Genomic DNA, 112645 nt, shown 5'->3' on the forward strand with positions numbered 1-112645 from the left:
TCCGGGCGCTGAACGGCGTCGACATGGAGGTCCATCGCGGCGAAATCGTTGCGCTGATCGGCGCCAACGGTGCCGGGAAATCGACGCTCATGATGACGATCTGCGGCAGTCCGCAGGCGCGCATCGGCTCGGTCCACTTTGACGGCCAGGACATCACGCGTCTGCCGACGCATGAGATCGCGCGTCTCAGGATCGCCCAGTCGCCCGAAGGGCGCCGGATTTTCCCGCGCATGACAGTGCTCGAAAACCTCCAGATGGGCGCCAGCCTCGACGCTCTGAAGCATTTCAAGGAAGACGTGGAGAAGGTCTTCACGCTGTTCCCGCGACTCAAGGAACGGCAGTCTCAGCGCGGGGGTACTCTGTCGGGGGGCGAGCAGCAGATGTTGTCGATCGGCCGTGCGCTGATGGCCCGGCCGAAGCTCCTGCTGCTCGACGAGCCGTCGCTCGGGCTTGCGCCGCTGATCATCAAAGGCATCTTCGAAGCGATCAAGGTGCTCAACAAGAGCGAGGGCCTCACCGTGTTCCTCGTCGAACAGAACGCCTTCGGAGCGCTCAAGCTCTCCGATCGCGGCTATGTAATGGTCAACGGCCGTGTGACGATGAGCGGGACGGGCAAGGACCTCCTCGCCAATCCGGAGGTCCGCGCAGCCTATCTGGAAGGCGGCCGCCATTGATCCGCCGCGCCTGGAGTTGAGTGAGATGCAGGGAATTCTCTACGAAGAACCATCGGTCTGGCAGTTTTTTTTCATCACCTGTGTTCTGGGAGGCTGGACCGCGTGGCGGACCGGCAAGAGCGTCGCGGAGAGCTGGGGTGACGTTCCGCGGCTCGTCCTCTATGTCGCGCTTTTGGGTTGGGGCATCCGCTTCATCCATCGTGCGCTGTTCAACGGAACGATGTTCACGCTCCAATACTATATCGTGGACACGCTCGTACTTTTGTTGTTTGCTACCGCTGGCTTCCGCTACTATCGGACCAAGCAAATGGCTAGCATGTACTACTGGCTCTATGAAAAAACCTCGCCGTTTTCCTGGAAGGCGAAATAAGGAACAGCGCGTGCCGGCCCGCGCGGCCGGTGCGAAAAAACACCGGCGCTATGATGGTGGGCATTGCGCAGGCTTATGAAACGAGACCCGCTCGGATAATTGGGAGTAACAAGATGAGAAAGTCTCTTCTGTCGGCCGTTGCGCTGACAGCAATGCTCGCCTTCAGCGGCACCGCATGGGCTGAGATCCTGGTCGGCGTCGGAGCTCCGCTAACCGGTCCGAACGCCGCATTCGGCGCGCAGATTCAGAAAGGTGCAGAGCAGGCCGCCGAAGACATCAATGCTGCAGGCGGCATCAATGGGGAACAGATCAGGATTGTGCTGGGCGATGACGTTTCGGACCCTAAACAGGGTGTTTCCGTTGCCCAGAAATTCGTCGCCGACGGCGTGAAGTTTGTCGTTGGTCACTTCAACTCGGGTGTGTCGATCCCTGCATCGGAAATCTACGCCGAAAACGGCCTCCTGCAGGTCACGCCTGCCTCGACCAACCCGCAGTTCACCGAACGCGGCCTGTGGAATACCTTCCGCACCTGCGGCCGGGACGACCAGCAGGGCGCTGTTGCCGGCGCCTATATCGCGGCCAATTTCAAGGATGCGAAGGTCGCCGTCATTCACGACAAGACGCCCTATGGTCAGGGCCTTGCCGACGAAACCAAGAAGTCGATGAACGAAGCCGGCGTCACCGAGGCCCTCTATGAAGGCATCAACACCGGCGACAAGGACTTCTCCGCCCTTATTGCCAAGATGAAGCAGGCTGGCGTTTCGATCGTCTATTACGGCGGTCTGCACACGGAAGCCGGCCTGATCATGCGTCAGATGAAGGACCAGGGCCTGAAGGCGACGCTGATGTCGGGCGACGGCATCGTCTCGAACGAACTGGCCTCGATCGCCGGCGACGCCGTTGACGGTACGCTGATGACCTTCGCACCGGATCCGCGCAAGAGCCCGGCTGCCAAGGATCTCGTCGAGAAGTTCCGCACTGCGGGCTTTGAGCCGGAAGCCTACACGCTCTATGCTTATGCGGCCCTTCAGGTCATTGCAGAAGGTGCCAAGGCTGCCGGCAATAGCGATCCGCAGGCCGTCGCCGAAGCGATCAAGGCCAAAGGCCCGTTTAAGACCGCGATCGGCGAACTCGGCTTCGACGAAAAGGGCGACATCACCCGTCCGGACTACGTCATGTACACCTGGAAGAAGGGTGACGACGGCAAGTTCAGCTACTTCCAGAACGAATAGTTCTTTTCGAAGGTAATCCAGAAGGCCCGGCGCCAAGCGCCGGGCCTTCCATCGTTTTGGGCGCGCCGGGAGGACATGTCCTCCCGGCGCCTGGTTAAACTAGACCCGTTGTGCCAGCCGGATGGTTTTCCCGGCGACCGACGTGCCCGAGGTGTCGTATTCCCACTCCGAATACAGCCGATCGAGAAGATTGCGGCCGAAGATCAGGGAGTTTTCTCCAAGGTCTTCAAGAACGGTCATCGCAATCTGCCATTTTCCTTGGTCTGTGCCTGCCTCGATATAGTTGAAATAGGCGCGGGGCGGGAAGACCAACTGCCCGGTGCTGCCGTCGCTGGTCTTTCCAAGATTGAAGACCAGGTCGGGATAGGCATAGTGATCCGGGTTGTCGGGAGAAAGCGGCAGCTGCCCGTCCAGCGTTACTGCGGCAATCAATTTATCGATCTCCGCCTGCTCTCCTTTGATTTCAGAGGCACCCGTGTCGATCAGCAGTGCGGGAGACGTAAATATCTCGGCACCGTCAACGACGATCGAATCGCCCATGTGAGTCCAGATTCCCGGTACGATATCGAGGGAGATAACAGTGTCCGGGTCGTATTTGTCGGCATTGCTGCCGCCAAAAATCATCTCGCCGCTGTCGACTGCTGCACCGTCGATCGTGTAATCGACCCAATAGGACATCCACGGCGAAGCCAGTGCACCCGAGTACCACAGCGCGTCGAAAATCAAATTCGACCGGGAATTGTCACCGTAGGGACCGCAGGCGATGAACCCATCCTGGATAAGTTCGCCAAAACGGGCCCCGGAATAGGACTGGCTGAGCCAGAAGTCGACGGTGACGTCCTGGTCGATGGCGTTCTTGTCAGACAGAACCCATACGTCATTTCCGAGGTTGACGTCCATGTTCCCCCAACCGCTGAAGTCGATGGGTGTCAGTGACTGGTCTTGCCAGACGAAGGTCGAGGACGCGGTTTCGTCGAAGGAATCGTGCTGTGTGCATTCACTGGTGGAGCAGCTCTTCGCCGTAACCCATGTGTTGGTTGTTCCGGTGTCCATCATGAACTTGAAAGTCTGCGGTACGGTGCTCGTCCCAACAGTGGCGGAAACCCACCATGGTGTGGCGCCGTTATTCGTAATCGCGCCGCGGCGAAGTTCGAACACCAGTGTATTCTCTGCTTCGACGGTAGATCTAACGCCACCCTTGCGCATCTTTGTCCGGTACACCTCTCTTTGCGAAAGTATAATTTCGTTCTTTTTCATGTTCGTTCTTTCATTGCTACTAGCTTTTTCATACTTGACATTTTGCAATTTCTTGGTAGAACTTGCGTTCAGGTAATAGACAAACTTATTACTTATGTAAACCTTAGCGCTGGTGTTTTTTATGGAGGTAGCATTGTGACTACGAGATTCCGTATTCTTGTCACTCGCCGCTGGCCGCGAGCCGTCGAACAGGTCTTGGCCGAAAGGTTCGAGACAGTTCTCAACGAGGAGGACAGGCCGCTCGACAGAAGTGCCCTCGCGGATGCGCTGCGCAATTTCGATGCGGTGCTGCCGACCGTCTCCGACCGCCTGCCGGAGGATGTTTTCGCGGGCGAGGGGCTTCGCGCCCGGATTCTCGGCAATTTCGGGGTGGGCTACAATCATATCGACATCGAGGCTGCCAAGGCTGCAGGTATCGTGGTGACGAACACGCCAGGCGTTCTGACCGACTGCACCGCAGACCTCGCGGTATCGCTGCTGCTTGCGGTCGCGCGGCGCGCGGGCGAGGGCGAGCGGCAGGTGAGGACCGGCACTTGGACTGGCTGGCGGCCGACCCATATGATCGGGACGAAGGTAACCGGAAAGACACTCGGCATCATCGGATTCGGGCGCATCGGCAAGGCCATGGCGAAGCGCTGCCATTTCGGCTTCGACATGGATGTCGTCTTCTACAATCGATCGAGAATCGCACCGGAGGAAGCGGCTCGATTCGGGGCACGACAGTTCCGCACGGTCGAGAACGTACTCAAGGCAGCAGATTTCGTGTCGCTGCATTGCCCGGGCGGCGGCGAGAACCGGAATCTGATCGACGCGGAGCGTCTGGCGGCGATGAAGCCCGGCGCCTACCTCATCAACACGGCGCGCGGCGATGTCGTCGATGAAGCCGCGTTGATCGAGGCCCTCGAGAAGGGCGTGATCCGCGGCGCCGGTCTCGACGTCTATGCGGCAGAGCCGGACGTACCGGCCCGTCTGAGCGCGCTTGAAAACGTCGTGCTGCTACCGCATCTCGGAAGCGCCACGGAGGAGACGCGCACGGCAATGGGAATGAAGGTGGTCGACAACGTCACGGCTTTCTTCGCCGGCCTGGCGCCGCCGGACCGAGTGGCGTGACTTTCGGGTGCGTTGGCCGACCTCATGAAAGCTACGATTTGACTTTGCCCTTGTGGTTTCGGACGATAGTCGTATCGGCAGGAACACTTCGGCGAAGATCTGATGGAAGCGGCAGCGGCGATTGCCCCTCAGCGGGCATGGGGAAAAGGACGGCTCGTCGCCAAGACCGGAGGGGCGCGCACGCGCATCGCCGGTCTCTATCAGGAAGGTTGCGCCAAGATCCGCTTGCCAAGGACCTTCGACGCATCGATGGAGGCCGTGCTCATCAATTCGTCGGGCGGCGTGACCGGTGGCGACCGGCTCGCTTGGGAGTTCGAGGCGGGCGAGGGCACCAACCTCACGCTGACGACACAGGCCTGCGAGAAGGTTTACAAGGCGAGTGTGGACACGGCCGTGGTTGCGACGCGCATTTCGGTCGCTGCCCGCGGCCACGTCGACTGGCTGCCGCAGGAGTCAATCCTGTTTGATCGGTCGGCCCTGTCACGCTCTTTGGAGGTCGATCTCGCTCCTGATGCGTCCTTTCTTGCGCTGGAGGCGGTTCTGATCGGCCGGAAGGCCATGGGAGAGACGGTGCGGTCCGGCCTCTTCCGCGATCATTGGCGCATTCGCAGCGGTGGAGCGCTGGTCCACGCGGAAAATCTTGCATTAGCCGGCGATATCGCGGCGCTAGGGTCGCGGCGAGCCGTGCTCGACGGCGCGGTCGCCTTTGCAACCCTCGTCTATGTCGCCCCTGATTGCGAGGCCCTGCTCCCGAGATTGCGGACATCGCTTGCGGAACATGCCCTCTCGGGCGTCAGCCATTTTGCCGTTAACGGGCGCGACAAGATCGTCGCCCGCGTGGTTGCGGCCGACGGGTTCGCGCTCAGAAAAATTCTGATCCCACTGATTTCGCACTTGCGTAAAGGCGCATCTGTGCCGAGAGTCTGGACTCTCTGAATCCGCGAACAATTGGATGGCGACGCATGAATCTCACCCCGCGCGAAAAGGATAAGCTGCTGATTTCAATGGCGGCGATGGTCGCGCGCCGGCGGCTCGAACGGGGCGTGAAGCTCAACCATCCGGAGGCGATCGCCCTCATCACGGATTTCGTCGTCGAGGGTGCGCGTGACGGCCGCTCCGTCGCCGAGTTGATGGAGGCCGGTGCCCATGTCCTTACGCGCGATCAGGTCATGGAGGGCATTGCGGAGATGATCCACGACATCCAGATCGAGGCGACGTTTCCTGATGGAACGAAGCTCGTCACGGTTCACGAGCCGATCCGTTAGATGATGGGAGGCCACGATGCTGAGCCTGCGTCCGAACTGCGAATGTTGCGATCGGGACCTGCCGCCCGACAGCCGCGATGCGATGATCTGCACCTTCGAATGCAGTTTTTGCACCGACTGCGCCGAGGCGAAGCTTGGCGGGGCCTGCCCGAATTGCGGCGGCGAGTTGGTCCGGCGCCCGTTGCGCCCTGCGGCAATGCTGAAGAAATATCCGGCATCGACGGAGCGCGTCTTGAAGCCCGGGGGCTGTGCGCCTCGGCAAGCTGCTTGAGGAGAAGACGATGATCCCGGGTGAAATCATCACCGCCGCCGGTGAGATCGAGTTGAATGCCGGTCTCGAGACCGTCACCATCGAAGTTGCCAATTCCGGCGACCGGCCGGTACAGGTCGGCAGCCACTATCATTTCGCCGAGGCCAACCCGGGTCTGCTCTTTGACCGAGATGCAGCGCGCGGCAAGCGGCTCGATATTCCTGCGGGTACGGCCGTTCGCTTCGAGCCGGGGCAAACGCGGCAGGTGACGCTCATCCCGCTTTCGGGAAAACGCGAGGTTTTCGGTTTCCGCCAGCAGGTCATGGGAAAGCTATGAAGGCGGCTGCGCCTGCTCTCGGCCTGGCGTTATGCTGCACGGCTTTTGCCTCGGCTCAGCAGCAGCCTGAGCCGGATTGCCGGAAAGCGGTGACGCAGACGGATCTCAACATTTGCGCCGATAAGGACCATCGGATGGCGGATGCGGAACTGAACACGACCTACCGCCTTGCGGTGGCGGCCATGCAGGCGACCGACAAGGAGCTTGGCGAAATCGACGCGGCCTATGTCGGAGCGCTGGAGGCCCTGAAAAAGGCCCAGCGTGCCTGGATCGGCTATCGCGACGGACAATGCGAACTCGCAGGCTTCGAGGCGAGAGGCGGCTCGATGGAACCCATGCTGGTTTCCGGCTGCCTCGCAGAGCTGACACGCAAGCGCACTGACGAGCTCAGGAAGATCGTTGAATCGGCGGAGAATTGATTATTGCATAACGGCCGCGTCATCATGATCGTGGGAAACGGTGACGTGCCCGAGGGCGTTGGCGCGACGATCGATGCCGCCGATCTGGTGGTCCGGTTCAACGATTGCCGCTCGGTCGGGAAAGGCGGCGGCAGGACCGATATCGTCGCCGTCTGTAATACCGGCCGACCGGCGCTCGCGATGCTGGGCGGCGGGCGCTGGAAGACGAGCGCGCCCGTCCGGCAGGCCCGCGAGATATGGAGTGTCCGCGCCGCTACCAGGTTCGCCGCCATGCGGGCCGCGCTTGCCGCGACGCATCCGGACCTGGACGATTTCTGCGATGATTACACGGATGGCTTCGAGAGCTTCGCGCGCGCTACGGCGCGCAAGCACCGGGTCATCGAAGCGGAGACGCATGATCGGCTGGAGCGCGATCTCGCACGCTTTTCACCATCACCCTTTGTCGCGCCGTCGAGTGGTCTGGTGGTGATCGCCGACATCCTGTCGGGATTTGCCTCGTCGGAGGATCATGTCGTGCTTGCCGGCTTCGGCCATGTGGGCTGGCAGTGGCATCCATTTGCCGCCGAGCGCCGCTATGTCGATTCGCTCGCGGCACAAGGGCGACTTCGGCGTCTTCCTCCATTCACCTCTTCAGATTTGCCCCAGGGAGCCTGAGCCATGTCCTACAAAATGTCGCGTGCGGCCTATGCCAACATGTTCGGTCCGACCGTGGGCGACAAGGTGCGGTTGGCCGATACCGAACTCTTCATCGAGGTGGAAAGGGATTTCACCACCCATGGCGAGGAGGTGAAGTTCGGGGGCGGCAAAGTCATCCGCGACGGCATGGGCCAAAGCCAGGTGACCCGCGAAGGCGGTGCGGTCGACACGGTGATCACCAATGCATTGATCGTCGATCATTGGGGGATCGTGAAGGCGGATATCGGACTGAAGGACGGGCGCATCTCGGCAATAGGGAAGGCCGGCAATCCCGACACGCAGGCCGGTGTCACCATCATCGTCGGCCCGGGCACGGAGGTCATTGCGGGCGAGGGCAAGATCGTCACGGCGGGGGGCATGGACAGCCATATCCACTTCATCTGCCCGCAACAGATCGACGAGGCGCTGATGAGCGGTATCACCTGCATGCTCGGCGGCGGAACGGGGCCGGCGCACGGCACGCTCGCCACGACCTGCACGCCGGGCCCCTGGCACATCGCCCGCATGATTGAAGCGGCGGATGCCTTTCCCATGAATCTCGCCTTTGCCGGAAAGGGCAATGCGTCGCTGCCCGGCGCACTCGTGGAAATGGTGCTGGGCGGCGCCACCTCGCTGAAGCTCCACGAGGACTGGGGCACCACACCGGCAGCCATCGATTGCTGCCTTTCGGTTGCGGACGAATACGACGTGCAGGTGATGATCCACACGGATACGCTGAACGAAAGCGGCTTCGTCGAGGATACGATTGCTGCGATAAAGGGCAGGACGATCCATGCCTATCACACGGAAGGGGCTGGCGGCGGCCACGCGCCGGATATCATCAGGATCTGCGGCCAGCCGAACGTCATCCCGTCCTCGACCAATCCGACGCGGCCTTATACCGTGAACACGCTGGCTGAACATCTGGACATGCTGATGGTCTGCCATCACCTGTCTCCCAGCATTCCGGAAGACATCGCCTTCGCCGAAAGCCGTATCCGCAAGGAGACTATCGCGGCGGAAGATATCCTCCACGACATCGGCGCCTTCTCGATCATTTCTTCCGACAGCCAGGCGATGGGGCGCGTCGGCGAGGTGGCGATCCGCACCTGGCAGACCGCCGACAAGATGAAGCGCCAGCGTGGGCGGCTCAAGGAGGAGAGCGGCGGGAATGACAATTTCCGCGTCAAGCGCTACATCGCCAAATACACGATCAACCCGGCGATCGCCCATGGCCTCAGCCATGAGATCGGCTCTCTCGAAACCGGCAAGCGCGCCGATCTCGTCCTGTGGAATCCGGCCTTCTTCGGCGTGAAGCCCGACATGGTGCTGCTGGGCGGAACGATCGCCGCAGCACCGATGGGGGATCCAAACGCCTCGATTCCCACTCCGCAGCCGGTCCATTATCGGCCAATGTTCGGCGCCTATGGAAAGAGCCGGACCAACTCCTCGGTCACTTTCGTTTCGCAGGCCTCGCTCGATGCGGGGCTCGCCGGCAGGCTTGGCGTCGCCAAGGCGCTCGTTGCCGTCCAGAACACCCGCGGCGGCATCGGCAAGGCGTCGATGGTCCACAACAGCCTCACGCCACATATCGAGGTCGACCCCGAAACCTACGAGGTTCGCGCCAACGGCGAGCTCCTCACCTGCGAGCCGGCGTCGGTACTGCCAATGGCGCAGCGCTATTTCTTGTTCTAGATTGTTGCCCCGGAACAGAGAATGAAGCGTGCCTTCAGGTGGTTTTGCGGTTCCGTTCTATTCCTGGCGCTTGCAGTGACGGGCGGAGCTCTGATCCCGTCGCCGCTCATGCCTGCCAATGCTTCCGCCGACACCGCGGGGCTACGGCGGATACTCGTCCTTTCCGGTCCCATACACACCGACATCGCCATACCCTTGGACGATGACGTCCGGACAGAATTCGGGTTTCTCCGGGATGCGGGCATAGCCCTCCTGCATCCGGATGCTCGATGGCTCATCTTTGGCTGGGGAGGGCGCTCATTCTATCTCGAAACTCCAACCTGGAGCGAGTTGAAGCCTTTGCCGGTCCTGAGAGCGCTTTCAGTCGATCTGTCTGTGCTGCACGTCGATGTCGCGGGCCCATTCGTCGAGCCGCAGGACGCAATTACCAGTTTCGACATCGATGATGATGGGTTCCGGCGATTGACGGAATACATATCCGAAAGTTTCCGGCGGGAGGGTGGTGAGACCGTGCTGATCCCAGATATTTCGTACGGCCCGAACGACCGCTTCTTCGAGGCAAATGGCTACTTCAATGCCTTGCTCGGCTGCAATACATGGACAGCGGGAGCGCTCAGAAGCAGCGGTCTGCGGACAGGCATCTGGAATCCTTTGCCGGAGACGCTGGACTTTTCCCTTCGTCTCTACAATTGAACGTCCGCCAGACGCGCAGCCGGCCGAAAAAGCCATGCATAGCCCGCATGGCTGCCATGCGGAGGGCCTCGAATGATCGCTTTCATGCTGCGCTGCAGCGGAAATTTCGTTAGGAAGAGCACTCACTTTCCGCCGGTACGCCTTCCTCCCAAGACTGCGCGCCGGCTGCCACCTTTAGGAGATGATGATGCTCGGCAGAAAAGTTCCCGCTGTAACCTTCCGCACCCGCGTCCGCGACGAGTCCGTCGGCGGTTCCAACCCGTTCCGCTGGCAGGACGTTACCTCGGACGACTATTTTGCCGGCAAGCGCGTCGTGCTGTTTTCGCTCCCGGGTGCTTTCACACCGACCTGCTCGACCTACCAGCTGCCGGACTTCGAAAAGCTTAACTCCGAATTCCGGGCTCTCGGGATCGAGGAGATCTACTGCGTCTCCGTCAACGACGCTTTCGTCATGAACGCCTGGGGCAAATCGCAGGGCCTCGAGAACGTCAAGCTCATTCCGGACGGTTCGGGCGAGTTCACCCGCAAAATGGGCATGCTCGTCGCCAAGGATAATCTCGGCTTCGGCATGCGCTCCTGGCGCTACGCCGCTATCGTTAACAATGGCGTTGTCGAGCAGTGGTTCGAAGAGGAAGGCTACTCCGACAATTGCGACAGCGATCCCTACGGCGTCTCCTCGCCGCAGAACATCCTGGCGGCGCTGAAGTCCCGGAAACTCGCTGCCTGATTCCGATTTGCCGACATAGACAAAGCCCTGGCACCGCAAGCAGGCTTCTGAAAATCCACGCGATTTTCGCCTTCCTGCTGGTGCCGGGGCTTTTTCTTGCTACAGTGAAGGCTTCGAAGAGGAAGCGGATGCGGGGGCGGGAACCGTGAACGCTTCGACGTTTCATTGGCAAGGGGAATGCAGAAATTTATGGTTTACATCATTGCGTATCTGACGGCCCATACGGGCAAGGGCGGCGAGGTTGTGGCGCTTACGAAATCGTTGATCGAGGCGACGCGAAGCGAGGCCGGATGCGTCAGCTATGAACTTTATCGCAAGCCTACCGATCCCGACGCACTGGTGTTCGTCGAAACATGGAAGGACAGGGCAGCGATCGACGCGCATTTTGCCGAACCGCATCTGAAGGCCTTCCAGACTGCCGCGGCGAGCCTGCTGGCGAGCGCACGCGTCGAAATCGTGCATCCGGAAAAGGTCGAGGTGGTTTGAAGTGCCATATCGGTCGACCGAAGTCCTTACGCCCGGTCCTTCCGAAGAGGCGCCGCTGCATCGCGTGAACCTGACTCATGACCAGCGCCACTTGCGCCGTAAGCTCCTCCACCTCGAAAACGAAGACGTGGTGATGCTCGATCTCAAGGCGGCGGTGATGCTCGCCGATGGCGACCTCCTGGTGCTCGAAGGCGGCGGCTATATCGAGGTAAAAGCGGCCACGGAGGAGCTTTACGACATCCGAGCGCGTAACCCGTTGCATCTCATCGAGCTGGCCTGGCATCTGGGTAACCGGCACCTGCCGGCGGCGATTGAGGAGGGCCGGATCCTGATTGCTCGCGACCCGGTTATCCGCGCCATGCTCGAAGGCCTTGGCGCTACCGTCACGGAAGTGAACTTACCCTTCCACCCTCTACGCGGCGCCTATCACCAGCACGGCCACGGCGACCGTCACAGCCATGGCTGAACATGCCGATACGCAGGCGTTGCTGCGCCTCGTTACCTGGCTCTCGCCCGCCTTTCCCGTCGGCTCCTTCTCCTATTCCGGCGGATTGGAGCAGGCAATTCACCAAGGATTGGTCACGAGCGCCGATGATTTGCGGCTTTGGTGCGAAACGCTCCTGGAGCGCGGCAACACCTGGAACGATGCGCTGCTTCTATCGGAAAGTTACCGAGCATACGGTGATGCCCAGCGGCTGATTGCGGTTTCGGAGCTTGCCGAGGCGCTTGCCGGATCGCGCGAACGGCATATGGAAACCATGCTCCTCGGCGAGGCTTTCCTGGCTGCCGCCGGACATTGGCCGCATCCGTCGCTCGCAGTCCTCGGAACAAAGGCTGCGTATCCGGTGTCCGTGGGGGCGGTTGCCGGAGCGCATCGTACCGGCCTCAAGCCGGCGCTCGCCGCCTTTCTCAATGCGACAGTATCGAACGCCGTTTCGGTCGCCATCCGCTGCGGCATTACCGGCCAGCGCGACGGCGTCGGCGTTCTTGCGCGCGTCGAGGACACGATCGGCGCGGTTGTTGCGCGCGCCGCGGCCGCCTCGCTTGAGGACCTGGGCGGCGCGACGTTCATTGCGGAAATTGCGTCACTGAAGCATGAAAACCTGCATTCGCGCCTGTTCCGCTCATAATGCAGGAACAGATAGTCGAAAGGATAGAATTGATGCCATCTAAAAACGGTCCGCTTCGCGTTGGTATCGGTGGTCCGGTCGGCTCCGGTAAGACGGCGCTGACCGAAAAGCTCTGCAAGGCGATGCGGGAGAGATATTCCCTCGCGGTCGTCACAAACGACATCTACACGAAAGAGGACGCAGAGGCGCTCGTCCGGATGCAGGCTTTGCCTTCGGAACGAATCGTCGGCGTCGAGACCGGTGGATGCCCCCATACGGCCATTCGCGAGGACGCATCGATCAATCTTCAGGCAATTGCGGATCTGAACCGCCGGCTTCCCGAGCTGGACCTCGTCTTCATAGAATCCGGCGGCGATAATCTCGCGGCGACCTTCTCGCCCGATCTCGCCGATCTGACGATTTATGTGATCTCGGTTTGTCAGGGCGAGGAAATTCCGCGCAAGGGCGGACCGGGAATCACCAAGTCGGATCTATTGGTGATCAACAAAAAGGATCTCGCCCCCCATGTCGGCGCAGACCTCGAGATCATGGAAAGGGATGCGGCGCGGATGCGCGGCGAGAAGCCCTTCGTGTTTTCCGACATGAAACGGGGCGATGGGGTGGAGCGGATCGTCGATTTCCTGATACTGCATGGTGGTCTCTAAGCCGCCTCGGTCAGAATCGCTCCAGTGCCTCTCTATCGCGGATTTCGATCAGGCGGCCCTTCACGATGACGCCCGACTGCCGCAGGGTCGAGAAGGCGCGCGAGAGCGCCTCCGGCGCAAGCCCGAGCTTGCCTGCCAGCACATTCTTTTGAAATGGAAGCCGGAAGGTGAAGGCCGGTGAGTCGCCCGGGCACTGGCCGAGGATGTAGTTTGCGACACGCTGCGGTGCGGTCAGCAATCGATCCTCGGCAAGGCGCTTTTCCGTCATCTGCCCATGACGGCAGAGGAGTTCTAGGAGCGCCCACGCCACATCGGCCTCTTCGCGGACAAGCCGGCAAAGCCTCGGGCCGTCCAGCTTCGCGATAATGGACGGGTGCACGGCTTGCGCGTGTGCGGTTGCGCGCTGATCAAGGAAGACGGCCTTTTCGCCGAAAAGCGCGCCCCTGGGAAACACGGCGATGTCCGCCTCGCGCCCGCCCTTGCCGGTGCCGTAGAGACGCACGAGGCCGGAGACGACGAAGAAGACGTGCTCGATGGCGTCGCCCTGATGGAAAAGAACATCCTGCGCCTCGTGTCTTGAAATGGTGGCGCCTTCAAGAACAGCTTCGGCGGCGGGTGCCGGCAGGTTTGCGAAAAGACGCGAACCGAGAAGCACGGCCCTGTCGTTCGAAGTCAGTCGCGAGGTCTTCATTCCAGCCATCCCCAATAAAGTCGAGGTGACGCTACGACTTCCGGACAGGTGGTGAGTTGACCTTGGTCAAAAGCTCATGGAGAAAGCCCGCGCTCCAGGAAGCGCGGGCTATCTGCAACGAAGTCGGGAGACGTTATTCCGCAGCCAGCGCCGGATGGCTGATGACCTTCCGGTCGGATTTGCGGCGCTTCTCGTCTTCGAGCGCCTTCACGCGCTCTTCGAGGCTCTCGATTGTGCTGCCCTGTTCGGCGGCGAGCTTGCTCAGGGCCTCCTGATCAAGCGGCAGCTCCTCCTCGTCCTTCTTGCCGATGAAGCGGCCGAAGGTCCAGGCGAGGAGCCGCGACAGGTCGTCCATGATCAGGAAGAAGGAGGGCACGACGACAAGGCTCAGGACCGTCGAGACGATGATGCCTCCGATGACGGCGATCGCCATTGGCGCACGGAAGGAACCGCCTTCGCCGACGCCGAGTGCCGAGGGGAGCATGCCCGCGGACATTGCGATCGAGGTCATGACGATCGGACGCGCCCGCTTTCGGCCCGCCTCTATCATCGCAAGCGTCCGATCCATGCCGTGATGCATCATCTCGATTCCGAAGTCGACGAGCAGGATCGCGTTCTTGGTGACAATGCCCATCAGCATCAGAATGCCGATCAGAACCGGCATCGAAAGCGCGTTCTGCGTCAGGATCAGGGCTGCCGCCACGCCGCCGATGGCGAGCGGCAGCGAGAACAGGATCGTGAAGGGCTGGATAACATCCTTGAACAAGAGGATGAGTACGACCAGCACCATCATCAGGCCGAGCAGCATGGCGTTGCCGAAGCTCTCCTGCATTTCCGCCTGCACCTCGGCATCGCCGCTTTCGAGGAATTGGACCGTTGCGGGGAGTTCCGCGTCGGCAGCGATCTGTCGGAAGCGGGCTGATGCCGTGTCCAGAGCGACGCCGGCGGGGAGGTCGGCGCCGAGCTTGACGACGCGGTAACGGTCGTAACGCTTGATGGAACTCGGCCCCTCCGCATAGTTGATGTCGGCGACGCTCGACAGCGGAACGGTGGCCCCGGATGCGGTCTGAACCTTGAGATTGCGGATCGCCGCGAGATCGGTACGGAAGTCGCGGTTGAGTTGGACCCGGATCGGGATCAGACGTCCGTCGAGAGCGATCTTCGTCAACTGTGCGTCGATATCGCCGATCGTGGCGATGCGGATCACCTCGGATATCTGCGCCGTGGTGATGCCCAGCCGGGACATCTGTTCGTCACGTGGCCGGATCTGCAGTTCCGGTCGGGGCAGCGCACCTTCCGGGCTTACATTGGCAAGCAACGGATCTCGGCGCAGGTCCGCTTCGAGAGTGGCAACGGCCTTATCGAGATCCGCCTCGTTGTTGGAGAGCAGGTTGAACGACAGGTCGCGCTCGCCTCGATCGTTGAGCTTGGTGACGCGAACGTCCGGAATCGACCGCAACCGGGCGAAGATTTCCCTCTCGATCGCGGATTGCGGTATGATCCGGCCCGCCGGGGGCAGTTTCGGAAGATACTCGCCGATGAGCGGCGTGCGGCCGATCACATCGTTGACGACCTTGTTGATCAGCGAATGGTCGAGCTTCCTGAGAAGCACCGTAACGGCGGCGCGCCTCAGTTCCAGGTCGCCCTTCGGCGATGCACCACCAAGCACGAAGACGTTCTCCACACCCTCGACATCCTTGATGCGGTTATAAATCTCGGTCGTGGTCCGATCCGTATCGGCGAGCATCGCATCGGGCGGGAGCTCGATCGACAGGCTGACACGCGAACTGTCTTCCGGCGGCAGGAAGCTGCCCGGGACGAAGACGAGCAGCGCGATCACGGAACCGACCGAAAGCAGGATTGCCGCAAGCAGCGTGGAGTAGCGCGTATACCAGCGTTTCGTGGTGAAGCGCACGAGGCGCGTATACTGGCGCATCATGAAGCCTTCATCGTCATCATGCCCGCTCGCATCCGAAGGCTTCATCAGGTAGGCAGCCATGACCGGCGTGATCAGCCGGGCGACGAGCAGTGAGAAGAACACCGAAACGGCGACCGTCAGGCCGAACTGGATGAAATATTGCCCTGGAATGCCCGGCATGAAGGACACGGGCACGAAGACGGCGATGATGGTGAAGGTGGTGGCGATCACCGCAAGGCCGATCTCGTCCGCGGCCTCTATCGCTGCGCGGTAGGGCGACTTGCCCATCCGGATGTGGCGCTCGATATTCTCGATCTCCACGATCGCATCGTCGACGAGAATACCCGTTGCGAGCGTCATCGCCAGAAAGCTGACGAGGTTCAGCGAAAAACCGAGCAGTTCCATCACCCAGAAGGTGGGGATGGCCGAGAGGGGCAATGCGACAGCCGAAATCAGGGTTGCGCGCCAATTGCGCAGGAACAGCATAACGACGATGACGGCGAGAACCGCGCCTTCTATCAGCGTGTGGATCGCCGCCTCGTAGTTGCCGTAGGTGAAGTAGACCGAGTCGTCCACCATTTCGATGGAGACGTCCGGATGCTTGGCGCGGATATCGTCCAGCGTCTTGGCGACCGTCTCCGCGACCGACACTTCGCTCGCGCCTTTGGCGCGGAAGACGGCGAAGGTGACGCCCGGCTGTCCGTTGAAGCGGGCGAACGACTTCGGCTCCTCATAGGTGTCGATCACCTTGCCGAGCTCCGACAGACGGACGAAGCGCCCGTTCGGCAGAGCAATCATCGTATCGGCGAGCGCTGTTACGTCTCGCGTGTCGCCCAAGGTTCGGATTGCCTGCTCGCTGCCGCCGACCTGACCGCGGCCCGAACCAAGGTCCATATTCATCCGGCGAAGCTGAGCATTGACGTCGGCGGCGCTGATGCCAAAGGAATTCAGACGGTCTTCGTCGAGTTCGACCCGCACCTCGCGATCGGAGCCGCCGTAGCGGTCGACGCGGCCGATGCCGGTCTGGCCCTGTATGGCACGCTTGATCGTGTCGTCGACGAACCAGGAGAGCTCCTCCAGGGTCATGCCTGGCGACGAGACGGAAAATGTCTGGATCGCCTGGCCTTCGACGTCGACTTTGGAAACGATCGGCTCTTCGATCGAGGTCGGCAGGTCGCTTCGGATACGGTCGATGGCATCCTTGACGTCCTGTACGGCCTGCGTGGTCGGAACCTCCATGCGGAAGATGACCGCAGTCGTCGAAATGCCGTCGGTGATCGTCGACTCGATATGGTCGACGCCAGTGACGCCGGCGACCGCGTCCTCGATCTCCTTGGTGACCTGGGTTTCCAGCTCGGCGGGGGCAGCACCGCTCTGCGTGACGGCGATCGAAACGATCGGCACGTCGATGTTCGGGAAGCGGGTGATGGGCAGAGAATTGAACGACTGCCATCCCAGAACGACGAGCACGAAGAACGCCAGGATCGGCGCGACCGGATTGCGGATAGACCAGGCGGAGAAATTCATGGTCTCATGTTCCCGTCAGTTGGTTGCCGGCTCAGCGGATTCGACCGGATTGATGCGGTCGCCATCGCGCACATAGGCACCGGCCTTCGCCACCGCCTGCTCACCGGGCTTGATGCCGGAGAGAATCTCGATGAACTGTCCGTCCTGGATACCCGTTTCCACGGGTACCAGACGCACGATGCCATCTTCGACCTTGCGGACAATCGATTTGCCGTCTTCCGATGTAACGGCTGTTTGCGGCAAAACCACAGTCTGCTTCTGCTCCGCCACGATGACGGCGCTTGCGTACATGCCGGCGCGTGCCTTCGACGGATCGTTCAGGCTGATATGAACGGTGCCGAGCCGGGTCTGCGGGTCGACGGTCGGCGCGATCAGCCGAATCTTCCCGTCGATCGTGGTGGTGCTGCCGGCAAGCTTGACCGTCGCGGGCTGCCCCACGGCAAGCTTGATGACATCGGACTCGGCAATGTCGGCCGTCATCTCGATTTCTCCGTCGCGGATGATCGCGAACAACGGCTCGCCGCTGCCGCTGGCGATCGCACCGACCTTCGCGTTCTTCCGCGAGACAATGCCGCTGACCGGCGCCTTCACTGCGGTGCGGGCGAGGCGCAGGTCGACGTCGTCGATTTGCGTCTTTACCACCTTGATGTCTGCCGTTGCGACGCTCACCGACTGCTCCGCCGAGCGGACGCGTGCTCGCCCGGCCGCGGCAAGCGCTTTCAAGCGGTCGGCTTCGGCCGTCGAAACGGTACCATTTTCCGACAGCTGCACGGCACGGTTGGCGACACGCGTCGCCTCCTCCGAATTGGCCGTCACCTCGGCGAGCTGGGCGTGCAGTTGCGCGAGCGACGCCTCGGCCTTTGCAAGGTTGGCCTCGAGCTGGCTTCTCTGCAGGAGCAGCGCGTCCTGGTTGAGCGAGGCCATCGTGCTGCCTTCTTCCACGCGATCGCCGACGTCGACATCGAGCGACCGGATGGCAAGACCTTCGACCAGGGGAGAGACATAAATCTCGTCCACCGCCTCGATCGATCCGGTGGCGATGACGCGGTCGGTGATCGACCGTTCCCTCGCTTCGGTCACGACGATGGATGGCGGCGCCTGCTTTTGCTGCGGCTTGGCGGCCTCCTCGGCCGAAGCGCTCACAAGGGCGCAGATGAGAATCGCTGCACAAGCGCCGACGAGGGGCAGGATTTTCTGAGCCATACGCCTGTTTTCCCGAAACTGAAGCAAACACGCCCGATCACGCCCAGCAGGGCAGATATCCGGCCGCAATCATGCTATTTCACCTACAGCGCCGCGCGTATTGTCTGACCGCAAAGCTCGCCGTAGCACTTTGAATGCAGCCCGGGGCAGCGGTTTCAAACCACGGGCACCGGGCGGGAAGAAAATTCCCTGATGGGCAACGCCAAAGAAATAGAGCTTCCTCCATACGCTTGCCCCTCAGTCAAACGTTCCGGCCTATGTAATCGCCGGAGCAAATGCTTACAAGAGCGGCGAAGCAATGGTGCCTCACTATTTCTACTGTCATGCGTCTGCGGACGCAATACAGGTGCAACCTGAAGGTTGTCTTAACAACGGCAGCGGCACCGCGCCGGTTTCGCCGTGCCCTTTTCGCTAACCCGTTGGGACCGTGCGTTTTTCGCCTAAGCGATTCTGGCCCGGGGTGCATTCTCCGATAATGGGGTTGCGACCTTTTGACCGGGGCGGGGCTGAAATTCCCCGCTGTCGCGGCACAACTTCGCGGGTAGGGAGCGCGCGGGCTGGATTGGGATGACCACGCGCTTCCTCTCTTCCCTGTGCCCTACTGGAGCGCTGCGTCCGTGATCTCGTGCGTCCAGGCGCCTTCCGGCTCCTTGGATATGACGGGGTCGGAGCCGCCGGCGAGCAGCGACTGGACGGTGCGCTTGTAATCCGCCTCGTCGAGCGCGCCGTTGGAACCGGCGGTCAGCTTGGCGACTTCGCCCATCATGCGCTTCTGGTGCTTTTCCGTCTGCGCGCCGGTGGAATCGTTTTCGAGTACGATATCGGCCGCCTCGTCCGGATTTTCCTCCGCATATTTCCAGCCCTTCATCGAGGCGCGAACGAATTTCACCATTTTGTCCTTGAAAGCCTCGTCCTTGAGCTTGTCCTCCAGCACGTATAGACCGTCCTCCAGAGTTGCCACGCCCTGGTCCTCATATTGGAAGGTGACGAGGTCCTCCGGTTTGATCCCGGCATCGATGACCTGCCAATATTCGTTGTAAGTCATCGTCGAGATGCAGGCGGCTTGCTTCTGAATCAGCGGATCGACGTTGAAACCTTGCTTCAGCACGGTCACGCCATCCGCCCCGCCATCCGTCGGGATCTTCAGATGGGCCATCCAGGAGAGGAACGGATATTCATTGCCAAAGAACCAAACGCCGAGCGTTTTTCCCTTGAAGTCTTCGGGGCTCTTCACCCCGGATTCCTTCAGACAGGTGAGCATCATGCCGGATTTCTTGAAGGGCTGGGCGATATTGACGAGCGGCACGCCCTTCTCGCGCGTCGCGAGGGCCGAAGGCATCCAGTCGACGATCACGTCGGCGCCGCCGCCGGCAATCACCTGTGCCGGTGCGATGTCGGGGCCGCCGGGCTTGATCTCGACGTCGAGGTCCTCTTCCTCGTAGAAGCCCTTGTCCTTCGCTACGTAATAGCCGGCGAACTGGGCCTGCGTCACCCACTTCAGTTGCAGGGTGACCTTGTCGGCGGCATTGGCATGGAAGGCGGCGAGCGAAAAGGCGCCCGCTGCCAGTAGAGATGCGAGTTTGTTCGTCATTTCAGTTCCCTCTTATCGTTGTTTCATGTCAGGCCCGGCCACTTCGGATGGACGGATGCCAGAAGGTGACGGCTCGCTCGGCAAGCGCGACGACCCCGTAAAAGGCCGAGCCAGCCACCGCCGCGACGGCGATTTCGGCCCAGACCATGTCGACATTCATGCGGCCCACTTCCGTGGAGATGCGGAAACCCATGCCGACGATGGGCGTTCCGAAGAACTCGGCCACGATCGCACCGATCAGGGCCAAGGTGGAGTTAATCTTGAGAGCGTTGAAAATGAAAGGCCAGGCGGCCGGCAAGCGGAGCTTGAGGAGCGTCTGCCACCAGGAAGCCGCGTAAGTCCGCATCAGGTCGCGCTCCATGTGACTCGCGGCTGCCAGGCCGGAAACGGTGTTCACCAGCATCGGGAAGAAGGTCATGATGACGACGACCGCGACCTTCGACGGCCAGTCGAAGCCGAACCACATGACCATGATCGGGGCTACTCCGATGACGGGGAGGGCGGAGACGAAGTTGCCGAGCGGCAGAAGGCCCTTCTGCAGGAAGGGCGAACGGTCGATGAGGATGGCGACGATGAAGCCGAGGCCGCAGCCGAGGGCGTAGCCGGTCAGCACGGATTTCAGGAAGGTCTGCCGGAAGTCCGCGGCCAGCGTCGGCAGCGAATTTATCAGCCGCAGCCAGATCATCGATGGCGCCGGCAGCAGCACCGATGGAACGGCGAAGCCGCGGACGATGCCTTCCCAGAGCACGAGTATGGTGATGCCGAAGAGGAGCGGCACGGCGAGATGTGCCGCATTGTTCGCGACGTTGCTTGCGAACCGCTTTTGGACCAGCCATTGGTTGAGGGCCCAGGCCGCGAGCCAGAAGAGGATTGCGCCGGCGAGAGCGGCAAGGTTCATGGTTTTGCTCCCATGCGCTTCAGGACGGCCGTGTGCGCCAGACCGACGATCATGACGAGGATCGCGGCAAGGGCCGCGGCCATGAACAGCGCCGCCCAGATCTGCACGGTCTGGCCGTAATAAGAACCGGCGAGCAGGCGTGCGCCGAGTCCGGCGACCGCACCGGTCGGCAGTTCGCCGACGATCGCGCCGACGAGCGAGATCGCCACGGCAACTTTCAGCGAGGTGAAGAGATAGGGCATGGAAGAGGGCCAGCGCAATTTCCAGAATGTCTGGGCGGGCGAGGCGTTATAGGTGTGCATCAGGTCCAGCTGGATCGTCTCGGGGCTGCGCAGTCCCTTGACCATGCCGACCACCACCGGGAAAAACGAAAGGTAAGTGGAAATCAACGCTTTTGGCAGCAGGCCGGAAATGCCGATGGCGTTGAGCACCACGATGATCATCGGCGCGATTGCCAGGATCGGGATCGTCTGGCTGGCGATCACCCAGGGCATCAGCGATCGGTCCATTGCCCGGTTGTGGACGATGCCGACGGCCAGCAGCACGCCGAGCGCGGCACCGATGCCGAATCCAAGCAGCGTGGCCGAAAGCGTGATCCAGGCGTGATAGACAAGGCTGCGCTTCGAGGTGATCGCCTTGTTGACGGTCGTATCCCAGATTTCGACGATCACCTGATGGGGAGCGGGCAGCACCGGGCGTTCCTGAGCCATTGTGTTCCGGACGATCTGCGAGAAACCGATCTCGGTGCTGGCACGGCCGGCCGTGTCTCTTTCGAAGGGCGCGTTCAGATAGACGGCAGCCACGTACCAGACGGCAATCAAGAGCAGGACGACGGTGCCGATCGGAAGCAGCTTGTCTTTCAGGAAGCTTTCGTCGCGCATGATCACGCCTCCCTTTCGCGCAAGGGGTCGGCGCGCCATCGATAGAGAATATCCGGCAGCCCCTCTTCATTGTCGCCATCGGTCCTGCGCACCGGGACGAAACCCTCGCGTTCATAGAAGCGCTGAGCGTCGCGATTGTTTTCGAACGTCCAAAGCTCGAGCCCGGTTTCTGCGCGCCTTTTGGCTTCGCGGATCAGAGCGGCGCCGATCCCAAGACCTCTGTAACGTTCGTCCAGATAGAGAGCAGTCACATGGCCGCCGCCAGACAGAGCGAGAAATCCCGCGATTTCGCCTCGACAGTCGGCGACGATGACCGGACCGCTCTCAAAGACGCTTTCCCGATAATGCCGCTCCACATCATCCTCAGGATGGACGCGGGGCATCCATGGCGTCGCGTCTATCCAGCGATTGAGAATGGCCGCGCATGCCGCCATATCGGCCGGGACGGCAACGCGACAGTGCACCTGTCCAGCGTCGCTATTCCTCATAGCTGTGCCCCGCTCTCAAGCCTTCGCGAACCCGATGCGCGATTTCCAGGAACTCCGGCGTTTCGCGGATGCCGAGTGGGCGTTCCCTCGGAAGCGTCGATTCGATCACGTCAGTGACGCGTCCCGGGCGGGGGCTCATGACGATGATCCTGGTCGAGAGGTAGACCGCCTCGGGAATGGAGTGCGTGACGAAACAGATGGTCTTGTTGGTACGCGCCCAAAGCTTCAGGAGCTGTTCGTTCAGGTGGTCGCGGACGATTTCGTCAAGCGCCCCGAAAGGCTCGTCCATCAGCAGGAGATCGGCATCGAAGGCGAGTGCCCGGGCGATCGACGCGCGCTGCTGCATACCGCCGGAAAGCTGCCAGGGATATTTCTTCCCGAAGCCTGAGAGATTGACGAGCTCGAGCGTCCGCTCGATCCGTGCTTTTCGGTCCTCTCTCGAATAGCCCATGATCTCAAGGGGTAGTGCGATGTTGTTTTCGATGGTCCGCCACGGATAAAGAGCGGCCGCCTGAAAGACATAGCCATAGGCGCGCCTCCGGCGCGCTTCCTCCGGCGTCATGCCGTTGACCGTTATGCTGCCGGCGGTCGGCTTTTCCAGATCGGCGATGACGCGCAGAAACGTCGTCTTGCCGCAGCCGGACGGGCCGATGAAGGAGACGAAGTCGCCCTTGGCCACGTCGAGGTCGACGCCGGTCAGAGCATTGACCGGACCGTCACTGGTCTCGAATGTCAGGCCGAGGTTCCGGGCCGAGACCACGGAGGCGGAATTGGATGTCATGGGCGGATTCTCATTGTGGCGCGTCTGTGGCAGACTGCTATCCGGACCCGCAACATGCAATCGCGGATTTGCCGGCAATGGCGCCTCTTGCGGGTTTTTCAGCGTATTCTGGAGAACGGTCATGTCTCGATCACCCAATCCTGACTGTCGCGTGGTTCGCCCCGGGGTTGCCTTCGCCGGCAAGCAGGGGCTCGACTACTTCGAGGGGATCGCCGCGGAAACGGTCGGCTCCACCGGCATCTGCATGCATCTCGTGACCATGCCGCCCGGTGCGCGCGCCAGGGCGCATCTCCACGAGGCCCATGAGACCGCGATTTATGTGCTGTCCGGAGAGGCGCACACCTGGTTCGGCGAGCAGCTCCAGGAGCAAGTGATCGTGAAGGCCGGAGATATGCTCTACATCCCCGCCGGCGTGCCGCACCTGCCGGCGAACCTCTCGGACGCCCCCTGCACGGCGGTGATCGCCCGGACGGATCCGAACGGGCGCGAGAGCGTCGTGCTGTTGCCGGAACTTGACGAGCTGGTGTCCGCCTGACGGGTCGCCGACGTATTTTTGTCTGATGGCATAGGGGTGCGGCATCTCGGTTCAGACGCCGCTTGCGGGGATGCCGCTGCGCTGTACTGCGCGAGGTGCCGTCACTTCCTTCCAGGTCGAAAGCGCGGTGCTGACAGCGGGGAAGGGGTCGCGCCGCACGAATTCGCCGTGGCCTTCCTGTGTCTTGACCGAACCCTCCTCGATAGAAACCACGCCACGCGACAGCGTGAAGCGCGGAAGACCGGTAACGGTCTTGCCTTCGAAGACGTTGTAGTCGATCGCCGATTGCTGCGTCTTCGCAGAGATCGTCTTCGACCGCTTCGGGTCCCACACGACGATGTCGGCATCGGCGCCGACGAGGATTGCACCCTTCTTCGGATAGATGTTGAGGATCTTGGCGATGTTGGTCGAGGTGACCGCCACGAATTCGTTCATGGTGATGCGGCCAGTCGCGACGCCATGGGTCCAGAGCATCGGCATGCGATCCTCCAGGCCGCCGGTGCCGTTCGGGATCCTGGTGAAATCGCCGACGCCGAAGCGTTTCTGCTCGGTCGTGAAGGCGCAATGATCGGTCGCGACCACCTGCAGCGAACCGGAGGCGAGGCCCGCCCAGAGGCTGTCCTGATGCAGCTTGTTGCGGAAGGGCGGTGACATCACCCGACGTGCGGCGTGGTCCCAGTCCTTGTCGAAATACTCCGTCTCGTCGAGGGTCAGGTGCTGGATCAAGGGCTCGCCGAAGACGCGCATGCCCTTGGCGCGGGCGCGCCGGATGGCCTCATGCGACTGTTCGCAGGAGGTGTGCACGATGTAGACGGGACAGCCGGCCATGTCGGCGATCATGATCGCCCGGTTGGTGGCCTCGCCCTCGACTTCTGCCGGCCGCGAATAGGCATGCGCCTCGGGACCGGAATTTCCTTCCGCCAGCAGCTTCGCCTGCAACTGCGCAACCACGTCGCCGTTCTCGGCGTGAACCAGCGGCAGGGCGCCAAGTGCCGCGCAGCGCTGGAATGAGGAAAACATCTCGTCATCGTCCACCATCAGAGCGCCTTTATAAGCCATGAAGTGCTTGAAGGTGTTGATGCCCTTCTCTTTGACGACGGACTCCATCTCGTTGAAGACCTGCTCGCTCCACCAGGTGATCGCCATGTGGAAGGAATAGTCGCAATTGGCGCGCGTCGACTTGTTGTCCCACATCGTGAGCGCTTCGAGCAGCGACTGACCGGGCGAGGGGAGGGCGAAGTCGACGACCATCGTCGTGCCGCCGGCAAGCGCTGCCCGCGTCCCGCTTTCGAAATCGTCCGAGGAATAGGTGCCCATGAAGGGCATTTCGAGATGGGTGTGCGGATCGATGCCGCCCGGCATGACGTAGCAGCCGGTAGCGTCCAGTGTCTCGGCAGCCGATAGGTTCGGCCCGATCCCGACGATCCTGCCGCCCTCGATCTTCACGTCGGCCCTGTAGGTCAGGTCGGCCGTAACGATGGTTCCACCCTTTATGACAGTGCTCATGGATTATGTTCCTCTGGATGATGCTTTCGGCGGCTGAGCCGCCTGCAGCGCCGCATGTCTCAGACGTGCAAAGGCGCTGCATCCTTTGAATTGCTGCATGCTTTGTCCATTGGCCGGTTACGATCAAAGGAGCATGCAGTAAAAAGGGCGGAACCACCGTTCCGCCCGCAAAACTCATTCCACGACTTCCGCCGTCTCGAGGACGGCATGAAAGAGGACGTCCGCGCCGGCGGCCGCCCAATCCTTGGAGATGTCCTCCGCCTCGTTATGACTGAGCCCATCGACGCAGGGGCACATGATCATGGTGGTCGGCGCGACCTTCGCGGCCCAGCAGGCATCGTGGCCCGCGCCCGAGACGAGGTTCATGTGGCTGTAGCCGAGCTTCTCGGCGGCGCCGCGCACGGTTTCGACCAGCTTCGGATCGAAGGTGACGGGATCGAAGTGCCCGACCGCCTCGATCGAACAGCCAACCCCGAGCCGCTCGCAGATTTTGGGCGCTTCGGCTTCGATCCGGGCCCGCATGCGGTCGAGCTTGGTCTGGTCGGGCGAGCGGATATCGACCGTGAACACCACTTTGCCGGGCAGCACGTTGCGGGAATTTGGCGAAAAGAACATCTGGCCGACACCGCCGACAGCGCCCGGCTGGTTTTCCATCGCGACGGTCTGAACCATTTCGAGAATGCGCGCCATGGCAAGGCCCGCATTGACGCGCATCTCCATCGGCGTCGAGCCCGTATGCGCCTCCTTGCCCGTCAGCGTGAACTCCAGCCACCAGAGGCCCTGGCAGTGTGTGACGACGCCGATCTGCCTGTTCTCGGCCTCGAGAATCGGGCCTTGTTCGATGTGGTATTCGAAATAGGCGTGCATCTTGCGCGCGCCCACCTCTTCGTCGCCGGACCAGCCGATGCGCTTCAATTCGTCGCCGAAGCTCTTCCCTTCCGGGTCCTTTCGGGCATAGGCGTAATCAAGCGTGTGGACGCCGGCAAAGACGCCGGAGGCGAGCATGGCAGGCGCGAAGCGGGCGCCTTCCTCGTTGGTCCAGTTGGTCACGACGACCGGGTGCTTCGTCCTGATCCCGAGGTCGTCCATCGTGCGTACGACTTCGAGACCGCTCAGAACGCCGAGCACACCGTCGAACTTGCCGCCCGTCGGCTGCGTGTCGAGGTGAGAGCCGATATGGACGGGCAGCGCATCCGAATCGGTACCCGGGCGGGTCATGTACATGGTGCCCATCTTGTCGACACCCATGGAGAGCCCCGCCTTTTCGCACCAGGACTGGAAAAGCCGGCGGCCTTCACCGTCCGCATCCGTCAAGGTCTGGCGGTTATTGCCGCCGGCAACGCCGGGGCCGATCTTCGCCATTTCCATCAACGAATCCCACAGGCGATCGGCATTGACGCGCCTATTCTCGCCAGGTGCTGCCATGGCGTTCTCCTCTTTTGCCGGCCGGTCCCTCCCCGGGGGATAGCCCTCTTGTTCCCTTCGGCCAAATCGCGAGCTTGTTTGTATGCCCTTCGATCGGGCGTTGCCTTTGTCAGCAATCTGCCTGATAATTTGACCGGTTGGTAAACATTACAACTTCCGTGGCAGCACTCAAGCGGGAAAAATAAAAAACAGGAGTTGTTGCTTAAAAAACCGGCGGGTCCGTATTTTGGGCAAATTGCGCCGGACGTCATGCGTCGGGGGTGTGGACAGGGGACGAAATGGTACTTCCGAGAGCGGCTAGAACCCAGAGGCGCACGCGAATCCAGGAGGAGAAGGAGGAGCAGATTCTCGAGGCGGCGCTGGAGGTGTTTTCCGCAAACGGCTTTCGCGGTGCGACCGTCGATCAGATCGCCGAGGTGGCGGGCATGTCGAAGCCGAATCTGCTCTATTATTTCCGCACCAAAGAGGCGATGCACCGGTCGCTGATCGACCGCGTCCTCGACACCTGGCTTGACCCTTTGCGCGCGTTCGATGCGGAAGGCAATCCGGTAGCCGAAATACGCAGTTATATCAGGCGAAAACTTGAGATGGCGCGGGACTTTCCGCGCGAAAGCCGGTTGTTCGCCAATGAGGTCCTGCAGGGCGCTCCGCATATCGTGGACGAGCTCAAGGGACCACTCAAGCAACTTGTGGACGAGAAGGCCGAAGTCATCCGCAGTTGGGCGAAGGCCGGCAAGATCGCGAAGTGCGATCCTTATCACCTGATCTTCGCTATTTGGTCGACGACCCAGCATTACGCCGATTTCGACGTTCAGGTGCGCGCCGTGCTGGGCCAGGAAAATGACGGCGAGGGGCGCTTTGAGGATGCGGCGCGCTTTCTGGAGGAACTGTTCGTCGGTGGGTTGCAGGTGCGTGAGTAGCTTCGCTCGGGGATTCGCCCCTCATCCGGCTGCCACCGCCTTCTTCTTGTTTTTCGACGGGGAGAAGGGACTCGCGGACGGCCTTCATCTCTGTAGAGGGAGTTGGACGGCGCGGCATATCCCTTTGCCCCGCTTGCGGCGAGAAGGTGCCGGCAGGCGGATGAGAGGCCGGTCAGCTCGGTGACGGTAGCGAAAGCGAGAGCTGTGACGCGTCACCCACTATCCAGGTTTCCAGCGTCGCCTGGCGGCCGCGCAGACTGATTTCTAGGCGTCTATGGCCTTCAAAGGCAAGACCGGCGCGCTGGACCAGTTCGGCGGAAACCGCAAGCTCGGCGTCGTGCTCTTTTGCAAGGCCTTCCAGGCGGCTCGCGGTGTTGATGGTGTCGCCGACGGCGGTGAGCGACGTTGCCTGACCGTATCCCATTTCGCCGATGATCGCCGGGCCCGCATGCAGGCCGATGGCGAGCCTCAGTGGCTGGTCGAGCTCCCCTTCGAATGTCTGGTTCAGCGCGCGGATGCCCTGCGACAATCGGGCAGCGGCCGAAAGTGCCTGCCGGCAGGCTTCCGGCAAGGGGGTCTTCAGACCAAAGATCGCGAGTGCCCCGTCGCCGATGAACTTGTCGATTACGCCGCCCGAACCTTCGACGGCTTCGCCGACGACTTCGAAGTAGCGGTTGAGCAGGAAGACGGTGTCGTAGGGCAGCCTGTGCTCGGCAATTCGGGTGAAGTCGCGCAGGTCGCAAAAGAGCACCGCCACGCGGCGCTCGCGGCCGCCGGCATTCTGGCGGGCGATCTGCGTCTTGACCCCAATACTATCGGTATTGAGGATCGGTACGACGCTCACATTGTGAACGGGCCGGAACTGACAGGCGAGGCGTATGTTTTCGGGCGCGCCGATGCGGGTCAGCGTCGCGAGCTCCGCTGCTTCAGGTGCGGGCTGATTCTCGAGCCCCTGGGTGATCCGGACGCGGCAGGTCGAGCAGCGGCCGCGTCCGCCGCAGACCGAAACATGCGGAATGCCGGCTGCCCGGCTCGCCTCGAGCACGCTGAAGCCGAGGCTGACGGCAGCGACCCGCCCGTCCGGATAACGGATGCGGATGCGGCCACGCGCAGGCATGGCGCGCAGCGCCAGCGTTGCGCCGATGAGGGCTGCGAAGCCGCCGTAAAATGCGAGCCGGATGCTTTCGAGCACAGCGGGATCGGCCCTTTCCTGCGACGCGCCGGCATAGGCACGGTCGCCGTAACCTCCATGTTCGGCATAGTCCCGCTCGAGCGAACGCGCGCCGTTCACGAAGCCGAGAAGCGCAAAGATCGGCACCAGAAGCGCGACGGTATAGAGCAGGGTCTCATATCGCGGAAACCATGCGCGGCCGCGCATCCAGAACCAGGCGCCAAGACAGGCATGGCCCCAGACGACGATCAGCGCCAGCGACTGCCGGGAGGCGTTGATCGAGCTTGACCACAGGGTTCGCAGAATTCCAGCATAATCCGGGTAAATGCCCGTAAGGAGCGGCTCCACGCGGGTGGCGACCACGTGAGGGACGAGCAGAAACGGCAGGCTCAGGCCAAAGACGATCTTCAGGGCTTCTCCGGCAGGCATTCTGAATGTCTGCCGCCTATAGAGGCTGTCGAGCGCCATAAGGAAATGCAGGAGCAGCGCTCCGTAAAGCACGACGGTACCCGGTACGCTGTGCCAGACTGAGGTAAAAATCCGCCGCCCCACTTCCATCGCGCCGATCGAGACGAGTCCAAGCGCATGATTTGAGAAGTGACAGAGCACGAATATGCCGAGCACAGCCCCGGAGATCAGGTGCATCTTCTTGCGCGTGCTGGCGGAGAGTATCGTCAAATAATTTGCCTGGCTCTGGCGACCGCGGAGCGGCCCGCTTCGGTATCTTCCTTATCAACCAGATCACTGGTGCCGGCAACTTACGTTTTTTGTACAAACTGTTTCGTTTCCGTGACTTGTGCGGAACGCGCTGCACATGCACATGCCCATGCAGGGACCTACTCCATGATGCGCGGCAGCGCATTGGCCAGTTTATCGATCACCACCCGCAGTTTAGGCAGGACGTGTTGCGTTTGCGGCCAGACTGCATGGGCCTTGAAAATCAATCCGGGCCGGTCGGTCAGCACGCGGACGAGCTCGCCTTTCTGCACGCGCTCGCGCACGAGCCAGCAAGGCAGCCATGCAAGGCCGAAGCCCGCAGCGGCGGCATCGGCGATTGCTGCGAGATCGTCGAGTCTCAGCCGTGCCTGCGGCAATACGGCTTCCGCCGCCTTCCCCTCGGCGGGAAAGGTCCAGGATCGCGGTTCGCCTCCGCGGCAATAGACGACCCCCTCATGTGCGGCGAGTTCCGCCACCTTTTTTGGCATGCCGCGCGCTTCGAGATAGGCCGGCGAGGCGCAGACCGTCATGCGCTGTTCCGCGACCGTGCGCATCATGAGGCCGGCGCCGTTGCCGAGCGGGGCGTTGCGGACGGCGAGATCGAAACCTTCGTCGAGGAGGTCGATGACGCGGTCGTTGAAGGAGAGATCGAACTCCAGATGCGGATGCGCCTGCAGCAGGTCGCGAAGCAATGGCGCCACGCATTGGCGTCCGAAGAGGACCGGCATCGAGATGCGAAGACGACCGCGTATTTCGCGCCTCCCGGACTCGAGGAGGCTCTCGGCCGTTTTTATTTCACCGAGCGCCTTCTGGCAGCTCTCGTAGAAAAGCTGCCCTTCTTCAGTGAGGTTCTGAGTCCGTGTGGTGCGATTAAAAAGACGCACACCGAGCCTCTGTTCGAGCCTGGAAACCGTCTTGCCCACGGCCGACCGCGTAAGATTGAGTCGCGCGGCGGCAGCGGAAAAGCCGCCGGCGTCGGCGACCTCGACGAAGACCGAAATGCCTGTGAAGCGTTCCATGGATTGCGTCCTTTGAGGAACCAATGATGGGAAATCATACCGCAACTGGAGAGGCAAATTCAACACTATGCTCGCCCGACCGAAACAGATGGAAAGGAACGAGCATGTCGAAATGGATGCAGGAATGGAGCACGGCGGCGGTGGGTCCGCACGATCTCAAGCTTGCTGAACGGCCGCTGCCGGAGGTCGGCGAGCACGATGTCCTCGTGCGGACGCTCGCCGTGTCGCTCAACTATCGCGACAAGCTGGTACTCGAGACCGGCATGGGGCTTGATCTCGCTTTTCCCTTCGTGCCGGCCTCCGACATGAGCGGAGTGGTCGAAGCGGTCGGCAAGAGCGTCACGCGTTTCCAGCCAGGCGATCGCGTGATCTCTACCTTCTCTCCCGGTTGGATCGATGGTTTAAGGCCGGGCAACGGCAGGACGCCTGCCTATGCGACGCTTGGCGGCGCTTTTCCCGGCGTCATGTCGGAATATGTTGCCTTTCCGGAAGACTGGTTCGTGGCGGCTCCCAAAAGCCTTGATGCCGCGGAGGCGAGCACCCTGCCATGCGCCGGGCTTACCGCCTGGTTTGCTCTTGTCGAAAGAGGGCACTTGAGAGCCGGAGACCGTGTCCTGGTGCAGGGGACAGGCGGAGTTGCGCTTTTCGGCCTGCAGATCGCCAAGGCAACCGGTGCCGAAGTCATCATCACCTCGAGCAGCGCGGAAAAGCTCGAACGGGCACTGTCCCTTGGAGCCGATCACGGCATCAACCGTTCAAGCGAGGATTGGGTGGAGCGCCTATATCAGCTCACCGCGGACCATGGCGCGGATCACATTTTGGAGATCGCCGGCGGTGCAGGGCTCGGTCAGTCGCTGAGGGCTGTCGCGCCGGACGGGCGCATTTCGGTGATCGGCGTGCTCGAAGGCTTCGAGGTTTCCGGCCCTGTTGGGCCATTGCTTCTGAAGTCGCCGGTCGTGCAGGGCATCAGCGTCGGCCATCGCAGGGCACTCGAAGATCTGGTGGGCGCTGTCGAACGCTTGCGGCTGAAGCCCGTTATAGACAAACGCTACAAATTCGCAGAGTTTCCGGAGGCTCTCGCACATCTCGACCACGGCCCCTTCGGCAAGGTGGTGATAGAGTTCTGAGACGACGGCAAGGGAAAAGGCCGCCGGCGATGCCGGCGGCCTTCCCCTTGGCTTGAACAGGCTTTCACTCGGCGGCCTGGCGGGCCATCGGGTTGTTGGGATGGGTCGTCCAGTTGGCGTAGTTCGGGTCGACCGGTTTACCCGTGCGCCGGTCGAGCGTGCCGGCAGGCAACGTTTCCATGGTAATGCAGTTGTCGACCGGACAGACATTGACGCAGAGGTTGCAGCCGACGCATTCCTCCTCGATCACCTCGAAATGGCGAACGCCGTTGACCAACTGGGTGATGGCCTGATGCGACGTGTCCTCGCAGGCGATGTGACAGCGGCCGCATTTGATGCAGGCGTCCTGATCGATCTTCGCCTTGGTGATGTAGTTGAGGTTGAGATACTGCCAATCCGTGACGTTGGGGACGGCGCGGCCACTGATGTCGTCCAGCGTGCGATGTCCCTTGGCGTCCATCCAGTCGGAAAGTCCGGTAATCATCTCCTGGACGATCTTGAAGCCATAGGTCATCGCCGCCGTGCAGACCTGCACATTGCCGGCGCCGAGCGCCATGAATTCGGCCGCATCCCGCCAGGTGGTCACGCCGCCAATGCCCGAAATCGGCAAGCCGTGGGTCTCCGTATCACGGGCGATCTCGGCGACCATGTTGAGCGCGATCGGCTTAACGGCCGGACCGCAATAACCGCCATGGCTGCCGCGGCCATCGATCGAGGGCTCCGGCGAGAAGGTGTCGAGATTGACCCCGGTGATCGAATTGATCGTGTTGATCAGCGACACCGCATCGGTGCCGCCGGCCCTGGCAGCGCGGGCTGGCTTGCGGATGTCGGTGATATTGGGCGTCAGCTTGGTGATGACGGGCATGCGCGTATATTGCTTGCACCAGCGCACGACCATCTCGATATACTCAGGCACCTGGCCGACAGCCGAGCCCATGCCGCGCTCGGACATGCCGTGCGGACAGCCGAAATTGAGTTCGATACCGTCTGCGCCCGTCTCCTCGACCAGGGGCAGGATCGCCTTCCAGGCATTCTCCTCGCAAGGCACCATGATCGAAGCGATCAATGCCCGATCCGGCCAGTTCATCTTCACCTGCTTCATTTCGCGCAGGTTCACATAGAGATCGCGATCGGTGATAAGCTCGATATTGTTCAAGCCCAGCAGCCGCCGGTCGGCGCCCCAGATCGCGCCGTAGCGCGGCCCGTTGACGTTGACCACCGGCGGTCCCTCTTCGCCGAGCGTCTTCCAGACGACTCCGCCCCAGCCCGCCTTGAAGGCGCGCTCGACATTATAGGCTTTGTCCGTCGGCGGCGCCGAGGCGAGCCAGAATGGGTTGGGGGATTTGATGCCGACGAAATTGTTGCGAAGATCAGCCATTGTTCTCGTCCTCTCGATCCATTTACGCGCTCAGGCAACGGCACTCGCCAGCGGTTGAGCCGCGGCGAAAGCCCGGTCGATCGATCCGGCCGCATCGCGTCCCATCGCAACGGCGGAAACGGTGAGATCCTCGCCGCCGAGCACGCAGTCGCCGCCGGCCCAGACCTTCTCCAGCGACGTGCGTCCTTCGGCATCGACGACGATGCGGCCGCTTTTCATCCGAAGCGCGCCGAGGGCGGAGGCCTCGAAGGTCTGACCGATGGCCTTGAAGATCTGATCGGCGGCGAGGATGCCGGTCTCCCCGGTCGTCGTCAGCTTCCCGTTATCGAGCGTGGTGTAGTCGAGTTCGATGCCGGCGACCCTGCCGTCCTTGACCGCAATACGCTTCGGCTGCAGCCAGTGACGGATGGTGACGCCCTTGGACGCCGCGAGGTCCTGCTCGAATCCGGAGGCGTTCATATGCTCCTTGCCGCGGCGATAGCAGATCGTCACCTCCTCTGCGCCGAGCAGCTTTGCCTGCACGGCGGCATCGATCGCAGTCATGCCGCCGCCGAGCACCACGACGCGCCGGCCGACCGGAATGTCGGCCTTTGTCTTCGACTGGCGAAGTGCTGCGATGAAATCGACGGCATCCTCTACGCCTTCGGCGTTCTCGCCTTCAATGCGAAGTGCGTTTACCCCTGCGAGGCCGAGGCCGAGAAAGACAGCGTCGAATTCGCCTGCCAGGTCGGCAAGAGAGAAGTCGCGGCCGAGCGCTTTGCCGTGACTGACCTCGATGCCGCCGATCGAAAGCACATAGTCGACTTCCTTCTGGGCGAAATCGTCGACCGCCTTATAGGCGGCAATGCCGTATTCGTTCAGGCCACCGGCCTTTTCGCGCGCATCGTAGATCACCACGTCATGGCCCTTCACGGCCAGCCGGTGCGCGCAGGCGAGCCCCGCGGGTCCGGCGCCAACGACCGCGACCCGGCGGCCGGTGCGGGCGGATCGCGTGTAGAACTGTTTGTTTTCCGTCATCGCGATGTCGGAAGCATAGCGCTGCAGACGGCCGATTTCGACCGGCCGCTCCTCTGCCGTGTTGCGCACGCAGGCTTCTTCGCAGAGCGTTTCGGTGGGACAGACGCGGGCGCACATTCCACCAAGTATGTTCTGATCGAAGATCGTCTTGGCCGAGCCGATGGGATTACCGGTCGCGATCTGCCGGATGAAGAGGGGGATGTCTATGGCGGTGGGACAGGCCGTCATGCAGGGCGCGTCATGACAGAAGTAACAGCGATCCGCGGCGACCAGCGCCTCATGCCTGTCGAGAGGCGCGTGAAGGTCGGAAAAATTGGCTTCGTATTCGGCAAGCGGCAAGCGCCCGCCGAGAATCCCAGATTGAGTCGTTCCCATTTTTGGCTCCCAATGTTTTCTCAGGATGAAGGAACGGTAACACGCTTTATTTTTTTATCAAACGGTAAAAGTTTCTTCCCGGTGGGCGCAAAGCCCGGGAAAATCCGACCTTGCCGAAGGTATTTAAGCCCGATTGCACCTCCCGTTTGACAGCGCACCGGAAATGGTGGCAGCAAATCAAGGGGAAGGGAGGCGGTCGATGGCACGCAAGGCGGAAGGCAACAACAGGCTCGACGATGCGGCCCGTGCGGGCTGGCTCTATTACGTCGCCGGCCGGACGCAGGACGAGATAGCGTCTGTCATGGGGATTTCGCGACAATCGGCGCAACGGCTCGTCTCGCTTGCCATGGCCGAGCGGCTGATCAAGGTACGTCTGGACCATCCGATCGCCGCCTGCCTGGAAATGGCTGCGCGTCTTAAGGAGAAATACGACCTCAGACATGTCGACGTCGTACCGAGCGACCCCGGTTCCCAATCGTCGACCGTCGGCATCGCCGAGGCGGCAGCGGCGGAAATCGAGCGCTGGCTGAAATCGACCGACCCGGTGGTGCTGGCGATCGGCACGGGCCGGACGCTGAAGGCGACGATCGATCAACTGCCTTCGATGGAATGCCCCCAGCACCGCATCGTTTCCCTTACCGGCAACATCCGGCTCGACGGCTCCGCAGCCTATTATAACGTCATCTTCAGCATGGCGGACACGATCAAGGCACGGCACTTCCCGATGCCTTTGCCCGTTCTCGTCTCCTCACCGGAAGAACGGAAGGTCCTGCACAAGCAGAGCCTGGTGCAAATCGCCCTGGAGCTCGGCGCCGAGGCTGACGCCGCCTTCGTGGGCGTCGGCGAACTCGGGCTCGACGCGCCGCTTTGCGAAGATGGTTTCCTGGCGCGCGACGAGATGAACAGGTTGATGGCCGCGGGCGCTGCCGGCGAAATCTGCGGCTGGATGTTCGACCACGAAGGCGTGCTTCTTCAAGACAGCATCAATGAGCGTGTCGCCTCCGTTCCCCTGCCGCCGCGCGACCGCGCCTCGGTCATCGGCATCGCCAAAGGCAGGCGCAAATACGGGGCCTTGCGCGCCGCACTCCAAGGCAGGATCATCAACGGTCTCGTCACCGACGAGGCTACGGCCGATTATCTGCTCCGAGTCTGAGCCTGCCTTTTCCGGTCTCCCTTAAAAAATGCATAGCTAAAACACCTTCTTAGCCGTTGCCCCGCATCGGGGTGAAAATTGCGGATTGACATTTAGGGTCATTCGGTGAGTAATTGCTCACGAGCGAGGCAAATGCTCATTTCTTCTGGGAGGAAGTCGATGAACTTGAGAACTTTCCTGCTGGGCACGTGCTCGGCAGCCGCACTGGCCGGCTTGACTCACGCGGGCTGGGCCCAAGCGGAGACCCTGACCATTGCCACCGTGAACAATGGCGACATGATCCGGATGCAGAAGCTGACGGACGATTTCACGTCGAAGAACCCGGACATCCAACTCGAGTGGGTCACTCTTGAGGAAAACGTCCTGCGCCAGCGCGTCACGACGGACATTGCGACCAAGGGCGGTCAGTACGACATCATGACGATCGGCACCTATGAAGTGCCGATCTGGGCGAAACAGGGCTGGCTCCTGCCTCTGGACAATCTCGGCCCCGAATACGACGTAGACGACCTTCTGCCGGCGATCCGCAGCGGCCTGACCATCGATGGCAAGCTTTATGCCGCGCCCTTCTACGGCGAAAGCTCGATGGTCATGTATCGCAAGGACCTGTTCGAGAAGGCGGGTCTCACCATGCCCGATGCGCCGACCTGGGAATTCGTTGCCGAAGCGGCTCGCAAGATCACCGACAAGAGCAACGAGATCTACGGCATCTGCCTTCGCGGAAAGGCTGGATGGGGCGAGAACATGGCCTTCCTGACGGCCACGGCAAACGCCTTTGGCGCCCGCTGGTTCGATGAGAACTGGAAGCCGCAATTCGATCAGCCGGAGTGGAAGAACGCTCTCGACTTCTACGTCAAGCTGATGAATGACGCCGGCCCCCCCGGTGCCTCGTCCAACGGCTTCAACGAAAACCTGTCGCTGTTCCAGACCGGCAAGTGCGGGATGTGGATCGACGCGACCGTCGCCGCCTCCTTCGTCACAAATCCGAAGGAGTCGACTGTCGCCGACAAGGTTGGTTTCGCGCTCGCTCCCGATACCGGCCTCGGAAAGCGCGGCAACTGGCTCTGGGCCTGGAACCTCGCGGTTCCGGCGGGCACGCAGAAGGCCGAAGCGGCGCAGAAGTTCATCGCCTGGGCAACGGGCAAGGAATATCTGAATCTGGTTGCCGAGAAGGAGGGCTGGGCGAATGTTCCTCCCGGCACCCGCATCTCTCTCTATGAGAACCCGGAATACCAGAAGGCGGCGCCCTTCGCGAAGATGACGCTGGACTCGATCAATGCGGCCGACCCGAAGAACCCGGCGGTGAAGCCGGTGCCATATGTCGGCGTTCAGTTCGTGGCGATCCCGGAATTCCAGGGCCTCGGCACGGCGGTCGGGCAGGTATTCTCGGCAGCTTTGGCCGGCCAGATGAGCGTCGACCAGGCACTCGCGAGCGCACAGCAGCTGTCGACCCGCGAAATGACCAAGGCCGGCTACATCAAGTGAGCTCCCAAGGAGCCGGGGCTCCCGCTGGAAACAGCTGCCCTCCGGCTACCTCCAGAGCGGGACGGGGAAAGGGGCCATACCTGCCTTCGATCCGCGTTCCGCTCTGACTTTTCCGATTTAATCGGCTGCGCGTTTGGAACGGCGATGCGTGTGCCTTTCTCCGAACCGCGTCGACTTCACACGGGGGACGCCATGGCGACCTTGCACACCCGCTCCGCTGCGCGCCTGATGATCGCGCCTTCGGTGCTTCTGCTTCTGGCCTGGATGATCGTGCCACTGGCCATGACGCTTTATTTCTCGCTGCTGCGCTACAATCTGCTGATGCCGGGAATGGAGGAGTTCGCAGGGCTCACCAACTACACCTATTTTCTGACCGACCCGGCCTTCTTCCAGGCGATCTTCAACACGCTCGCGATCGTTCTCGGCGTGCTCTTCATTACCGTGGTGGGCGGTACCGCACTGGCCCTTCTTCTCGACCAGCCGATGTTCGGTCAGGGAATCGTGCGCATCCTGGTGATCGCTCCTTTCCTGATCATGCCGACGGTGGCGGCGCTGGTGTGGAAGAACATGTTCATGAATCCCGTGAACGGGCTCTTTGCCTGGCTTGCCAAGCTCCTGGGATTGCAGCCCTTCGATTTCCTCGCCAATGCGCCACTGCTTTCGATCATCCTGATCGTTGCCTGGCAATGGCTGCCTTTTGCCACGCTCATTCTGCTGACGGCATTGCAGTCACTCGACGAGGAGCAAAAGGAGGCAGCGCAGATGGACGGTGCCGGCGCCGTGAGCCGCTTCATCTACCTCGTCCTGCCGCATCTCTCCCGTGCGATCACGGTGGTCATCCTGATCCAGACGATCTTTCTGCTGTCGGTCTTCGCCGAAATTCTCGTCACCACCAATGGCGGTCCGGGTACGCAGAGCACGAACCTGACATTCCTCGTCTACGCCCAGGCTCTTCTGCAGTTCGATGTGGGCGGCGCCTCGGCGGGCGGGATCATCGCGGTCATTCTCGCCAATATCGTCGCATTCTTCCTGATGCGCATGATCGGCAAGACGCTGGAGGCCTGATAGTCATGGCACGCAATGTTTCCACCGGGCGGAAGCTCATTACCACCGTGGTGGCCTGGACGATCGGAATCCTCATCTTTTTCCCGATCCTCTGGACATTCCTGACGAGCTTCAAGACGGAAGCCCAGGCGATTGCTTCGCCGCCGGTCTTCCTCTTCTTCGACTGGACGACCGAAAACTATGCCGAGGTGCAGAGCCGGTCGGACTATCTGAAGCACTTCATGAATTCGGTGATCGTTTCCTTCGGCTCGACGCTGCTGGGCCTGCTGATCGCGATCCCCTCGGCCTGGGCGATGGCATTCTCGCCGACGAAGCGCACCAAGGACGTGCTGATGTGGATGCTCTCCACAAAGATGATGCCGCCCGTCGGCGTGCTGGTGCCGATGTATCTGATATTCCGCAACTGGGGCCTGCTCGACACACGGACGGGATTGGTGATCGTGCTGACGCTGATCAATCTGCCGATCATCATCTGGATGCTCTACACCTATTTCAAGGAGATTCCGGGAGAAATCCTCGAAGCGGCGCGTATGGACGGCGCATCGCTCTCCAAGGAGATCATCTATGTGCTGACGCCGATGGCGATCCCGGGGATCGCCTCGACGCTGCTCCTCAACATCATCCTTGCCTGGAACGAGGCGTTCTGGACCCTGAACCTGAGTGCTGCGAAGGCGGCACCGCTCACCGCCTTCATCGCCTCCTATTCGAGCCCTGAAGGACTCTTCTATGCGAAGCTCTCGGCGGCCTCGACGATGGCGATCGCCCCCATCCTCATTCTCGGCTGGTTCTCGCAAAAACAGCTCGTACGCGGTCTCACTTTCGGCGCGGTCAAATAGGGGCGGCGGTCAAATAGGGGCGGCGCGGTTCAATTAAGGGTAACACCATGGGAAGCATCACTCTCAAGAACGTATCGAAGGTCTTTGGCGCCCACGCCGTCATTCCATCGATAGATCTCGATATCACCGACGGCGAGTTCGTCGTCTTCGTCGGCCCCTCGGGTTGCGGCAAGTCGACGCTGCTAAGGCTGATCGCCGGCCTTGAAGACGTCAGCGATGGCGAGATCGTCATCGACGGCCGAAATGCCACGGAACTGCCGCCGGCGAAGCGCGGCCTTTCGATGGTGTTCCAGTCATATGCGCTTTACCCGCATATGAGCGTGCGCTCGAACATCGCCTTCCCGCTGAAGATGGCGGGCGAGGATAAGGCGACCATCGACAAGAAGGTTCAGGATGCGGCGCGCGTTCTGAATCTTACCGACTATCTCGACCGAAAACCGCGCCAGCTCTCCGGCGGTCAGCGCCAGCGCGTCGCCATCGGCCGGGCGATCGTCCGCCAGCCGGGAGCCTTTCTTTTCGACGAACCGCTATCGAACCTCGACGCGGCCCTCCGGGTCAATATGCGGCTCGAGATCAGTCAGCTTCACCAGCAGCTGAAGACGACGATGGTTTACGTCACCCATGATCAGGTGGAGGCCATGACCATGGCCGACAAGATCGTCGTGCTCAATCGCGGTCGCATCGAACAGGTCGGTTCGCCTCTCGATCTCTATCGCAGGCCGGACAATCTCTTTGTCGCCGGGTTCATCGGGTCGCCGAGAATGAACTTCATATCCGGCGCGCCGGCTGCAGACCATGGAGCTCACACGATCGGTATTCGGCCGGAGCATATTGCCCTGTCAACCGATCAGGGCATCTGGCGAGGCACGGTCGGTGTGGCCGAGCATCTCGGCTCGGACACGTTCCTGCATGTGAATGCCGACGGCATCGGCACGTTGACGGCACGCGTCGGCGGCGATTTCGCCGTCACCCATGGCGACCAGGTTTTCCTGACACCGGATCCGCAGCATCTGCACAGGTTCGACGAGAAGGGAATGGCAATTCGATGAAACGTCTCGAAGGCAAGAGTGCGCTGATCACCGGATCGGCCCGGGGAATTGGCCGCGCTTTCGCAGAGGCCTATGTGCGCGAGGGTGCCATGGTCGCGATCGCCGATATCAATATCGAGCGTGCAAGGCAGGCTGCGGCGGAAATCGGAGCGGCGGCCTATGCGGTCGAAATGGACGTGACCCGGCAGGACGCCATCGATGCGGCGATCGCGCAGACTGTCGGACATGCCGGTGGGCTCGATATCCTCGTCAACAATGCGGCGCTCTTCGATCTGGCTCCCATCGCGGACATAACCCGCGAGAGCTATGACAAGCTGTTCTCGATCAATGTCGCCGGAACGCTCTTCACGCTGCAGGCTGCCGCCAGGCAGATGATCGCGCAGGGCAGGGGTGGAAAGATCATCAACATGGCGAGCCAGGCCGGCCGGCGCGGGGAGGCTCTGGTGGCTATCTACTGCGCTACCAAGGCGGCAGTCATCAGCCTCACGCAGTCGGCCGGACTGGATCTCATCAGGCACCGCATCAACGTCAATGCCATCGCTCCGGGGGTCGTCGACGGCGAGCACTGGGAGGGCGTCGACGCGCTGTTCGCAAGGTATGAAAACCGTCCGCGCGGCGAGAAGAAGCGGCTGGTCGGCGAGGCCGTGCCCTACGGGCGCATGGGAACGGCGGAGGACCTGACCGGCATGGCGATCTTTCTCGCCTCGTCCGAAAGCGACTACGTTGTCGCTCAGACCTACAACGTCGACGGCGGCAACTGGATGAGCTGAGACGCGGGTTCTCGAAAGGAACAACAGGATGACGACCAAACTCTCGCTTGCCACGCTCGATGCGGTCAGGGCCAAGGCTGGCATTCCGAATTATGGCCGGCACGATCTCAGGGCCGGCATCGTTCATTTCGGCGTCGGAAACTTTCATCGCGCCCATCAGGCGGTTTATCTCGACGATCTCTTCAACATGGGACGCGACCGGGATTGGGCGATTATCGGCGCGGGTGTCCTTCCATCGGACAGGATCATGCGCGACAAGCTCGAGGCGCAGGACTTCCTGACGACGGTGGTGGAGCAGGACAACAACCGGACGGGCGCACATGTCACGGGGGCCATGATCGCTTATCTCGAGCCGGGTGACGTGCCGGCGATCGTGGCGCAACTCGCGAGCCCCTTAATCCGCATCGTTTCCTTGACCATCACCGAAGGCGGCTATTTCATCGATCCAGCTTCCGGGGTCTTCGACCCTGCCCATCCGGCTATCGCCGAGGATGCGCGAAACCCACTGGCGCCGAAAACCGTCTTCGGTCTTATCCTTGCCGGGCTCGCCGAACGGAGAGCCAAGGGCATTCCGCCGTTTACGATCATGTCCTGCGACAACATCCCCGGAAACGGCGAAGTCACCCACGCTGCCGTTTCCGGCCTTGCGCGCCTGTCGGATCCTGGCTTCGCGGATTGGATCGACGCCAATGTCGCCTTTCCCAATGGCATGGTCGATCGCATCACGCCTGCAACCGGCACGCGCGAGATCGGCATCGTTGCGTCGGAATACGGGATCGACGATGCCTGGCCGGTCTTCTGCGAGGAGTTCAAGCAATGGGTGCTGGAGGACCGCTTCCCGCAGGGTCGCCCGGCGCTCGAAGAGGTCGGCGTGCAGTTCGTCCCCGATGTGGCGCCGTACGAGCACATGAAGATACGCATTCTCAACGGCGGCCATGCTGCCATCGCCTATCCGGCGGCATTGCTCGACATACACTTCGTCCATGAGGCGATGGCGGAACCGCTGATCCGCGCTTTCCTGGAGAAACTGGAGCATGAAGAGATCATCCCCGTCATTCCGCCGGTTCCGGACACGGATCTGAGGGAGTATTACAAGCTCATCGAAACGCGTTTTTCAAACCCGAAGATCGGTGACACGGTTGCTCGGCTGGCGCAGGACGGATCGAACCGGCAGCCGAAATTCATCCTGCCATCGACGGCGGACCGCCTGCGCCGCGGCGACGACGTCGTCGGTCTGTCGCTGGTCTCGGCGCTGTGGTGCCGCTACCTCGCCGGAAAATCCGACAGCGGCAGGGAGATCCTGTTCAACGACCCAAATTCGGACCGGCTGCATGCCGCTGCGCTTTTGGCAAAGGACGACCCCATGGAATTCCTCGCGCTTTCCGATATTTTCGGCGATGTCGCGCAATCCGATCTTTTCCGTCGCCGATTTTCCCACGCCTTGAAAACACTTTGGGAAAAAGGTACGCGCCAAACGCTCCAGGTCTATCTGGACGGAAAGCTCGGGGAATGACGATGGCGGGGAGCACCTCGAAGCTGGTGATTTTCGATTGTGATGGCGTGTTGGTGGACAGCGAGCCGATTTCGCTTGAGGTTCTTGTGGAAGCGCTGGCGGCCGCCGGCGTTGCGATGACGACGGAGGAGGCGAGCGAGCGCTTCCTTGGCCGCAGCCTCAAGACCATGTCGGCCATCCTGCATGAAGAACACGGGCTTGCGACCGACGAGGCTTTTCTCGAGGGGATGCGGACCCGGCTCTATGCGCGCTTTCGCGAGGAATTGAGGCCCGTCGCCGGCATACGCGAGGCGGTCGAACGGCTGGGGACCGCCCATTGTGTGGCTTCGTCGAGCCAGCCTGAGCGCATTCGTCTTTCGCTGACGGTGACGGGGCTCATCGATCTTTTTGAGCCAAGTATTTTCAGCGCCAGCATGGTGTCACGCGGCAAGCCGGCGCCCGACCTTTTCCTGCATGCAAGTGCCGAGATGGGGTACGATCCGTCCGACTGCGTCGTCGTCGAAGACAGCCCGGCGGGCATCGAGGCCGCAAAGGCCGCGGGCATGCGGGTCTTCGCATTTGCGGGGGCCAGCCATGCGCGAAACGAGCGTCATCGGCGGGTGCTTGCCAGTCTTGACCCCGACGTGCTGTTTGACGACATGCATGAATTGATACAGTTTGTGCGGCAATAGAACACTTGCGGGAAAGAATGCTTGCGGGAAAAACGTGTGACGGTTTTCCGGTCGCACCGTTTCTTCGGCGGCAATTCATCACCTTTTTTCGGGACGGGGGCATCCATTGATGCGCGAATATGTCGTGGCGGTCGATATCGGAACCGGCAGCGCCCGCGCGGGCGTGTTCGACGGGCGAGGCAGGCTTCTGGCGCGAGCCGACCAACCGATTGCGATGAATCGCCCGGAAGAAAACCACGCCGAGCACGATTCCGAGGACATCTGGGCGGCGGTCTGCGGCGCGGTCAGATCGGCGCGCGAGAAGGCGGCGGTGCCGGCGGAGAGCGTCGCTGCGATCGGCTTCGACGCCACCTGTTCGCTCGTCGTGCGCGATCGTGACGGCGCGCCGCTCTCGGTCAATCGTCAGGGGGAGGCGCGCTGGGACACGATCGTCTGGCTCGACCACAGGGCGCTGGCAGAAGCCGATTTCTGCACGGCGACCAGGCATCAAGTTCTCGATCATTCGGGAAAGGTGATGTCGCCCGAGATGGAAATGCCGAAGCTGATGTGGCTGAAGCGCAACCTTCCGCACCAATGGGAAAAAGCAGGCTATTTCTTTGATCTGGCGGACTACATGTCTTGGCGGGCGACCGGAAGTCCAGCCCGCTCGCGCTGTACTTTGACTGCCAAATGGAACTATCTCGCCCATGAGAAACGCGGCTGGCAGCAGGATTACCTGGAGCAGATCGGCCTTGAGGACCTGCTCGCGCGCGGCGGCCTGCCCGAAGAGACGCTGCCGGTGGAACGTGCCGTCGGACGCCTGAATGCCAGCGCGGCGGAAGAACTCGGGCTCGACGCGGAATGCCGGGTGGCGCCCGGGCTGATCGACGCCTATGCCGGGGCACTCGGCGTGCTCGGCGGCTTTGCGGGCGACAAGGCCAAGCTCGAACGCCAGCTGGCACTGATCGGCGGGACCTCGAGTTGCATCGTCGCCTTCTCCAAGGACATGAAGCCCGGCTTCGGCATGTGGGGCCCCTATTTCGAGGCGGTATTGCCCGGGCTCTGGCTCATCGAGGGCGGCCAGTCGGCGACAGGCGCGCTGCTCGATCATATTGTGCGGCTGCACGGAGGCGGGCTGCCCCCTACGACTGAAACCCATGCGAAGATCATCGAGCGCGTACAGGAATTGCGGGCGCTCCATGGGGGCCCCGGTTTTGCCGATCGTCTTCACGTGCTCCCGGATTTTCACGGCAATCGTTCGCCCCTTGCCGACCCGCATGCTCTCGGCGTGATCAGCGGACTGGCGCTCGACTCTTCTTTCGATGCGCTGTGCCGCCTGTATTGGCGGACATGCGTAGCGATCGCACTCGGGATTCGCCACATCCTGGAGATGATGAAGGAAGTGGGCTACGAACTCGACACGCTGCATGTGACCGGCGGGCATGTCCGCAACTCCCTGCTGATGGAGCTCTATTGCGACGTCACCGGTTGCCGTGTGGTGGCACCCGAGACTCCCGATGCCGTTCTGCTCGGCACGGCAATGACGGCGGCAGTGGCCGGCAAGCTCTATCCTGATCTCGCCAGCGCCGGACCCGCAATGTCGTCGGCCGGAAAGGAGCGGCTGCCCGATGCGACGCGCCGCAGGGATTACGATCGCGACTATCGGCGGTTCCTCGCGCTTTATCGACATCGCGAGGAGCTGGAGTCGATAGAATAACGTGATCGGCGAAGGTCGCCGTTTATCTGCGAATTGTCTCTGACAATCTATGGAACCTTTTTTCGGCTCGCGCATTTTGGCGATAACCGGACGGTGACGCACATCGCCCCCAATGTGTGTCGGAGGCATACCGCCGGTTGCCAACTCACAATCCCCCTCAGTGAGTTGCCTAAGCTCAGCCAGTGCCCTTCCCTCGGCACTGGCTGTCTTGCGTTCGGGGCTGGTTACCGAACTGCCCCCTTCAATTCCGGGCAAGCTACTTAGATCGGTATCGGAAGGCTTCGACGAAAGCGGAGAACGCAGGCGAGGGATTTCGCCGGCTGGGATAATAGAGATGATAGCCCTGGAAGGTCGGGCACCAGTCCGCGAGGACCTCCTGAAGTTGACCACTCTCAAGGTTTGGCTGGACAAGATCTTTCGGGGCATAAGCCAACCCTATGCCATCGAGGGCCGCATCGAGCGCCGGCTCGATATTGTTCAGGGTCAGTTGGCCATCCACCCGGACGCTGAATTCGTGTGCGTCTTTGTTGAACTCCCAGGCATATATCGCGCCCAACGTTGGCAGCCGCAGGTTGATGCACTTGTGGTTGGTCAGTTCCTGGGGCTGCTCGGCGTGGAATGACGCCCGAAATAATCGGGTGAGCCGACCACGGCATAGCGGACATCGGGACCGATCCTAACTGCCACCATGTCGCGCGCGATTGCCTCGCCAAGCCGAACGCCGGCATCAAACTGGCGCTCGACGATATTCGTAAAACCGTTGTCGGCAATGAGTTCCACCTTGATGTCCGGGTAGTCGCGCAGAAACGCTGGCAATCTGGGGCGAAATACCATGCCGATGGCGTCATCGGGGCACACGATGCGGATGTGGCCCGCGGGCTTGTCCCGAAGGGCACTGATCGCGCTGATTTCGGCGGCAATGCTCTCGAAATGAGGTTCGATGCACTCCACAAGGCGCTCGCCGGCCGCCGTGGGTGCGACGTCGCGGGTGGTGCGGGAGAGGAGACGGATGCCAAGCCGTTCCTCCAGCGCCCTGACCGTATGACTGAGGGCCGATCGGGTGACGCCCAACTTGGCGGCCGCTCGCGTAAAACTCCGTTCCCGAGCGACTTCGAGGAATGCTCGCATCTCACTGAACTCGTCGCGCGACATTGGTGAATCCCATTCACTACAACATGCAGATTATAGCTTCTAGTCTGCCAAGGCCAGTCTGGCTATCTAGTCCCGAAGTGAATTGGAGGCACAACATGGCAATCGAAGTGGCACAGGATGACACCCTTTCGGCCGAACGGGCGGTGACCCCGTGGGCTGCGGTCACCTGCCTCTCGCTCCTGACCTTTCTCCTGGTCGGATTGGAGTTCATGCCGGTGAGCCTTCTGACGCCGATTGCCCGGGACCTGGCGATCACGGAACGTCAGGCCGGACAGGCGATTGCCGTGTCGGGGCTCTTTGCCGTAATCACCAGCCTTTTCGGCAACACCCTCTTGGCCAAGGTCGATCGGAGAACGGTCGTGTTGTTCTATACGGCGGTGCTGCCGCTTCGAGTTTGGCTGCGGCCCTCGCTCCCACGACATCAACGAAATCCTGTTCCGACCGACCGGCCAGCCGGTTTGAGGTGGTGAACATGACATCGCTGCCGTTCACCGCCCCGTATTGCCGGAACTGCGCTAGCCGCCGCGGTTATGCTAATTGCCGCCCAAGCGCAGAAAGCTTCGGAAGATTCGACTTCACTCCCACCAGTAAGAGAAGGATGCACATGAAGACCGAGCTCCAGTTCGCGATGTTTGCCTTGGCCCTCGCTGTTTCAGGCCCCGCCCTCGCGCAAGACAACAAGGCGTCCATCGTTGGTGCATGGCGAATGACGTCCCTGCAGTTCACGAATTCGGAAGGCAGTTTGGCCGAGGTGCCGTACTCCGGCCAGGTCATCTTCTCTCAGAGCGGTTCGCTCTCGGTTCAGGCAATGGACCCGGATCCCGCCGCAAAACCGACCACCTACACGGCGAACGGCTATGAAGCCTATTATGGTCCGGTCGAGATCGATGAGGCAAAAAATACCTTCACCATTACGGTTGAGTCGTCTTTGGTGCGCGACCTCATTGGCCAGAAATTGGTGCGAAAATTCCAAGTAACCGAAGATCAGCTTGTTATCCTGCCAGCCGATCCCAGTGAAGGTTGGCGCGTCACATACGAACGGTTTTGATGGATATCGTCCCCGCAAGGCGGGGCCCATCGTTGACAAACCATGATATGGCGGTTCCTGCCATGGGCCGATCACCGATCGCAGTCATGCTGTCCGTGAGGCGACGGGCAGCATGACCTGTTCTAGCTTCGTTCTCCCTCAGCGTTGTTTAGCGGGAAACGCTACGCCCTCGACTCAGGCCGCAGCCTTGGTCGTTTCGTTGAAGAACAATGCCTGACTGATCAGCGCCTTCACCATTTCCGGATTGAATGGCTTGGTGACGAGGAATGTGGGCTCGGGACGTTCACCCGTCAGCAGACGCTCGGGGAATGCGGTGATGAAAATTACCGGAACGGCCGCCGTTTGCAGGATTTCGTTGACCGCGTCGATTCCCGAGCTGCCGTCGGCGAGTTGGATGTCCGCGAGTACCATGTTCGGCTTGGTCGCCTCGTAGAGGGCAACGGCTTCGTCTTTTGTTCGGGCGATCCCCGTCACAGTGTGGCCGAGGCTTTCGACCATTTGCTCGATGTCGATCGCGATCAGCGGTTCGTCTTCGATGATCATGATATCGGTGGCGACCTGGCGCGAAATTTCCTGGGAAGCTCGGTCGAGAAGGGAAGCAAGTTTCGCGGCATCTACGTCGAGGACCTCGGCGGCTTCCTGTGGGGTAAATCCCTCGACCGATACAAGCAGGAAGGCCTGACGGGCGAGAGGCGAGACGGCGGCGAGGTTGACCGACGCACGCTGCTCCCAGGCAAAGGGCGACACCGGCTCCGGCACCATGACGGACGACGAGCCGAACATGGATGTGAAGAGACGGAACAAGGCTACCCTGTCGCTGCTTGCTTCCGGAAAGATTGAGGTATCGGCGATGAGCGCCTCGAGCACGGCCGCGACATAGGCGTCTCCGGAGGTCTGAGAGCCGGTCAGCGCGCGGGAATAGCGGCGTAGGTAAGGAAGAAATGGAGCGATTCGGGTGGACAATGTCATGCAAGGACTCCCTCAATCCAGGCTAAAAGGATCGTGGCGGAAACGTTCCGGCGAAAAAAAGGTTCCGCTGTGGAACATTTCAAATTTTCCCGGCGTTATGGAGCAGGCGAACTTTCAAGGGCGACATTGCAACAATGAGATATACGACAGGGGCAGGGCGGATGATCGGTAAAAATCCGTCCTCTGACGATCCAAATGCGCAGATTGCTGTTAAGCTGAAGGCCCTCTTTCAGTCAGTGCAGGAGGAAGCGATACCGGCACGCTTTCTCGATCTACTGGAAAAGCTGGAAGCCGCGGAACAGCGATCGACTCTGCAGGGCAAGGAGTAAGCGCCGGATGTCATCCGAAAATCAAGAGTTCAAGCGTGAGATGCTTGCCGCGCTGCCGAGCCTGCGCGCCTTCGCAATGTCGCTGATCGGACGGCACGACCGCGCCGATGACCTCGTGCAGGACACGATTATGAAGGCCTGGGCGAAGCAGGACCATTTTCAGATCGGCACCAATATGAAGGCGTGGCTATTCACGATCCTGCGCAACGAGCTTTACAGCCAGATGCGCAAGCGTGGGCGTGAGGTGCAGGACAGCGACGGTCATTTGACGGAAACGCTTGCCCATCACCCGGAGCAGTACGGCTCGCTCGATCTGCAGGATTTCCGCCGCGCGCTCGACCAGTTGCCGCCTGACCAGCGCGAAGCGATCATTCTTGTAGGGGCCTCGGGCTTTTCCTATGAGGAGGCGGCCACGATCTGCGGCTGTGCTCTTGGAACGATCAAGAGCCGCGTCAACCGGGCGCGCCAGCGGCTGCAGGAAATTCTCCAGGTCAGAGGAGAAAACGATTATGGGCCGGACGAGACTTCAGCACCCATTACTTCGCGCGCCTTCGTTTCCTGATTGGGCCCGCCTGGCCCATAAAGCGGCTGTCATGCGGTAAAGGGGTGCCGGATCATACCTGGCGCCGCAGGCGGTAGTTCGAATAATAAATCGGAGATTTCGCCGGCGCCGCGCGCGAACTGCTGAGCGTAGTCGCCATATTGCTCCAATTTGCTGTATGTTTTCATCATTGGACCGGCTCCGATCGACGAAAGCACACGGCGGAGCTCAATTTGGGTGCCTGTGCGAGTTGGAGTTCAGGCCGGATGCATGAAAAGACAGAGGCGATGCTCCCAGCCGTAGCGCAGGTGCTCGATGCGCCGGAACGGCTCGGCGTTCTTCAGGCCGCGGTGCCGGACATGTCGATCCCAGACGGGGATTTCGACGGGCTTGCGGGGCTTGCGGCCAGCCTTTTCGATGCGCCGGTCGCCCTCATCACCCTCGTGGACCACGAATGGCAGTGGTTCAAGGCTTCCGTCGGCACGGCGGAAACGCGGCTGCACGTTCGTGAGTCGTTCTGCGTCCATACGATCGCAGAAGGCGACGGCGCCTTTGTCGTGCTCGATGCCTCTCGCCACCCGGCGTTCAGACAGCGTCGGGCGGTCGCCGGCCCGCCCTCCGTGCGCTTCTATGCGGGCGCCCCGATCATTCTGGACGGGCAGGCGATAGGAACAGTCGCGGTCGTCGACGTCGCTCCCCGTTTCGAGATATCCGTCAAGCAGCAAGGCGAGCTGCAGCGCATCGCAGGCGTCGCCGCCTCGCTGTTCAAACTGAAGGACGAAACACGCCGGCGTGCGCTCAAGGAGGCCGCGCTTTCCCGCGAAGAGCAGCGGCTTGCCATGGCGCTCGATGCGGCCAATGTCGGCAGCTGGCTCTGGGACATTCGGGCCGGCACGGTTTCGGGCAACGGCGCAATGATGCGCATGTTCGGCCTTCCGCCAGAACGCACCGTTGGCGCCAAGGCCATATTTTCCGCCATCCATCCCGACGATCGCATGCCGACCTTCTCGAAACTTCGCCAGGCGATGGCTGCCAATGAGGAATATGACGGCATGTTTCGCATCGGCACCAATGGAAGGTGGCTGCTTGGCCGCGGCCGTGTGCACGACCGCGACAGCAAGGGTGCACCCTTGAGCTTTCTCGGCATGACGATCGATGTTTCGGAGCAGCAGGCGTCGGTGAACCGCACGCGGCTGCTGCTGAAGGAACTGAACCACCGGGTCAAGAACACGCTGGCAATGCTCCAGTCACTCGCCCGCCAGACGCTTCGCCAGACGAGCGACCCGGCCGAATTCATGACCGCCTTCGCCGGCAGGCTTCAGGCGATCTCCGAGGCGCATGGGCTCCTTTCCGATTACGAATGGGGCACGATCCACCTGTCCGAACTGATTTCGAAACAGTTGCTGCCCTATGTCAGCGATTACTCCCAACAGATCGAATTGCACAAGGATGAGATCCTGCTTGGTCCGGACCAGGCCGTGGGGCTCGGGCTGGTTCTGCACGAACTGGCGACCAATGCCGTAAAATACGGCGCTCTCTCGCTGCCGACGGGAAAAATCGTGCTGACGGCCCGCCGCTTAATCGAGGACGGAGAATCCGTGTTGCATCTGACCTGGACTGAAGTGGGCGGCCCCCCGATTCGCGAGCCGCGCCGCCGCGGTTTCGGATCTATCCTGATCGAACGCAGCCTCGACAAGATCATCGGCAGCTCGGTCAAGGTAGAATATCTGCCGGCGGGAGTCACCGCGTTGATCCGGCTGCCGCTTTGATCGAGTTCGGTTGAATTGCGGTTATCCGGCTGCCGGAACCTTCTCTCCGCAAGCAGGGCAAAGGTGCATGCTGGCAGCTCCGAACTATCCGTCATCGCCGCGTTTACGCCCTCGGCTGAGTCCGAAAAGCGCAGCCACGGCAATGCCCGTTGCAGCGCCCAGCAGGGGCTGTTTGCGCAGAATGCTTGTCACGGCAACGAGGGCGAGATTCGTTCGCATTGCCGAACGCCGCCGGCGCTCGTCGGCAAGGCGCCGGTCGCGGGCGTTAAGCCCCGCCATCACGCCGATGACGGCCAGAGCGGTCACCACCAGGGCGGCGGTGACCATCAGCGCGGCGGCGACCGGCGAATAGTGTTCGGAGAGTAACAGGGCAATGGCGATCAGTGCGAAGACATAGGCGGTGCCGAGAAGCACGGCGATGATGGCCCACAGGATGACGTTGCGCTTATAGCGCGAAGCCGCCGCGGCAGCGTCGAACGCAAGCAGCGCCGACAGGACGGTCCCGAGTGTCCCCATAAAATAACTCCCCTTCATACCCGGTCAGCGCAGTGCCTGGCCTTATCGGCGCAGCAAGGCGGCTGCGATGAGGCCGATAACGGCTGCGGTACCGAGAGTCGCAAGAGGATGCTCGCGTATCGTCCGACGGACCTCCCTTTCCGTATCCGCATAGCGGCCGCGCAAGTCGGAGAGCATCTGCTCGCCGCTTTCCAACAGGCCCTGCAGATCGGTTTCGGCCTGGTCACGGGCGCCACGCGCTTTGGCTTTTGCGTCACGCGAAGCTGCCGCCCCGCGATCGGCAAGCACGGCCATGAGCTGCGCGATGTCTTCGCGAATTTCGTTGAGTTGTTCCTCCACGGATGGATCGATCGCGCTTCCGTTGCGCTTGCGGCTGCCCGAACCTGAGAACATGCCTGTCGCCATCTGTCTTCTCCCTCGCTGGTGCGCCGGCGCGAGACGGCCGGCAGGTGATGGGTCATGCGAGTCGGCTGACGGAGGCACGCTCCCGACCCGCCGGCCGGGGCGGTATATGCGCCGGCATCGGGATCAACGCATGAGGGAGGAATTTGTTTCGCTAAATCCTGACGTTGCCGGGTCGAGGCCCTTGCCGGGCAGGATCTCAGATCGCGGCGGACTGCGGCAGCACGAAGGGGATGTCGTGTGCCGGGGCGACACTCACGCGCATTCGGCAGCCGAACACCGCTTCCATGGTCTCGTCGGTCAGAACATCTTTCGGCGCTCCGCGCGCCCGGATGCGGCCGGCTTTCATCATTATGATCTGATCGGCAAACATCGATGTAAGGTTAAGGTCGTGCATCACTGCAATGACACCACCGCCTTCGGCGCAGAACTGGCGTGCCAGCCGCATGATCGTGAGCTGGTGGCGGATGTCGAGGCTCGATACCGGCTCATCGAGCAGGAGATAGCGCGGCTCGCCGCCGGCAACGGGGGCCGATATCTGGCAGAGGACGCGTGCGAGCTGGACCCGCTGTTGTTCTCCGCCCGATAGCTCCTGATAGAAGCGCCCGGAAAACCCTGCAAGATCGACCGCCTCGAGCGCCTCGTCGGCAATCCTGTCGTGGGCGGAGGCTTCGCCGCTATTCGCCATCAGGCCGAGGCGTACGATTTCGCGGACGGTGAACGGGAAGGAGATGACCATCGATTGCGGCAGAACGCCGCGTTGCAGCGCAAGCTCCCATGGTTTGAGTCCTGCGAGGTCACGACCGTTGATGGTGACCTTCCCGGCCGAAGGCGTGAGCTCGCCCGAGATCGCCTTCAAAGTTGTGGTCTTTCCCGACCCGTTCGGGCCGACGATCGCCGTCATGGCTCCGGGAGCGGCGTCGAAGGAGATGCCGTGGAGGACCTGCCTTCCCGCAAGGCGGACGGAAATGTCGAATGCTCTGATCATGGCTGCAGTCAAAGTCCTATATTCGATCGGCCCCGCAGCAGGACCCATAGGAAGAACGGCGCTCCGACGAAGGCGGTGATGATGCCGATCGGCAGTTCCGCCGGCGACACGATGGTGCGGGCGAGCATGTCGGCGAAGATCAGCAACGTGCCTCCAAGGAGGGCGGATGCCGGCAGCAGGTAGCGATGATCCGGGCCGATCACCAGCCGCAGGAGATGCGGAACGACGATGCCGACGAAGCCGATGCCGCCGCTGACCGCAACCGAGGCGCCGGTCGCTCCGGCGACGCTGAAGACGGCGATGTTTTTCAGGCGCTGCACCGGGATGCCCATGTGGTACGCCGCGGCTTCGCCGAGGGTGATGGCGTTTAGGCCGCGTGCCAGGAACGGGACGACTGCCAGCGACACGAGGATGATCGGTCCGGCGGCGGCGATCTTGGTCCAATTGGCGCCCGCCAGCGATCCAAGACCCCAGAAGGTGAGATCGCGCAATTGTTTGTCGTCGGCGATGAAGACGAGCACCCCGGTGACCGCGCCGGCAAGCGCACCGAGGGCGATGCCGGCAAGCAGCATCGTTGCGACCGATGTCTGGCCGCCGCGGGTCGCGATCCGGTAAAGCAGCAGCGTCGTGGCAAGCCCGCCCAGAAAGGCGCCGAAGGGGAGGGCATAGAAGCCCAGAACCGCGAACAGCGGGCCGAAGGCGACGTCGCCGAGCACGATCAGCAGCACCGCGCCGAGGCTTGCGCCGGAGGAGACGCCGACGAGGCCGGGATCGGCCAGCGGATTGCGGAAGAGGCCCTGCATTACCACGCCCGACACTGCGAGCGATGCGCCGACGAGCATCCCGAGCACGGCGCGGGGCAGGCGGATATCGAGGATGATGATGCGGTCGCGTGCGCTCATCGCCTGATCGGCCTCGCCGGTGAGCCATCGAAGGATATTGGCAAGCGAGGCGTCCGCTGCGCCGGTGGTGATGGAGGTCATGAACGTCGCCACCGCAAGCAGAGTCAGGACGACGATCAGGCAGCGCGCCAGGCCTGCCCGGTCCCCGCTGCGCCAGTCGCGGACGACGCGAGCTGCGAAAGCGGGCTTGCGCATCGGACTTTCCATGACCCCGTTGCCCATGGCCTTACTGGGAGACATTGGTCTTCTTTCCGTAGATCGCGGCATTCAATTCGCGGATCGCGCCTGCCGTGCGAGGGCCGAAACCGAGCAGATGCAGTCCGTCCATGCGGATCAGGGCCTTGTTCTTCGCCGCTGGCGTCAGGCTGAGCGCCGGAAGGCCGAAGAGATCGTCGGACCCGGCGGCGTGGCTTCCGCCTCGGTTCATCATCAGGATCACGTCGGGCTTGGCCTCGATGACCGCTTCTTCGGTCAGCGCCTTGTAGCCGGGGAAGGTGCCTGCGGCGTTTACCGCGCCGGCAAGCTCAATGATGCCCGCGGCGGCGGTGCCCGTACCGGAAGCGAGAATCTTGCCTCCTTGCGTGCTCAAAATGAAGAGGACGCGTTTTCGCTCGCCTGCCGGACGAGCAGCGCTTTCCGACATGGCGACGGCAAGATCCTTCTCTACGGATGCTGCAAGCGTCTCGGCCTTTTCCCGCACGCCGAGGAAGGCTCCGACCGCGCGGATCTTATTGACGATACCGTCGCTGTCATATGTCTCGGGGACGCTGGTGAAGGGAATGTTCGCTTCTTTCAGCACGGCCAGCGCTTCCGGCGGACCGCTGCCCTCGACCGCGACGATCGCCGTCGGGTTGACGGAGAGGATGCCCTCGGGAGCCAGTTGCCGCATGTAGCCGACATCCGGCAGTTTCGTTGCGGCTGGCGGATAGGTGCTGGTGGAATCGCGGCCGACGAGGCGGTTCTCCTCGCCGAGCGCGTAGATGATTTCGGTGATAGCCCCGCCCACCGAGACGACGCGGGAGGCATCCGGCTTTTCGAGCACTTCGGCCATGGCCGGGCGCAGGAACGGCGGGGCCCCGGGCGCCAGCGAGGGCAGCACGAAGGGAGCCGACAGCGCGAAAGCCGCCAATGCCATTTCCCAACGCCGAAGTCGGCGGATAGAGGAGCCGTTCATCATCACTTCCTTTGGATCCGGAGCGGGATGAAAAGCATGCGGTTTCCGCCCGCATCCCGCCCTATCTCGTTGTAACCAATCACGCTCGCGATTGCGGACCTATCGTCATGGGGAAGCCGCCCACCGACGGGCGGAGCCATCAGGCCGCGACGACGGTCTTCAGACGCGGCAGTCCCTCGGCCAGGCTGCGCCATTCGGCCCTTTCCGAGGACCCTTCCTTCCGCTTTCCGAAGAACTGAATGATCATCTCGCCCTTGGCGTCGAGCCCCTCGACGGATGTCACATGTCCGTCCGCCGTCGGCTTGCGCACGGCCCACAGTTCGGTGATGTGGTCGGTGCGCAGATGCAGATGGAAGGTTTCGTCCATGACGTTCAGCCACGGCCCCATCGTCCCGATCTTCACGACCGGACCGGAGTGGATCTGGATGACCCCGCGATTGCCTACGAAGCACATGATCGGCAGCGCCGTTTCTGCGGCACTGCGCATCATCGTTTCGACGCTGGCGGTGTCGAGGCGCCAGGCGAAGTCGTCGCCGATCGAATGCAGCGCCCGGCGCCGACCGACCTTGAGCTTTCTCAACATGCCCGGGAACTGATGCGTGTCGGTGAGCTTCGACCAGCGATCGCGCAGCTCTGCCGTATCGACCGAGTCATCGGTCACGTCGTCGTTTGCAGGCGCGCCTGGATCGGCAATGAAGTCTTGCGATTGGTCGTCAAGGCGAAGGTCTTCAACAAGCTTCTCGTAGGCCGCGAGATGCGATGCAGGGCGCAAGTGGACCTTGTGCACCGCGTTGCCCCATTTGTCGAAAAACTGCAGGCTGCGGCGAACCTCCCCCTTGGCATCGGTTTTTGTAACGGCGAAGCCGTGTTCCCAGGCGCCAGGGAAGACGCGCAGGTCGATTTCGGACCCAAGTACCAGCGTCGCGGCGTGCCCCTGCTTTACGTTCTCGTAGAGTCCGACCTTTTCGTGGACGGCGCTTTCATTGCGGGTCAGCGCAAGGACCTCGCCCAGTTCTTCGGCGCGTTCAAGGAAGCGGTTGGCGCTGGATTCGATTCGGATGGCGGTGAGACCGCATTCGGCAGCGACCAGCGCTGCCTCCGAAATGCCGAGCTGCGCAGCAATGTCGCGCTCGCGAAGCTTGGGGTTTTCAGCGCGATAGGCACGGATTTCAGCAGGGGTGGGGCGCATGCTCTCAGTCATCGTCATCTCGCTATTTGTTCAGAATCAGCTTGCCCTGGCGGGTGATCTTCATCCGGTAGATCGCTCCGTCGTGGGAAATAAGAATCTCGCTCTGGCCACGGAAAAGGTCGCGGCTCTCGACGATCCGTTGGGTGCGGTCGACGGGTGCCGCCGCCTGCGGGGATCGTTCGCTGTCGGTGTCGTTCGGTATCACGGTTCTGCCGGTTCGCAAGCCGCAGACGAGGCTGCCGCCGCGTCCATTGAGCCTGCCTTTATTCATTTAGTATCTTGACTTCATTACTCATATTTCTTTATGGACGCAATACCGGATTGTTGCGGTCAAGTTAGGAATCGCGCGGTTGCGCCTCCCGGGCCGGCCGGCGCGCGGACAGCGAGTGGTGTTACGATGAATTACTTTTCCCGTTTCGCTTTTGCGGCCTTTGCGGCTCTCTTCGCGGCAGGGGCAGCGGGAGCGCAGAATGCTGCCCCGCCCGCAGGCCTTTCGATTGAGCTCAACGAAATCGCGCCATCGGAAAAGGGGTGCAAGCTGACCTTCGTCGCCGGTAATGCGCTTACCCGGTCGCTTTCGAAAGTGTCGTTTGAATTCGTCCTCTTCGATAAAAAGGGTTTGGTCGAGCGCATGGCTGTCCTCGACTTCAGGGACCTTCCCGCCGGCAAGACGAAAGTCAGGCAGTTCGATCTGGCGGGAACGAAGTGTGATGCGGTACAGAGCCTGCTGATCAACGATGCTCCGGCCTGCATCGGCGAAGGCGTCGACAAGGGCGCCTGCATGACGGGCTTGAAGACCGGATCGAAATCGGACGTCGAACTCAAGGGCTGAGCTCGAAAGGCTGACGTCCGCGTCCCGGAAAGCGCCGGCGGAAGGCAAGTCAAATGAAGCACATGGTGAAATGGGCAGCCGCGATCGGCCTTTCCCTGCTGGCGCATGCCGGCGGGGCGATGTTCCTTGCGCCCGAGAACGAGAAGGAGGAAGTGCTCGTCGCGGGCGGTTCGTCCGTCGAAGTGTCGCTGCTCGGGAATGCCTTCGAAGACACGGTTCAGGCAGGTGATCCCTCCGACGTGGTGGAGCCGACTGAAGAGACGCCCGAGGAACTTACGCCGACCGAGGCCGAGGCGACGGAAGAGGTGGTCGAAGCCGTGGAGCCTGCGCCGACCGAAGCTGTCTCGGCACAGCCGTCCGAGATGACGCCGACGGAAGCGGACGTGATCCTTCCAGCCGAAGAAGTACCGGTGACCAAGGCCGATGACGCTGCGGTGATCGCCAGCGTGGCTCCGGTCGAGACCGTCATTCCGGAAGAGAAACCCGAACTGCCAAAAGTCGTACAGCCGGAGGTCGAGAAGCCGGAACCAAAGAAGGAGCCGGTAAAGAAAAAGAAGGTCGCGCGAAAAAAGGCGGGAGATGGCGGCAAGCAGGCGAAAACGCAGAACAAGGGCAAAAGCGATGGTGTAGAAAATGCCAGGGCGGCGGCTGCCAGCGGAGAAAAACGGGGTGGGTCGCAGGAAATCGGCAATGCCGCCGTGTCGAATTATCCCGGCAAGGTACGAAGGAAGCTCACCCGCGCCATACGCTATCCCTCGGCCGCCAAGCGACAGGGACTGCGCGGCGTCGCTCATGTCAGTTTTACTGTAACTTCCGGTGGTGGGGTGGCAAGTGTCGGGATCACGAAGAGCGCTGGTTCGCCCGTCCTCGATCAGGCGGCGTTGGAAACAGTACGTCGAGCTGCACCATTCCCAGCCATCCCAGCCGGTGCGGGCCGCGACAGATGGGAGTTCAACATTCCGGTGGCATTCACTCGGTGAATTGCCGCTGTAAGGTCCGCCTGTGCCAACTGGCGCAAGCGATAAGGCGGCCTTGAATGATTTGAGATCGCGATGCGAGGGTGCCGGTACCTTCGCCTGGAACCCTGAGGCCAGTCCGCACGCGCCTCGCGGCGTATGCTGGTTTGTCGACAGGCGTCGATCATTGTGGCGTCAAAAATATGATGAAATCACTCATGTTTATACTTTACTACTTCTATCAAGTTTAATAGGTTGCAGCCGTCACGCAACCGTTCGGTGTGTGTCAATTCTGATTGGCGATTGTCGGCGAGGCCGACGTTCGCGGAGCGAGACGGAGACGACGGATGCGCGGCAAGCGGCACCAGAATGCAGGCAAGGGCGGCAAGGGCAAAGCAAGGGGTGCGGCGAACGCGCCGCAAGCGAATGCCGGCCAGGATGCGGGCAAGGTGACGCTCGAGGGCCGCAGCTTTCTCTATGTGGGCGGCCGCGACTGCCAGGTGGCGCATCTGCGCCAGATCGCCAGTTCCTACGGTGCGGAACTCATCCACCACGACGGCGGTTTACGAGAGGCGGTATCGCGCATCGATCGTGTGCTGCCCTCGGTCGACTGCGTGTTCTGCCCTATCGACTGTATCAGCCATGATGCGTGCCTTCGCGTGAAGACGGGCTGCAAGAAGTGGGGCAAGGCCTTCGTGCCCTTGCGCAACGGCTCGAAGTCGAGCCTCGAGCGGGCGCTTCAGGACCTGACAGGCAACGGCAACGAGAACTGATCCTTTGATGAGCGGTGGCAGGCGTCTTTTCCGCCGGGCCCTCGCAAGGAGTATTGCGGATGTATGACGAAGGTCCCGATCAGATGACCATGATAGGCCTCCATAAGCTTGCCTCCCAATTCGGCGACGGCCTGGTTCCCGAACTGTACGAGCTTCTGACAAACAGGGCGCGCATGCTGGAGGAAAACGCGAACGTGACCGAGTTTCCCGCCTGGCAGGCGCGTCCGCCGGCGAGGGATCCGCTCGGCCTTGCGTCGTCCGGCGAGGGAGCTATCCTGCCGTTTCCGCGATCGATCGCCCAGCCGGACCCGGAAACGGCAGGCTCCGAAGTGAAGGTACAGGAAAGCTAACGACATGTATTTCGCCATGAACCGCTTCCATGTCGCAGCCGGTCAGGAGGAGGCCTTCGAGGCGGTCTGGAAGGCGCGCGACTCGTCTCTCTCGGAGATGCCCGACTTCATCGAATTTCATCTGCTGCGCGGCGACAGCGTACCGGACGAAGGCTACACGCCTTTTATCTCCAAATCGGTCTGGAAGACAAAGGATGCTTTTGTCGCCTGGACAAAATCGGACAATTTCCGGGCAGCGCATCGAAACGCGGGAGACAACAAGGCGATGTATCTCGGCCCGCCGAAATTTGAAGGCTATACAGTCGTCGAGGGCGCCTGATCTACGCATCCAGTCTCACCAGGCGGAGTCACCGAGAAACGGCGTGCTCTCTGCCCTAAGAAGCAAAATGCGATGTGATTAGCGGACCACTTCAATCGCTCTTTCGCGGCAGGAATGCCCCAAGCGCGACAACAAGCCAGCCGGCCATCATCGTCACGCCCCCGATCGGCGCCGACATTGGGAAGAGGCCGTTGCCCGAGAAATGGCGCATGGTGAGATCCGCCGCGAAGAGTGCCGTGCCCGCAGCCAGAAGCAAGGTGGCGATGGCGGCCGTACGGAAATGCGCCCATCCGGCATAAAGCGCGAGGAGCGCCGGCGCGTGCGCCAGGCACATGGCCGACGCACCGCCGAGAAGCCGCGGATCCGTGCCATGCGAAGCCGCGGCGGCACTCGCGACTCCGAACAGGCCCATGAGGCCGGCGACGAAAAGCATGGTCGAGCGCAGTCCTCTGTTCGACATCAAGGCTATTCCTTGTTCTGCATGTGATCGGCGAGGCGGGTGATAGGCTCGAGGATGATCCCCCTGAGGTCGGGGTCGAGGACAGTTTCCTCGAGCGCACGGGTAAAGCAGAGAAGCCACTCATCGCGCTCGGCGGGCCCGATCCCGGCGATGAAGTGCCGGCGGCGCAGCATCGGATGGCCTCGCTTTTGCACATAGATCGGCGGCCCGCCGAGCCAGCCGGTCAGATATTCGTAGAACTTTTCCTCACTGCCGGTCAGATCCGGCGGATGGATGGCGCGGCAGCGCGCCGCCTCCGGCAGACTGTCCATCAACGCGTAGAAGCGCTGCGTCAGCGCGCGGACGATGGGGTCGCCACCGATCGCCTCATATAGCGTCGTCGTTTTCGGTTCCGTCATGGTCATATTCCTCGATCGAGATCTGGTACAGCGCGCGACAGGGGCGGGCAATGGCGTGCCATTCTCTCGCTTGCGGCTTTTCGGCGCGGCTCTGACGAAATTGTTTGACAAACCGTCCAGACGGTATGTTTATGAAGCATGACAAACGCCCATTCCAGGAAGAAGCAACCGCAGCGCGTCCGCCGGCAATTGCTGGAGGTCGCAGCTCGGCTGTCACTCGAGCAGGGAATCGCCGCCTTGACCCTCGATGCCGTGTCGCACGCAGCCGGTGTCAGCAAGGGTGGGCTGTTGCACCATTTCCCGAACAAGTCGGCCCTGCTCGACGGGCTCTTCGATGATCTCGTTGCGCGCTTCGATAATGCAATCGATGAGGCGATGGCGAGGGACGAAATCGAAAAAGGACGCTTCACGCGCGCCTATCTCGGCGTCTGTTTCGCACTCGATGCGGAGGCCGAGGCGCAAGGCTGGCAGGTGCTGACCATCGCGCTCCTTGCTGAACCGCATTTGAAAGCTCGCTGGCGCGAATGGGTGGCGCGCCGTACGGCGGAATTCGCCGCCACGGACGGTTCGGCCAATTGCCTGCTCGCCCGTTTCGCCGCCGATGGGATCTGGCTGGCGGATCTGATGGGCAGCCATGACATCGATCGTCCGACGCGGGCGATACTGCTTCAGAGGCTCAACGCGCTTTCGCTGGAGTGAAGGGCGAAGCTTTCCATCTGCAATCTCAATCGGAGACGTTCCCGTGAACCCCGCTACGCTCTACACCGTTCTGGTGATCGCAATCGTCTTCGAAGTCCTCGGCACCTCGGCCATGCAGGCGGCGCAACACTTCACGCGGCTGACGCCCACCTTGCTCATGGTGTTCTGCTATGCCGTCGCCTTCTTCTTCCTGTCCTATGCGCTCCGCTACATCCCCGTCGGGATCGCCTATGCGCTCTGGAGCGGCCTCGGAATCGTGCTGATTTCGATTGCGGGCTACGTCGTCTTCGGCCAGAAGCTCGATCTGCCGGCGGTGCTCGGACTGGCGCTCATCATTGCCGGGGTGCTGGTGCTCAACCTCTTCTCCAAGTCGACGTTCCATTGAACGCCTCGCGCCCTCCGCATTTCTGCGCGCGGCGGAAGTCTCCCTGCAATTTTTCACTACAGCCTGTCCACGGATGTTCCCGGATATTCATTGAAATGCGCGGCGCGCTTCAATAGCATCGCGCTTCCTCTCGTCCGGACGGGACGAGGCGACATCCATTCCGATCCCCTTGATATACGAAGGAAAACTTGGGAATGCAGGCGGTTTTCGACGGCCACAACGATGTACTTTTGCGCCTCTGGCAGCATGCGCGCGGCGGTGCCGATCCGGTCGTGGAGTTTCTGGAGGGCACGGACAAGGGCCACATCGATGCAGGGCGCGCCAAGGCGGGAGGGCTTTCAGGCGGACTTTGTGCGATTTACGTTCCATCCGGCGATCTCGTACTCAAGACACCGGATGAGAATGGCCATTACGCGACGCCTATGGCGGCGCCGCTCGACCACCTGCCATCGCTCGCAACCGCCATGGAACTTGCCGATATTGCAATCAAGCTCGACCGTGCCGGCGCCTGGCGGCTTTGTCGTTCCGTTGGCGAGATACGTGCGGCGATGGCGGTCGAGGTGTTCGCTGCCGTCCTGCACATGGAGGGCTGCGAGGCGATCGGACCCGATCTTGCCGCGCTCGAGACGTTCCACGCCGCGGGGCTTCGTTCACTGGGTCCCGTTTGGAGCCGTCACAACGTGTTCGGTCACGGCGTTCCCTTCGCCTATCCGATGTCGCCTGACACGGGTCCAGGCCTGACAGAAGCCGGCTTCGAGCTCGTGCGCGCCTGCAATCGGCTCGGCATTCTGATCGATCTGGCTCACATCACGGAGCAAGGCTTCTGGGACGTCGCCAAGACGACCGACCAACCGCTGGTCGCCAGCCACTCCAATGCTCATGCGCTGACGCCCGTCGCGCGCAATTTGACCGACAGGCAGCTCGATGCGATCAGAGAGAGCCGCGGGCTCGTCGGCCTCAATTACGCGACGACGATGCTGCGCCCGGACGGGCAGGAAAACGCGTCGACCCTGCTTTCCGACATGGTGCGCCATGTCGACTATCTCGTCGAGCGCCTTGGCGTCGATTGCGTGGCACTTGGATCGGACTTCGACGGCGCGACCATCCCGGAGGAAATTGCCGACGCCGCGGGAAATCAGAAGCTCGTTGCCGCGCTGATGGACGCCGGATATGGTGACGCCGAACTGGCGAAAATATGCCGGGAGAACTGGTTGAGAGTTCTGGGACAGGCCTGGCACGAGCCCGCCTGATCATCATGAAGAAGAGCCCGAGAAGGGTTAAAAGAGGGAAGCGCAATATGATGCACAAGCTCAATGGACGTTTTCGAATTCTCGCCGCCTCGGCGGCCCTCGCCATGGCGATGGGCGCGGCTCAGCCGGCCTTCGCGGAAACGCCGAAGGACACGCTGGTCGAGGGTTTCGCATTCGACGACATCATCACCATGGATCCCGGCGAAGCCTTCGAGCTTTCGACCGCCGAGATGACGAGCAATACCTACAGCCTGCTCGTGAGGCTCGATCTCAACGATACCTCCAAGGTCGTAGGCGATCTTGCGGAAAGCTGGACGGTCTCGGATGACGGCCTGACCTATACGTTCAAGCTCAAGCCGGGAATGAAATTCGCATCCGGCAATCCGATCACCGCCGAGGACGTCGCCTATTCGTTCGAACGTGCCGTCAAGCTCGACAAGAGCCCGGCCTTCATCCTCACCCAGTTCGGCCTTACCGGGGACAATGTCACGGAAAAGGCGAAGGCCGCCGACCCGGAGACCTTTGTTTTCACGGTCGACCAGCCCTACGCGCCGAGTTTCGTCTTGAACTGTCTGACCGCGACGGTTGCTTCCGTAGTCGACAAGAAGCTCGTGCTCGAACATGTGAAATCCGTGTCGCCGAGCGACGAGTACAAGTATGACAACGACTTCGGCAATGAGTGGCTGAAGACCGGTTATGCCGGTTCCGGTCCGTTCAAGCTGCGCGAGTGGCGCGCCAATGAAGTCGTGGTGCTGGAACGCAACGACAATTATTATGGCGAACCGGCGAAACTCGCCCGCGTCATCTACCGTCACATGAAGGAAAGCTCGGGTCAGCGGCTCGCGCTTGAAGCCGGCGACATCGATGTCGCGCGCAACCTCGAGCCCGGCGACTACGACGCAGTCGGCAAGAATGCCGATCTGGCGACGGCCAGCGCCCCGAAGGGAACGGTCTACTATATCAGCCTCAATCAGAAGAACGAAAAGCTCGCAAAACCCGAGGTACAGCAGGCGTTCAAGTATCTTGTCGATTACGACGCGATTGGCTCGACCCTGATCAAGGGCATCGGCGAGATTCACCAGAGCTTCCTGCCGAAGGGTGTGCTGGGTGCCGTCGACGAGAACCCCTACACCTTCGACGTAGCCAAGGCGAAGGAACTGCTGGCGAAGGCCGGCTATCCGGACGGCTTCACCGTTACGATGGATGTGCGTAATACCCAGCCGGTCACCGGCATTGCCGAATCCTTCCAGCAGACGCTGGGGCAGGCGGGCGTGAAGCTCGAAATTATTCCAGGAGACGGCAAGCAGACCCTGACCAAGTACCGCGCCCGCAATCACGACATGTATATCGGCCAGTGGGGCATGGATTATTTCGATCCGCACTCCAATGCCGATACCTTCACCAACAATCCGGACAATTCCGACGAAGGCACGAACAAGACGCTCGCCTGGCGCAACGCCTGGGACGTTCCGGAACTCAGCAAGAAGACCAAGGACGCGCTCCTCGAACGCGACAGCACAAAGCGCGCCGAGATCTACAAGGAGCTGCAGAAAACGGTGCTCGAGGACAGTCCTTTCGTCGTCATCTTCCAGCAGACAGAGGTCGCCGGGTTGCGCGGCATTGTCGAGGGCTTCAAGCTCGGGCCGAGCTTCGACACCAACTACGTCTGGAACGTCTCCAAGGAATAGTCGAAAGGACCGTTCCCTTGAGCATCATCGGAACAGAACCAATGAGCGGGCGCCGGCGCGCCCGTTCCCGGAAGGCGTTTGTCGCCGCGCTGCAGTTTCTCGTCGTCGTGGCAACCACCTATCTCGGCCTTCTCGCCGTCACCTTTTTCATCGGCCGCGTCATCCCGATCGATCCGGTGCTTGCCGTGCTCGGCGACCGCGCGCCGAATCATGTCGTCGAGCGCACACGTGAGGCGATGGGTCTCAACCTGCCTCTCTACCAGCAGTTCTTCATCTACTGCCGGCAAGCATTCACCGGCGATTTCGGGACTTCGGTGCTGACCACGAACCCGGTCATGGCGGACATACGCCGCGTCTTTCCGGCGACCATGGAACTCGCGACGCTTGGAACGCTGATCGGTGCATTCATCGGCGTGCCTCTCGGCGTTCTCGCCGCTGTCAAACGCGGCAGTATCGTCGACCAGATCGTTCGCGTCATCGGCCTCGTCGGCTATTCCGTGCCGATCTTCTGGCTGGCACTCCTGGCGCTGCTGGTCTTCTATGCCCGGCTTCAATGGGTCGCCTATCCCGGCCGCATCGACATCGTCTACGAATACAGCTTCACGCCCGCCACCGGTTTCTACCTCCTCGACTCGGCCTGGCAGGGGCAATGGGACGTTTTCCGCGACGTCTTCCGCCACATCATCCTGCCGGCCTCGCTGCTCGGTTACTTTTCGCTCGCCTATATCAGCCGCATGACCCGCAGCTTTATGCTGAACGAGCTGCAGCAGGAATATATCGTCGCGGCACGCGCCAAAGGCCTTTCGGAGGCGCGAATCATCTGGTCTCATGCGCTACGCAACGCAGCGGTGCCGCTGGTGACGGTGATCGCCTTGTCCTATGCCGGTCTCCTCGAAGGGTCGGTTCTGACCGAGACGGTGTTCGCCTGGCCGGGGCTCGGCCTCTACATCACCAATTCGTTGCAGAATGCCGATATGAACGCCGTTCTCGGCGGCACGATCATCATCGGATCGGTCTTCATCGGCATCAACCTCCTGTCCGATCTTCTCTACCGGACGCTGGACCCGAGGACGCGCGCCCGATGAGTCTTGCCCCCGTAACACGCCCCCCCGAAACACCCCCCGAAACACGCCCGATGTCGCGGCGCGAATGGCTGCTTTCCGACCGCCCCCAGTCGCGGACCCAGGCCCGGCTCGGCCGCGCCTATATGACCTGGCGGCGCTTCTCCGCCAACCGGCTTGCGGTGCTCGGCCTGTGCATTCTGCTGGCGCTGATCTTCGTTGCCATCTTTGCCGATGCACTGGCGCCCTATAATCCGGTCATCGGAAATCTTGCCGGCGCGCGGCTTCTTCCACCCGGCAGCGAAGGCTACCTGCTCGGCACGGATGATCAGGGCCGTGATATTTTGTCCCGGCTGATCCACGGCTCGCGGCTGACGCTCCTCGTCGTCCTGCTCGTCGCAATCATCGCGGCTCCGGTCGGGCTGATCGTCGGCGCCGTCGCGGGCTATGCCGGCGGTTGGATCGACGCGGTCCTCATGCGCATCACCGATATCTTCCTCGCCTTTCCGAAACTCGTCCTGGCGCTCGCCTTCGTCGCGGCGCTCGGGCCGGGGATCGAGAATGCTGTCATCGCGATCGCCATCACCTCCTGGCCGCCCTATGCGCGCATCGCACGGGCCGAAACGCTGACGGTTCGCCATTCCGATTATATCGCCGCGGTGCGGCTGATGGGAGCATCGCCCCTGCGCATTATCTTCCGCCATGTCATGCCGATGTGCATGTCGTCGCTCATCGTACGCGTGACGCTCGACATGGCCGGCATCATCCTGACGGCGGCGGGACTCGGCTTCCTCGGTCTCGGCGCCCAGCCGCCGCTGCCGGAATGGGGCGCCATGATCGCCTCCGGCCGGCGCTTCATCCTTGATCAATGGTGGGTTGCGACCATGCCCGGGATCGCCATTCTGATCGTAAGCCTCGGCTTCAACCTGCTCGGAGACGGCCTGCGCGACGCGCTGGATCCGCGGGAGAGCGGCCAATGAGTCCGCTTCTGACTGTCGAGGATCTCCGGGTGCGGTTCCCGACACGCACCGGTGTCGTGGAGGCGGTGCGCGGCGTTTCCTTTACGCTGGGGCGCGAGCGCCTGGGCATCGTCGGTGAAAGCGGCTCCGGTAAATCGCAGACGGGCCGCGCCATCATGGGACTGACCCCGCCGCACGCGGAAGTAACGGCGAAGCGGCTCGCCTTCGAAGGGATCGATCTTCTTTCAGCCTCCCCGAAACGCCGGCGGGACTTGCGCGGCAAGCGCATCGCCATGATATTGCAGGATCCGAAATATTCATTGAATCCGGTGATGAGCATCGGACGGCAGATCGTCGAGACGTTGAAGCGACACGAGAAGATCGGCCGTGCGGAGGCGCGGGAGAGGGCGCTCGAAATGCTTGCGGCGGTGCAGATCCGTGATGCTTCCCGCGTCTTCGATCTTTATCCGCACGAGGTGTCGGGCGGAATGGGGCAACGGGCGATGATCGCTATGATGCTCGTTGCCGGACCGGAACTCCTGATCGCGGACGAGCCGACCTCGGCGCTCGACGTGACGGTTCAGCTCGAGGTGCTGTCAATCCTCGACCGGCTGGTGGCGGAGCGCGGCATGGGACTGATTTTCGTCTCGCATGACCTGCGCCTCGTTTCGTCCTTCTGCGACCGCGTTCTCGTGATGTATGCGGGAAAGATCGTCGAGGAGATCGCCGCATCGGAGCTCGGCAAGGCAAAGCACCCCTATACCCAGGGTCTGCTGAACTGCATGCCGGTGATCGGGGCGGATCGTCATCCATTGCCGGTGCTCGACCGCAAGCCGGAGTGGGCACTATGACCGAGGCCGTATCCGTCGAAAATCTGAGCGTCGTCTTCGACGAGTTCAAAGCACTCGATGCCGTCAGCGTGGATGTAGGGAAGGGGAAATCCTTCGGGCTCGTCGGCGAGTCCGGCTCGGGAAAGTCCACCCTGTTGCGCGCCGTCGCCGGCCTCACTGGCGCAAGCAAAGGCGCGATCCGCGTTTCGGGCCGCGAGGTTCGTGGGACGCGTCGTGACAAGGCCTTTTATCGGGCGGTGCAAATGGTGTTCCAGGATCCTTACGGTTCGCTGCATCCGCGCCAGACGGTCGACCGGCAGCTGATGGAGCCTCTGGCGATCCACGGTATCGGCGACAGCGAGCGCCGCATCCTGAAGGCCCTGGACGAGGTGGGCCTTGGTTCAAGTTTCCGCTTCCGCTATCCGCATCAGCTCTCCGGCGGACAGCGCCAGCGCATCGCGATCGCACGCGCGCTTATCCTGGAGCCCTCGATCCTGCTCCTGGACGAGCCGACCTCGGCGCTCGATGCGTCCGTGCAGGCGGAAGTGCTCAACCTCCTCGAAGAGGTGCGGCGCGACCGCGGCCTGACCTTCATCATGGTGAGCCACGATCTCGGCGTCGTCACCCATATGTGCGAACGGCTGGCCGTCATGCAGAACGGCCGCGTGGTGGAGCGGCTTACCTCGGCGGATCTGGTGGCCGGGCGTATCGCGGAGGCGTATACGCGCAATCTCATGGTCGCGAGCAAAGGGTTCAGGCGGGAAGCGGTGGCGCAAAGCGGGTAGGGCAATACCCCCTCTGCCCTGCCGGGCAGAGGGGGTATTGCCGCCATCCTCACGCGAATTGCGCGCTACCCGCCGGCAGCTTGTCCCGTCCGATCAGCGCCCCATGATGCCCGATCACCGCCGCGGCGACTCGGGCGGCGAACGCCGCGGCGGCCGCCGGACTGTCGCCGCTGGCAAGACGGGCGAGGAAGGAGCCGTTGAAGCTGTCGCCGGCGCTTGTCGTGTCGACGACGGCGGAAACCTGCGAGGCGGGAACATGAACGCGCTCATCTCCGGCGAAGCTCAGCGCCACGCGGTTCGCTCCGTCTTTGACAACGACGTTTTCGGCGCCCAGTGACCGATAGCGTTCGATCGTCGCTTCGACGGATGCGTCGCCGAAATGCGTCGCCTCGTCGTCATAGCTGGGCATAACCATGGTTGCGGACCGCGCACCGGCTTCGATCGTCGCGCGCATCCGAGCGGCGTCGTCCCAAAGGCGCGGGCGGATGTTCGGGTCGAAGACCACGTTCCTGCCGCCAGCCTTTGCCCGCCGAAGCTCGGCCAGCAATGTCTCTGCTGCTAGGGGCGAGAGGATCGCCAGCGTAATCCCGGAGAAAAATACGACGTTCACCGCCTCGATTGCCGCCCGGAGCCGGTCGGGGTCGTCGGCGAGCAATTTCGCCGCCGAGGCCGAGCGCCAATAGGAGAAGCTGCGCTCGCCGTCCTTGAGATGGATCATGTAAAGACCGGGCATCCGCCCTTCGATCTTTCGGATGTGAGAGGTGCCCACGCCGGTGCTTTCGATGAAGGTCAGGAGTTCCTGCGACACGATATCGGTTCCGACGGCCGTAAAATAATCGACCGTCCAGTCCGCCGGCAGGAAGAGGCGCGCGTAATAGGCTGTATTGAAGCTATCGCCTGCATAGCCTTTCCGCAGCATGCCGCCTTCCGCCTGCATGAGCTCCACCATGCACTCGCCAATCGAAAGCATCTTCCCTGCCATTCACTCCTCCCATTTTTGCTGATCCGAATTAAGCCGATGTCGCCGAGCGAGCAAGCGAATGTTGGGGGCGGCGTTTACTCGAAGCGGCGGTGAAGATAAATCTGAATTGCTGAACCAAACACGGAGACCTGCGCATGGCGGCCCCATCGGAATCGGATGACAACTGGTGGCGCGGAGCGGTCATCTATCAGGTCTATCCGCGATCTTTCCAGGACACCGACGGCGACGGAATGGGTGACCTTCGCGGCGTTACCCGGCGGCTTCCGCATATCGCCTCGCTCGGTGTCGATGCCATCTGGCTCTCGCCTTTCTTCACCTCGCCCCAAGCGGACATGGGCTATGACGTTTCGGATTATTGCGACGTCGATCCGATGTTCGGCACGCTCGACGATTTCGACGAGATGATGGCGGAAGCCCATCGGCTGGGACTCAAGGTGATTATCGACCAGGTGATCTCGCACACATCCGACCGGCATCCCTGGTTCATGGAGAGCCGTTCGAGCAGGACGAATGCCAAGGCGGACTGGTATGTATGGGCCGACCCGAAACCGGACGGCACGGCGCCGAACAACTGGCTTTCAATCTTCGGCGGCCCGGGCTGGGAGTGGGATGGGGTCCGCAGGCAATATTACCTGCACAATTTCCTTTCGTCGCAGCCCGATCTCAATTTCCATAACCCTGAAGTTCAGGAAGCTGTGCTGGCGACGGTCCGCTTCTGGCTGGACCGAGGCGTGGACGGTTTCAGGCTCGATACGGCGAACTTCTATTTCCACGATCGGCTTTTGCGGGACAACCCGCCGCTGGTGCCGGATCCGGACGCGACGAGCCGCGACGCGCCAGAGGTCAATCCTTACGGCATGCAGAACCACCTCTATGACAAGACGCAGCCGGAAAACATCGATTTCCTGCGCCGGTTCCGGGCGCTGCTCGATGAATATGGCGGCCGCGCGACGGTGGGCGAAATCGGCGACGGATCACGCTCGCTGCAGACGGTTGCCGCCTATACGAGTGGCGGCGACAAGCTGCACATGTGCTACACATTCGACCTGCTCGGACCGGAATTCACCGCGCGTCACATCCGCCGCTGCGTTGAGAGTTTCCAGGCAACGGTGGCCGACGGCTGGGTCTGCTGGGCCTTTTCCAATCACGACGTCATGCGCCATGTCAGCCGCTTTGCGTTGCGCGAGGCCGACCGTGCGCGCGTGGCGAAGCTCGCGATTTCGTTGCTGGCCACTCTGCGGGGCACCATCTGCCTTTACCAGGGGGAGGAATTGGGATTGCCGGAAGCCGACCTTGCCTTCGAAGAACTGCGCGATCCATACGGAATCCGCTTCTGGCCCGCCTTTGCCGGACGCGACGGATGCCGGACGCCGATGGTATGGGGAAGTGAACTGAAGAATGCCGGCTTTTCCGACGGCGTTCCCTGGCTGCCGGTGCGCGAAGGGCACCGGACGCTGGCGGTGGACGCGCAGGATGGTGTCGAGGGTTCCGTGCTCGAGCACTATCGAGACACCCTTGAATTCCGCCGGAGGCGGCCGGCGCTCGTCGATGGAGACATGGCGTTCCTCGGCACCAACCAGGATATTCTGGTCTTCACGCGGGAGAAAGACGGCGATCGGCTGCTGTTCGTCTTCAACCTGACGCCGGAACCGCAGACGTTTCAGCTTCCGGCAACGCTCGTGGCCGAGCCGCTGCCGATGCCCGGATTCGCGCCGCCTTTCGCGGACAATGCGATCACGCTTGCTGCGCTCGACGTTTTCTGCGGCAGGCTGCGTTAGGTCATCAGGTCAGGCTCTGTCGTGCGGGCTTTCATGCTCTGAAACACGATCAGGTTGGGCGCATTGCGGTTCGGGTCTCTCGAAACTGGCGGATCACCTTTTCTTGGGAAGGTGAGAACGCCACGAATGTTGAAATGAAGGACTACCATGGCAACCGATACGCAGCGCCATCCATCCATCGGGCCTGCCCATCCGGGTGAGATGCTGGGTGAGATCATGATACCCGCCACTGGCAGGAGCAAGGCGGAGATCGCACGCCGGCTCGGCGTCTCCCGGTCTACCCTCTACGATATTCTGAACCAGAAGCAGCCGGTGACTCCTGCAATTGCAGTGCGTCTGGGTAAGCTTTTTGGAGATGGGCCCGGCATCAGGATGCAGGCGGCTTACGACACATGGCACGCTGGCGTGAGATCGACGTCAGCGGCATTGAGACCTTGGGTCGACCTACTGCATGTTTCCTTTAATCGGATCCGATTGAAGGACAAAAACATGCAGCAGATCAAAGTGCTACAGCGGCCTTTGTGCGTCTGATAAGACGCACGGCGCTGTAGAGCATTTCCGCTTTTCTCCGTATCGCGGAAACTCTGCAGCCCCTTGTTTGGCGCAATTCCGGACGGAAAAGCGCTTCGCATCCCGCGCGAGATTGCTGCGCCCCTTCCTCTAACTTCACCCGATCAGCATAAATCTGTCCACATCCACGAGCCCGCGATCCGAAATCTTCAGGTGGGGGATCACCGGCAACGGCAGGAAGGCGAGTTGCAGGAATGGTTCTTCCAGCGTGGCACCGAGGGCGAAGGCGGCCTGACGCAGATGGTGAAGCGTATCCCGGACGCTCTCATAGGGTTCGAGACTCATGAGGCCGGCGACGGGCAGGGCGATCTCGCCAGTGACTTTGCCATCCTCGACGACGACGAAGCCGCCCTTGATTTCGCTTAATCGGTTGACTGCGAGCGCCATGTCTTCGTCGCCGGCCCCCACGACGCAGATGTTGTGGCTGTCATGGCCGACCGTGGACGCTATCGCACCCTTCTTGAGGCCGAAGCCCTGGACGAAGCCGTTGGCATGATTGCCGTTGACGCCGTGGCGCTCGATCACGGCGACCTTGATGATGTCACGGTCGAGATCGACACCCGTTTGATTGCCTTCGGCGGGTAGCCGGTAGCGGCGGTGTTCGGTGATGATCTTGCCGGGCAGAACGCCCAGAACCGGGGTCTCTCCTTCGTTGTAGGGGAGACCGAAATCGGCTGCCCGGACCTTGCGTGCCTTGACGCTGTCGAGCCCCACCGGCTCTACCGGCCGGCGTTCTGCGAAGAGAGCATCCGTGACGCGCCGTCCGGCGGAAAAGACGATTCCCGCCCTGCAGTCTTCCAGGCTGTCGATAACGACGAGGTCGGCGCGCCAGCCCGGAGCGACGAGGCCGCGATCGCGAAGGCCGAAGGCGCGTGCGGCTGAAATCGAAGCGGCGCGATAGATGGCGAGCGGCTCGACGCCGGCCGCGATTGCGGTGCGGATCATGTGATCGAGGTGGCCCTGTTCGGCAATGTCGAGCGGGTTGCGGTCGTCCGTGCAGAGCGCCAGATAGGGTGAGAGCCGCTCGGTGATGAGAGGCATAAGCGCTTGCAAATCCTTCGAGACGGAACCTTCGCGCACAAGGATGTGCATGCCCTTGCGTATTTTCTCGAGTGCTTCCCCCGCGCTTGTGCATTCATGATCTGTGCGGATTCCGGTCGCGAGATAACCGTTCAGTTCCTTTCCGCGAAGGAGGGGGGCATGGCCGTCGATATGCCCATCCTGGAAGGCATCGAGTTTTGCAAGGCAAATCGGATCCTTGTTGACGACACCCGGAAAATTCATGAACTCGGCAAGCCCGATCACCTTCGGGTGGTTGCGAAAGGGGATAAGGCGCTCCACCGGTAGGTCGGCGCCCGAGGTTTCGAGATGCGTAGCCGGCACGCAGGAGGAGAGTTGGACGCGGATGTCCATGATCGTCTCCATGGCCGAATCCAGGAAATACTGGATGCCTTCGGTGCCGAGCACATTGGCGATCTCGTGCGGATCGCAGATCGCAGTGGTGACACCAAGCGGCAGCACGCAGCGGTCGAACTCGTGCGGCGTCACCAGCGACGATTCGATGTGGAGATGCGTATCGATGAAGCCCGGCACGATGACGCGGCCGGTGACGTCGATCTCCTCGCGGCCCTGATAGTCGCCGCAGGTGCCGACGATACGCCCACCCGAGATGGCGATGTCGGAGGCAACGAGTTCCCCCGTGACGAGATCGAAGAACCGCCCGCCCTTGAGCACGATTTCCGCCGGCCCGCGGCCCACGCCCTGATCTATGAGACGCTCCAGCGCTTCGGACATCTATGCACCTCGCACTTGATCCTGATCATGACAATAACCCTCTCCCCGCGGTCGGGGAAAGGGCCTCGCACATGGCAGGAAACGCTTCAGATATTGTTCTTCAGCACGTCGCGTAGCTTGTCGAAAAGCTCGTCGATCTGCTGTTTTTCGATGATCAGCGGCGGTGACAGCGCAATGATGTCGCCTGTGGTGCGGATCAGAAGGCCCTTCTCATAGGCCTTCAGGAAAGCGGAAAAGGCGCGCTTCGTCGGCTCTCCGGCGATCGGCTCGAGCTCGATCGCGCCGATCAGTCCGATATTGCGGATGTCGATGACATGGGGGCAGTCCTTCAGCGCGTGCAACGCCTCCTCCCAATAGGAAGCAAGCTCGGCGGCGCGCGTCAGAAGGCCTTCCTCCTTGTAGGTGTCCAGCGTTCCGAGTGCTGCTGCCGAGGCGATCGGGTTGCCGGAATAGGTATAGCCGTGGAAGAACTCGATCAGGTGCTCCGGACCGGTCATGAAGGCGTCGTGGATTTCCGATGTCACGAAGACCGCGCCCATCGGGATGACGCCGTTGGTGAGGCCCTTGGCGGTGGTAATGATGTCCGGCTTGACGTCGAAATATTGCGCGGCAAAGGGCGTGCCGAGCCGGCCATAGCCGGTGATCACCTCGTCGAAGATCAGCAGGATGCCATGTTTGGTGCAGATTTCGCGCAGTTTCTGAAGATAGCCCTTCGGCGGGATGAGAACGCCGGTCGAGCCGGCCACGGGTTCAACGATGACCGCCGCGACCGTCGAGGCGTCATGAAGCGTGACGATGCGCTCGAGTTCGGCGGCGAGATCGGCGCCGTGCTCGGGCTCGCCGCGGCTGAAGGCGTTTTTGGCTGGCAAATGCGTGTGCGGAAGGTGATCGACGCCCGTCAGCAGCGTGCCGAACATCTTGCGATTGGCGACGATCCCGCCAACCGAAATGCCGCCGAAGTTGACGCCATGATAGCCGCGCTCGCGGCCGATGAGGCGGAAGCGCGAGCCGTTGCCCTTGGCGCGGTGATAAGCGAGCGCGACCTTCAGCGCGGTATCGACCGATTCCGAGCCTGAATTGGTGTAGAGAACGTGGTTCATGCCTTCGGGCGCGATATCGACCAGCCGGTTTGCGAGTTCGAATGCCTTGGGGTGACCGAGCTGAAAGGCCGGCGCGTAGTCCAGTTCGCCCGCCTGCTCGCGGATCGCTTCGGTGATTTTCGGCCGACAATGGCCGGCATTGACGCACCAGAGTCCGGCTGTACCATCGAGAACCGTCCGTCCGTCATGGGTGGTGTAGTACATGTCCTTGGCGCCAACGAAGAGCCGCGGCTCCTTCTTGAACTGCCGGTTGGCCGTGAAGGGCATCCAGAATGCGCGCAAATCATTCGGCGTCGTATTCAGGCGGTTGGACATGTCTCATCTCCTCCTCGATTCGTGGCGATGCTGGCCTCCGCCAGAACGTAGCACCGATTCAATATCCTGCCACCGCCGGATCGCAGAAATGCGGTAAACGGAACCTTCGAGTGGGCATCCAAGCCGGCCCCTCGTGCCCAGGCGTGCTGCGTCGCTCCCCTCATGCTTGAATGCCACGCCGGTTGAACGAGTCACGACGGTAAAAAAAATCGATTTGCAAATCGATTTTTTTGCGTAATGTTGGCGTCCATGAGCACAATCGCAAAAGTGGCAGCAAGGGCTGGCGTGTCGCCGACGACGGTTTCTCACGTGATCAATCATAGCGATCGCGTGTCGAAACCCCTGCGCGAGCGCGTCGAGGCGGCGATCAAGGATCTCGGTTACAAACCCAATCCGCAGGCGCAGAGCCTGCGGACGGGGCGCACCAATATCGTCGCAATGCTGATCCCCGACATCCGCAACCCGTTTTATCCGGAGCTCGTCAAGGCAGCGCAGTCGGAGCTTGAAGTTGCCGGTCTGGACATGCTGATCTTCAACACCGACGTTCCGGGCGGTCAGTCCCAGGATCATGGGCGCGAATACCTGCGCCAGATCGGCAACAAGCGCGTCGATGGTCTCATCGTCGGCGACTTTGCCCTGCACGGCATGCATGACGCGCTGATGCGCGTCGAGACGCCGACCGTCTTCATTGGCAACCTGCCGAATCACGCCGTGGATTGCGTCCGGATCGACGATTTCGGCGGCGGCTACCAGATGGGTGCTTACCTGGCCGGGAAGGGCCATCGGCGCATTGCCCATGTAACCGGTCCGTCATTCTTCGCCGAAGCGATGTCGCGGGCGGATGGCTTCGAACAGGGATTGGCCGACCATGGTGCAACGCCCGATCCCGGTTTGCGCTTCGAGGGCAGCTATCTTGCGCCTTCCGGCAAGGCAGCCGCCGAATGGCTGCTTGCCGGACACGGCGGTGATCTGCCGTCGGCAGTCTTCTTCGGCAACTATCTGATGGCAGCTGGCGCTTTGGCCGAGTTCTACGACCGCGGCATTCGCATACCCGACGATTTCAAGGTCGCAGTATTCGGCGATCAGCCGCAGCTCGAATATGTCCGGCCGCGGCTGACCCGCGTCGGCAACGCGCCGGCCGAACTGGCGCGCCGCGCAACTCGCATGCTGCTCGAACGGATCAACGGAACCTATGAGGGAGAGCCGAGAAGCGAGGTCGTTTCATGCGTGCTGCGGGAGTTCGAGACAGCGTGACATCGCTCAAGTGAGGCGGCCCTGAGGAGAGGGCCTGAACAAGTGTGAGAGGGAGGTACCAATGAAGAATAGATCCAACCTTGTTGCGGCATCCGGCAAGTCGCGCCGGGAATTTCTCCGCAACGGCGCAACCTTCGCCGCCGCCGGACTGGCCGGCGGCCTGAGCGGCTTTCCGTTCATCAACCGGCTGCCGGTGCGTGCCCAGGACGCCCCGTTGAAGTTCTGGCAATTTTACGCGCCCGGCGGCCAGGTGAAGCCGCAGGTCGAATGGTTCGAGAAAACCGTCGCCGATTGGAACGCAACGCACGACCAGAAGGTCGAGCTCGAATTCATCCCGAACAAGGAATACATCAACGGTCCGAAGCTCGCGACCGCCTTCGCCTCCGGTGACGGGCCGGACATCTTCATCATCTCGCCCGGCGACTTCCTGCGCTATTACAATGGCGGGGTTCTGCAAGATCTGACGCCCTATATCGACGAGAAGGCCCGGGCCGATTTCCCGGAAAGCGTGCTTGCGAACCGTATGGTCGACGGCAAGATCTTCGGCCTTCCGATGGAAGTCGAGCCGATGGCGATGTTCTACTCCATCAAGGCCTTTGAGGATGCCGGCCTCAATGAGAATGACGTGCCGAAGACCTGGGACGAACTGTTGGAACTGGGCAAGAAACTGACCACGCCGGAACGTTATGGCCTGCTGTTCCAGACCGCGCCGGGCTATTACCAGAACTTCACCTGGTATCCCTTCCTCTGGCAGGGCGGCGGCGAATTCCAGAACGCCGAGGGAAAAAGCGCGTTCGACTCGCCCGCGACCGTGCAGGCGCTGAAGCTCTGGCAGGATGCCGTGAATTCGGGCGCCGCACCCCGGCAGGTACTCGGCAACGGCGCCAACGACAGTGTCGCCAATCTCGCCTCCGGCTATTGCGCGATCCAGAATGTCGGTATCTGGGCCATTTCCCAATTGAAGAACAACGCCAAGGACTTCCCCTACGGCGTGTTCCGCTTGCCGACGCCGGCGAATGGCAAGTACGTCACAGTCGGCGGCGGATGGGCTTTCGTCGCCAATTCCAAAGGCAAGAACCCGGAAGCTGCCGGGCAGTTCTGCGCCTGGGCGCTGGCATCGATGGATCAAGGCTCGATCGATCGTGTCGCGAGCTGGTGCACCGAAGCGAAATCCGACATGCCCCCGCGCGACAGCGCTCTGAAAGCACGTGAAGCGGCATTCAGCGAAGGCATAATCGGCCAGTTCGCCAAAGAGATTCACCCGGGTACGCGCGCCGAGCCGCGGGTGCCGCCGGAAGTCTACAAGATCATCTCGGACGCCGTACAACAGGCCATGCTCGGTGGCGCCGACCCGCAGGCGACCGCGACCACGGCCTCGCAGCGGCTCGACGCCTACCTGGCCTCCTATTCCGGCGCGCCGATTCTTTAATCCTCCCCGGGGGCGGCCGCTCCGGTTTTCAAACCCGGCGGCCGCCCAGCACGTCCAGGAAAGCGCACGAGGCTTTCCATCCGGACGTGTGCATTTTCAAAAAGGTTAGAGAAGCGGTGCGAGAATAGCCATGAGCACGTCAGTCCGTCCCAAAACAAAATTCAGGCACAGCCGCCTGTCGGCCCGAAATCGCGAATGGATCGCCGGCTACCTTTTCGTGCTGCCCGACGCGCTCGGCCTGCTGGTTTTTCTCGGCCTGCCGATGCTCCTGTCGCTGGTGCTCGGGCTCTACGACGTCGACGGTTTCGGAGCCTACCGTTTCGTTGGAATGGCCAACTACACGAAAATGATGCGTGACCCGCTGTTCTGGCAGTCCGCCAAGGTGACCGCGCTTTACGCGCTCATGCTGGTGCCGCTTCTCTATGTCTGCGGCCTGAGTTTGGCGCTGCTTGTTCAGAAAACCAACCGCTTCAACGGCGTCATCCGCTCGATGTTCTTCGCCCCACATATGGTCAGCCTCATCGTGGTGGCTCTGGTCTGGCAGTTCCTCGTCGTCGACAAGATTGGCGTCCTCAGCCGCCTCACGCCGGCTCTGGGACTCGGGGGCATCTCTTTCCTGGGTGATCCCGACTATGCACTCTTTACCGTCGTGGCGGTCAGCGTCTGGTTCCTGATGGGCTACTACATGCTGATCTTCCTCGGCGGGCTGCAGGACATTCCGGCCATGTATTACGAGGCGGCGACCATGGATGGCGCCGGACCGATCGCAAAATTCTGGTACATCACCCTGCCGCTGCTTAAGCCCACGAGCTTCTTCGTGATCATGATCTCCATGGTGGCGGCCGTGGCAGGATCACAGGCCTTCGACATCATCTGGGTCATGACGGGCGGCGGTCCCGCCAATTCCACCTCGGTACTGATCGTCTATATCTACCAGCAGGCCTTTAGTTTCGGAGCGTTCGGCTATGCAGCGGCCATGGCCTCGATCCTGGTGATTTCGCTGATGGCCATGACCGGCCTGATGTTCCTGCTGACCCGCGGAGGCCGCTTCAGCTATGAGTAAACCGTCTCTCTATTTCAGTAATTCGCAGGTAACCGCCGTCCGCTTGATCTGGATGACGGTGGCGGCCATCCTCGCGCTAATGACGGTCTTCCCTTTGTTGTGGATGGTCTCGATCGCCTTCAAGGGCGCTCAGGAGTCGTTTTCTCCGGCGCTGCTGCCGTCGGCGCCGACCTGGTCGAACTTCGTCTATGTGCTGACCGAGGTGCCGTTCATCCGCTATATGCTGAACAGCCTTTTCGTGTCGGTCACCGTCACGGTGGTGGCGCTGTTCTTCCATTCGATGGCGGGTTACGCGCTGGCCAGGCTGCGCTTCCCGGGCCGGGAACTGATCTTCCTCGCCATCTTCTCGACTCTGCTCGTGTCGCTGCCGGTCGTCATCGTGCCGCTGTTCATCATCGTGCGCGCCATGGGCATGCTGAACACCTATGGCGGGATCATCATTCCGTCGATCTTCAACGCCTTCGGCATCTTCCTGCTCAGGCAATATTATCTGTCCTTGCCGCGTGAAATCGAGGAGGCGGCCGTGATGGACGGCGCCGGATACTGGCGCATCTATTGGAGCGTCATCCTGCCTCTGTCCAAGCCAATTCTGTCGGCACTGGCCATCCTGTTCTTTCTCGCCAACTGGAATGCCTTTCTGTGGCCGCTGACGGTCGCATCCGACCAGAAATTCTGGGTCGTGCAGGTCGGTATCGCCAACTTCAAGAGCGAGTATTCGGCGGCCTGGAACTACATGTTGGCGGCTTCGACGATCGTTGCCATCCCCACCCTCGTCCTGTTCCTGGTCTTCCAACGGCAGATCATGGACTCGATAAAGACAAGCGGTCTGAAATGACAACCCAAAACGCCAGGGATCAAAGAATGAACAATGCCGGCCTTTCACCGTTGCGCGGTCTCGCAAAGCTGCGCGATGCAAAGACGAGACGATTCTCGAGTTATGACCGGACAGGCGGCAATGACGACCGGTTGCATATCGAGCCGGGCCAGACGGTCACCATCGCTGAATATGCGGGCGCGGGCATCGTCACCCATATCTGGGTCACGATCCAATGCGAAAGCGAAAGTTACCTTCGCAAGGCTGTCTTGCGCGCCTGGTGGGACGGCGAGGGCGCGCCCAGCATCGAGGCGCCGATCGGCGACTTTTTCGGCATGGGGAATGCGCGCACAGGAAACTATGCCAGCTTGCCGATGCAGGCGAGCCCGGAAGACGGCAAGGCCTTCAATTGCTACTTCCCGATGCCGTTCGGCTCGGGCATGAAATTCACCATCACCAATGAAGCCGAGCACGATCTGCTCTTTTATTACTATATCGACCTCGAGCTGCATGATGAGCTGGAAGAGGACCTCGGCCGCTTTCATGCGCAATACCGCCAGGAACGGCCCGAAAACTTCGACGAGGCCGGGCTGACGAATGAGCAGGTGCTGTTCGGCGGCGAGAATGTCGACGGCAAGGGCAACTACGTCATCCTCGACGCTGCCGGTCACGGCCACTATGTCGGCGTGCTCTACAGCGTCTACTCACACCGCCGCTCCGAGGTATGGGACTGGTACGGCGAGGGCGACGATATGATCTACGTTGACGGCGAGCCGGGCATTTCGGTCCCGGACGGCATCCGTAAGCCGGATCCCCGCATCGGTCCGAAAGCGGCGCTGATCGAAGATCGGCCGGAATCCGCGCCCGGAGCCAACGACGCCTGGCCACCGACGCTGCACGGCACCGGCACGGAAGACTATTTCAACACCGCATGGTGTCCGACGCAGGACTATGACGCCCCCTACCACGGCATCATCTCCGCCGGCGGTCCGAACTGGACCGAGCCGGTGACCCTCTATCGCTGGCACATCGAGGACCCGGTGATTTTCCATAAGAACATCCGGGTGACGATCGAGCATGGTCACGCCAACAGACGCGCCGACGATATGTCCTCCGTTGCCTTCTGGTATCAGGCCGAGCCGCACAAGCCGTTCGGCGCTTTCCCCAAGGTCGAGGACCGGATTCCAACCTTTCGCCGCCCCTACCACAATTGGTCGGCGGTCGAAGCCAGGACGAGGCGCTGAATCATGGCTCGGGTAGAAATCGAAAACATCACCAAGCGTTATGGACATCTGGAAGTCGTTCATGGCGTCTCAGCCTGCATAGAAGACGGCGAGTTCGTCATTCTGGTCGGGCCGTCCGGCTGCGGAAAATCCACCCTGCTCAGGATGATCGCCGGGCTGGAACATATATCCGACGGCACGATCAGCATCGACGGCGAGGTCGTCAACGATGTCGCTCCCAAGGACCGCAACATCGCGATGGTGTTCCAGAACTACGCGCTTTATCCGCATATGACGGTGGCGCAGAACATGGCCTTCTCGCTGAAGCTCTCCGGGCTGGGCAAGGACGAGACCCGGGACAAGGTCGGCAATGCGGCGCGAATCCTCGGCCTCGAGAAGCTGCTCGATCGCTATCCCGGTCAGCTCTCCGGCGGCCAGCGGCAGCGTGTGGCCATGGGTCGCGCGATCGTCCGCGACCCGGAGGTGTTCCTCTTCGATGAGCCGCTGTCGAATCTCGACGCCAAGCTGCGCGTGCAGATGCGCGCCGAAATCAAATCGCTGCACCAGCGGCTGAAGACCACCACGATCTATGTCACCCACGACCAGGTCGAGGCGATGACCATGGCCGACCGTATCGTCGTCATGCGCGACGGCCTGATAGAGCAGGTCGGCTCGCCGCTCGACCTCTATGACGAACCGGCCAACCTCTTCGTCGCCGGCTTCATCGGAAGCCCGACGATGAACTTCATTGAAGGCGCCATGGAAGCCGATATATTTCGTGGAACGGGAGGAATCGAATGCCATTCGAACCTGCCGGCGGCCTTCCACGGAGCGCTTGTTGCCGGCATCAGGCCCGACAAGATCAAACTCGGCAAAAGCGGTGGTCCTTTTGAGGTTCTGGTCGTCGAGCCCACGGGCGCCGAAACACAAGTCGTCGTTCAATCAGGAGACCTGCAACTGGTTGCGCTGGTTCAGGGGCGCGTAACCTACAGGCCCGGCGAAAGCGTGGGGGTAACGCTCGACGAAACGGCAGTGCATTTTTTCGACGCCAGGACCGAGCAGAGGATCGAGCACCTGGATCGCAACCTTGGCAGCGTTTCTCGGCAGTAACTCAGTCTTCCTCCAGGAATCCCGGGGACACGCCAAACCGGATCACGATGATCCAGGTCGGATCGACCTAGATCATGAACGTGATCGTTTCCAATGCGTCAGAGCGGGGTGCGGTGGGAAGACGGGACAGCCTTTTCTTCATCCCGGCCGAGGCGAAACGATCCACCTTTCACGGCCTCGACCACTGCGGCCAAGGTGTCTTCGCGCTTATGTCCGTCGGTCGGAAGAACGTGCCGCTCGAGCGCTCCCAGCGACGAGAGCTGTCGATGCAGCGCCGTGATGGGTTCGGGATCGGTCAACGTTTCGCCGCCGCGCTGCTGGCAACGCCGGATCGCGACATGGAGTGGTGGACGCAGAACGATGTAGTGGATCGGAGCCGCCATCCTCCTGAATGGCTCCAGGAACCAGGGTCCGATGATGCCGTCTACGATGACGAAGTAACCACCATCGGCGTAAGCCGCGGCGGCTTTCGTCAACACATCGACGACCACGGTGTTTTGTTTATGGGCTTCAGCCAGATAAGGCGGTATCGCCCCATTCTTGATGAAATGCCAGAAGTCGTCGCAGTGAAGGTGGACCTTGGGTAATCCCGGCGCTGCGGCAAGCGCCTGCGCCGTCGTGGTTTTTCCCGAGCCGGGCGGCCCGGTGAGGATGAGAACTTCGCCCGAATCGTTCATAGCGCCCCCAACACAGCAGAAAACAAAGCCCCGCCATCGAATCGGCGGGGCTCAATCAGGCATTGCTGCCGGTCGACGGAGGTCTTGGGAGATTACGCCGATTTGCGAATGAGAGGCTTTTCTTCCACGGCATTGGTTTGTTCGCCGTAGATTTCGGATAGTGCGCCCAGGATCTTCAAAACGGCGTCGGAAGAGCTCGAATAATAGATCGTCTGTGCGTCGCGACGGGTACTGACCAGATTCTGGGCACGAAGCTTCGAAAGGTGTTGAGAAAGTGCCGACTGGCTCAGCCCGACCTTATTGGCCAAGGTACCAACCGCCATTTCCTCCTTGACGAGAGAGTCGAGGATGAGCAGGCGTTTCGGATTTGCCATGGCCGAAAGGAAGCCGGCCGCTATTTCGGCTTCCTCGTGTTTTTCAGGCGGAAGAGGCTGCATCGTGTGCTCCATGCGAAAATTCATCACACGTACTTATGATTGACGAAGCACGATCATTAGCCGTGATGCATAAAAGGGCAACCACCCACTGCAAGAAATGGGGGTAGCTAAGATGGGATTAACGGTTAAGTTTTTTTAGAAATGGCCGTAATTCGGCTGTCTCGGCAAGGGGCGTATCGAATTCGAGGCGGCGCAGACGGTCCCCGTCCGAAAGGTCGAGACCCGCCGCATCGATGCCGACGATCTTCCAGTCGCCTTCGGGGGCGTGGCAATGCCCGGTTGCATAATGTCTCACGGCGTCGGCGTGATCACTGTTCATGTGTTCTATCGCGCCGCCTTCCATTTCCGCAAGCGCGTCGGCGGCCGGTGAAGCGATGGCGAGGTCCTCTGCCGTCAGCACATAGGCGCGGCCGAAACCGCCATTCAGGCTCGCCCGAAGCGGCTTGAGACGGAAGAAGCCGAAGTCCGGAAAATCGACATAAAGCTTGGACTTGGGGTGCCGGCGGAGGAAGCGCTCGCGAAGACGCTGGTGAAGGGGGCCATCCCGCGGAACCGCCTCCGCAGCGCATTGGACGGTCAGCCGAGGATGGGCGAGCGGGTCGCCTTTGCCAGGCTCTCCGGTCAGCAGCGAAGCGCGCCGGTCTGCGGTGAGCGCCTGCGTATGTGTCGATAGCCGCGACACCAGAATGACGGGCGTGCCGTCGATATCGATGCCGACGAGGACGCGGCTGACGAAAGGAAAGCCGCCGCTCCCCGGTTCCGTCACGGCCAGAGCGGCGCTTCTCGCCGACCGAAGGAGCACCCGTGCGAGCTTGCGCGCCTCGTCATCCGTCTCGCGCAGCACATTGGGTTTTTCGCTCATGCTTCGTCTCCTTGCGACGGTCCGTCGTGCCGCGTCAGTTTTTGCTGCGGTGGCGCGTCAGTCCCTCGACGATGTTCTGCGCGTCGATAGTACCGACGACCGCGCCGTTGTCGACCACACCTATGCTGCCCGGCTGGCGCGACATGGCATCGAGAATATCGACGAGTGGCGTGGTTGGCTTTGCGGTCGCCGTGACGCCGGTACTTGCAGCGGTTCGCCCGACACCGCTCTGCATCACATCCTTCGCCGTCAGCATCGAAATCGGATTCATGTGCTGGACGAAATCGGCGACATACTGGTTTGCCGGGCTCCTCACGATCTCCTGCGGCGTTCCGCACTGGATGATTCTTCCACCTTCCATGATGGCGATCCGGTTGCCGATGCGGAAGGCCTCGTCGAGGTCGTGGCTGACGAAGATGATCGTTTTTTTTAACCGCCGCTGGAATTCGAGCAATTCGTCCTGAAGGCGTGTGCGGATCAGCGGGTCGAGTGCCGAGAACGGTTCGTCCATCAGAAGGATAGGGGCTCCGGTGGCAAAGGCCCTGGCAAGGCCGACGCGCTGTTGCATGCCGCCTGAGAGTTCGTTGACCTTGCGATCCGCCCATTGCGTAAGATTGACGAGTTCAAGCTGCTCGTCGACGCGCTTGCGCCGTTCGGCATCGGCTACGCCTGCCAATTCGAGCCCGAAACCGACATTGTCCGCCACGCTTCGCCACGGCAGAAGGGCAAACTGCTGGAACACCATCGAGACCGTATGCATGCGGAAGTCCCGCAGAGACTTGGCGTTGCAGCGATAAGGGTTGAGAGCCCCGTTCCCGGTCTTCACCTCGACCTCGCCGCGCACAACCGGCGCAAGGCCGTTGACGGCCCTGAGCAGCGTCGACTTGCCGGAACCGGACAGCCCCATCAGAACGAGAATCTCGCCCTCGTTGATGGTCAGCGAAGCGCCGGCGACCCCCAGGACCAGCCCGGTGGCAGCACCGATCTCGTCCCGCGTCTTGCCCTGATCGACCATTTGCGTTGCGATCTGCGGATTTTTGCCGAAGATGATGTCGACATTCTTGAAAATGACGGCGTCGGTCATGCGCCTTCTCCTTCATCGGACGAACGGAAAAGGCGGTCGAGGACGATCGCAAGAATGACGATGCAGAGGCCGGACTCGAATCCCCTGGCGATGTTCACCGTGTTCAGAGCCCTGAGTACCGGCACTCCGAGGCCGTCGGCTCCGACGAGCGCCGCGATCACCACCATCGAAAGGGACAGCATGATCGTCTGCGTGAGACCCGCCATGATCTGCGGCATGGCGAAGGGAAGTTCTACCTTGCGCAGCACCTGCCAGGGCGTGGCGCCGAAGGATTCTGCGGCCTCCACAAGCGCAGGCGGTGTCGAGATGATACCGAGCCGCGTCAGCCGGATTGGCGCGGGTATGGCGAAGATAACGGTGGCGATCAGCCCGGGTACCATGCCGAGACCGAAGAGAATCAGCGCCGGGATGAGGTAGACGAAGGTGGGGATCGTCTGCATCAGGTCCAGGATCGGGCGCATGAACGAGTAAATCCAGGCGCGGCGCGCGGCGGCTATACCGAGCGGCACCCCGACGGCCATGCTGACGAAGGTCGCCGCAAGCACCAGGGCCAGCGTTTCCGTGGTCTCCTGCCAGTATCCCTGATTGACGATCAGCAGCATTCCGAGACAGGTGAAAACGGCAATGCCGATGGACCGGCGAAACCACCATGCCAGCGCCGTCACGATGGCGATGACGATGAGCGGATGCGGCGTTTGGAGAATGTAGAGCAGGACGGAAATGATGCCCGAAAGCACATTGGCGAGCTGGTCGAAGAAAAGGTCGAAATTCGTCGTCAGCCAGTCGACAAAGGCCTTCGCCCAGGCGCCGATCGGGATTGGGTTTTCAGTCAGGAGTTCCACGAAACAGGGTCCCTCTTGCCAGGGTCAGCACTCAGGTCGGAAGACCGGTGGAAAAAAGGCGGGGTGTTTCCCCGCCTCACTGCACGCATCCCCATAACGCAGCCGATTGGAGCACGGAACATGCAGCAATTCAAATGCTACGCGTGATCCGGTCAGAGGCCCAGCGCGCTCTTGACGGCGGCCGGCCCATCGCCGCCGTCCTTCGTGGTGACCCCCGCAAGCCACGGTTCGATTGCTTGCGGATTGTCCTTCAGCCACGAAGCTGCAGCCTTTTCCGGGTCTTCGCCATCGTTCAGGATCTTGCCCATGATCTCGTTCTCCATCTGGAGCGAAAACGAGAGGTTTTGGAGAAGCTTGCCGACATTGGGGCATTCGGTCGTGTAGCCGGCGCGCACATTGGTATGCACGGTGGCGCCACCGTAGTCGGGGCCGAACACGTCATCGCCACCGGATAGATAGGTGAGCTTGAAATTCGCGTTCATCGGATGCGGCTCCCATCCGAGAAAAACGATCGGGTCGCCGGATTTTTCAGCGCGGGCGACCTGCGCGAGCATGCCCTGCTCGGAAGATTCGACGACTTCGAAGCCCTTGAGATCGAAAGTGCCTTTTTCGACCATGTCGATGATCAGGCGGTTGCCGTCATTGCCCGGCTCGATCCCGTAGATCTTGCCGTCGAGCTCCTCCTTGTGCGCGGCGATATCCTTGAAGTCCTTGATGCCGAGCTCCGCGCCCTTGGCATTTGTCGCAAGCGTGTATTTCGCACCTGCGAGGTTCTCGCGTACCGTCTCGACGGACTTGTCTTCGCGATAGGGGGCGATGTCCGCTTCCATGGTCGGCATCCAGTTGCCGAGAAAGACGTCGATGTCCTTGTTCTTCAGCGAGGTGTAGGTAACGGGCACCGACAGAACCTTCACGTCCGTCTCGTAACCGAGCGCTTCGAGGATGGTCGTCGCGGTCGCGGTGGTTGCTGTGATATCGGTCCAGCCGACGTCGGAGAAGCGGACCGTACCGCAGCTTTCCGGCTCCGCCGCGAATGCGGGTCCGGCGGTCAGGGTTGCCATGCAAACGGCACCTGCCAGCATGAATTCGCGAGAAAGTGTCCTTATCATCGTTGTCGTTCCCCTGCCTCGTGTTCTTCTTAGCCAAACACCAATGAAGCTCGAATACAAGCACCTCGGCATTTAAAGAAGTGTATTGCCTCAGTACATTAAGGGGATGCACAAAGCGACGTCGAATGTCGCAATGCTCACGAAATGCCGGCCTGCCGACGCGCCAGCCGAGGGACGAAGAGCGCAAGCCTCTCTGTCGTGCGGCCGATCGAAAAACCGGCCACCGCCCTTGTCGTTCCGTGCTAAACATCCTTTATATGAGTGCAATCAAGGGCTGAAACAGTCGGCTTTCACTGCTGGCTTAGGGGAGAAGGCAATGGCGACGCTTCAGAATTTTGACGCCGAGATCGATAAGACCAGGAATGTCGTCAAGGACATGCGCAGCAAGCTCGAGCAGTCCGGCGTCGTGCTCGATCAATTCGCCAAGGCGGAGACCAAGCTCGGCGATGTCAATTTCGATATCGAGAACGCCCGCATCCAGGACGTCGTCAACCAGCAGAAGGTGATGGAAGCCAACATCGCCGACCTGATCATCGGACTGGAAGATGCGACCAATGTCTTCGGTGCCGAGTTCGAGAGCATGAAGAGCTATACCGGCTACGAAAAGTTCATCGGCATCTTCTCCAAGCAGAAGATGCAGCGTTTGCGAACCGATCGCGTGCGCAACATGTCGCTTGCCGGCAACCTTCAGGAGCTGCTTTCGAAATCGGACACCATCGTCGGCATCCTCAAGGACCAGAGAGCGATCCTCGACCAGCGCTACAAGACCTCCGAACAGAGCCTCATCCAGGTGATCGAGCGTCGCAAGGGCACGATGGCGTCGCTGGAGCAGACTCAGAAGCGGATCGAGGAACTGAACCCGCTGCTGCTCGACATAGAGAACAGGATCGCAGCCTCGACCGACCAGAAGACCCGCACCGACCTCGAAGGCGAGCGCTCGCAGCTTGCGACCGAATACAACGAAAAGCAGGCGAAGGAGCAAGAACTTCTGGCCGAGAGCCAGACGCTGGAGCGCTACACGGCCATGTTCCAGACCTTCGTCGATTCGCTCAACAACCAGATCGCCGCCCAGAACACGCTGATCAACAAGCTGACGATCGACACCGAACAGCGCATCGTACTTTACAAGGCGCTGGAGGATTCGCTGAAAACGGCTGCGCAGCAGGATGTGGCGCACAAGATCAACACGCTCGGCAGTCAGGTCGACACTGCCGCCGAGGAGACCATGGCGGGGATCGGAGCGGCCGCGCAGCGCCACATCGGCGACTTGCTGGAGATGCATGAAAAGAACATGCTTGCGACGCAGGATATCCAGCGGCGCAAGAAACTCGCCGACGACGCCTTCGCGCGCCGCTTCCAGACGGTGATGGACAAGCACAACGCCGCAAATTACGTGAAGCAGTGATCGGCAAGGCGGCGATGACCCGATTTCCGACCGGCTTTCGGCCTTTGCCGGGAGAGTTGCCATGAATACCGCCATTTCTCCGGCCGTCAGGCAATATTTCGGTTCCATCCGCGCCGCTCTGGCAGGGCTCGAGCTCTTCCTAGCAGACCGCAACTCGCCGCTTTACCGCAACAGCGTCGTCGGCGAGGTGATCGTTCCCTATCTTGCCCGGCTGAAAGCCTCGATCGCTTGCTGGGAAAACCGCATCGGGTTCGTGGAGCAGTTCCGCATCTCCCGCGCCGAAAGCGGCTTTCCCGTCTACCAGAACGTGTTGGAGCTCGAGAACGATCGGCGCGACGCGGAAAAGCGGCTCGCGAGCATTCCGTCCGCCGATGCATTGCGCGACGAAATGGTCGATTTCATCCTGAGGCAGAAGGCGTTCCCGGAGGCGCTTCAGGTCCGCATGGCCGAAAGGCTCTATCTGGAGCAGATCGGCAAGGGCGACATCTTCTCGCCCTTCGTCCTGCCGGAGACGATCCGGGTTGCCGTCAACCCGAAAACGATGCGGCCCTATTACGTCGTCTCCTGGGGCGCATTCGACGGGAGTCAAACCCTGCCGATGGTCTATATGGCGACGATCGAAGATTCCTCCGAAAACGTGATTGAAATGCTGGTGACGGAGGATGGCAAGCTCAATCCGGGCGTCGAGATTCCGTTGCCGGTCGGCGGCCTGCTCAATCCGCAGCTCGCAAGCCGTTTCGACGATTTCGCCTCCAAGAACAGCGCCTATTCGCTGACGCCGGTGACCATCGCCACCAATCTCGACAAGGATTTCACGGAACTGCATCCAAAACAGCTTCGACGCATCGTGCTTGGCCCCTTCTATTCGGCGGGCATCACCGAGAACAATGCACGGATCAACGACATTCTCTCCCGGGTGCGAAAGAGTGAAAATGCCTGGCTGCTCACCTGGACCGTGCAGGAGGTCTTCTCCAAGGCCGAGCGGCCGGCGAAGAACGGCTTCTGGTCCTCTACGCCGGCGCAGGAGGAGTTTCACATCGAGACCTCCGATCTCGAGGCGGCGCGCATGGGCGTGAGCGCCTATGAGAAGCACGCCCTGGTCCCCCACGACGCCTATCAGGCGCTCTATGCCTCCGGCGAGGCCGCCCAGGTCTTCGGCGATTACAAGGTGCATGTCATTTCCGGCAACCAGGTGGTGAGCGAGGTTTAGGCCATGGCGTTGAACACAGGGCTGACGACCCTGCATGAGGATGAGATCGCAAAACATCAGGCGGTCGCGCAGAGCCTCGTCAGCAAACTGGCCATTCTCGAGCGGGACGACGGCGCCGCCGGCACGCCGCTGGCGGGAACAGGTCGCCGCTTCGTTTCGACGGTCTCGACCGGCGGTCAGCGCCGTAGCCGCGAGGTCGAACTCGCGCGCACCATTCAGGCGGTGCGCAGCGCCGATCCGCTCCTGTCGCCCGCACAGCATGCGGTGCTCTATCGCACGCGCCGCGGCATCCAGGTGGCGCTGGCCGTTTCCGATGTCTTCGCGCGTCAGACGAACCTCGAACAGTTGCAGGCGCGCAATGCCACCGCGCCGCTCGCCGGTGAGGATGCGGCTCATTTCAAGGCTCTGCTTTCGGCTTCGGCCTATATCGCCGCCTTCACGCTGGCTGCCTATATCGGCGCGACGCTGCAGGGTGAGGGCGAGCCGGTCGACGATGCCGCGGAACCGGATTTTCTCTTCGACACGCCGCAGGATGCGCTGAAGAGCATGATCGCCGGTCTCGACCGCAGCCTAGCCGGGGCGTCTGACGAGCTTGCACTGACCGCGCGAAGCCGGGCCTTCGCACGCGTTGCGCTTGAAGGTTTGGTCGCTCGGAAGGCTCGCTTCACCGGTCTGCAGAATTTCGAGAGCGTGCACATCCGTCTGGATCAGGACAATTTCACGCTCAATGGTTTCGACGTGACGCCCGGCCAGAAGCGCAAGCCGCTGGTCATGACCTTCAAGAAACCCGAGGAGATCATCGGCAATCACATTGCCAAATACCAGGCGCTGAAGCTCGCCAAGATGCTGATGGCCTACGACTTCGACCGGCAGATGAACCCCTTCGTCGAACTTGGCGGATTCCTCTTCACTTTCATCGGCGACGGAATGCCTGGCACCGGCAAGACGATCCTGATCCAGATGCTTGCGGGCATGCTGCACGACTATTGCGGCGTTGCCGGCTACGCCTTCCACTATGAAAATTTCGGCGTGGACCAGATTTCCTCCTATCAGGGCAAATCGGGTCAGAACTGCAAGGAATTCATCAACAACGTCATGAACCCGCGGGCGATCGGCTTCGGCACGGTCGACGATGTCGACCAGGTGGCGGCGAAACGCTCCGACGACCGCGCTTCGGCCGGTCAGCATGAGGTAACGGCGGTGCTGATGGAGAGTTTTGCCGGTGCCTCGACTGTGGTGCGCGGCAACTGCACCTTCGGCATGTTCTCGAACTATCCCGATAACGTCGACGATGCGCTGCGCCAGCGGGCCGGAGCGCGCTGGCTGGTCGACGGACCGCAGACGGAAGACGACTACATCGACATTTTCGCGTTGCTCGTCGGCAAGAACCACCAGATCCCGCTCGGCGAGCATGAGCTCTATGCCGGGCAGGAGATCAAGCGCGCCGTCTCGCAGTCCTATGCCGCACATGGGCGGCCGCAGGAGGAGGGACTTGCCGCCGTCTGGGAGCGCTACGAGAAGGAGAAGGGCAAGATTGCCACGCTTGCCGATGTCGGAGCCTATCTGCACATGATCAAGGAAGCCGAGCCCCGCTTCACCGGCCGCGCGATAAGGAACATCACCGATGCGGTCAAGCTGAGGGCGATGGATATCGAACTGCCCGATGACTGGTTCAAGGATCCGGCTGCGTTCATGCACAAGCCCTACGATGAGAAGACGGCGATGATCGAGGAACTGCGCGGTCCGATCACCATCGACATGGTGCTGCAGGAGATCAACCGCTACGCCGACAGCGAGTTCCGCTACACCGACAAATCGGATGACGCGGCCGTTGCCGAAATCATCCGGCGCGAGCGGCAGCGCGAGAAGGCGATCCGCGAGATCGAGACGATGAAGCGCGAGGGCAGGTGGCAGGGATGACGGTTGTGTTAGCGGTCGCCCCTCACCTGGGTTTGCCCCTCACCCTAGCCCTCTCCCCGCGCGCGGGGAGAGGGGACACCGTTGTGTTCAATCGCACCCGACAACGCGCCTACGGGATCTCGTCCCCTCTCCCCGCCTGCGGGGAGAGGGTTAGGGTGAGGGGCAGCAGAGGTTAGCATGAGGGGTGCGAACGAACGTCAGACAAAGCGCGCCAGACGCCTGCGGCAGGCGGACAACGATGCGGAAGCGCTCCTCTGGTCGGAACTGCGAGGCCGGCATCTCAACGGCTTCAAGTTCGTCCGGCAGCTTCCGCTTGGCCCTTACTTTGCGGACTTTGGGTGCCGTGATGAACGTTTGGTTGTCGAAGTCGACGGCAGCCAACATGCGAACAGAAGTAGCGATATCAGGCGGGACGAAAACATGGTCGCAACTGGCTGGAGCGTGGTGCGCTTCTGGAACATGCAAATCTTCAATGACCGTCCATCGGTGCTGGAGACGATCGTGGCGTTTCTGGAGAAGCGCTTGCTTGGGGAAGTAAGGACAGCGGATTTGACGTCCATTCCGGCGAAGAGACAGTTGGAGGCCGAAGCAGAGCAAATGAGGGCCATCGCCGTATGAAGCGTCTTCTGGAAGCAGAGCTCATCTATGGACGGCTGCTGGACATTTTGGAGCCGCATCTTATTGCTCGCTACAACAAGGCGCTGGAAGGATTCGGGCTGAAGCGGACTTCGCTTCAGCGGTTCAGTATCGACATGACCGGCTTTTCTCCGGAAATCGCCGAGGAGCTCGGCGACCGCGATTATCTGGACCCCAATCGCGTCAATCGGCGCTTTATCATCCTGACGCCGGCGCAGGCGGAGCTGCCGGTCGTGCACACAAGCTTCTCCAACACCGCGGCGCTGATGCATGAATTCTTCAATGCCAACAGCCGTGCGATCAACGCGATCACGATCAAGGATGCTCTTTATGGCGAGATCGAGGATTCGGTCTCGGTGGTTGAAGACATAGACGATCTCCTGTCGATCAACGAAGTCCGTTTCCGTGTGCTTTCCGCCGAGGACATGCTCGGCAAGGCAACCGAACTGCGCGAACTCGTCGACCGGTTGAAGAAGGTGCCGAATGCCTGGGCGGACGACGCGATGCTCGGCCGCATGGTGGAGCTCGCCAAGGCGACCGGCGACATAAGGCAGAACGTGCTCGTGCCGGACGAGCTCGTCTTCCGACACGAAGCCTTTTGGGCCAATCACTTCAGTGGCGTCTACGTCTTCCTCGACGAGAAAACGACGACGGTCATCTGCGATCCTTCGGTCCCCGGTTTCCGGCGGTCGCGGCCCTGGCAGGTGAGCTACATCGCCATCACCGACTACGCCCGTATCTACGACTTTCTCGCGGCGTCGAACCGGTTGCAGCTGCCGCAGGCCTCATGGGTGCAGGCCTCCGGTCTTTTCCAGCATCGGGCGGACATGGTCATCCGCGGACTTGTCAACGACGCCGATCCTGAGATCGACCTGAGGCGTGCCGACCGAATATGGCTGCAGACCTGGATACATCGCAATGCGGCGCTTGTCGCGCGCGACGGGGCCTACCCCTTCCTTCAGGAAATGTCGCGTGCGATCGCCGCAACGGGTACGATCAAGATGCAGGACGTCGCACCGAAAAATCGTTTCCTGCTCGTGCGGGCCGCCCCGCAGCACCCGGATCAATGGCTCGTCAACCGGCTGGTCTCCGAACTCGTCCCGCGCGACTTCGTTTCGCGATTCGTATTCGACAAGCAGGGCTTCTACAAAGCCTATGAAGGCTACAGCGAAACCTTCCGCGAATATGTTGTTGCAACATTGACCGGCACATATCTCAAGGACAAGACCGCCTTCCGTCAAAAGCTCTACGGTCTCAAAGAGGAATAAAACATGTTCGATCCGATCGTTGCGTTCTTTCAGCGTGTATTCACGGCAATAGGCCGTGGCATCGGATTGGCGGTGGCGTGGCTTCTCTGGCCCTTCGTCGCTCTCGGCAGCTGGTATCGCGCGCGAAGCTGGGTGATCAAGGGGCCGATCGGTCTCATCCTCCTCTGCCTCGTGCTCTTTTACGGCTACTTTGTCTGGCAGACGCAAGCCTGGACTAATTTCAATCCGGACTATGTCGATCGCTACAAGCTCGTCGAACGCAGGACGCCGGCCGGCTCGCCCATCAGCGGTCCAGGGGCGACGACCGGGCAGTCCGGCTCCGCGGTCGACGCAAACCACGCCGCGGTCGCTCCCTCCGGCGCGGACAGCACGACCGAGGCCCTTGCGGTGGCGGAGCTTCCGGCCGGGACTGTCTGCCAGACATCGGCCGTCGTCGACGTAGCGGCGGACCTCATCGAGTTCAACGTCGATCAGAATGCGTGGATATCGTCGATGCTGGGCTACAAGCTCGGCTTTTTCGGGGTCGACTGGGACGATACGCCCTGGCTGGACAATAAGGCATCCTTTCAGCGCGGCATAAACCAGGCCGTTCGCCGCACGGCGGTGGAACTGGTGGATTCGCTCGGGCGCGTGCGTGGCACGTCCGGCGTCAACAGAGAGCTGCAAAGCGCGCGCGGTAACATCCAGTTCGACGAGGAGACCTGGTATTTCGGTCTCAACCCCTTTGGTCCCAAGACTCCGACGCCGAGCTTCTATCGGTCGGCGATGCGCGATCTCAGGACGTTCAATGTCTCGCTCAGCAAGTGCGAAGCGGTCTTCGACGGCCGGTCCGACAACATGGTCGAGTTCCTGGACCGCGTTGCCAATGATCTCGGCAATACGTCCGCGATCATCCGCGAGCGTTCGGAGTTCCACAATGGCGGCTGGTTCGACACGCGCGCGGACGACCGCTTCTGGTTCGCCTTCGGGCAGCTCTATGGCTATTACGGCATCCTCTCGGCTGCCGGCGCCGATTTCGAGAATGTCGTCACGCAGCGTGGGTTGGGGCCGATCTATACCGAAACGATGAAGCAGCTGCGCGCGGCGCTCAGGATCCAGCCGCTCATCATCTCGAACGGCCGCGAGGACGGCTGGATCATGCCAACGCACCTCGCGACGATGGGTTTTTATATCCTGCGGGTCCGCTCCAACCTGGTGGAGATGCGCGATATTCTTGCCCGTTGACGGGCTTCGTGCGAGCGTAGGCAAAGGAAACGGACTTGCGGATGCCGCGGAGGAGGCGGGATGCGCAAGCAACTGGGGGAAGCCGTGGGAGAGGTAAAGACCGACATCGAGATCGCGCGCGCGGCGCGCAAGCAACCAATCATGGAGGTCGGCGCGAGACTCGGTATCCCGCCGGAGCATCTGCTTCCCTACGGCCATGACAAGGCCAAGGTGAGCGCCGAGTTCATCGCGGCGCAAAGGGAGAAGAAGAACGGGCGGCTCATCCTGGTCACAGCGATCAACCCGACGCCGGCGGGCGAGGGCAAGACGACGACGACCGTCGGTCTCGTCGATGGCTTGAACCGTATCGGCAAGAAGGCGATCGTCTGTATTCGCGAGGCCTCGCTCGGTCCTTGCTTCGGTATCAAGGGCGGGGCGGCCGGTGGCGGTTATGCGCAGGTCGTGCCGATGGAGGACATCAATCTCCACTTCACCGGCGATTTCCACGCGATCACTTCGGCCCACAACCTTCTCTCCGCCTTGATAGACAACCACATCTATTGGGGGAACGAGCAGGCGATTGACATCCGCCGAATTGCCTGGCGGCGGGTCATGGACATGAACGACCGGGCGCTGCGCCATATCGTCGGCTCGCTCGGCGGGGTCGCCAACGGCTATCCACGAGAGACCGGCTTCGACATTACCGTCGCCTCGGAAGTCATGGCGATCCTCTGTCTCGCGATGGACATCAGGGACCTCGAAAGGCGGCTCGGCAACATCATCATCGGCTATCGGCGCGACAAGAGCCCGGTCTATGCGCGCGATATCAAGGCCGACGGAGCCATGGCGGTGCTGCTCAAGGACGCGATGCAGCCGAACCTGGTGCAGACGCTCGAGAACAATCCGGCATTCGTGCACGGCGGTCCGTTCGCCAATATCGCGCATGGCTGCAATTCGGTCGTTGCCACCACGACGGCGCTGAAGCTTGCCGATTACGTCGTGACCGAAGCGGGTTTCGGTGCGGATCTCGGTGCCGAGAAGTTCTTCGACATAAAGTGCCGCAAGGCAGGCCTCATGCCGGATGCTGCGGTGATCGTTGCGACGGTCCGGGCAATCAAGATGAACGGCGGCGTGAAGAAGGAGGATCTCGCGAAAGAAAATGTCGAAGCGCTCAGGAAGGGGTGCCCGAACCTCGGGCGCCACATCCAGAACGTCAAGAAGTTCGGCGTACCGGTGCTCGTCGCAATCAACCACTTCACTTCCGATACCGAGGCCGAAATCCAGGCGATCAAGGACTATGTCCGCACGCTCGGTTCCGAAGCGGTCTTATGCAAGCATTGGGCAGAGGGCTCAGCCGGCATCGAGGAACTTGCCGATAAGGTTGCCGATCTCGCCGACGCCGGCCATTCGCAGTTTTCGCCGCTCTATCCCGACGAGATGCCGCTTTTTCAGAAGATCGAGGCGATCGCCAAGGATATTTATCACGCGAGCGAGGTGATCGCCGACAAGCTGGTGCGCGACCAGCTTCGAATCTGGGAAGACCAGGGTTACGGTCATCTGCCGATCTGCATGGCCAAGACGCAATATTCCTTCTCCACCGACCCGAATCTCCGCGGCGCGCCCACCGGCCACACCGTACCGATACGCGAGGTTCGCCTGGCCGCCGGCGCTGGGTTCATCGTCGTCATCACCGGCGAGATCATGACGATGCCGGGCCTGCCGAAAGTACCCTCTTCGGAGCGGATACGGCTCGACGAGGAGGGATACATCGAGGGTTTGTTCTGAAGGGGATTCAGAGGCTGGGCTGGCGCCGCGGGCCATCATGCGCGCCGTCAACGGCAATACCGATACCCGTTCCTTCTTTCGATGACATCGAGATGCAGATGGTCTTCATGGGCAGCATCGCTGCCTGGGTCGAGCACGGTCGTGAAATAGAGGCAGGCCGAAGCCGTGACCGCCCGCTGAAAGGCGCCGGTAAGGGTGCCATCCTCGTCGCGTGGCTGGATTTCGACGGCCTTGCCGTCGCCAAGGGTGAATGAAGCGATGTCGACCGCGTTGCCGCGCGCATGTTCGGAGATCTTGCCGGTGTCGGCATTGTTCCTCAGGCGGCAGATATAGGTCGAGGCCTGGTTCAAAGCGACGATGCGGGCTTCGGCCCCGAAGGCGCTCCTTGCGGCCGGCGCTGCCGTTTCTTTGGTCCACCGAGCCAACGCCAGTGCGGCTTCGCAACGCATCACGCCCTCGGGCTTCAGGGTCACCCCCGGCAGTATCGCAGTGACCTTGACCGGCTTGTCGATCCCGCAACCCTTGCCCTCGTCCATGCGATCGACTTCGGCGAACGTGCTGCCGAGCGATTTGAGTTCCGACAGGCAGGCGGCATATTCCTTCGGGTCTTCCTTTTCGATCGCCAGGACCGGCCTGGCGTCAAGAATGTCGTCCTTCCAACCGGGGCGCTGTTCTCCCCCGGCACGCGCACCATTCTGCTCCTGCGCCTTGTGCGGCTCTCCGGACTCCTTTGCCTTCGCATCATCGGCTTGCGGCTGCGGCGGCTTTGGCGTCGGCATCGGCTGATCCCCGCCCGTGACCGGTTTCGGCACCGGCCGCGGCCCTGTTTCGGGCAGCGTTGCGCCCGAAAGGAGGAAGGCGGAAACGAGAATGATTCCAGTGCGGCGCATACAGGTCCTCTCCATTTCCAGCGGTCCGAGACGACGAAACGCCTGGGAAACAATTCTGTTTCCAAATGTGCGGGAACTGAGGACGAGGCCTCGCTTCACAGGGGCTACGCCGATGAAGAACAAGCCCCAAATTTATATTGACAATAATACTCATGTTTTCTTATGTGACGGAAATAAGGCGGAGATTGGCCGCCTGTTCGATTCCTGCACATGCCCAGCCAGCCCTTGAGTTCGCCGCTCAACAGCAAGCCCGGCCTCACATTTTTTAAAAGGACTGGTCCATGCTCAACCGGCATCATCGCCTGGCGCTTTTGGCTTGCACGGCATTCGTTACCCTCGTCGAAACGACACTTTCTCACGCGCAATCCACCGAGGAGGCGGCAGGTGCCGCCGAAAAGCAGGGGCGCGTAACAGTGCTGAAGAAACTTTCCATCCAAGGCGGCGAGAAGGAGGGTGTGGCCGACACGCCGCTCGCAGAACAAGTGACCGAGGAAGAACTCGACCGCAATCAGATCACGAGCTTCGAAGACCTGGGCAGAAGCCTCGAACCTGGCGTGAACTTCAACCGGACGAGCGGCAGCGTAAATATACGCGGCCTCGAAGGGCCGCGCGTGCTGACGACGATCGACGGCATTCCCATCCCCTTCATCGACGATGGCGCGCGCGATGCCGATGGCGGCATAGACAGCTTCGATTTCTCGGCGCTCTCGACCATCGACATCGTTCGCGGCGCGGATTCCAGCCGCGCGGGCGGCGGTGCTCTCGGAGGAGCCGTGGTGCTGCGCACGCTCGAACCGGAGGACCTGATCGGCGAGGGCAAGACGTGGGGCGGCATCTTCAAATTCGCCTATGACGGCGAGGACGACAGCCTCGGGGGCTCCGCTGCCGTTGCTGCGCGCTATGACAACACGGCGGCCCTGTTCCAGGGGGGGTACAGGAGGGGGCATGAACGGGAGAGCAACGGCGACGTCGGCGGCTATTCCACGACGCGCACCGAGGCCGACCCGGCTGACTACGACCAGAACAATCTCCTGTTCAAGGTGCGGCAATATACCGAAAGCGGCCATACTTTCGGCTTCACGGCCGAGCGCTTCGACCGCGACAAGGATATCGACTTCATGTCCGGCCAGAGCCTCTTCGGCAATTATCGGCCGGGCGATTACGACAAGCTTGATGACACCCGGCGCGAGCGTCTTTCGCTCGATTACGAATTCGAAGCCACCGACGACAACGCTTGGTTCGACAGCGCTTCGGCGACGGTCTACTGGCAGCGGCTGTTGCGCGAAAACGGCGTCGACGCCTACCGCAGCACGTCGGTGATCGGCGACTATTCGCGTCTCAACGAAGCGGAAGAAGAGGGCTTCGGCGCCAGCGGTTATGTCGAGAAATTCTTTGAAACCGGTAACCTGCAGCACCAGGTGACGCTCGGCGGCGACTTTGCCATCGGCAAGCTGCATCAATATTCCTCGGGCGAGGATAGCTGCGACACGGCGCCGAGCCCATCATGCAATTTCCTGCATACCAACCAGTCTGACAGCCCCGACGTCGACAGCAGGAAAATCGGCGTCTACTTGCAGGACCGCATCTCGATCGGCGACGGACCCTTCGCGCTGACGCCGGGGCTTCGCCTCGACTGGTACGACTACGCGCCTGAGAACACGGCCGCCTACATGCGCAACCCCAACTATGACGGTTTGCCGCCGGGACAGAGCGACCTCGCGCTGTCGCCGAAGCTGCTTGCAACCTATCAGGCAGCGGAGGAGGTCGAACTCTTCGCGCAATGGGCAATGGCTTTCCGGCCTCCGACCGCCGAGGAGCTCTATCTGAATTACGGCGCACCGGGCAGCTATCTTCAAATAGGCAATCCCGACCTGAAGCCGGAAACGAGCCAGGGTTTCGAGATCGGAGCCAATCTCGGCGATGAGGAATTCGGCGGTCGCATCGCTGCCTTCTACAACAGATACAGAAATTTCATCGATGAGCGCTGGAGTTTCGATCCGACCGGCACCTACCCGATCGGCATCACCGAAGCCATCAACCGCGCCAATGTCTCCATCCATGGCGTCGAGGTCTCGGGGCACAAGGTTTTCGCCAATGGTGTCCACGTGCGTACCGCGCTCGCCTACGCTCACGGCCGCGATCTCGATACCGACGAAGTCCTTGGTTCTGTTGCCCCGTTGAAAGGCGTCCTCAATGTCGGCTACGCCGCAGAGACCTGGGGAACCGATCTCATCGTGACAGCCGCGATGGACGTGTCCGACAAATCGACGAACAGTTTCAAGGCGCCGGGCTATGGCATCGTCGATGTCACCGGCTGGTGGGAGCCGGAGCAAATGCCGGGTCTCAGAGTAAATGCCGGCGTCTACAACATCTTCGACAAGACCTATTGGGACGCGGTGAACACGCAGAACGCGTTCACGCAGCCCGCCGACTTCTATTCGGAGCCGGGGCGCACTTTCAAGGTCTCGCTGACACAGCGGTTCTGAGCTTGGAAGGCATGCATCAAGGGGCGGCCCCGATGGCCGCCTTTCTTTTGACAGGACCGGATCAGCAGCCCACTTTTCCCGCTTGCGCGCCACCGCAAGCCGCGCTAACACTTGCGTCCATGACAAACACGCAGAACATTTCGATCTGGTGGTGGGCTCGCTGAGGCGGCCTTGACCAGTCATGCGTGATTGAGAGTTGGAGCCGCCCGGAGATTTCGAGGCGGCTTTTTCGTATTCTGGCCGCGTGGGAAGACCGGGCTTTTACGGAGCGAGACGAATGGCAGCGGTAATTCTGGAAGACGGCGCGGAGTGTTATACGACCAAGGGCGGCATCGTCGTCAACCGCAGGCGGCGTGAGGCCTCCTATACGGAGGCGATTGCCGGCTATGTCGACAGGCTGGACGAGCGGCGCGGCGCGGTCTTCTCCTCCAACTACGAATATCCGGGGCGTTACACGCGCTGGGACACCGCCGTCGTCGACCCGCCGCTTGCCATTTCCTCCTTCGGTCGTTCGCTTTGGATCGAAGCTTATAATGAGCGGGGCGAGGTGCTTCTCGCGCTGATCGCCGAGGATCTCAAGTCCGTTTCCGACATCACGCTCGGCACGCTGACCGACCGCCGACTGGATCTCACCATCAATGAGCCCGATCGTGTCTTCACCGAGGAAGAGCGTTCGAAGATGCCGACCGTCTTCACGGTGCTTCGCGCGGTGACGGACCTCTTTCATTCGGAGGAGGATTCGAACCTCGGCCTCTATGGCGCCTTTGGGTATGACCTGGCCTTCCAGTTCGACGCGATCGAACTGAAGCTCACGCGCCCGGAGGATCAGCGCGACATGGTTCTCTTCCTGCCGGACGAGATCCTGGTCGTGGACCACTATGCGGCAAAGGCCTGGATCGATCGTTACGACTTCGCCAAGGAGGGGCTGTCGACGGAGGACAAGGCAGCCGATATCGCGCCTGAGGCGTTCCGCAGCGTCGACAGCATTCCGCCGCACGGGGACCATCGCCCGGGCGAATATGCCGAGCTCGTCGTCAAGGCGAAGGAGAGCTTCCGCCGCGGCGATCTTTTCGAAGTGGTGCCGGGACAGAAATTCTACGAGCGCTGCGATAGTCGCCCTTCCGAGATTTCCAACCGGCTGAAGGCGATCAATCCGTCGCCCTATTCCTTCTTCATCAATCTCGGAAACCAGGAATATCTCGTCGGTGCTTCGCCGGAAATGTTCGTGCGCGTCTCCGGCCGGCGGATAGAGACCTGCCCCATCTCCGGTACGATCAAGCGCGGCGACGATCCGATCGCAGACAGCGAGCAGATACTGAAGCTGCTGAATTCGAAGAAGGACGAGTCCGAACTTACCATGTGCTCGGACGTGGACCGCAACGACAAGAGCCGCGTCTGCGTGCCTGGCTCGGTGAAAGTGATCGGCCGGCGGCAGATCGAGATGTATTCGCGGCTGATCCATACGGTCGATCACATCGAGGGCCGCCTGCGGGACGATATGGACGCCTTCGACGGATTTCTGAGCCATGCCTGGGCGGTGACGGTGACCGGCGCACCGAAGCTCTGGGCGATGCGGTTCATCGAGAGCCACGAGAAGAGCCCACGCGCCTGGTACGGGGGTGCGATCGGCATGGTAGGCTTCAACGGCGACATGAATACCGGTCTGACATTGCGTACGATCCGCATCAAGGACGGGATTGCCGAGGTGAGGGCGGGTGCGACGCTGCTCTATGATTCCAATCCGGAAGAAGAAGAAGCCGAAACCGAACTGAAGGCCTCTGCCATGATCGCAGCCATCCGTGACGCGAAATCCGCAAACAGCGCCAACGCAGCGCGCGATGTTGCCGCCGTCGGCGCCGGGGTCAGCATCCTCCTCGTGGACCACGAGGACAGCTTCGTCCACACCCTGGCGAACTATTTCCGGCAGACGGGAGCGACCGTCACCACGGTGCGCACGCCGGTGGCCGAGGAAATCTTCGATAGGGTCAAGCCTGACCTCGTCGTGCTTTCGCCCGGTCCCGGCAACCCGAAAGACTTCGATTGCAAGGCGACGATCAAGAAGGCGCGGGCGCGCGAACTGCCGATCTTCGGCGTGTGCCTCGGGCTGCAGGCGCTTGCGGAGGCCTATGGCGGCAACTTGCGGCAACTGGCGGTCCCGATGCATGGCAAGCCCTCGCGCATTCGCGTCCTCGAACCCGGCATCGTCTTTTCGGGCCTCGGCAAGGAGGTGACCGTCGGGCGCTATCATTCGATCTTCGCCGATCCGTCCGGCCTTCCGCGCGAGTTTATGATTACGGCCGAAAGCGAGGACGGCACGATCATGGGCATCGAGCATACGAAGGAACCGGTGGCGGCGGTGCAATTCCATCCGGAATCGATCATGACGCTCGGCGGCGACGCCGGCATGCGGATGATCGAGAACGTGGTGGCCCATCTTGCAAAACGGGCGAAGATCAAGGCGGCCTGACCTTTTCGCGGCCGGTCTTTGGCACTCGGCCGTTTGACAAGCGATCCGTTATCGCCCATATGGCTCCCATCATCCGCCTGCGCGAAAATCCGCGCGGGCGGTTTTGCGTTTGAATGGCCTTGCATTTGCAACTCGTTCGCATCTGCAGGAGGATTGACGATGACCGGATCCGACGACAAAACCATCCTGCGGCTGGCCTTCTGGGGCATACCTCTGTCGTTGGGCGTGATGGGCCTGAAGATGCTCGCCTGGTGGGTGACGGGTTCGGTGGCTCTCTTATCCGATGGACTGGAGTCCTCGGTGAACGTGGTCGCCGCGGTGATCGCCTACGCCATGATCGGCTATGCGGCAAAGCCGCCGGACGCCGACCATCCCTTCGGGCATCACAAGGCTGAGTATTTTTCCGCGGTTATCGAAGGCGTTCTGATCGTCGTCGCTGCACTGCTGATCATCTGGCAGGCGATCCCGGAGATGATCGCGCCCGTCTTGCTGAAGGCTCCGACACTCGGACTGGCCATCAACTTTGCTGCGGGCGTCGTCAATGCGATCTGGGCCTATGTGCTGATCCGCGCCGGCAGCCGGTATCGCTCGCCGGCCCTGAGCGCCGATGGCCAGCACATTCTCTCTGACGTCGTGACTTCCATCGGAGTGCTCGTCGGCCTTCTTCTTGCCATCGCCACCGGCTACGCGATCCTCGATCCGCTGCTTGCCGTGGTCGTCGCGGGCAACATCCTCTTCCAGGGCTGGAAGGTTATTTCCCGCTCCGTCGACGGGCTGATGGACAAGGCGGTGCCGGCGGACGAGGAAGAGGCGATCAAGGCGGCGATCGCCGCCAATGCCGGCGGGTCGCTTGGCGTTCACGATCTCAAGACGCGGCAGGCCGGCCCGGCTGCCTTCGTGGATTTTCACATGGTCGTGCCGGAGGCAATGCCGGTCGGGGATGCGCACGATATCTGCGACCGGATCGAGGATGCGATTCGCGCCGTGCATCCGGGTGCGAGGGTCGCCATTCACGTCGAACCGGAAGGCGAAAAGGCGCACGGCGTGCGCGTTAAAGTGAGCGGAGCATCACGGAAATGACGAAGACGGACGTATCAGGACTTTCCCAGCTCGGGACGAAGGTCGATCTGCCCCAGAACCCGGAAGAGGCGGTGCTCGAAAGGGTGCCGAGCGGCCATGGCGGCACCGATTTCGTCGTCCGCTTCACGGCGCCGGAGTTCACCTCTCTTTGCCCGATGACAGGGCAGCCCGACTTCGCCCACCTCGTAATCGATTACGTGCCGGACGGCTGGCTGGTCGAGTCGAAATCTCTGAAGCTTTTCCTGCACTCCTTCCGCAATCACGGCGCTTTTCACGAGGATTGCACGATCGATATCGCCAAGCGGCTGGTTTCGCTGCTTTCGCCGAAGTGGCTTCGGATCGGCGCCTATTGGTATCCCCGCGGTGGAATTCCGATCGACGTTTTCTGGCAGACCGGAAGCCCGCCGGAAGGTGTCTGGCTGCCCGATCAGGGCGTGCCGACCTATCGCGGGCGGGGCTGACATTTGCTGAATTGCGCGGGCAGCTTCCATGATAAATCGCCAGTTTGCCGCCGAAAGGCTTCTGCCGTCGCCGCCCGCGGGTAGGGAATGGCTGTCGGTTCGCCACGGCGAATCCGGCGACCGGGTTTATGCGCGCAGCGACGGCGCCGCCTATGCAAAGATTGCGAGCGGCAAAGCCGCGGCACTGCTCGAAGGCGAGCGCGATCGCGCTGCGTGGCTGGCGGCGTTCGGCATCGGCTCACCGGCCGTTTACGACTGGATCGCCGACAGCCACGAGGCGTGTCTCGTGCTCAGCGCGGTTCCGGGCGTGCCGGCGAGCGATCTGGCCGTCCCCGATCTCATGAAAGCATGGCCCACGATCATGCGGCAGTTTAAGGCCCTGCACGAGCTGCCCAGCGAATCATGCCCGTTCGAACGGCGCCTCGCTTCGATGTTCGAGCATGCCACGGACGTCGTTGCCCGCGAAGCGGTCAACCCGGATTTCCTTGCTCCCGAGGATCAGAACGTACCACCGAGCAAATTGCTTCTGGCTCTGGGGGTGGAGTTGCCGAAGCGCCTGGCCGAGGAGGCCCGCGATCTCGTGATCTGCCATGGCGACGCATGCTTGCCGAATTTCATGGTCGACCCGGAAACGCAGCGCTGCACAGGCCTCATCGACCTCGGCCGGCTCGGAACGGCGGATCGATATGTCGATTTTTCGCTTCTTCTCGGAAATGCCCGGGAAAGCTGGACGACGCCGGGCCAAGCGCAGATGGCACGGGACTCGCTCTTCGGCATTCACGGGATCGCCAATCCGGACGAAGGCCGGCTCGCCTTCTATCTTCGTTTGGATCCGCTGACCTGGGGATGAAGAAGTGCTTTGGACAGTCCAACCTTCTCCAGATCGATCCTGAGTATGGGGTCGAAGGCGACCTTTCTCCAACGCACCTGGTAGCCGAGATGCTGGTAGAGCTGGAGTGCGCGTGCGTTCTGAGCCGCCACCTGGATTCTGGCTTGCCTGTACCCACGGTGGGCGATTTGCGATTCAAGCGCCTTCATGAGTGCTGATCCGGCGCCGCGCCCTTCGAAGGCCGGGTCGACCCAGATGTCGCTGATGACATCGTCGCCGTGTTCGCAGGCCCCGAGGCCGGCTGGTTCTCCATCGGTTTCGGCGACCAGTATGCGCGAACCAAGTTCTCGCACGAATGGCAGGAACGGGTTGGTTTGTTCGATGGCCGCGGCGACATTTGCCGACACAAGCGGCGCGATCCCCTTTTGCCACGCTGCAAGGCCGATTTGAGCGAGAGCGTCCGTCTCATGCGGACGCGCCGATCGGACCAGCATCATCCGAAGAGCAGGGACGCGCCGGCTAAAGCGGTGACGCCGCCGAGAATGCGAGCGACGATGCCGCGGTTGGCAAGGCGTGAAAGCCCCATGCCGAGACCCAGGCCCGCAATGTGCAGGAGAACGGTCGCGATCAAGAAGCCGGCTGCAAATGACCAGGCGCCGGCATTCCCCAATTCTCCTCCATGTGCATGCCCGTGAAAAATCGCGAAGACTGCGACGACGGCCGCAGCCATCGAAACATCGAGCCGGACGGCCATGGCGACGATCAGACCGAGCGCCACGACGGAGGCGAGAATGGCTGGTTCGACAAAGGGCAGGGGAGCGCCAAGCAATGCGAGAGCGAAGCCGAGCATCATCGTCGTGACGAAAGCAGCCGGCACGCTCCACAATGCCCTGCCGCCGATCTGGGCGGCCCAAAGCCCGACCGCAACCATCGCCAGAACGTGGTCGGCGCCGAAGAATGGATGGGAAAGCCCCGCCAACAGCGACCCGTGTTCTGCGGGATCGAGATGGGCCAAGGCTGGCGCGGACGAAGTGAAAAGGAGTGCGGCTGCGATAAGGATGGATTTTTTCATCATGGTCCCCACTTGGAAGGCACGGTGATACTATTGCGCTCTTGCCGGCTGTCCATACGTCATTTGACCCCCGGACATTTACCATCATGGCAAAGCCGGCGGTACGAACCGTGTTCGGGCGACGGCCTGCATTGTTTTCATCGTCGAGTCGCATTATCTCACTGGAGAGATTTCACGAGGAGTCGGAAGAATGCGGAACGACGACGATCAGGAAGAAAAGAAGACCGAATTGCCCTTGGGCAAGGAAACGGAGGCGAACCTTTTCAAGTCGCGTTCGATTTTCATTTACGGGAACATCACCCAGGAACTCGCGCAGAAGGTCTGCTCGCAGCTCGTGGCTCTCGCCGCGGCCAGCGATGACGACATCCGCATCTTCGTCAACTCGCCCGGCGGCCATGTCGAATCGGGCGACAGCATCCACGACATGATCAAGTTCGTGAAGCCGAAGGTCTGGACGATCGGTACCGGATGGGTCGCTTCCGCTGGCGCACTCATCTATGTCGCCGCCCCCAAGGAACAGCGGCTGTGCCTGCCGAATACCCGCTTCCTTTTGCACCAACCGTCGGGCGGCACACGTGGCATGGCCTCCGATATCGAGATTCAGGCGCGCGAAATCATCAAGATGAACGAGCGTCTGAACCGGATCTTCTCCGAAGCGACCGGTCAGCCCGTCGAGAAAATCGCCAAGGACACCGATCGCGACTACTGGCTCGGTGCGGAAGAGGCGAAGGCGTATGGGCTCGTCTCGCGCATCGTCACCTCCATCGCGGAAATCTAAAGCGTCCGCTCCTCAACGGCCGCCGCCCCCTTCTTCCCGGTTGCGGGGAGAAGGGGGCGGCGGCGCGCCGATACCCTCTGCCCGCACTCTTGCTCCGCTTTCCCAAGCCGTGTATAGGCTTTCTCCATGACCCAGGCGAACGCACACAAGATCCCAGCGATCTTTACCGGACACGATGCCCATCGTGCTCCGTCGCGCGCCTTCGCCTCGCTTCTTCTTCTCGGCCTTATTCGCGGTTGCCGGGTTCGCTGAGGAGCGCCCGGCGGCCGAAAGCCTTGCCGGCACATGCTCCTCCAAATCCAGACAAGCTGAACCAAATCGCGCGGCCCCGGCAGCATCGGTCATCGCAATGCCCCGAATGATCGGCTATTGCATGCGGCAGGCTACGCTCCAGTGACGAAGAGAAGCTGAACATGATTTTGAAATCGCATTCCATCAAGACCGGCATGCCCGATGCGGCCGTGAAGTATCAGCCATACCCGCAGATTGCGCTGCCGGATCGCACATGGCCGTCCAAAGTCATTGCCGAAGCACCGATCTGGTGTTCCGTGGACCTGCGCGACGGCAACCAGGCACTCGTCGACCCGATGGGCCACGATCGCAAGGCACGCATGTTCCAACTCCTGCTGGACATGGGCTTCAAGGAAATCGAGATCGGCTTTCCTTCCGCGTCGCAGACCGATTTCGATTTTGCCCGCTGGTGCGTCGAGGAAAGCAACGTCTCCGAAGACGTGTCTCTGCAGGTGCTGGTGCAGTGCCGGCCGGAGCTGATCTCGCGCACCTTCGAGGCACTCGAAGGTGCGCACCGGCCGATCGTGCACTTCTACAATTCGACGAGCGAACTGCAGCGCCGTGTGGTCTTCGGCAAGGACGTCTCCGGGATCAAGCAGATTGCGACCGACGCCGCCAAGATGATTACCGACATGGCCGCGAAAGCGGGCGGCGGATATCGCTTCGAATATTCGCCGGAAAGCTTCACCGGTACCGAGCTGGAAGTGGCGTTGGAGATCTGCAACGCGGTGATCGAAATCGTCCGGCCGACACAGGACAACAAGCTCATCATCAATCTGCCGTCGACGGTCGAAATGGCGACGCCGAACATCTATGCCGATCAGATCGAATGGATGTGCCGCAATCTCGACAATCGCGAGAACCTGCTCATCTCACTGCACCCGCACAACGATCGTGGCACGGGCATTGCTGCTACGGAACTCGGTCTGATGGCCGGCGCCGACCGGGTCGAAGGGACGCTCTTCGGCAATGGAGAGCGCACCGGAAATGTCGATGTGGTGACGCTGGCGCTCAATATGTTCACGCAGGGCGTCGACCCCAAGCTCGACTGCTCGGACATAGAGCGGATCAAGGAGGTCTACGAATATTCCAACCAGATGGTCATTCCGGAACGGCACCCTTACGTAGGGGAGCTGGTGTACACCGCCTTCTCGGGCTCGCATCAGGACGCCATCAACAAGGGCATGAAGGCGATCAAACAGGCGAACAAGCCGGTCTGGGAGGTCCCCTACCTGCCGATCGACCCGCGTGACGTCGGGCGCAGCTACGAAGCGATCATCCGCATCAACTCGCAATCGGGCAAGGGCGGCATCGCCTATATCCTGCAAGAGGATTACGGTATCAATCTGCCCCGCAATCTCCAGATCGAGTTTCGCGAGGAGATTCAGCGCATCACCGACGAGGAGGGAAAGGAGCTGCCCTCGAAGCGCATCCATCAGCGCTTCATCGAAAGCTATGTCGACCAGCCGGGCGCCCGTATCAAGTTCGTCGACCACCACACCTATCCGGTGGGCGAACACAAGGGCCTGCGCGTCGTTGCCGCGGAAATTACGGATCGCGGCGAGACACGCCAGATCGAAGGCAAGGGCACGGGCCCGATCGACGGCTTCATCAATGCGTTGTCGATCTATCTCGGCATCGAACTTTCGGTGGCGGATTATTCCGAGCATTCGCTGCAGCATGGCTCGAACGCGGCTGCGATTGCCTATGTGGAGGTCGAGTATCCCGGCGGAAAACTCTTCGGCGTCGGCATCAACACCAATATCGTCGCCGCCTCCCTGGAGGCGATCGTCTCGGCTGCAAACCGGGTGTTGGACGTCATGGGAAGTGACGCGCTTGCGCAATCACGCTAGGCGGGAAATCCAATTTGTTATGTAGGGATATCCCGGAAAGGATATCCCTATGGCTCTCTACATCAAAGATCCTACCGTCGGCCTAATGGTGGAGCAAAATCGAGCGCGCCTGGGTGTCCGCACCAAGACTGACGCTGTCCGCATCGCGCTTCAGCACGAACTGGACCGCGTGGAGGAAGAGATTCCGCCGCGCGAAAAGATGGCCGCCTTGCGGCAACAGGCGCGCCACCGGCTCGGACCGCCCGTTTACGGCGTCGATATGAAGAAGCTCATGGATGAGCTTTGGGAGGAGGCCGAGTGAGCTTCGTAGACGCGTCCGCTATCGTTGCGATATTGAACGAGAAACCGGGCTTTAAGGAACTGGAAAAGCGCCTTGGCGAGGCGGCAGGGGGGGCTCTACGTTTCGCCGTTCGCGAGATAGCGATCGATTCCCACGCCGGCCTTGGCGCCCCCGTTGCCATGTCCCGATACGGGAAAGTCGCGGGCCACCCAGCCGCCTGAATATCGGCGATTGCTTTGCCTATGCGGCCGCCAAGGGGTACCGGCTATCCCTGATCTATAAGGGGAATGATTTCTCGCAAACCGACCTGGGTTAGTCAGCACACCTCGGGCAGGAGGTGGCGGGAAGGGTGGCCGCGAAGCCACAACAAACCTCAGATAGCAGCCGCCGCCGTTTCGGCAAGGTCGTGCAGAGCGGGATCGGATGACGGTCCGATCATCGCGAATGAGGCGCCTTCCCGATGCCAAGAGACCAGGCCGAGATCGCCGCGAATGGTTTCGATGAACGCGTCGGGTTGCTGTCCGTCGCCCTGCTGCAGAAACGAGATTGTGAAAACTTCCGCATCGCGATCCCGGTAAACGAGCTGGGCCGCCGGCTTGCCGTTCGCAACGAGCAGCCTCGCACCTTCGAAGGTCAATCCCTTGCGGTCGAGATCGGGGACGGTGAAGTTCACGCCAACGCTTGCGGCAAGCCACCTCTCGATCTCCGCGGACTGCGCAGCCGGTACTTCGACCAGGTGCTCCTTCTGGCGCGAATAGACACGGTGAGATCCGACGATATCGTCCATCCAGGGGCGCTGATCGGCTTCGTGCGTAGGCTCGGCCAGATCCGTGGCGCTGCCGAGGATGAAGCCGGCGGCGCCGCCAAGCAGGAAGAGGGCAGTGGACGCTGCAAGGATGCGCGGCCAAATGCGCGTGCTGCGTCGCGGGAGGCTGGCCGTCGTTACCCGCTCCGTCTTCGGATTGATGCCCGGCCCCTGCTTGATCTGCCGTACCAGCGCCAGCGGCACCGGATCATGGAGGAAGTTCTCGAAAGCTCCGCTTCCGAATGCACTGCCCGATTTGAGTTTGTCGAGCAAGGTCCTTGCCTCCTCATCGCGCGCCAGAAGAGCGTCAAGTTCGGTTCTCTCGTTTTCTCCCAGTTCGCCGTCGATATAGGCAGACAACCGCACTTCCAGCGCTAGCCCCTTCGTTTGCAGCAACGGTCAGGCCCTCCTTTCGGTACTCTCGGATAACATGGCTGCAAGCCTCAGCCGCGCCGTCGACAATCTGCTCATGACGGTGCCGACCGGAATGCCGAGGATCTCTGCCGTTTCCCGGTAACTATGGCCTTCGACATTGACGAGGAGGAAAACGCTCGCCAATCCCTCAGGCATAGAGAGGATCATCTTCTGCACCTGATTGACATAGACAGCCTTCTCGGCTGTCGCTTCGACGTTCAGTTGGTCCAGTTCGAAAACAGCGGCCGCACTGCCGCTGCGCACCTTGCGCTTGCGGATTTCATCCACCCACAGGTTGCGCGTCATCGCATAGACCCAGCTTTCCAGGCGACCGTCGCCATTCCAGAGATGGCTGCGTGCAATGGCGCGTTCGCAAGCCTCCTGGACGAGGTCGTCGGCGTCACTGGCGTTGCGGGTCAGCGTCATGGCGAAGCGACGCAATTTGGGCAGCAGGCTGACCAAATCCCGTCTGAAGTCCTTCATTTCTGCCGCTGGGCGCATTGCTCTTCCAGTGAGACGTGCCGGATCGCGCGTCCATTCGCGATCCGGACGCATCCCTCATGATATGGAACATTTGGTCCTAAGTCTGCAAGGGAAGAGCCGGAACGGAAAGCGGTTTTTGCATTACGTCCGCGATTTTCCCACAGGGCCGCGTTGACCGCCCGCCGGTTTGTGGCCTTTCAGAAAAAGGTCGTCTCGGCGAGTACCACGCCGGTTGCGTCGGGGTTGATTGCGTAGCGTTCCCGCGTCAGTCTCCAATCGCCCGGCTCGCCGTCCACGCTAAACAGATTATAGGCTGCGACGGGCTTGCTGCCGCCGGGTCCCTGCGAGGCGGAGGCGATGCCGATGACCGGCACCGGCCCCGCATGTCCCTTGAGCCAATAGAGCGAGTTGAGATGCGTGTGGCCGTGCAGAACCATTTCGGCCCCGCCGGCCGAAATGGTCGCGGCGAACCGGCGAATGCCGATCATCCGCTTGTGCATCGAGGTCGCGCCGCGGATCGGCGGATGATGGATCATGACGATGCGGAAGAGCCCGGCCTCGCCGGCCCGGCGCAGGAGGTTGACGGTCTCGCGCGCCTGCCGCGGTCCGAAATAGCCGCTGGCGGCGAAGGGGGGAGTGGCCACTGCAGTGGAGCAGCCGATGAGCGCAACCGATCCGCGCACCCGCATATAGGGAAAACAGGCATGCTTTTTGACCCAGCCGCTGGGGGCGTCATCGCCGCGCATGAAGGGATACCATGCATGCGTGGACTTCTCGTAAGCCCCCGGTACATAGGCGTCGTGATTGCCCGGCACAACGGAGATTTCGTCAGGCTCGCCGGCCTCCGTCAGCCATTCCGTTACGGCTTCGATTTCCAGGGACGATGCGAGATTGACGAGATCACCGGTAATCGCAAGATGATCCGGATCGCGCTTTTCGATGTCTTTCATCAGGCAGTCGAGCGTCCCGGGAAAGAGATGGCGAACCCTGTTCCTGTGCCAGTTGACGAAGCCGGTGATCCGCTTCGAGGCGAGTTCGCGGAGGGAGAGGTCCGGCAGTGGCCCCAGATGGACGTCGGATATATGCGCAAGTTTGAACATTAATCCCGTCTAGCGCATATTCCCGCCAAGGGGAATCGGTAATGGACGATACCTGCGGATGCGATATGAGGAGAAGCCGCATGGACGAGAGCCGCTGGCCGGGGGATCCGTCATGGCGGGTTCGCTTTCTGACGCGGTTTGCGCATCTGTATTTCGCCCTGGCGCGCGGCATGACGCTCGGCGTGCGGGCCGCCTGTTTCGACGATGCGGGGCGCGTGTTTCTCGTAAGGCATTCCTATCTGCCGGGCTGGCATCTTCCCGGCGGCGGCCTCGATCGCAATGAAACAGCGGTAGACGGCCTCGCCCGCGAGCTCAGGGAAGAGGGAAACCTCGTGCTGACGACAGCGCCGCAGCTCTTTCAGGTCTATTACAACCGGCGCACCAGCAAACGCGATCACGTGGTCTTTTTCCGCTGTGACAATGTTCGCCAGGAGCAGCCGAAGCGTGCCGATCTCGAGATCGCCGCCGCAGGCTTTTTCGCGCCGGACGAGCTTCCGTCGGACACGACGCCCGCGACCCGGCGCCGACTCGCGGAACTGGCGGGAACGGCGGTGCCGGACGCGTTCTGGTAGGAAGCCAGCCTTAGAAACGATCCCGCCCGTGCGGCGCTTCAAGGTCGAGCGCCGGCCCCACCGGCACGATGCCCGTGGGATTGATCGTGGTATGGCTGCAGTAATAGTGCTTTTTGATGTGGTGCATGTTCACCGTTTCGGCGACGCCCGGCACCTGGTAGAGCTCACGCAGATAGCCGTAGAGGTTCGGATAATCGGCAATGCGGCGGATGTTGCATTTGAAATGACCCACATAGACGGGATCGAAACGGACGAGCGTCGTAAACAGCCGCCAATCGGCTTCGGTCAAGCGGCCGCCGAGCAGGTAGCGCTGTGACCCGAGACGGCTCTCCAGTTCGTCCAGCATTACAAAGAGCGCCGTGACACTCTCCTCATAGGCCGACTGGCTTGTTGCGAAGCCGGCCTTGTAGACGCCGTTGTTGACCGTGTCGTAGATGCGCGCATTGAGCGCGTCAATTTCCGGGCGCAGTTCTTCGGGGCAGAAATCCGCCGTCGAGCCTGTGAGATGATCGAAGGCCGTGTTGAACATGCGGATGATCTCGGCGGATTCGTTAGAGACGATCGTGTTCTTCCGCTTGTCCCATAGCACTGGAACTGTCACCCGGCCGGAATAGACGGGATCGGCGCGAAGATAGACTTCCCAGAGTGCCCGCGAGCCGAAGAGATGGTCGACGGTGCCGCCGTTCTCGTCCTCGTCAGCCTGATTGTCGAATTCCCAGCCGTTCGCCAGCATCAGCGGGTCGACGACGGAAAGCGAGACGATACCTTCGAGCTTTTTGAGCTTGCGGAAGATCAGTGTGCGATGTGCCCAGGGGCAGGCGAGGGATACATAAAGATGATAGCGGCCAGCTTCCGCATCGAAGCCGCCTTCGCCGGAAGGGCCGGCCGATCCATCGGCGGTGATCCAGTTGCGGAACTGCGACTCGCTGCGCTTGAAATGACCGTTGGTTGCGCGGGTATCGTACCAGACGTCCTGCCAGACACCATTGACCAGTCTGCCCATGGCGAACTCCTTCTCGCTCGTTTCCTGACGCCATAGATAGCGCCGGGACGCTCGGCCGATAGATGTGAAATTTCGAACAGTGCGTTTTAGGCTTTGACCATGGGCAATTTTCTGCTATCGCCGAAAAGGATAGCTCTTTCATTTGGACGATCGTAACGATGATCCTGTCGGGAAGCCTGCGACGACGCTGATGCTGCAAACGCCCATTCGGGGCGAGCCATCCTCCATGTCCGTTCGCATGCCGGTTCTCGACACATGAAAAAGCACGATCTCGTCTATCTGACCGAAGACGCATCCCACGACCCAGCCATCGAAGTCATCAATGAAGAGGCCTTCGGCCCGGGTCGCTTCGCCCGCGCCGCCGCACGGATTCGCGAGCAGGGGCCGCATGACCGGTCGCTCTCCTTTATCTGCGCCGATGACGGCGAAACGATAGCGTCGGTGCGGATGACAGCGGTAACGGCCGGTTCCGTGAAAGGACACCTGCTCGGCCCTCTCGCTGTCCGGCCCTCGCACAAGAACAAGGGCATCGGCCGGGAACTGGTCCGCATTGCAGTGGATGCGGCGCGTCGGAGGGGCTCCGAAGCGGTTATCCTCGTCGGCGATCCGCCCTATTACCAGCCACTCGGTTTCGAGAAGGTCCGTCACGGAGCTCTCGAATTTCCGGGTCCCGTCGATCCGGCGAGGGTTCTCGTCGTGCCGATGGCGCCGGACGTCCACGCGCGGCTCGCGGGCGTGATCGCCTGGCGGGATGACGGTGCTGCGCCTGATGCCGGCTTCGCCACGCGGTCGGAAGCGCAAGGGGCGGCTGCCTGAT

At 61.5% G+C, this 112645-nt stretch carries 114 protein-coding genes and 4 pseudogenes (2 of these 118 only partly in view); 74 read left to right on the top strand and 44 right to left on the bottom strand.

Annotation, left to right across the window (positions count from 1 at the left end):
• The 3 genes from FB009_RS12225 to FB009_RS12235 all read left to right on the top strand — a co-directional run.
• Nucleotides 1-674 carry the 3' portion of an ABC transporter ATP-binding protein gene (locus FB009_RS12225; RefSeq protein WP_012066617.1) on the top strand. 52 nt of this gene lie to the left of the window's left edge, so 674 of the gene's 726 nt are visible here — the last part of the coding sequence; its start codon lies beyond the left edge, outside the window; its stop codon occupies nt 672-674.
• A gap of 25 nt (nt 675-699) precedes the next feature.
• A complete protein-coding gene (locus FB009_RS12230; protein WP_145161621.1) occupies nt 700-1044 on the top strand; it encodes a DUF6867 family protein in 345 nt (114 codons plus the stop codon).
• Nucleotides 1045-1157: 113 nt separating this feature from the next.
• Nucleotides 1158-2276 (top strand): branched-chain amino acid ABC transporter substrate-binding protein, encoded by a 1119-nt coding sequence (locus tag FB009_RS12235; protein ID WP_012066615.1) that lies wholly within the window; start codon nt 1158-1160, stop codon nt 2274-2276.
• Between the two features lie 99 nt (nt 2277-2375).
• On the opposite strand, the gene FB009_RS12240 is transcribed toward FB009_RS12235, so the two are convergent.
• The gene (locus FB009_RS12240) at nt 2376-3533 is read right to left on the bottom strand and encodes a pepsin-like aspartic protease (protein WP_033051250.1); all 1158 of its coding nucleotides are present in this window, start codon (nt 3531-3533) and stop codon (nt 2376-2378) included.
• 135 nt (nt 3534-3668) lie between these two features.
• Between FB009_RS12240 and FB009_RS12245 the strand changes: the two genes are divergently transcribed.
• The 14 genes from FB009_RS12245 (at nt 3669) to ureG (ending at nt 12964) form a co-directional block, all read left to right on the top strand.
• Entirely contained in the window at nt 3669-4643 is a 975-nt protein-coding gene (locus FB009_RS12245) for a 2-hydroxyacid dehydrogenase (RefSeq protein WP_128222500.1), read from the top strand.
• Nucleotides 4644-4745: 102 nt separating this feature from the next.
• A complete protein-coding gene (locus FB009_RS12250) occupies nt 4746-5579 on the top strand; it encodes an urease accessory protein UreD (protein WP_012066612.1) in 834 nt (277 codons plus the stop codon).
• Nucleotides 5580-5605: 26 nt separating this feature from the next.
• Nucleotides 5606-5908, top strand: a complete 303-nt coding sequence (locus FB009_RS12255; protein WP_012066611.1) for an urease subunit gamma — start codon at nt 5606-5608, stop codon at nt 5906-5908.
• 16 nt (nt 5909-5924) lie between these two features.
• On the top strand, nt 5925-6179 hold the full coding sequence (locus FB009_RS12260; RefSeq protein WP_012066610.1) for a DUF1272 domain-containing protein: 255 nt from the start codon (nt 5925-5927) through the stop codon (nt 6177-6179).
• 10 nt (nt 6180-6189) lie between these two features.
• On the top strand, nt 6190-6495 hold the full coding sequence (locus FB009_RS12265) for an urease subunit beta (protein ID WP_012066609.1): 306 nt from the start codon (nt 6190-6192) through the stop codon (nt 6493-6495).
• Nucleotides 6492-6914, top strand: coding sequence for a lysozyme inhibitor LprI family protein (locus FB009_RS12270; protein ID WP_012066608.1), 423 nt, complete (start codon nt 6492-6494; stop codon nt 6912-6914). The genes FB009_RS12265 and FB009_RS12270 overlap by 4 nt, the downstream gene beginning before the upstream one ends.
• A 3-nt stretch (nt 6915-6917) precedes the next feature.
• Nucleotides 6918-7568, top strand: a complete 651-nt coding sequence (locus FB009_RS12275; protein WP_012066607.1) for a Urease operon accessory protein — start codon at nt 6918-6920, stop codon at nt 7566-7568.
• A 3-nt stretch (nt 7569-7571) separates the two neighbouring features.
• Nucleotides 7572-9284: an urease subunit alpha gene (ureC, locus tag FB009_RS12280; RefSeq protein WP_028054216.1), complete on the top strand. Its 1713-nt coding sequence runs from the start codon at nt 7572-7574 to the stop codon at nt 9282-9284.
• Between the two features lie 21 nt (nt 9285-9305).
• Nucleotides 9306-9977 (top strand): TIGR02117 family protein, encoded by a 672-nt coding sequence (locus FB009_RS12285; RefSeq protein ID WP_012066605.1) that lies wholly within the window; start codon nt 9306-9308, stop codon nt 9975-9977.
• 187 nt (nt 9978-10164) lie between these two features.
• Nucleotides 10165-10704: a peroxiredoxin gene (locus FB009_RS12290; RefSeq protein WP_012066604.1), complete on the top strand. Its 540-nt coding sequence runs from the start codon at nt 10165-10167 to the stop codon at nt 10702-10704.
• A gap of 189 nt (nt 10705-10893) precedes the next feature.
• Entirely contained in the window at nt 10894-11190 is a 297-nt protein-coding gene (locus FB009_RS12295) for a putative quinol monooxygenase (protein WP_012066603.1), read from the top strand.
• Nucleotide 11191: 1 nt separating this feature from the next.
• Nucleotides 11192-11656, top strand: coding sequence for an urease accessory protein UreE (gene ureE / locus FB009_RS12300; protein WP_012066602.1), 465 nt, complete (start codon nt 11192-11194; stop codon nt 11654-11656).
• The gene (locus tag FB009_RS12305; protein ID WP_012066601.1) at nt 11649-12320 is read left to right on the top strand and encodes an urease accessory protein UreF; all 672 of its coding nucleotides are present in this window, start codon (nt 11649-11651) and stop codon (nt 12318-12320) included. The genes ureE and FB009_RS12305 overlap by 8 nt, the downstream gene beginning before the upstream one ends.
• 32 nt (nt 12321-12352) lie before the next feature.
• Nucleotides 12353-12964 (top strand): urease accessory protein UreG, encoded by a 612-nt coding sequence (gene ureG, locus FB009_RS12310; protein WP_012066600.1) that lies wholly within the window; start codon nt 12353-12355, stop codon nt 12962-12964.
• A gap of 10 nt (nt 12965-12974) precedes the next feature.
• On the opposite strand, the gene FB009_RS12315 is transcribed toward ureG, so the two are convergent.
• The 8 genes from FB009_RS12315 to FB009_RS12350 all read right to left on the bottom strand — a co-directional run bounded on the left by FB009_RS12315 (nt 12975) and on the right by FB009_RS12350 (nt 22942).
• A complete protein-coding gene (locus FB009_RS12315) occupies nt 12975-13655 on the bottom strand; it encodes a Crp/Fnr family transcriptional regulator (protein WP_012066599.1) in 681 nt (226 codons plus the stop codon).
• Between the two features lie 133 nt (nt 13656-13788).
• Entirely contained in the window at nt 13789-17100 is a 3312-nt protein-coding gene (locus tag FB009_RS12320; RefSeq protein ID WP_012066598.1) for an efflux RND transporter permease subunit, read from the bottom strand.
• Between the two features lie 15 nt (nt 17101-17115).
• Nucleotides 17116-18303 (bottom strand): efflux RND transporter periplasmic adaptor subunit, encoded by a 1188-nt coding sequence (locus FB009_RS12325; RefSeq protein WP_012066597.1) that lies wholly within the window; start codon nt 18301-18303, stop codon nt 17116-17118.
• Nucleotides 18304-18901: 598 nt separating this feature from the next.
• Entirely contained in the window at nt 18902-19894 is a 993-nt protein-coding gene (locus tag FB009_RS12330) for an ABC transporter substrate-binding protein (RefSeq protein WP_012066596.1), read from the bottom strand.
• Between the two features lie 28 nt (nt 19895-19922).
• The gene (locus FB009_RS12335) at nt 19923-20792 is read right to left on the bottom strand and encodes an ABC transporter permease (RefSeq protein WP_012066595.1); all 870 of its coding nucleotides are present in this window, start codon (nt 20790-20792) and stop codon (nt 19923-19925) included.
• The gene (locus tag FB009_RS12340) at nt 20789-21673 is read right to left on the bottom strand and encodes an ABC transporter permease (RefSeq protein ID WP_012066594.1); all 885 of its coding nucleotides are present in this window, start codon (nt 21671-21673) and stop codon (nt 20789-20791) included. Before FB009_RS12340 ends, FB009_RS12335 begins: the two co-directional genes overlap by 4 nt.
• Nucleotides 21674-21675: 2 nt before the next feature.
• Complete coding sequence (locus FB009_RS12345; RefSeq protein WP_012066593.1) at nt 21676-22161, bottom strand: GNAT family N-acetyltransferase; 486 nt, start codon at nt 22159-22161, stop codon at nt 21676-21678.
• Nucleotides 22151-22942, bottom strand: a complete 792-nt coding sequence (locus tag FB009_RS12350) for an ABC transporter ATP-binding protein (protein WP_012066592.1) — start codon at nt 22940-22942, stop codon at nt 22151-22153. The genes FB009_RS12345 and FB009_RS12350 overlap by 11 nt, the downstream gene beginning before the upstream one ends.
• 121 nt (nt 22943-23063) lie before the next feature.
• Between FB009_RS12350 and FB009_RS12355 the strand changes: the two genes are divergently transcribed.
• Nucleotides 23064-23477, top strand: coding sequence for a cupin domain-containing protein (locus FB009_RS12355; RefSeq protein ID WP_127581648.1), 414 nt, complete (start codon nt 23064-23066; stop codon nt 23475-23477).
• A 51-nt stretch (nt 23478-23528) separates the two neighbouring features.
• Here FB009_RS12355 and hydA read toward each other — a convergent pair whose 3' ends face one another.
• Together hydA and FB009_RS12365 are read right to left on the bottom strand one after the other, a co-directional pair.
• Complete coding sequence (hydA, locus tag FB009_RS12360; RefSeq protein WP_012066590.1) at nt 23529-24983, bottom strand: dihydropyrimidinase; 1455 nt, start codon at nt 24981-24983, stop codon at nt 23529-23531.
• Between the two features lie 174 nt (nt 24984-25157).
• On the bottom strand, nt 25158-26408 hold the full coding sequence (locus FB009_RS12365) for a Zn-dependent hydrolase (protein ID WP_012066589.1): 1251 nt from the start codon (nt 26406-26408) through the stop codon (nt 25158-25160).
• A gap of 278 nt (nt 26409-26686) precedes the next feature.
• Between FB009_RS12365 and FB009_RS12370 the strand changes: the two genes are divergently transcribed.
• Nucleotides 26687-27328, top strand: a complete 642-nt coding sequence (locus tag FB009_RS12370; RefSeq protein ID WP_012066588.1) for a TetR family transcriptional regulator C-terminal domain-containing protein — start codon at nt 26687-26689, stop codon at nt 27326-27328.
• Between the two features lie 172 nt (nt 27329-27500).
• Here the strand turns inward: FB009_RS12370 and FB009_RS12375 are convergent, their stop codons facing one another.
• A complete protein-coding gene (locus tag FB009_RS12375; RefSeq protein WP_012066587.1) occupies nt 27501-29177 on the bottom strand; it encodes an adenylate/guanylate cyclase domain-containing protein in 1677 nt (558 codons plus the stop codon).
• Nucleotides 29178-29335: 158 nt separating this feature from the next.
• The gene (locus tag FB009_RS12380; RefSeq protein ID WP_012066586.1) at nt 29336-30235 is read right to left on the bottom strand and encodes a LysR family transcriptional regulator; all 900 of its coding nucleotides are present in this window, start codon (nt 30233-30235) and stop codon (nt 29336-29338) included.
• Nucleotides 30236-30339: 104 nt separating this feature from the next.
• On the opposite strand from FB009_RS12380, the gene FB009_RS12385 reads away from it, so the two are divergent.
• Entirely contained in the window at nt 30340-31362 is a 1023-nt protein-coding gene (locus FB009_RS12385) for a zinc-dependent alcohol dehydrogenase family protein (protein ID WP_024324138.1), read from the top strand.
• 64 nt (nt 31363-31426) lie between these two features.
• Here the strand turns inward: FB009_RS12385 and preA are convergent, their stop codons facing one another.
• Both preA and FB009_RS12395 read right to left on the bottom strand, forming a co-directional pair.
• Nucleotides 31427-32740 carry an NAD-dependent dihydropyrimidine dehydrogenase subunit PreA gene (gene preA, locus FB009_RS12390; protein ID WP_012066584.1) on the bottom strand — a complete coding sequence of 438 codons (1314 nt, stop codon included), beginning with the start codon at nt 32738-32740 and terminating at the stop codon, nt 31427-31429.
• A gap of 30 nt (nt 32741-32770) precedes the next feature.
• Entirely contained in the window at nt 32771-34132 is a 1362-nt protein-coding gene (locus tag FB009_RS12395; RefSeq protein ID WP_012066583.1) for an NAD(P)-dependent oxidoreductase, read from the bottom strand.
• Nucleotides 34133-34331: 199 nt separating this feature from the next.
• Between FB009_RS12395 and FB009_RS12400 the strand changes: the two genes are divergently transcribed.
• The 9 genes from FB009_RS12400 to FB009_RS12440 all read left to right on the top strand — a co-directional run bounded on the left by FB009_RS12400 (nt 34332) and on the right by FB009_RS12440 (nt 44370).
• Entirely contained in the window at nt 34332-35285 is a 954-nt protein-coding gene (locus tag FB009_RS12400) for a sugar-binding transcriptional regulator (RefSeq protein ID WP_127581654.1), read from the top strand.
• A 159-nt stretch (nt 35286-35444) separates the two neighbouring features.
• Nucleotides 35445-36770: an ABC transporter substrate-binding protein gene (locus FB009_RS12405; RefSeq protein ID WP_012066581.1), complete on the top strand. Its 1326-nt coding sequence runs from the start codon at nt 35445-35447 to the stop codon at nt 36768-36770.
• A 192-nt stretch (nt 36771-36962) separates the two neighbouring features.
• Nucleotides 36963-37835 (top strand): carbohydrate ABC transporter permease, encoded by an 873-nt coding sequence (locus tag FB009_RS12410; protein ID WP_012066580.1) that lies wholly within the window; start codon nt 36963-36965, stop codon nt 37833-37835.
• A gap of 5 nt (nt 37836-37840) precedes the next feature.
• Entirely contained in the window at nt 37841-38671 is an 831-nt protein-coding gene (locus FB009_RS12415; RefSeq protein ID WP_012066579.1) for a carbohydrate ABC transporter permease, read from the top strand.
• 47 nt (nt 38672-38718) lie between these two features.
• On the top strand, nt 38719-39720 hold the full coding sequence (locus FB009_RS12420) for an ABC transporter ATP-binding protein (RefSeq protein ID WP_012066578.1): 1002 nt from the start codon (nt 38719-38721) through the stop codon (nt 39718-39720).
• Nucleotides 39717-40490, top strand: a complete 774-nt coding sequence (locus tag FB009_RS12425; protein ID WP_012066577.1) for an L-iditol 2-dehydrogenase — start codon at nt 39717-39719, stop codon at nt 40488-40490. The genes FB009_RS12420 and FB009_RS12425 overlap by 4 nt, the downstream gene beginning before the upstream one ends.
• Nucleotides 40491-40518: 28 nt before the next feature.
• Nucleotides 40519-42003: a mannitol dehydrogenase family protein gene (locus FB009_RS12430; RefSeq protein WP_018012972.1), complete on the top strand. Its 1485-nt coding sequence runs from the start codon at nt 40519-40521 to the stop codon at nt 42001-42003.
• Nucleotides 42000-42674 (top strand): HAD family hydrolase, encoded by a 675-nt coding sequence (locus FB009_RS12435; protein WP_018207916.1) that lies wholly within the window; start codon nt 42000-42002, stop codon nt 42672-42674. Before FB009_RS12430 ends, FB009_RS12435 begins: the two co-directional genes overlap by 4 nt.
• 109 nt (nt 42675-42783) lie before the next feature.
• Complete coding sequence (locus FB009_RS12440) at nt 42784-44370, top strand: FGGY-family carbohydrate kinase (RefSeq protein WP_012066574.1); 1587 nt, start codon at nt 42784-42786, stop codon at nt 44368-44370.
• 256 nt (nt 44371-44626) lie between these two features.
• Here FB009_RS12440 and FB009_RS12445 read toward each other — a convergent pair.
• Nucleotides 44627-45522: pseudogene (locus FB009_RS12445) on the bottom strand (LysR family transcriptional regulator).
• 95 nt (nt 45523-45617) lie between these two features.
• On the opposite strand from FB009_RS12445, the pseudogene FB009_RS12450 reads away from it, so the two are divergent.
• Together FB009_RS12450 and FB009_RS12455 are read left to right on the top strand one after the other, a co-directional pair.
• Nucleotides 45618-45937 (top strand): annotated as a pseudogene (locus tag FB009_RS12450) (MFS transporter); the annotation flags it as partial.
• A gap of 189 nt (nt 45938-46126) precedes the next feature.
• Complete coding sequence (locus FB009_RS12455) at nt 46127-46570, top strand: lipocalin-like domain-containing protein (protein WP_180161757.1); 444 nt, start codon at nt 46127-46129, stop codon at nt 46568-46570.
• A 174-nt stretch (nt 46571-46744) separates the two neighbouring features.
• On the opposite strand, the gene rsiB1 is transcribed toward FB009_RS12455, so the two are convergent.
• Nucleotides 46745-47539, bottom strand: a complete 795-nt coding sequence (gene rsiB1, locus FB009_RS12460) for a PhyR-type response regulator RsiB1 (RefSeq protein WP_018012976.1) — start codon at nt 47537-47539, stop codon at nt 46745-46747.
• 161 nt (nt 47540-47700) lie between these two features.
• Here rsiB1 and rsiA1 point away from each other — a divergent pair, with 161 nt between their 5' ends.
• Both rsiA1 and FB009_RS12470 read left to right on the top strand, forming a co-directional pair.
• On the top strand, nt 47701-47868 hold the full coding sequence (gene rsiA1 / locus FB009_RS12465) for an anti-sigma factor RsiA1 (protein ID WP_162142223.1): 168 nt from the start codon (nt 47701-47703) through the stop codon (nt 47866-47868).
• Between the two features lie 7 nt (nt 47869-47875).
• Nucleotides 47876-48430, top strand: coding sequence for an RNA polymerase sigma factor (locus FB009_RS12470; RefSeq protein WP_012066568.1), 555 nt, complete (start codon nt 47876-47878; stop codon nt 48428-48430).
• A 29-nt stretch (nt 48431-48459) separates the two neighbouring features.
• Here the strand turns inward: FB009_RS12470 and FB009_RS32700 are convergent, their stop codons facing one another.
• On the bottom strand, nt 48460-48600 hold the full coding sequence (locus FB009_RS32700; RefSeq protein WP_018012978.1) for a hypothetical protein: 141 nt from the start codon (nt 48598-48600) through the stop codon (nt 48460-48462).
• 75 nt (nt 48601-48675) lie between these two features.
• On the opposite strand from FB009_RS32700, the gene FB009_RS12475 reads away from it, so the two are divergent.
• A complete protein-coding gene (locus tag FB009_RS12475; protein ID WP_012066567.1) occupies nt 48676-50178 on the top strand; it encodes a sensor histidine kinase in 1503 nt (500 codons plus the stop codon).
• 84 nt (nt 50179-50262) lie between these two features.
• On the opposite strand, the gene FB009_RS12480 is transcribed toward FB009_RS12475, so the two are convergent.
• From FB009_RS12480 to hemP, 7 genes are all read right to left on the bottom strand, one after another.
• Nucleotides 50263-50694 (bottom strand): hypothetical protein, encoded by a 432-nt coding sequence (locus tag FB009_RS12480; RefSeq protein WP_012066566.1) that lies wholly within the window; start codon nt 50692-50694, stop codon nt 50263-50265.
• Between the two features lie 42 nt (nt 50695-50736).
• Nucleotides 50737-51099: a DUF883 family protein gene (locus FB009_RS12485; protein WP_012066565.1), complete on the bottom strand. Its 363-nt coding sequence runs from the start codon at nt 51097-51099 to the stop codon at nt 50737-50739.
• Between the two features lie 196 nt (nt 51100-51295).
• On the bottom strand, nt 51296-52084 hold the full coding sequence (locus FB009_RS12490; RefSeq protein WP_012066564.1) for a heme ABC transporter ATP-binding protein: 789 nt from the start codon (nt 52082-52084) through the stop codon (nt 51296-51298).
• 8 nt (nt 52085-52092) lie between these two features.
• The gene (locus tag FB009_RS12495; protein ID WP_012066563.1) at nt 52093-53208 is read right to left on the bottom strand and encodes a FecCD family ABC transporter permease; all 1116 of its coding nucleotides are present in this window, start codon (nt 53206-53208) and stop codon (nt 52093-52095) included.
• Between the two features lie 4 nt (nt 53209-53212).
• Nucleotides 53213-54163: a heme/hemin ABC transporter substrate-binding protein gene (locus FB009_RS12500; RefSeq protein ID WP_012066562.1), complete on the bottom strand. Its 951-nt coding sequence runs from the start codon at nt 54161-54163 to the stop codon at nt 53213-53215.
• Between the two features lie 136 nt (nt 54164-54299).
• Nucleotides 54300-55361: a hemin-degrading factor gene (locus tag FB009_RS12505; RefSeq protein WP_024324128.1), complete on the bottom strand. Its 1062-nt coding sequence runs from the start codon at nt 55359-55361 to the stop codon at nt 54300-54302.
• Nucleotides 55362-55371: 10 nt separating this feature from the next.
• Entirely contained in the window at nt 55372-55554 is a 183-nt protein-coding gene (gene hemP, locus FB009_RS33910) for a hemin uptake protein HemP (protein WP_024310730.1), read from the bottom strand.
• Between the two features lie 192 nt (nt 55555-55746).
• Here hemP and FB009_RS12515 point away from each other — a divergent pair, with 192 nt between their 5' ends.
• The 5 genes from FB009_RS12515 to FB009_RS12535 all read left to right on the top strand — a co-directional run bounded on the left by FB009_RS12515 (nt 55747) and on the right by FB009_RS12535 (nt 58579).
• The gene (locus FB009_RS12515) at nt 55747-56181 is read left to right on the top strand and encodes a hypothetical protein (RefSeq protein ID WP_012066559.1); all 435 of its coding nucleotides are present in this window, start codon (nt 55747-55749) and stop codon (nt 56179-56181) included.
• A 53-nt stretch (nt 56182-56234) separates the two neighbouring features.
• Nucleotides 56235-57161: an energy transducer TonB family protein gene (locus FB009_RS12520; protein WP_012066558.1), complete on the top strand. Its 927-nt coding sequence runs from the start codon at nt 56235-56237 to the stop codon at nt 57159-57161.
• 323 nt (nt 57162-57484) lie between these two features.
• A complete protein-coding gene (locus FB009_RS12525; protein ID WP_012066557.1) occupies nt 57485-57910 on the top strand; it encodes a DUF2325 domain-containing protein in 426 nt (141 codons plus the stop codon).
• A 59-nt stretch (nt 57911-57969) separates the two neighbouring features.
• Nucleotides 57970-58260 carry a hypothetical protein gene (locus tag FB009_RS12530; protein WP_012066556.1) on the top strand — a complete coding sequence of 97 codons (291 nt, stop codon included), beginning with the start codon at nt 57970-57972 and terminating at the stop codon, nt 58258-58260.
• A gap of 4 nt (nt 58261-58264) precedes the next feature.
• A complete protein-coding gene (locus FB009_RS12535; protein ID WP_012066555.1) occupies nt 58265-58579 on the top strand; it encodes an antibiotic biosynthesis monooxygenase family protein in 315 nt (104 codons plus the stop codon).
• 91 nt (nt 58580-58670) lie between these two features.
• Here the strand turns inward: FB009_RS12535 and FB009_RS12540 are convergent, their stop codons facing one another.
• Both FB009_RS12540 and FB009_RS12545 read right to left on the bottom strand, forming a co-directional pair.
• Nucleotides 58671-59039: a DUF423 domain-containing protein gene (locus FB009_RS12540; RefSeq protein ID WP_012066554.1), complete on the bottom strand. Its 369-nt coding sequence runs from the start codon at nt 59037-59039 to the stop codon at nt 58671-58673.
• A gap of 5 nt (nt 59040-59044) precedes the next feature.
• Complete coding sequence (locus FB009_RS12545; RefSeq protein ID WP_012066553.1) at nt 59045-59437, bottom strand: group II truncated hemoglobin; 393 nt, start codon at nt 59435-59437, stop codon at nt 59045-59047.
• Between the two features lie 138 nt (nt 59438-59575).
• Between FB009_RS12545 and FB009_RS12550 the strand changes: the two genes are divergently transcribed.
• The 8 genes from FB009_RS12550 to FB009_RS12585 all read left to right on the top strand — a co-directional run bounded on the left by FB009_RS12550 (nt 59576) and on the right by FB009_RS12585 (nt 67094).
• The gene (locus FB009_RS12550) at nt 59576-60136 is read left to right on the top strand and encodes a TetR/AcrR family transcriptional regulator (protein ID WP_012066552.1); all 561 of its coding nucleotides are present in this window, start codon (nt 59576-59578) and stop codon (nt 60134-60136) included.
• Between the two features lie 43 nt (nt 60137-60179).
• Nucleotides 60180-60521, top strand: a complete 342-nt coding sequence (locus tag FB009_RS12555; protein ID WP_012066551.1) for a DMT family transporter — start codon at nt 60180-60182, stop codon at nt 60519-60521.
• Nucleotides 60522-60715: 194 nt separating this feature from the next.
• The gene (locus FB009_RS12560; RefSeq protein ID WP_024310732.1) at nt 60716-61771 is read left to right on the top strand and encodes a dipeptidase; all 1056 of its coding nucleotides are present in this window, start codon (nt 60716-60718) and stop codon (nt 61769-61771) included.
• Between the two features lie 47 nt (nt 61772-61818).
• Entirely contained in the window at nt 61819-63459 is a 1641-nt protein-coding gene (locus FB009_RS12565; protein WP_012066549.1) for an ABC transporter substrate-binding protein, read from the top strand.
• Nucleotides 63460-63500: 41 nt separating this feature from the next.
• Nucleotides 63501-64544: an ABC transporter permease gene (locus tag FB009_RS12570; protein WP_012066548.1), complete on the top strand. Its 1044-nt coding sequence runs from the start codon at nt 63501-63503 to the stop codon at nt 64542-64544.
• Entirely contained in the window at nt 64541-65500 is a 960-nt protein-coding gene (locus FB009_RS12575) for an ABC transporter permease (RefSeq protein ID WP_012066547.1), read from the top strand. Before FB009_RS12570 ends, FB009_RS12575 begins: the two co-directional genes overlap by 4 nt.
• Complete coding sequence (locus FB009_RS12580; RefSeq protein WP_012066546.1) at nt 65497-66330, top strand: ABC transporter ATP-binding protein; 834 nt, start codon at nt 65497-65499, stop codon at nt 66328-66330. Before FB009_RS12575 ends, FB009_RS12580 begins: the two co-directional genes overlap by 4 nt.
• On the top strand, nt 66327-67094 hold the full coding sequence (locus FB009_RS12585; protein WP_012066545.1) for an ABC transporter ATP-binding protein: 768 nt from the start codon (nt 66327-66329) through the stop codon (nt 67092-67094). The genes FB009_RS12580 and FB009_RS12585 overlap by 4 nt, the downstream gene beginning before the upstream one ends.
• Nucleotides 67095-67143: 49 nt before the next feature.
• On the opposite strand, the gene FB009_RS12590 is transcribed toward FB009_RS12585, so the two are convergent.
• Entirely contained in the window at nt 67144-68076 is a 933-nt protein-coding gene (locus tag FB009_RS12590; RefSeq protein ID WP_012066544.1) for a sugar kinase, read from the bottom strand.
• Nucleotides 68077-68210: 134 nt separating this feature from the next.
• On the opposite strand from FB009_RS12590, the gene bglA reads away from it, so the two are divergent.
• The gene (gene bglA, locus FB009_RS12595) at nt 68211-69854 is read left to right on the top strand and encodes a beta-galactosidase BglA (protein ID WP_012066543.1); all 1644 of its coding nucleotides are present in this window, start codon (nt 68211-68213) and stop codon (nt 69852-69854) included.
• Between the two features lie 147 nt (nt 69855-70001).
• Nucleotides 70002-70318, top strand: a pseudogene (locus tag FB009_RS12600) (HigA family addiction module antitoxin).
• Between the two features lie 202 nt (nt 70319-70520).
• Here the strand turns inward: FB009_RS12600 and ade are convergent.
• Both ade and FB009_RS12610 read right to left on the bottom strand, forming a co-directional pair.
• Nucleotides 70521-72218: an adenine deaminase gene (gene ade, locus FB009_RS12605; protein WP_012066541.1), complete on the bottom strand. Its 1698-nt coding sequence runs from the start codon at nt 72216-72218 to the stop codon at nt 70521-70523.
• A gap of 86 nt (nt 72219-72304) precedes the next feature.
• Nucleotides 72305-73633, bottom strand: coding sequence for an aspartate aminotransferase family protein (locus tag FB009_RS12610; protein ID WP_012066540.1), 1329 nt, complete (start codon nt 73631-73633; stop codon nt 72305-72307).
• Nucleotides 73634-73882: 249 nt separating this feature from the next.
• On the opposite strand from FB009_RS12610, the gene FB009_RS12615 reads away from it, so the two are divergent.
• From FB009_RS12615 to FB009_RS12640, 6 genes are all read left to right on the top strand, one after another.
• Complete coding sequence (locus FB009_RS12615; RefSeq protein ID WP_012066539.1) at nt 73883-74887, top strand: LacI family DNA-binding transcriptional regulator; 1005 nt, start codon at nt 73883-73885, stop codon at nt 74885-74887.
• Between the two features lie 61 nt (nt 74888-74948).
• The gene (locus FB009_RS12620; RefSeq protein ID WP_127581857.1) at nt 74949-76316 is read left to right on the top strand and encodes an ABC transporter substrate-binding protein; all 1368 of its coding nucleotides are present in this window, start codon (nt 74949-74951) and stop codon (nt 76314-76316) included.
• A gap of 130 nt (nt 76317-76446) precedes the next feature.
• Nucleotides 76447-77379 (top strand): carbohydrate ABC transporter permease, encoded by a 933-nt coding sequence (locus FB009_RS12625; RefSeq protein WP_012066537.1) that lies wholly within the window; start codon nt 76447-76449, stop codon nt 77377-77379.
• A complete protein-coding gene (locus FB009_RS12630; protein ID WP_012066536.1) occupies nt 77372-78214 on the top strand; it encodes a carbohydrate ABC transporter permease in 843 nt (280 codons plus the stop codon). Before FB009_RS12625 ends, FB009_RS12630 begins: the two co-directional genes overlap by 8 nt.
• A gap of 26 nt (nt 78215-78240) precedes the next feature.
• Nucleotides 78241-79437, top strand: coding sequence for a glycoside hydrolase family 172 protein (locus FB009_RS12635; protein ID WP_102045248.1), 1197 nt, complete (start codon nt 78241-78243; stop codon nt 79435-79437).
• Nucleotides 79438-79440: 3 nt separating this feature from the next.
• Nucleotides 79441-80526: an ABC transporter ATP-binding protein gene (locus FB009_RS12640; RefSeq protein WP_127581860.1), complete on the top strand. Its 1086-nt coding sequence runs from the start codon at nt 79441-79443 to the stop codon at nt 80524-80526.
• 98 nt (nt 80527-80624) lie between these two features.
• Here the strand turns inward: FB009_RS12640 and FB009_RS12645 are convergent, their stop codons facing one another.
• The 6 genes from FB009_RS12645 to FB009_RS12670 all read right to left on the bottom strand — a co-directional run bounded on the left by FB009_RS12645 (nt 80625) and on the right by FB009_RS12670 (nt 85537).
• The gene (locus FB009_RS12645) at nt 80625-81203 is read right to left on the bottom strand and encodes an AAA family ATPase (protein ID WP_012066533.1); all 579 of its coding nucleotides are present in this window, start codon (nt 81201-81203) and stop codon (nt 80625-80627) included.
• Between the two features lie 92 nt (nt 81204-81295).
• The gene (locus tag FB009_RS12650) at nt 81296-81640 is read right to left on the bottom strand and encodes an ArsR/SmtB family transcription factor (protein WP_012066532.1); all 345 of its coding nucleotides are present in this window, start codon (nt 81638-81640) and stop codon (nt 81296-81298) included.
• Nucleotides 81641-81758: 118 nt separating this feature from the next.
• Nucleotides 81759-82502: a HugZ family pyridoxamine 5'-phosphate oxidase gene (locus FB009_RS12655; protein ID WP_012066531.1), complete on the bottom strand. Its 744-nt coding sequence runs from the start codon at nt 82500-82502 to the stop codon at nt 81759-81761.
• A 34-nt stretch (nt 82503-82536) separates the two neighbouring features.
• Nucleotides 82537-83586, bottom strand: a complete 1050-nt coding sequence (gene choV, locus FB009_RS12660) for a choline ABC transporter ATP-binding protein (RefSeq protein WP_012066530.1) — start codon at nt 83584-83586, stop codon at nt 82537-82539.
• Nucleotides 83583-84428, bottom strand: coding sequence for a choline ABC transporter permease subunit (gene choW / locus FB009_RS12665; protein ID WP_012066529.1), 846 nt, complete (start codon nt 84426-84428; stop codon nt 83583-83585). Before choW ends, choV begins: the two co-directional genes overlap by 4 nt.
• Nucleotides 84429-84580: 152 nt before the next feature.
• Entirely contained in the window at nt 84581-85537 is a 957-nt protein-coding gene (locus FB009_RS12670; RefSeq protein WP_012066528.1) for a choline ABC transporter substrate-binding protein, read from the bottom strand.
• Nucleotides 85538-85853: 316 nt separating this feature from the next.
• Between FB009_RS12670 and FB009_RS12675 the strand changes: the two genes are divergently transcribed.
• From FB009_RS12675 to FB009_RS12710, 7 genes are all read left to right on the top strand, one after another.
• Complete coding sequence (locus FB009_RS12675) at nt 85854-86942, top strand: coiled-coil domain-containing protein (RefSeq protein WP_012066527.1); 1089 nt, start codon at nt 85854-85856, stop codon at nt 86940-86942.
• A gap of 61 nt (nt 86943-87003) precedes the next feature.
• Nucleotides 87004-88152, top strand: coding sequence for a hypothetical protein (locus FB009_RS12680; protein WP_012066526.1), 1149 nt, complete (start codon nt 87004-87006; stop codon nt 88150-88152).
• Between the two features lie 3 nt (nt 88153-88155).
• Nucleotides 88156-90072 (top strand): AAA family ATPase, encoded by a 1917-nt coding sequence (locus tag FB009_RS12685; protein ID WP_012066525.1) that lies wholly within the window; start codon nt 88156-88158, stop codon nt 90070-90072.
• A gap of 177 nt (nt 90073-90249) precedes the next feature.
• Nucleotides 90250-90690, top strand: a complete 441-nt coding sequence (locus FB009_RS12695; RefSeq protein WP_012066524.1) for an endonuclease domain-containing protein — start codon at nt 90250-90252, stop codon at nt 90688-90690.
• Nucleotides 90687-91976 (top strand): DUF6638 family protein, encoded by a 1290-nt coding sequence (locus FB009_RS12700; protein ID WP_012066523.1) that lies wholly within the window; start codon nt 90687-90689, stop codon nt 91974-91976. Before FB009_RS12695 ends, FB009_RS12700 begins: the two co-directional genes overlap by 4 nt.
• Nucleotides 91977-91979: 3 nt before the next feature.
• Complete coding sequence (locus FB009_RS12705; RefSeq protein ID WP_012066522.1) at nt 91980-93200, top strand: DUF2333 family protein; 1221 nt, start codon at nt 91980-91982, stop codon at nt 93198-93200.
• Nucleotides 93201-93260: 60 nt separating this feature from the next.
• A complete protein-coding gene (locus FB009_RS12710; RefSeq protein ID WP_018013007.1) occupies nt 93261-94964 on the top strand; it encodes a formate--tetrahydrofolate ligase in 1704 nt (567 codons plus the stop codon).
• Between the two features lie 47 nt (nt 94965-95011).
• On the opposite strand, the gene FB009_RS12715 is transcribed toward FB009_RS12710, so the two are convergent.
• A complete protein-coding gene (locus tag FB009_RS12715; RefSeq protein ID WP_012066520.1) occupies nt 95012-95854 on the bottom strand; it encodes an extensin-like domain-containing protein in 843 nt (280 codons plus the stop codon).
• Between the two features lie 281 nt (nt 95855-96135).
• Here FB009_RS12715 and FB009_RS12720 point away from each other — a divergent pair, with 281 nt between their 5' ends.
• From FB009_RS12720 to FB009_RS12740, 6 genes are all read left to right on the top strand, one after another.
• Nucleotides 96136-98340 carry a TonB-dependent hemoglobin/transferrin/lactoferrin family receptor gene (locus FB009_RS12720; RefSeq protein ID WP_012066519.1) on the top strand — a complete coding sequence of 735 codons (2205 nt, stop codon included), beginning with the start codon at nt 96136-96138 and terminating at the stop codon, nt 98338-98340.
• 119 nt (nt 98341-98459) lie between these two features.
• On the top strand, nt 98460-98504 hold the full coding sequence (gene trpLE, locus FB009_RS32995; protein ID WP_178385071.1) for a trpE operon leader peptide TrpLE: 45 nt from the start codon (nt 98460-98462) through the stop codon (nt 98502-98504).
• A 113-nt stretch (nt 98505-98617) separates the two neighbouring features.
• Nucleotides 98618-100807, top strand: coding sequence for an anthranilate synthase (locus FB009_RS12725; RefSeq protein ID WP_012066518.1), 2190 nt, complete (start codon nt 98618-98620; stop codon nt 100805-100807).
• Between the two features lie 159 nt (nt 100808-100966).
• Entirely contained in the window at nt 100967-101887 is a 921-nt protein-coding gene (locus tag FB009_RS12730) for a cation diffusion facilitator family transporter (protein WP_012066517.1), read from the top strand.
• A complete protein-coding gene (gene queF, locus FB009_RS12735; protein WP_012066516.1) occupies nt 101884-102348 on the top strand; it encodes a preQ(1) synthase in 465 nt (154 codons plus the stop codon). Before FB009_RS12730 ends, queF begins: the two co-directional genes overlap by 4 nt.
• Before the next feature lie 28 nt (nt 102349-102376).
• Nucleotides 102377-103198: an APH(3'') family aminoglycoside O-phosphotransferase gene (locus FB009_RS12740; protein ID WP_012066515.1), complete on the top strand. Its 822-nt coding sequence runs from the start codon at nt 102377-102379 to the stop codon at nt 103196-103198.
• On the opposite strand, the gene FB009_RS12745 is transcribed toward FB009_RS12740, so the two are convergent.
• Both FB009_RS12745 and FB009_RS12750 read right to left on the bottom strand, forming a co-directional pair.
• Nucleotides 103165-103674 carry a GNAT family N-acetyltransferase gene (locus tag FB009_RS12745; RefSeq protein WP_024310742.1) on the bottom strand — a complete coding sequence of 170 codons (510 nt, stop codon included), beginning with the start codon at nt 103672-103674 and terminating at the stop codon, nt 103165-103167. The genes FB009_RS12740 and FB009_RS12745 overlap by 34 nt on opposite strands.
• Complete coding sequence (locus FB009_RS12750) at nt 103671-104249, bottom strand: HupE/UreJ family protein (protein ID WP_012066513.1); 579 nt, start codon at nt 104247-104249, stop codon at nt 103671-103673. Before FB009_RS12750 ends, FB009_RS12745 begins: the two co-directional genes overlap by 4 nt.
• Nucleotides 104250-104439: 190 nt before the next feature.
• On the opposite strand from FB009_RS12750, the gene FB009_RS12755 reads away from it, so the two are divergent.
• The 4 genes and pseudogenes from FB009_RS12755 to FB009_RS12775 all read left to right on the top strand — a co-directional run bounded on the left by FB009_RS12755 (nt 104440) and on the right by FB009_RS12775 (nt 107767).
• A complete protein-coding gene (locus FB009_RS12755) occupies nt 104440-105027 on the top strand; it encodes an ATP-dependent Clp protease proteolytic subunit (protein ID WP_012066512.1) in 588 nt (195 codons plus the stop codon).
• A 413-nt stretch (nt 105028-105440) separates the two neighbouring features.
• Entirely contained in the window at nt 105441-107171 is a 1731-nt protein-coding gene (gene leuA, locus FB009_RS12765) for a 2-isopropylmalate synthase (RefSeq protein ID WP_012066510.1), read from the top strand.
• 49 nt (nt 107172-107220) lie between these two features.
• Nucleotides 107221-107472 carry a type II toxin-antitoxin system VapB family antitoxin gene (locus tag FB009_RS12770; RefSeq protein ID WP_012066509.1) on the top strand — a complete coding sequence of 84 codons (252 nt, stop codon included), beginning with the start codon at nt 107221-107223 and terminating at the stop codon, nt 107470-107472.
• Nucleotides 107469-107767 (top strand): annotated as a pseudogene (locus FB009_RS12775) (type II toxin-antitoxin system VapC family toxin). Before FB009_RS12770 ends, FB009_RS12775 begins: the two are co-directional and overlap by 4 nt.
• 57 nt (nt 107768-107824) lie before the next feature.
• Here FB009_RS12775 and FB009_RS12780 read toward each other — a convergent pair.
• The 3 genes from FB009_RS12780 to FB009_RS12790 form a co-directional block, all read right to left on the bottom strand.
• Nucleotides 107825-108652, bottom strand: a complete 828-nt coding sequence (locus tag FB009_RS12780; RefSeq protein ID WP_012066508.1) for an anti-sigma factor family protein — start codon at nt 108650-108652, stop codon at nt 107825-107827.
• Between the two features lie 3 nt (nt 108653-108655).
• Entirely contained in the window at nt 108656-109171 is a 516-nt protein-coding gene (locus tag FB009_RS12785; protein ID WP_024310744.1) for an RNA polymerase sigma factor, read from the bottom strand.
• Nucleotides 109172-109350: 179 nt separating this feature from the next.
• Nucleotides 109351-110253 (bottom strand): metallophosphoesterase family protein, encoded by a 903-nt coding sequence (locus FB009_RS12790; protein WP_011976410.1) that lies wholly within the window; start codon nt 110251-110253, stop codon nt 109351-109353.
• Nucleotides 110254-110333: 80 nt separating this feature from the next.
• Here FB009_RS12790 and FB009_RS12795 point away from each other — a divergent pair, with 80 nt between their 5' ends.
• The gene (locus tag FB009_RS12795; protein ID WP_011976409.1) at nt 110334-110825 is read left to right on the top strand and encodes an NUDIX domain-containing protein; all 492 of its coding nucleotides are present in this window, start codon (nt 110334-110336) and stop codon (nt 110823-110825) included.
• A 10-nt stretch (nt 110826-110835) separates the two neighbouring features.
• Here FB009_RS12795 and FB009_RS12800 read toward each other — a convergent pair whose 3' ends face one another.
• The gene (locus tag FB009_RS12800; RefSeq protein ID WP_011976408.1) at nt 110836-111828 is read right to left on the bottom strand and encodes a glutathione S-transferase family protein; all 993 of its coding nucleotides are present in this window, start codon (nt 111826-111828) and stop codon (nt 110836-110838) included.
• Between the two features lie 255 nt (nt 111829-112083).
• Between FB009_RS12800 and FB009_RS12805 the strand changes: the two genes are divergently transcribed.
• Complete coding sequence (locus FB009_RS12805; RefSeq protein WP_011976407.1) at nt 112084-112644, top strand: GNAT family N-acetyltransferase; 561 nt, start codon at nt 112084-112086, stop codon at nt 112642-112644.
• Here the strand turns inward: FB009_RS12805 and FB009_RS12810 are convergent, their stop codons facing one another.
• Nucleotide 112645: a 1-nt sliver of a GNAT family N-acetyltransferase gene (locus FB009_RS12810; RefSeq protein WP_011976406.1), read on the bottom strand. It continues 491 nt past the right edge of the window; just 1 of its 492 coding nucleotides falls inside the window; its start codon lies beyond the right edge, outside the window — the gene reads right to left on this strand; only part of the stop codon is in view: it crosses the right edge, with 1 base visible at nt 112645.

Origin of the sequence: Sinorhizobium medicae, from assembly GCF_007827695.1 — a bacterium.
GTDB lineage: Bacteria > Pseudomonadota > Alphaproteobacteria > Rhizobiales > Rhizobiaceae > Sinorhizobium > Sinorhizobium medicae.

Coding starts and splice junctions, on each gene's coding strand:
- FB009_RS12230 (WP_145161621.1), top strand. CDS start 700: ATGCAGGGAATTCTCTACGAAGAACCATCGGTCTGGCAGTTTTTTTTC.
- FB009_RS12235 (WP_012066615.1), top strand. CDS start 1,158: ATGAGAAAGTCTCTTCTGTCGGCCGTTGCGCTGACAGCAATGCTCGCC.
- FB009_RS12240 (WP_033051250.1), bottom strand. CDS start 3,533: ATGAAAAAGAACGAAATTATACTTTCGCAAAGAGAGGTGTACCGGACA.
- FB009_RS12250 (WP_012066612.1), top strand. CDS start 4,746: ATGGAAGCGGCAGCGGCGATTGCCCCTCAGCGGGCATGGGGAAAAGGA.
- FB009_RS12255 (WP_012066611.1), top strand. CDS start 5,606: ATGAATCTCACCCCGCGCGAAAAGGATAAGCTGCTGATTTCAATGGCG.
- FB009_RS12260 (WP_012066610.1), top strand. CDS start 5,925: ATGCTGAGCCTGCGTCCGAACTGCGAATGTTGCGATCGGGACCTGCCG.
- FB009_RS12265 (WP_012066609.1), top strand. CDS start 6,190: ATGATCCCGGGTGAAATCATCACCGCCGCCGGTGAGATCGAGTTGAAT.
- FB009_RS12270 (WP_012066608.1), top strand. CDS start 6,492: ATGAAGGCGGCTGCGCCTGCTCTCGGCCTGGCGTTATGCTGCACGGCT.
- ureC (WP_028054216.1), top strand. CDS start 7,572: ATGTCCTACAAAATGTCGCGTGCGGCCTATGCCAACATGTTCGGTCCG.
- FB009_RS12285 (WP_012066605.1), top strand. CDS start 9,306: ATGAAGCGTGCCTTCAGGTGGTTTTGCGGTTCCGTTCTATTCCTGGCG.
- FB009_RS12290 (WP_012066604.1), top strand. CDS start 10,165: ATGCTCGGCAGAAAAGTTCCCGCTGTAACCTTCCGCACCCGCGTCCGC.
- FB009_RS12295 (WP_012066603.1), top strand. CDS start 10,894: ATGGTTTACATCATTGCGTATCTGACGGCCCATACGGGCAAGGGCGGC.
- FB009_RS12305 (WP_012066601.1), top strand. CDS start 11,649: ATGGCTGAACATGCCGATACGCAGGCGTTGCTGCGCCTCGTTACCTGG.
- ureG (WP_012066600.1), top strand. CDS start 12,353: ATGCCATCTAAAAACGGTCCGCTTCGCGTTGGTATCGGTGGTCCGGTC.
- FB009_RS12315 (WP_012066599.1), bottom strand. CDS start 13,655: ATGAAGACCTCGCGACTGACTTCGAACGACAGGGCCGTGCTTCTCGGT.
- FB009_RS12320 (WP_012066598.1), bottom strand. CDS start 17,100: ATGAATTTCTCCGCCTGGTCTATCCGCAATCCGGTCGCGCCGATCCTG.
- FB009_RS12325 (WP_012066597.1), bottom strand. CDS start 18,303: ATGGCTCAGAAAATCCTGCCCCTCGTCGGCGCTTGTGCAGCGATTCTC.
- FB009_RS12330 (WP_012066596.1), bottom strand. CDS start 19,894: ATGACGAACAAACTCGCATCTCTACTGGCAGCGGGCGCCTTTTCGCTC.
- FB009_RS12335 (WP_012066595.1), bottom strand. CDS start 20,792: ATGAACCTTGCCGCTCTCGCCGGCGCAATCCTCTTCTGGCTCGCGGCC.
- FB009_RS12340 (WP_012066594.1), bottom strand. CDS start 21,673: ATGCGCGACGAAAGCTTCCTGAAAGACAAGCTGCTTCCGATCGGCACC.
- FB009_RS12345 (WP_012066593.1), bottom strand. CDS start 22,161: ATGAGGAATAGCGACGCTGGACAGGTGCACTGTCGCGTTGCCGTCCCG.
- FB009_RS12350 (WP_012066592.1), bottom strand. CDS start 22,942: ATGACATCCAATTCCGCCTCCGTGGTCTCGGCCCGGAACCTCGGCCTG.
- FB009_RS12355 (WP_127581648.1), top strand. CDS start 23,064: ATGTCTCGATCACCCAATCCTGACTGTCGCGTGGTTCGCCCCGGGGTT.
- hydA (WP_012066590.1), bottom strand. CDS start 24,983: ATGAGCACTGTCATAAAGGGTGGAACCATCGTTACGGCCGACCTGACC.
- FB009_RS12365 (WP_012066589.1), bottom strand. CDS start 26,408: ATGGCAGCACCTGGCGAGAATAGGCGCGTCAATGCCGATCGCCTGTGG.
- FB009_RS12370 (WP_012066588.1), top strand. CDS start 26,687: ATGGTACTTCCGAGAGCGGCTAGAACCCAGAGGCGCACGCGAATCCAG.
- FB009_RS12380 (WP_012066586.1), bottom strand. CDS start 30,235: ATGGAACGCTTCACAGGCATTTCGGTCTTCGTCGAGGTCGCCGACGCC.
- FB009_RS12385 (WP_024324138.1), top strand. CDS start 30,340: ATGTCGAAATGGATGCAGGAATGGAGCACGGCGGCGGTGGGTCCGCAC.
- preA (WP_012066584.1), bottom strand. CDS start 32,740: ATGGCTGATCTTCGCAACAATTTCGTCGGCATCAAATCCCCCAACCCA.
- FB009_RS12395 (WP_012066583.1), bottom strand. CDS start 34,132: ATGGGAACGACTCAATCTGGGATTCTCGGCGGGCGCTTGCCGCTTGCC.
- FB009_RS12400 (WP_127581654.1), top strand. CDS start 34,332: ATGGCACGCAAGGCGGAAGGCAACAACAGGCTCGACGATGCGGCCCGT.
- FB009_RS12405 (WP_012066581.1), top strand. CDS start 35,445: ATGAACTTGAGAACTTTCCTGCTGGGCACGTGCTCGGCAGCCGCACTG.
- FB009_RS12410 (WP_012066580.1), top strand. CDS start 36,963: ATGGCGACCTTGCACACCCGCTCCGCTGCGCGCCTGATGATCGCGCCT.
- FB009_RS12415 (WP_012066579.1), top strand. CDS start 37,841: ATGGCACGCAATGTTTCCACCGGGCGGAAGCTCATTACCACCGTGGTG.
- FB009_RS12420 (WP_012066578.1), top strand. CDS start 38,719: ATGGGAAGCATCACTCTCAAGAACGTATCGAAGGTCTTTGGCGCCCAC.
- FB009_RS12425 (WP_012066577.1), top strand. CDS start 39,717: ATGAAACGTCTCGAAGGCAAGAGTGCGCTGATCACCGGATCGGCCCGG.
- FB009_RS12430 (WP_018012972.1), top strand. CDS start 40,519: ATGACGACCAAACTCTCGCTTGCCACGCTCGATGCGGTCAGGGCCAAG.
- FB009_RS12435 (WP_018207916.1), top strand. CDS start 42,000: ATGACGATGGCGGGGAGCACCTCGAAGCTGGTGATTTTCGATTGTGAT.
- FB009_RS12440 (WP_012066574.1), top strand. CDS start 42,784: ATGCGCGAATATGTCGTGGCGGTCGATATCGGAACCGGCAGCGCCCGC.
- FB009_RS12455 (WP_180161757.1), top strand. CDS start 46,127: ATGAAGACCGAGCTCCAGTTCGCGATGTTTGCCTTGGCCCTCGCTGTT.
- rsiB1 (WP_018012976.1), bottom strand. CDS start 47,539: ATGACATTGTCCACCCGAATCGCTCCATTTCTTCCTTACCTACGCCGC.
- rsiA1 (WP_162142223.1), top strand. CDS start 47,701: ATGATCGGTAAAAATCCGTCCTCTGACGATCCAAATGCGCAGATTGCT.
- FB009_RS12470 (WP_012066568.1), top strand. CDS start 47,876: ATGTCATCCGAAAATCAAGAGTTCAAGCGTGAGATGCTTGCCGCGCTG.
- FB009_RS32700 (WP_018012978.1), bottom strand. CDS start 48,600: ATGATGAAAACATACAGCAAATTGGAGCAATATGGCGACTACGCTCAG.
- FB009_RS12475 (WP_012066567.1), top strand. CDS start 48,676: ATGCATGAAAAGACAGAGGCGATGCTCCCAGCCGTAGCGCAGGTGCTC.
- FB009_RS12480 (WP_012066566.1), bottom strand. CDS start 50,694: ATGGGGACACTCGGGACCGTCCTGTCGGCGCTGCTTGCGTTCGACGCT.
- FB009_RS12485 (WP_012066565.1), bottom strand. CDS start 51,099: ATGGCGACAGGCATGTTCTCAGGTTCGGGCAGCCGCAAGCGCAACGGA.
- FB009_RS12490 (WP_012066564.1), bottom strand. CDS start 52,084: ATGATCAGAGCATTCGACATTTCCGTCCGCCTTGCGGGAAGGCAGGTC.
- FB009_RS12495 (WP_012066563.1), bottom strand. CDS start 53,208: ATGGGCAACGGGGTCATGGAAAGTCCGATGCGCAAGCCCGCTTTCGCA.
- FB009_RS12500 (WP_012066562.1), bottom strand. CDS start 54,163: ATGATGAACGGCTCCTCTATCCGCCGACTTCGGCGTTGGGAAATGGCA.
- FB009_RS12505 (WP_024324128.1), bottom strand. CDS start 55,361: ATGACTGAGAGCATGCGCCCCACCCCTGCTGAAATCCGTGCCTATCGC.
- FB009_RS12515 (WP_012066559.1), top strand. CDS start 55,747: ATGAATTACTTTTCCCGTTTCGCTTTTGCGGCCTTTGCGGCTCTCTTC.
- FB009_RS12520 (WP_012066558.1), top strand. CDS start 56,235: ATGAAGCACATGGTGAAATGGGCAGCCGCGATCGGCCTTTCCCTGCTG.
- FB009_RS12525 (WP_012066557.1), top strand. CDS start 57,485: ATGCGCGGCAAGCGGCACCAGAATGCAGGCAAGGGCGGCAAGGGCAAA.
- FB009_RS12530 (WP_012066556.1), top strand. CDS start 57,970: ATGTATGACGAAGGTCCCGATCAGATGACCATGATAGGCCTCCATAAG.
- FB009_RS12535 (WP_012066555.1), top strand. CDS start 58,265: ATGTATTTCGCCATGAACCGCTTCCATGTCGCAGCCGGTCAGGAGGAG.
- FB009_RS12540 (WP_012066554.1), bottom strand. CDS start 59,039: ATGTCGAACAGAGGACTGCGCTCGACCATGCTTTTCGTCGCCGGCCTC.
- FB009_RS12545 (WP_012066553.1), bottom strand. CDS start 59,437: ATGACGGAACCGAAAACGACGACGCTATATGAGGCGATCGGTGGCGAC.
- FB009_RS12550 (WP_012066552.1), top strand. CDS start 59,576: ATGACAAACGCCCATTCCAGGAAGAAGCAACCGCAGCGCGTCCGCCGG.
- FB009_RS12560 (WP_024310732.1), top strand. CDS start 60,716: ATGCAGGCGGTTTTCGACGGCCACAACGATGTACTTTTGCGCCTCTGG.
- FB009_RS12565 (WP_012066549.1), top strand. CDS start 61,819: ATGATGCACAAGCTCAATGGACGTTTTCGAATTCTCGCCGCCTCGGCG.
- FB009_RS12570 (WP_012066548.1), top strand. CDS start 63,501: ATGAGCGGGCGCCGGCGCGCCCGTTCCCGGAAGGCGTTTGTCGCCGCG.
- FB009_RS12575 (WP_012066547.1), top strand. CDS start 64,541: ATGAGTCTTGCCCCCGTAACACGCCCCCCCGAAACACCCCCCGAAACA.
- FB009_RS12580 (WP_012066546.1), top strand. CDS start 65,497: ATGAGTCCGCTTCTGACTGTCGAGGATCTCCGGGTGCGGTTCCCGACA.
- FB009_RS12585 (WP_012066545.1), top strand. CDS start 66,327: ATGACCGAGGCCGTATCCGTCGAAAATCTGAGCGTCGTCTTCGACGAG.
- FB009_RS12590 (WP_012066544.1), bottom strand. CDS start 68,076: ATGGCAGGGAAGATGCTTTCGATTGGCGAGTGCATGGTGGAGCTCATG.
- bglA (WP_012066543.1), top strand. CDS start 68,211: ATGGCGGCCCCATCGGAATCGGATGACAACTGGTGGCGCGGAGCGGTC.
- ade (WP_012066541.1), bottom strand. CDS start 72,218: ATGTCCGAAGCGCTGGAGCGTCTCATAGATCAGGGCGTGGGCCGCGGG.
- FB009_RS12610 (WP_012066540.1), bottom strand. CDS start 73,633: ATGTCCAACCGCCTGAATACGACGCCGAATGATTTGCGCGCATTCTGG.
- FB009_RS12615 (WP_012066539.1), top strand. CDS start 73,883: ATGAGCACAATCGCAAAAGTGGCAGCAAGGGCTGGCGTGTCGCCGACG.
- FB009_RS12620 (WP_127581857.1), top strand. CDS start 74,949: ATGAAGAATAGATCCAACCTTGTTGCGGCATCCGGCAAGTCGCGCCGG.
- FB009_RS12625 (WP_012066537.1), top strand. CDS start 76,447: ATGAGCACGTCAGTCCGTCCCAAAACAAAATTCAGGCACAGCCGCCTG.
- FB009_RS12630 (WP_012066536.1), top strand. CDS start 77,372: ATGAGTAAACCGTCTCTCTATTTCAGTAATTCGCAGGTAACCGCCGTC.
- FB009_RS12635 (WP_102045248.1), top strand. CDS start 78,241: ATGAACAATGCCGGCCTTTCACCGTTGCGCGGTCTCGCAAAGCTGCGC.
- FB009_RS12640 (WP_127581860.1), top strand. CDS start 79,441: ATGGCTCGGGTAGAAATCGAAAACATCACCAAGCGTTATGGACATCTG.
- FB009_RS12645 (WP_012066533.1), bottom strand. CDS start 81,203: ATGAACGATTCGGGCGAAGTTCTCATCCTCACCGGGCCGCCCGGCTCG.
- FB009_RS12650 (WP_012066532.1), bottom strand. CDS start 81,640: ATGCAGCCTCTTCCGCCTGAAAAACACGAGGAAGCCGAAATAGCGGCC.
- FB009_RS12655 (WP_012066531.1), bottom strand. CDS start 82,502: ATGAGCGAAAAACCCAATGTGCTGCGCGAGACGGATGACGAGGCGCGC.
- choV (WP_012066530.1), bottom strand. CDS start 83,586: ATGACCGACGCCGTCATTTTCAAGAATGTCGACATCATCTTCGGCAAA.
- FB009_RS12670 (WP_012066528.1), bottom strand. CDS start 85,537: ATGATAAGGACACTTTCTCGCGAATTCATGCTGGCAGGTGCCGTTTGC.
- FB009_RS12675 (WP_012066527.1), top strand. CDS start 85,854: ATGGCGACGCTTCAGAATTTTGACGCCGAGATCGATAAGACCAGGAAT.
- FB009_RS12680 (WP_012066526.1), top strand. CDS start 87,004: ATGAATACCGCCATTTCTCCGGCCGTCAGGCAATATTTCGGTTCCATC.
- FB009_RS12685 (WP_012066525.1), top strand. CDS start 88,156: ATGGCGTTGAACACAGGGCTGACGACCCTGCATGAGGATGAGATCGCA.
- FB009_RS12695 (WP_012066524.1), top strand. CDS start 90,250: ATGAGGGGTGCGAACGAACGTCAGACAAAGCGCGCCAGACGCCTGCGG.
- FB009_RS12700 (WP_012066523.1), top strand. CDS start 90,687: ATGAAGCGTCTTCTGGAAGCAGAGCTCATCTATGGACGGCTGCTGGAC.
- FB009_RS12705 (WP_012066522.1), top strand. CDS start 91,980: ATGTTCGATCCGATCGTTGCGTTCTTTCAGCGTGTATTCACGGCAATA.
- FB009_RS12710 (WP_018013007.1), top strand. CDS start 93,261: ATGCGCAAGCAACTGGGGGAAGCCGTGGGAGAGGTAAAGACCGACATC.
- FB009_RS12715 (WP_012066520.1), bottom strand. CDS start 95,854: ATGCGCCGCACTGGAATCATTCTCGTTTCCGCCTTCCTCCTTTCGGGC.
- FB009_RS12720 (WP_012066519.1), top strand. CDS start 96,136: ATGCTCAACCGGCATCATCGCCTGGCGCTTTTGGCTTGCACGGCATTC.
- FB009_RS12725 (WP_012066518.1), top strand. CDS start 98,618: ATGGCAGCGGTAATTCTGGAAGACGGCGCGGAGTGTTATACGACCAAG.
- FB009_RS12730 (WP_012066517.1), top strand. CDS start 100,967: ATGACCGGATCCGACGACAAAACCATCCTGCGGCTGGCCTTCTGGGGC.
- queF (WP_012066516.1), top strand. CDS start 101,884: ATGACGAAGACGGACGTATCAGGACTTTCCCAGCTCGGGACGAAGGTC.
- FB009_RS12740 (WP_012066515.1), top strand. CDS start 102,377: ATGATAAATCGCCAGTTTGCCGCCGAAAGGCTTCTGCCGTCGCCGCCC.
- FB009_RS12745 (WP_024310742.1), bottom strand. CDS start 103,674: ATGATGCTGGTCCGATCGGCGCGTCCGCATGAGACGGACGCTCTCGCT.
- FB009_RS12750 (WP_012066513.1), bottom strand. CDS start 104,249: ATGAAAAAATCCATCCTTATCGCAGCCGCACTCCTTTTCACTTCGTCC.
- FB009_RS12755 (WP_012066512.1), top strand. CDS start 104,440: ATGCGGAACGACGACGATCAGGAAGAAAAGAAGACCGAATTGCCCTTG.
- leuA (WP_012066510.1), top strand. CDS start 105,441: ATGATTTTGAAATCGCATTCCATCAAGACCGGCATGCCCGATGCGGCC.
- FB009_RS12770 (WP_012066509.1), top strand. CDS start 107,221: ATGGCTCTCTACATCAAAGATCCTACCGTCGGCCTAATGGTGGAGCAA.
- FB009_RS12785 (WP_024310744.1), bottom strand. CDS start 109,171: ATGCGCCCAGCGGCAGAAATGAAGGACTTCAGACGGGATTTGGTCAGC.
- FB009_RS12790 (WP_011976410.1), bottom strand. CDS start 110,253: ATGTTCAAACTTGCGCATATATCCGACGTCCATCTGGGGCCACTGCCG.
- FB009_RS12795 (WP_011976409.1), top strand. CDS start 110,334: ATGGACGAGAGCCGCTGGCCGGGGGATCCGTCATGGCGGGTTCGCTTT.
- FB009_RS12800 (WP_011976408.1), bottom strand. CDS start 111,828: ATGGGCAGACTGGTCAATGGTGTCTGGCAGGACGTCTGGTACGATACC.
- FB009_RS12805 (WP_011976407.1), top strand. CDS start 112,084: ATGAAAAAGCACGATCTCGTCTATCTGACCGAAGACGCATCCCACGAC.